Origin of the sequence: Rhizobium sp. TBD182 (assembly GCF_001950375.1) — a bacterium.
In the GTDB taxonomy this organism is placed as follows: Bacteria; Pseudomonadota; Alphaproteobacteria; order Rhizobiales; family Rhizobiaceae; genus Agrobacterium; species Agrobacterium tumefaciens.
The window spans coordinates 1,242,026-1,356,182 of sequence record NZ_BDLN01000001.1 but is presented as its reverse complement, the minus strand read 5'-3'; the positions used below and the strand labels follow the sequence as shown (position 1 = coordinate 1,356,182).

Here is a 114,157-nt window from a genome sequence, read left to right as displayed (position 1 = left end):
GTCATCATGGTCTCGTCGCTAACGCACCGCGGCGCGGATGCCTCGCTCGCCGCGCTTGAAATCGGTGCTTTCGACTGTGTCGGCAAGCCGGCTCCAGGCGATGCGCGCCCCTTCGGCGACTTGGCCGACAAGGTGAAGGCCGCCGCACGGTCGCAACACGCAGCTTACCGCGCGGCGCGCCCGGAACCCGTTGTCGCAGCCCAGCCGACCCCGGTCAGCGATTATCGTGCCGGCCGCAAAGTCGTCGCCATCGGCTCCTCCACCGGCGGTGTCGAGGCACTGATTGCCGTGCTCCAGAAGTTTCCGGCCAATTGTCCGCCGACGGTCATCACTCAGCACATGCCGCCGACTTTCACCAAGAGTTTCGCGGAACGGCTGAACCGCATCTGCGCACCCGTCGTGGAAGAGGCGACCGATGGCGCGCGCCTGCAGACCGGCAAGATCTACCTTGCGCCGGGCGGTGAACGCCATTTGCAGATTTCCAATCGTAACGCGCCCTGCTGCCGGCTTATCGAGCGCGATCCCGTCAACGGCCATCGCCCTTCAGTTGATGTGCTGTTCGATTCGGTCGCCGAGCTTGCCGGACGCAACGCCGTCGGCGTCATTCTCACCGGCATGGGCCGCGATGGCGCGGCCGGGCTGCTGAAAATGCGGCATGCCGGTGCGCGCACCGTCGGCCAGAACGAAAAAACATGTGTCGTCTACGGCATGCCCAGAGTGGCCTTTGAACTTGGCGCCGTTGAACTGCAATTGCCGCTGGCCTCAATCGGCGAAGAAATCCTGAAACTAACCACTGCCCGCAAAGAAGGTGCTGACTAATGTCTCTCGCAGAAAAGATCAAAGTTCTGATCGTCGACGATCAGGTGACCAGCCGGCTGCTGCTCAGCGATGCGCTGACACAGCTCGGCTTCAAGCAGATCACTGCCGCTGGCGACGGCGAGCAGGGATTGAAGATCATGGAGCAGCAGCCCCATCATCTCGTTATCTCCGACTTCAACATGCCCAAGATGGACGGCCTCGGTTTCCTGCACGCCGTGCGGGCCAACCCGACCCTCAAAAAGGCGGCCTTCATCATCCTCACCGCGCAGGGCGACCGTGCGCTGGTGCAGAAGGCAGCGCAGCTCGGCGCAAACAACGTGCTGGCCAAGCCCTTCACCATCGACAAGATGCGCGCAGCCATCGAAGCGGTTTTCGGATCGCTGAAATGATTGAAGCTGCGGCCAAGCGCGTACATATCATTCAGGGCGAGTACAAGGTTGTCAGCGATCCCGACGTGGTCATGACGACGATACTCGGTTCGTGCGTGGCCGCCTGTCTGAGAGACCCCGTTGCCGGCATTGGAGGAATGAACCACTTCCTGCTGCCGGGAACGGGCAACGTGACCGGTGGGGATGCGACGCGTTATGGCGTGCATCTTATGGAACTGCTGATCAACGGTCTTCTGAAGAAGGGCGCACGCCGCGACCGGCTGGAGGCGAAGGTTTTCGGCGGCGCAAAAACGATTGCCAGCTTCTCCAATGTCGGTGAGCAGAACGCCATCTTTGCCATGCAGTTTCTCAAGGATGAAGGCATACCGGTCATCAGCTCCTCCACGGGCGGGGATCATGGCCGCAAGATCGAGTTCTGGCCGGTTTCGGGCCGTGCACGACAGCATCCGCTGAGCGGCGCGGAAACCCAGAAGACGGTCGCCATGGAAACGCGTCCGGTGCCGGCCCCCAAGCCCGTCGCCAACGACATCGAATTTTTCTAGTCACGGAGTTTCCAATGCAGATTGCAAACAACACCGGCACCACTCCGTTCGAAGAAGCCTTGCCCGACGTTCTGATGCGCGTGGTATCGGAACTGCACGATGTCGCCTATCTGATCGAGCGCATCGAGCCGCAACTGCTGGAAGCGACAAGCGGCGAATTGTCCAGCGATGGCGTCAAGCTCTTGCAGGGCATCGACCTTGCCGTCCAGAAAACCCGCGGCCTTGCCGAGTTCATCGATACCGTCACCGGCTCCATTCCCGGTGATTGGATCGTGGATGTCTCGACCGCGCTCAGCCTCGTCAAGCTGGCAGAAATGCAAAAGGCGCTGGGCGCTGCCATGGCCATTCGCAGCCGCTGGACAAGGTCGCCGGAGACTTCGATCTGTTTTAGACAGCATTCATCTGGCGGTTCCCTTCCTTTCGCGGATTGCGGATAAAGGCAACGCTCGCGCAAGCTTCGCACCCTATTGTCATTACGGGGCCAAAAGGTCTCGGACTCTATGAATGACGGTGCGGAACAGAATGAATCTGTTAAATCAAATCCCTCAGGTCTTGAAGAATTTCGCGGCGCTGGGTCAGACACGGTTGTTGATGCTGGGCGGCGTGGGCATTTTGTCCATGGCCATTATCCTTGCAGCAGCACTTTACGTGAACCGTCCCGCTTACGAGACCCTTTATGTGGGACTTGAAAAAAGCGACCTCAACAAGATCAGCATTGCACTCGCCGAAGCGGGGCTGGACTTTCAGGTTGGAACGGATGGCGCCAGCCTCCAGGTTCCGGTCGGCCTCACCAGCAAGGCAAGGCTGCTTCTGGCCGAGCGCGGCCTGCCTGACAGTGCCAATGCCGGTTATGAGCTTTTCGACAATGTCGGTTCTCTCGGCCTGACTTCCTTCATGCAGGAAGTGACCCGGGTTCGCGCGCTTGAGGGTGAGATCAGCCGCTCCATTCAGCAGATCGACGGAATTGCGGCCGCACGCGTCCATATCGTCATGCCGGATGTCGGTAATTTCCGCCGCGGTGAGCAGAAGCCCACCGCATCGGTCATGATTCGAGCCAATGCCACCGCCGGGCGCAAGGCGTCCGCTTCCATCCGTCATCTCGTCGCCTCGGCCGTTCCCGGCCTCGAGGTCGATGACGTGACGCTGCTCGATTCCACCGGCCAGCTCCTCGCTTCCGGTGACGACGTCACCAACGCCGCCATGAACCGCTCGCTGACGCTGGCGCAGAACGTTCAGCAGGAAATCACCACCAATATCGACAAGGCGCTGGCGCCTTTCCTCGGCATGGACAATTTCCGCTCCAGCGTGACGGCGCAGCTCAATACCGACAGCCGGCAGATTCAGGAAACCGTCTACGATCCGGAATCGCGCGTCGAGCGCTCCGTCCGCACCGTTAAGGAAGACCAGAAATCCCAGGAAACGCAGCCCGATACGGCCGCGACCGTGGAACAGAACGTACCGCAGGCAGCGCCCCAAGGCGGCGCCGGCGGCCCGCAGTCTTCCGACCAGTCTGCCAAGAAGGAAGAGCAGACCAACTACGAAATCAATTCCAAAACGGTCGCCACCGTCAAGAATGGCTATACCGTCGAGAAGATTTCGGTCGCCGTGGTCGTCAACAAGGGTCGCATCGCCAAGATGGTCGGCGAACCCGTCGACCAGGCCAAGATCGACGCCTATCTTGCCGAAATGCAGAAGATCGTCACCTCGGCTGCGGGGGTTTCCTCCGATCGCGGCGATATCGTCACGCTGACGGCGATGGACTTCCTCGAAACGCAGCTGCTCGACGAAGCCGCAAGCGGGCCGGGCATCATGGAAGTGCTCAGCCGCAATTCGGCAGGCATCATCAACTCGCTCGCCTTCGTCGCTGTTGCTTTCCTCGTCGTCTGGCTCGGTGTACGCCCTCTGGTTCGTACGGTCACTGGCAACGGCGCGGCAGCAGGCCAGATCAGCCAGGAGACCGCGGGCCTCGAACTGCCGGATTTCTCTCCCGGCATGGATGCGGGTGCTGGTGGTCTCATGGAAGGGTTTGGGGCGGATTTCGGCTTCGACAGCACCGACGATCTTCTGGCGGGCGGCGACAGCGAAGGCACCTTCAACCGCCGGGTTCGCGAAGGACCCGAGCGCAGGCTCTCCCGCATGGTGGAAATCAGCGAAGAACGCGCAGCCAAGATACTTCGCAAATGGGCCGTGGAAAAAGCTGCATGATTTTGAAAAAGGCCGGGGTTATCCCGGCCTTTTGCGCATTTCCGGGTTCTTTGGTATCTTGGCGCCGCGCGCGGTCGCATTCCCGCTTTGGGACACTGTTTACAAAAAATTCAGCAACGATACAGTTTGCTGGGAATAGGCTGAGAATGCCGTTTATGGATTGGTCAGCTTTTCAGTATGTTTTTTAGGAATAGACGAACAAGGAAATACGTGGAAAGGCTGGTGTCAGGTAATGGCAAATCCCAGTCCGTTCCATAAAATGAAGTGATTCGGTCTCCGGGGGCTCACCATCCCATTTTGGTAAGCTTCTCGAATGGAATGATTCCATCCCGAGGTATAATCTCCCCAATTGGGAGCAAGAGGGCGTAGGCGATTGAAAGTCGATGTTGATATCCGCAGGCTGTCTGCCAAGCCTATGGAGGGCATGGGTAAGCCCTTGCCACGCGACCAGCTTGCCAAGAACGTCGCAGCCTCGGCCGCTGCCGGCAACGTTTCAGGCGCGCTGGATCTGCTCGTAACCTACGCCGGCGCCTCGCATTATCTGCTGGCGCGGGAGGATCTTCTCGAAGAAACCGGACTGAAATTCATCATCACATCCGACTGGCCTTTCGATCTGGTGCGCAGGCTTGGTGCCGAACTCGCCAACAGCCAGAACAGATCGAGCGAAATGGAAAAGTGCCTTTCGCTTCTGCAGCCGCGATTACTTGTTCTTCCGGACGACGTTTCTGTCCCTTTCGGCATCGACCGGCAATATTCGGCGCTTTCCTTCTGTGTGGGCCGCATTCGTCTTTCGCTTCTGCTGCTGTTTCCTGAACACTCGGTTCCTTCGCCGGACCGTCTGCGCGAAATCGCGCTTCTGACCGGCTATTGCGTCAGCTTCGGCATTGCCAGCGAAGCAAAGGCCGTGCGGGACATCGACCTCACAGAACGTGAGCTTGAGTGCCTGTTCTGGATCGCGGAAGGCAAGACAAGCGACGAAATTGCGATGATACTTGGCATTTCGCGCAATACGATCAATAATTACATTACAAGCGTGATGCGGAAAACCGCGACGAAAACCCGCTCGGAGGCAATCGCCTACGCCGTGCGCAACAACCTCGTATAGATGGTCGGGACCCATGGTACAGACGAAAGATAATGAGGGTACGAGTCAAAGCAGCGGTATGTTTTACCGCAGCCCTGTTGTGACAAGCCGGTCGGATCTGTTTCCGAAGCTGGTCGCCATGCAGAAACTGGTCGGCGCACGTAATTTCGTGGTGACGAAGGCTGCCGCCTCCGGCTTCCCCAACAAGAAGAAGCTGACCTGCGAGCTGGAGAACTGGGGCATGAATGCCGCCGAACAGAGCGCGCAGTTCATCCGCGCGGTCGGCGATATTCTTTTGGATCATATCGAGACATCGCTGCTGCCGGTCATCTGGCGTAACAAGAATGCCGGCGGTTTTGCCGATCTTCCCGACGTGCCGGCTTTGATGCGCCGGATCGAGAACGATACATTGCCCTATGCGGGACTGGCTTTGCCGGTGCGGCTCGGCACGATTGGCAACGGCTACATCGTTTTCTGTGGCAGCAACCTCGTTCTCGACAACGAGGTCGTCATCGAACAGCACATCAAATGCTGCGAGATCATGGTCGATATGCTGGCGCTGGATGAGCGCAAGGTGGCACCGTCTGAAGCGTTGAGCGAAAGGGAAATCGCCTGTCTGCAACTGGCGGGTGATGGCCGTATCAGCGAAGAAATCGCGGTGAAGCTCGGGCTTTCGGTACACACCGTCAACGCCTATCTGGGTTCAGCGACGATCAAGCTCGATTCCGTCAACCGTATCCAGGCGATCGCAAAGGCCATCCGGCTCGGCTATATCCATTGATTGGGGAGGGGGCGGGCTTTCCCGTCCCTGTAAGCCGGCAGGCGCCGGCGCGGCTTGTATAATCCACCCTAAAAGCTGCTATCGGTACTTCGCGTTTTTTTAACAGTTGCCAACTAGAACTTTTATAAGTTTGGTTTTGGGGAACTGTTTCATGCACAACCGGCTCTTTAAGTCCGTTGCGGGTAAGGTCGTCGTGCTGACGATCGGCCTGATTGCGCTCAGCGTCGCGGCAGTTGGTTTTTCGACATACATTCGCCTGAAGGACAATATCATCACCACTGCGCTGCGTGACACGCACAGCGCGATGCGCGGCATGGCGATCCTTTACGAGATGAAGGTCGGCGGCGTGGCCCTCGAAATGGTGGATGGAGAGCTCAAGAGTATCGGCCGCGCCAGCATCGGGACACTGCGCGACAATGATCTCGTCGACCGCACGGCTGCCGGTAATGGCGGCATCGCCACGGTTTTTGAAGCCAAGGCCGGCGATTATATTCGCATGACCACCAATCTGAAGAACGAAAAGGGCGAGAGAGCAGCGGGCACGAAGCTCGCCACCGACCATCCCGCTTTCGAAAAGGTTTCCAAGGGTGAGGGTTATTTCGGCGCCGCCACGCTTTTCGGCACCAATTACATGACCGGATACATGCCCGTTCTCAACAAGTCCGGAGCGACCGTCGGTATTCTTTTCGTGGGCGTTCCCATGGCCGTCTACGAAGCCCAGATTTTCGGCCTGCGCGACCTGATGCTGATCTGTGGCGCAGTTGCCATGGTCGGCGTGGGATTGCTCGCCTATTTCGTCATCCGGCGCACCCTGCAGCCTCTAGGCAAGCTTACCGATGCGGTGAAGTCCCTTTCGGACGGCAATCTCGATACGCCGATCCCCTATGCCACCAATACCAATGAATTCGGCAACATCGCCCGCGCTCTCGTGATATTCCGCGAGAATGCGCTTGAGAAACTCGCGATCGAGGGCAAAAGCGCCGAGGAACGGTCCGTGGCGGAATCGGAGCGTCACCGCAACGATGCCGAGAAGCAGGAGCTGGACGGCCAGATCGAATTCGCAGTCAGCGAGATCGCGTCCGGCCTCGGCAGGCTTTCGCGCGGTGATCTGAGCCGCACGATCGAGACACCCTTTAACGGCCGTCTGGATCGTCTGCGCACGGACTTCAACGAATCCCTTCTCAACCTGCGCGATGCGCTGGGGCAAATCCGCGAGCGCACCCTGGTCATCCAGCATAGCGGTTTTGAAATCGAGCAATCGTCGGTCGATCTGTCGAAGCGCACGGAGAATCAGGCGGCCTCGCTGGAAGAGACGGCAGCCGCTGTCGAGGAAATTACCGCAACGGTCAGATCGTCGGCCGAGCGGGCGCGCGAAGCCAACGAGGCCGTCCGCATCACCAAACAGAGCGCCGACAGTTCCGGTTCGGTCGTCAGCAATGCCGTGGACGCCATGGGTCGTATCGAAGACGCCTCGCGAAAGATCGAGCAGATCATCGAGGTCATCGATGACATCGCGTTCCAGACCAACCTTCTCGCCCTCAATGCCGGCATCGAGGCTGCGCGTGCGGGCGAGGCGGGCAAAGGTTTTGCGGTCGTGGCGCAGGAAGTGCGTGAACTTGCACAACGCTCCGCGGATGCGGCACGTGAAATCAAGCAGCTCATCAACCAGTCAACGCATGAGGTGAGCTCCGGATCGAAGCTGGTGCAGGAAGCGGGCACGGTTCTTTCAGCCATCAGCCATCAGATTGTCGCCGTCAGCCAGCATGTCGAAACCATCGCGACGGCGACGCAGGATCAGTCCTCCGCGCTCCACAACGTCAACGGGTCCGTCAACCAGATGGATCAGATGACCCAGCAGAACGCGGCGCTTGCCCAACAGTCAAGCGCAGCCAGCAGGGTGCTGTCGGGCGAAGTGGAAGCGTTGCTCGATCTGGTTCAGCGTTTTCAGATGGAGCAGGGCTCGGCGACCGGCCGGGATCGACTGAGCCGCGCGGCCTGACAGTAGAATTTTTGAAAGTCGAAGAGCTCCCGGATCGCAAGGTCCGGGAGATTTTTTATTCTGCCGCTGCGCGGGCCGTGCTGGATATCTGGTTGATATAAGCCCGCAGCGCCGCCGGTTTGACCGGCTTATGCTGGACGGAAATCCCATATTTTTCCGCATCGCTGCGCACTTCCGGGCTGCGGTCCGCCGTCACAAGCAGGGCAGGGATCGTTTTGCCGTAGAATGTCCTGATCAGGCGGATGGCGCTGATACCGTCGCCGTCGTCGAGATGATAATCGGCAATGATGACATCCGGCACCGCTGACATTGTCAGGAACGGTTCTTCGAGTGTGGCCACCGAACCTGCGGGCAACACCTCACAGCCCCATCCCGTTAGCAATAACGTCATGCCCTCGAGGATTTTCGGCTCGTTGTCGATGCAGAGTACCCTGACGCCGGCAAGCCGGTCGCTCGCCACCGGATTGGCGATCCCTCCAGTGGCCTTGGCTGGCGTCAGGCGGTCTGCCTCGCGCGGCAGGTGGATACGGAATGTCGTACCTTTTCCGGGTGTGGAAATCAGCTGTACCGGATGGTGCAGCATGCGCGAAAGCCGGTCAACAATGGAAAGACCAAGTCCGAGGCCGGAGGCCGTTTTTGCACCCTCATCCAGCCGAGCGAATTCCTTGAAAACCGTGCGGAATTTGGATGCGGGAATGCCGATGCCGGAATCCGTCACCTGAATGACGACATCGCCTCCCCGGCGGCGCGCGCCAACGATAACCTTGCCACTCAGCGTGTATTTGATGGCATTGGAGACGAGGTTTTGTATCAGCCGCCGCAACAGGTTGGGGTCAGAGCGGACGGTGAGCGAGGTAGGCATGACCACGAAATCGAGGTTCTTTTCCTGCGCCATCGGCGCGAAATCGGTTTCGATGCGTTTCAGCAGCTCGTTCAGCGGCACCGATGTCATGCGCGCTTTCATCGAACCCGTGTCGAGGCGGGAAATATCGAGCACCGCGCCGAGAATGGTCTCTACCGACTCGAGCGCCGAATCGATGTTCTGGACGAGATCGCTTTCCCCCGAGGCGCCAAGCCGCTCGACCAGCGAGGAGGAATAAAGCCGCGCGGCATTCAGCGGCTGGAGGATATCGTGGCCAGCGGCAGCGAAAAACCGTGTCTTGCCGATGTTCGCCTCGTCGGCGGATGCCCTTGCCTCCGCAAGTTCGCGGTTGACGCGGGTAAGCTCGACGGTTCGTTCCGCCACCCGCTGCTCCAGCGTTTCATTGGCCTGTTTCAGTGCCTGATCGCTCGCCACTCTCTGCGTGATATCGGTGAAGGTGGCGACGATACCCTTGTCCGGCATGGTGTCGGAGCGCACTTCGATGATGCGCTCGCCGCCGCCAAGCACCAGCGAGAAAGGCAGGTCCATGGTCAGGAAACTGGTGATCAGCTGTTCTGTGTCGCCCGGCGGCATGTCGCCGCGCTCCTGCAGCATGGAAACGATGTCCGTCAGCGGCAGCCCCACCTGCCCGAATTGTTCAGGTAGATCGAGAAGGGTGCGGAAGCGCCGGTTCCAGATCGTCAGCTGCTGCGAGCTGTCGAAAACGGCGATGCCCTGGTCCATCTGCGCCAGCGCCGTTTGCAGCATGTCCTGATTATATTGCAGCGCCTCGCTTGCCTGATCCAGCAGCCAGGCCGTGTCGGCGCTAGTGTCCTCCGCCTTCTGGAGAATGATCGAAAGCACGAGACGGGCTGAGGAGGAGCCGATGGCGCTACCTAGCAATTGTTCGGAGAAATGGATCAGCGCCATGTCGGCGGGCTGGTCGTCATTGAGCTTCCTGCCCGCCGTCTTTTCATAGGTCGCCAGTGAGCGCAGCATGCGCTCTTCACCGAGATAACGGGCAATCGCGCTTTTGAGATCGCCGACGCTGACGCGGGTTTTCCAGCCGCGCGTGGCGAATTGTGATTTCGAATGGCGCTTCACGAAGATGCCGGACTGGATGCGCTCCACCGGTCGTGGGTTGCGTGAAAGCGAGCCAAGCACGAAAGCCATGCTGTTGACGAGCAGGCTGAGGATGACCGCGTTCACAAAAGGGTCGGCCTCGGGACCGTTGAAGACCGTACTGCCAGAAAAGAGGAAGCCGAGAACGGTGGCCGCGACCTCTGAGTTATCAGGCCCGCCGAAGCTTGGCAGAAACAGCAGGTAGGCCCAGACAAAAAAGCCTGAACTCAAACCGGCAATCGCACCGCGCGCATTGGCGCGCCGCCAGAACAACCCGCCGAAAAGGGCAGGTGCCATCTGGGCGATGGCGGCAAATGCCAGGAGGCCGATGGAGGCAAGCCCGGTGGCGCTATCGGCCGCACGGTAATAGCCGTAGCCGAGAAGCATCACCGCAAAGATCGCTGTTCTGCGGATGTTGAGAAGCGTTTTGGCGAAGTTGTCCCGGTGCGGCGAACGGTTCAACAGCTTCTGCCGCAAAAAGATCGGCATGACGATGTCGTTGGAAATCATGATCGACAGCGCGACCGAGGCAACGATCACCATGGCGGTCGCCGCTGAAAATCCGCCAATGAAGGTAATCAGCGAAACGACCGGCATTTGATGCGCAAGCGGCAATTGCAGGACGTAAAGATCGGCGTTGCCATTGGCGCCGAGGGTCAAAATTCCGGCAAGCGCTATCGGCAGCACGAAGATGTTGATCGCAATCAGATAAAGCGGCAGCAGGAACCCCGCCATGCGCAGCTCTTCCGGCGTGCGATTTTCAACCACGGTGACATGGAACTGGCGCGGCAACAGGATGATCGCGAAACCGGAAAGCAGGGTCATCACGATCCAGCGGCTGATGGGCGTGTGATAGGATATGGCCCGCATGGCCCGTTCATTGCCCGACGCAAGTTCCCACAAATGCGAGGGGCCGTCGAATAGGACGAACAGAACGTAAAAGCCGACGGTGCACATGGCGACGAGCTTGACAAGCGATTCCATCGAAATTGCCAGAATAAGCCCGTCCTGGTGTTCGGTCGCGTCGGTATGCCGCGTGCCGAACATGACGGCGAAGCCCGCCATGACGATGGTGACGAGCAGCGGCAGATCGAGGAAATAGAGGTTGCCGCTGCCAATGCCGTAATCGCCGGGATCGACCATCGTCGCCACCGAACTGGAAACGGCCTTCAATTGCAGCGCGATATAGGGAATGGCGCCGACAAGCGCGATGATGGCGACAATCATCGCCACGGTGGAGTTCTTGCCGTAGCGGGCGGCAATGAAATCGGCAACCGACGTCAGCTTTTCGGTTTTGGCAAGCTCCACGATGCGGCGAATGATCGGCATGCCAATGGTGAAGGCAAGGATCGGCCCGGTATAGATGCCGAGGAATTCCAGCCCCTTGTCCGCCGCAAGCCCGACGCCGCCGAAATAGGTCCAGGAGGTGCAATAGATCGCCAAGCTAAGCGCATAGACGAACGGCCGCCCCTTTTTGGGAGCGTTTCTTTTCCGGCTGTTCCTGTCCCCATAACTTGCAACCGCAAACAGCAGCAGCACATAAGCGAAGGCCGAACCGAATATGATCCACCCAGGAAGCACGCATCCTCCCCATGCAACAATCCCTGAAAACGAGCATAGGCGAATTCCGGGCCGTTGAGAATGAGCGCGGTCTGATCATAAAGTTCAAGACTACCGTGCAAAAAGCCTAATAAATGCAATCTTGACGAATTCCAAATGGGACAGGGAATCTATATGGTTGAACCCGTAGGGACAGTCACATAGCTTCAGCTCGCGAAGCAGGAGAGGGACCATCTGATGCTTAACGAATTTAAAACCTTCATTGCCCGTGGCAATGTGATGGATCTGGCCGTGGGTGTTATTATCGGGGCGGCGTTCAGCAAGATCGTCGATTCCGTCGTCAACGACCTTATCATGCCGATCGTCGGTGCGATTTTCGGCGGGTTCGATTTTTCGAACTACTTCCTGCCACTCAGTTCCAGCGTCACCGCCAGCTCGCTTGCCGCCGCGCGCGATCAGGGCGCTGTCTTCGCTTATGGTAACTTTCTCACGGTCCTCATCAACTTCCTCATTCTCGCCTGGATCATTTTCCTGATGGTCAAAGGGGTCAACAAGCTTCGCGCTTCTGTCGACCGGAAAAAGATCGAGGAAAAGTCGGAACCGGCTCCGCCGCCGGAAGACGTCAAGCTTCTCACCGAAATCCGCGATCTGCTGAAGACGCGTTGAAGCTTAGATTGTCCCGGCGCGATATTGCTGACCATGGGTCAGCTCCCTCTCGCCGGGCATCCATCCATAAAGAAAATCCATGACTGTTGCACGGAATATCATGCATATCGCCCGTTCGATGCGATAAGAAGACACCAAACGGAGTGTCTTTAATGTCCATTTTGAACAGTCTGAGTGCGCGCTCTCTGGCGGCTCCCGAAAGCGGCATTGTCGAGGTCGTGAATTATGCCCGGGGACGGGACAATCTTCTGCCGCTTTGGGTCGGCGAAGGCGATCTGCCAAGCCCGGACTTCATCAACAAGGCGGCCATCGACGGACTCAACAATGGCGAGACCTTCTATACCTGGCAACGCGGCATTCCCGAATTGCGCCAGGCGCTCAGCAGCTACTACGAGCGTCACTTTTCAGCCTCTCTATCCGCAGATCATTTTTACGTAACAGGTTCCGGCATGCAGGCGATTGCGCTTGCGGTGCAGGCGCTGACCTCGCCGGGCGACGAGATGATCTATCTCACGCCCACCTGGCCCAATATTGTTGCCGCCATCGGCGTGGCGGGCGCAAAGGCGGTCGCAGCCGGCATCGATTTCCACGATGGTCGCTGGGATCTCGATATCGGCAAGCTGGAAAGTGCGATCACCGGTAAGACGAAGGCGCTCTTTATCAACACGCCGTCCAACCCGACCGGCTGGACCGCAACGCGAGACAATCTTCGCGATGTTCTGGCACTCGCCCGCAAGCACGACCTCTGGATCGTGGCGGATGAGATTTACGCACTTTATCACTATACTGGCACCCGTGCGCCGTCGTTCCTCGACGTGATGGAACCGGATGACAAAATCGTCTTCGCCAATTCTTTTTCGAAGAACTGGTCCATGACGGGCTGGCGTGTTGGCTGGCTTGTGGCGCCGCCGGTCATCGGCCAGGTGATCGAGAACCTTATTCAATATTCCACCTCCGGCGTGGCGCAGTTCATGCAGCGCGGCGCAGTCGCGGCTCTCGACCATGGTGACGGTTTCGTCCGCGAGAACTACGAACGCGCTCTGACATCCCGCGACATTCTCTGCGATGCGCTGATCGCGACGAACCGCGTGGAAACATTGAAGCCGGATGGCGCTCTTTATGCCTTCCTCAAGGTGGACGGCGTGACCGACAGCCGCGCCACGGCTCTGGATATCGTTGACAAGACCGGCGTCGGCCTCGCGCCGGGCACCGCCTTCGGCCAAGGCGGAGAGCTGTTTCTCCGTGCCTGCTTCCTGCGCAACCCAAAGCAGATCGAAGACGCAGCCGATCGGCTTGCGTCCTATATTCTCGGCAGATAACCGCAATCCTGCGATACCCCGCCCTGCCGCGCCGAATTTGGCCGCGGCAGGCAGATTTTCTACCAAAAGAATCATGGCGAGCCGCTAAAACTACAACCTCACGGCGTACCAATCGACGTGCGGGCTTTTCTGTGCTATGCGCCTTGTGTTCAATTTATGAGAACATTTTCATCTAATAAATAAAACACACTTCATTGCGCTAACCAATCGTAAGCCACCTTTTCATAGGGGCGAGGGATAGGTGGGGTATTTGCTGTGCAAGTAATCAATGATGAAGAATTATTGGCTTTGATGGACGTAACAAAAGCAAACAGGGAAGTAATGTCATGGCTGTTCTGGTCACCGGTGGGGCCGGTTATATAGGAAGCCACATGGTGTGGGCTTTGCTCGACGCCGGTGAAGACGTCGTTGTTGTCGACCGTCTTTCGACGGGATCACGTTGGGCGGTCGCGCCAGCGGCGCGTTTCTATCTCGGCGACGTCGCCGATCGCGACTTGCTCGGCCAGATTTTCGAACACAACCAGATCGAGACCATTTTCCACTTCGCTGGCTCCGTCAGCGTCCCTGAATCGATCAGCCAGCCGCTGGAATATTACGAAAACAATACCGGCACGACCCGCGCCCTTGTTGCGGCGGCAGTCGGTCATGGTATCCGCAATTTCATCTTCTCTTCAACTGCCGCGGTCTATGGGAACCAACCCTTTGATGGCCCGGTGCCGGAAACGGCAGTTCTCAGCCCGGAAAATCCCTACGGCCTGTCGAAACTCGCCTCAGAAATCATGTTGCGCGATGTCGTGCAGGCGCATGATTTCAACTATGTGGCGCTGCGTTATTTCAATGTTGCCGGCGCCGACCCGAAGGGCCGTGCCGGGCCGTCCCCCACGGGTGTGGCGAACCTCATCAAGGTAGCGTGCGAAGCGGCAACCGGCCGGCGCGACAAGGTTGAGGTTTACGGAACCGATTATCCGACCGCTGACGGCACCGGCGTTCGCGACTATATCCATGTCAGCGATCTGATCGACGCGCATATGCTCGCCATGGCGCATCTGCGTGCTGGTGGCGGCACACGAACGCTCAATTGCGGTTATGGCGTCGGCTATTCGGTACTGGACGTGCTGCATGCCGTGCAGCGGGAATCTGGAAACGATTTCCCGGTTATCCACTGTCCCCGCCGCGCCGGCGACATTGCCACGATGGTTGCGGATTCGAGCCGCATCCAGTCGGAACTCGGATGGTCGCCGCGTTTCAATGATCTCACAACCATCGTTCGCACGGCCCTTCAGTGGGAGGCCAAACGTCAAGCCCAGCGAAGCGACAGGATTCTGCCTGGGCGGCATAAACTGGCAGCGATAGGCTGAGCGGCCGTTGGTTTTCGGGATGCGGTTCTACCTGACGGAAAAATAGAGGACCGGTCGATCCGAAAGAGTGGCAGCGGGAAGCCATTTCTCGCTGTCGAAATAGCTGCGCGTGAGCTTCAGTCCCGGCAATTGTTCCGTTGCCAGCAAAATCAGGTTCAGCCGATGTGGCGCAGACGGCTCCGGCTTTAGGGAGACCGAAATACCGAAATGCTCTGCCTGATAGGGTTGCAGCCTGCGTGCCGGCTCAAGCATGCTGGCAAGGTCGGCCCAGCGGGTCTGCTCGATGATCATCGCCAACGCGTCCTCAAGCTTCGTCAGGATAACGGCAGCGTCAGGTGTCTGCGGCGCAACCACTTTCATCCTGATAGAGCGAACCTCGTCGGATGCCTCGCCTCTGATGTCGAGAAAAAGCGATGCACGTTCCGACGCGTTCGCCGTGTCCCCGACCACAAGATCGGCCATGCATTCGAAATTGCGGATCTTCACCGGGCTTGCGTGCCAGCCTTGCGGGTTGGAAAAGCCCGCCGCGGTAAAGCGGTCGCAGAGGTCCTTGCCGGACAGAACGAAGTCGCGGGCAAAGGATGCCCTGTCGCCGCCTTGCTCGAATTTCAGCAGATGCGGCGGTAGATTGAGCTTTTGGGCGGTAACCTTTTGCCGCTTGACGGGCTTCATCCGGGCTGGCTGCTCGGCGGAGCGTGTGGCAGGCGCAAGGTCGAGATAGCTCAGCAGGCTTTTGAGATGTTTCTTGTCATTGGCAAGCAGCACCGTTGCCAATATGGCAAGACAAACTGCCAGCACTGCAAACAGCAGCGCGCCAGGCCTTACTCTTTTTTGCAGGCTTGCGTCCATCGGGGAACCCTAATGGCTGCCGGGGGAGGGGCGTCAACCGGTTTTTGATATGGCTTTCGGGCTGTCGGCAACCCGGTGAATATACTGCGAGCTGAAGGTCATTAAAAATATTCTGTATTTCACCGCCGGATTTTCCGGCGGCGCAACGTTATTCGGAGGAATTTTTGAACGAGTCCTGCTCGTCCGCGCTGCTTTCGTCGTCGGCGACAGGAATGGCGTAGGAACCGTTCAGCCAGCGGGCGAGATCGAGCGAGCGGCAGCGATCCGAACAGAACGGATAGTCTTCCCGTGTCGAGGGCCGCCCGCACTCCGGACATGGCTTCGTTTTCCGAAGCGGCGTAACATTTCCCGCACCTTCAGGAGATGATTTTGTCATGGTCTATCCTTCGAGCCAGCCCGACGTCACCTCGAATCCTTCACCGGAAAGAAGCGACATGGTCTCATACAGCGGCAGGCCGACGACATTGGTGTAGGAGCCGGTCAGTTTCTGCACGAATGAGCCGGCAATGCCCTGGATACCATAGGCCCCGGCTTTGCCGCGCCATTGCCCGGAGGCGATATAGGCGTCGATCTCGCGCGTGGTAAGGCGTTTGAAACGCACCTTGGTTTCCACAACCTTCTGACGGATTTTGCCGCCGGGCGTCACAAGGCAGATGCCGGTATAGACCCAATGGCTGCGCCCCGAGAGAAGATGCAGCGCTGCGGAAGCCTCCTCGGTATATTCCGCCTTGCCGACAATGCGGCGACCCACGGCCACCACGGTGTCGGAGCCGAGAACATAGGCGTCTTTCCACGTCTGCTCGCTCTTAAGCGCCGCATGCGCAGCCTCGGCCTTCTGTAGCGACAGGCGACGGCACAGCGTGCGCGGATGCTCAAGCTTTACGGGCGTTTCGTCGATATCCATCGGCATCAGACGTGCCGGCTCGATGCCGATCTGATGCAACAGTTCCAGACGCCGCGGCGAACCGGATGCCAGAACGAGCTTTTGTTTTGAGTTGGTCATTGCGCTGCCCGGGCTTCCGAATGCCGAAAACGGATTACTTGAAGCGATAGGTGATGCGGCCCTTGCTCAGGTCGTAAGGTGTCATTTCGACCAGCACCTTGTCGCCCGCCAGAACGCGGATACGGTTCTTGCGCATGCGGCCCGCCGTGTGGGCGATGATTTCGTGTTCGTTCTCAAGCTTCACGCGGAATGTTGCGTTCGGCAGCAATTCGGTTACGATGCCCGGGAATTCGAGGACTTCTTCTTTTGTCATGTAAGGGTTTTCTTCCTGTTGATAGTGCCGGACCTGTCGTGTCCGGGAAAATTGCGCGGAAACTACACAATCCCGGCACATTTGTGAACCTCTAAAGCATCACGGCGAAAATCGGAACCGATTTTCGCCAGGTGAGAGGTGCGGATCGAATAAATGCCTGTCCTGTGCGGCGTTTGAAGTGTCTGGTCCGATCGAAGCGGACAATCAACCTCAGTCTTTTGAAAGCGTATCCGCCGCCGGCTGCGGCCTACCTGGCAGGCGTTCGGCAATCAGCCTGGCAAGATGGTCCCGCACCTCGCGATAGGCATCGAGAATCTGGTCCCGCGTGCCGGTGATGACGGTTGGGTCCATGGTTGGCCAATAGACAACGTCGAGCGAGTTCGAGCGTGTCAGTTCAAGTGCTGCGTGATGAGCTTCGGGTGTCAATGTAATGATCAGATCGAAAAAATCATCCTCGATCTCGTCCAATGTGCGCGGTTTGTGTTTGCCGAGCGAAAATCCCTGTTCTTCCAGCACCGCATCCACAAAGGGGTCACGCTCGCCCGCCCGCACGCCGGCCGACTGGATGTAGATGCCGGGCGCCACCAGTCGTTTGGCGATGACCTCGGCCATGGGAGAACGGATGGAGTTCATACCGCACATGAAGAGGACCGATTTGGGAGCCTGTCCCCCATTTGGAGCCGTGGCGGGATCTCTCATCTCTAACCCCGCCAATAAAGCACACAGACAAGGGTGAAGAGACGGCGCGCAGTATCGAAATCGATTTTGATCTTGCCGGAAAGCCGGTCCATCAAAGTCTGCGAGCCGTCATTGTGAATGCCCCGCCTGCCCATGTCGATCGCCTCGATCTGGCTTGGAGTGGAGGAGCGTATCGCCTCGTAATAGCTTTCGCAGATCAGGAAATAATCCTTGATGATGCGGCGGAACGGCGTCAGCGACAGGATATGGGTCGAGACATCCTTCTCGTCTTCGGTCTTGATCGAGAAAACCAGCTTGGCATCGACCAGCGATATGTGCAGCCGGTATGGGCCGCCCTCATGGCCGAATGGTTCGAACGTGTTTTCCTCGATCAGATCGAAAATGGCGACGGCGCGTTCATGCTCCACGTCCGGCGTGGACCGGCCGATGCTATCGTCCAGAACCACATCGCAGAGCCGGAAATCGCCTGAAGCCATCTCTTAACTTTCCGGGTTGAGGCGAATGGAGACGGAGCGCGCATGCGCGTCCAGCCCCTCCGAACGGGCAAGGGTGATCGCCGCCGGCGCAAGCTTCCGCAGCTGCTCAGGCCCGAGACGCAGGATCGAGGTACGCTTGACGAAATCCAGCACCGAAAGGCCGGAAGAGAAGCGCGCTGAGCGCGCCGTCGGCAGAACGTGGTTGGAGCCGCCGACATAATCGCCGATCACCTCAGGCGTATGGCGCCCGACGAAGATCGCGCCGGCATTGCGGATATGCGCCATCAGCGCGTCCGGATCGTCAACGGCAAGCTCCAGATGCTCGGCCGCAATGCGGTTGGCCAAGGGAATGGCATCGGTGAGCTTTTCGACGAGAATGATCGCACCGAAATCCGCCCAGCTCGCCGCTGCCGTCTCGGCGCGCGACAGCCGTTTCAGCTGCCGTTCCACCGCCGCCTCCACCGCCTTGCCGAGTTCGGCATTGTCGGTGATGAGGATGGACTGCGCGCCACGGTCATGCTCCGCCTGCGCGAGAAGATCGGCGGCCAGCCAGTCCGGATCGTTGTCCCTGTCGGCAATGACAAGCACTTCGGAGGGCCCGGCGATCATGTCGATGCCGACAGTTCCGAAGACATGCCGTTTCGCGGCCGCCACATAGGCATTGCCGGGGCCGACAATCTTGGCGACAGGCGTGATTGTTTCCGTGCCGTAGGCGAGTGCAGCCACGGCCTGTGCGCCGCCAATGCGGTAGATTTCCTCAACACCTGCGATGCGCGCGGCGGCAAGAACGGCGGGGTTTATCACGCCGCCATTCGCCGGCACGACCATGACGATACGCTCTACACCGGCAACCTTGGCGGGGACAGCATTCATAAGGACGGAGCTTGGATAGCTCGCGGTGCCGCCGGGCACATAAAGGCCGACAGCTTCGATCGCCGTCCAGCGTGAACCGAGGCCCACACCGATCTCGTCTTCGTAGATATCGTCCTTCGGCATCTGCCGCGCATGGTGTTTTTCAATGCGCCGGGCTGCGAGTTCGAGAGCTTCGATGACACTTCTGTCAACGGCTGCGACGGCCGCATCGATCTCTTCCGCTGTCACCCGCATCGAGACCTTCGAGAAATCGATGCCGTCGAATTTAAGGGAGTAGTGGGCAAGGGCCGCATCGCCGCGATTGCGGACGTCATCGATGATGTCGCGAACGGTCGCGTTGACGTCTTCCGAAACTTCCCTCTTGGTTGTCAGGAAGGCAGCGAATTTCTGTTCGAAATCAGCCGATGCCCGCTCCAGCCAGATTGCCACGCCATTACCCTCTCATTTTCCTCGCGGCGATCCCGCGAGGTGCACGAACTCACCGCAGAAAAATGCGGCTCTGGTATGTGGCATAAATCGAAACAGTGACGAAAGGCAACCGTTGCAATGGCGTGGAGAGCTTATTCGCTATCGGGATGATGCGGTTTGGCGGCAGTTTCCCAGGCGCCGCTCACATCCGTCAGCTGCGCCTCGATGCATTCGACATCGAGTGCGATAGCGCCACCGCCCGAAAGCGTCAGTTCGACGGCGCCATCAGGACCTTCGCCGTTCTGCACGAAGCGGATTGCAAGGAGCGAAAGCACCTGTTCCCTATCACTGCGATTGATGCCGTGCGAGCGGACGGCGGAGACCCGCTTCAGGAAAACCACGCTGCGGCATCGCTCCGGCGGCAGGTTCTTCTTATTCGCGCTTTCCCAGACGAAACGATTGGCGGAAAGTGTAAATTGGCCCTGCTTTGCCTCGAATGCAACGTCCTTCAGTTTGAAGACGCTGTCCTGCATGTGCGTCGAAATGACGGAGAGATCTTCAGTATCCAGCGCGAGCAATTTCAGGCCGCTCATCGTTTTCTTCCTTTTCCGCGGGGCCGCGCCCGCAATGTCTATTCCTTGTACAGGAAATAGGCAGTCGCGGCCCGCTCTGCAACGGGGAGAAAACGAATGAGCGGCGATGAAAGGATCAATCGCTGACGCGTTCGACCAGCGCACCGCAGCGGGTGAGCTTTTCTTCAAGCCGTTCGAAACCGCGATCGAGGTGGTAGACGCGCGAAACCATGGTCTCGCCTTCCGCCACCAGGCCCGCAATGACCAACGACACCGAGGCGCGCAGATCGGTTGCCATGACAGGCGCACCCTTCAGGCGGGTAACGCCTTCGATACGGGCCATCTGCCCGGAGAGCGAAATCTTCGCGCCGAGACGGGCCAGTTCCTGCACATGCATGAAGCGGTTTTCGAAGATGGTTTCGGTAATGTGGGATACACCCTGCGACCGGGTCATCAGCGCCATGAACTGCGCCTGGAGGTCGGTCGGGAAGCCGGGGAAGGGTTCGGTGACGATATCGACCGGCTGAATGCCGTTGCCGTTGCGCACGACGCGCAGACCGGTCTCCGTGTCGCTGATCGACACTCCGGCAAGCCGGAGCGTGTCCAGCGCATTGTCGAGCAGCGATGCACGCGTGCCTTCCAGCACCACATCACCGCCAGCCATGGCAACGGCCATGGCATAGGTGCCGGTCTCGATACGGTCAGGCAGCACCCGGTGGCGTGCGCCGGAAAGCGAGGTGACGCCCTCGATGGTGATGGTGGAGGTGCCAGCGCCCTCTATCTTCGCGCCCATCGCAATCAGGCAGTGCGCTAGATCGACGACTTCCGGTTCGCGGGCGGCGTTGTGAATGACGGTGGTGCCTCTTGCAAGGCTCGCTGCCATCAGCATCACATGCGTCGCGCCGACGGAGACTTTCGGGAAAGTATAAACAGCGCCGATCAGGCCGCCCTTTGGAGCGCTGGCGTTGATATAGCCGCCATCGATCTCCATCGTTGCGCCAAGCGCCTGCAGGCCCTCGATGAACAGGTCCACCGGACGGGTACCAATGGCACAGCCGCCGGGCAGTGAAACGCGCGCACGGCCTTCACGGGCCAGAAGCGGGCCGATGACCCAGAAGCTGGCGCGCATCTTGGAAACCAGCTCGTAAGGTGCGGTGGTGTCGACAATGGTGCGGCAGGTGAAGTGGACCGTGCGGGAATAGGCTTCGCCCTGGCTTTCACGACGGCCATTGACCGAAATATCGACGCCATGGTTGCCGAGAATACGGATGAGCTGCTCGACGTCCGCCAGATGCGGCACGTTTTCGAGCGTCAGCGTATCGCTGGTCAGAAGCGAAGCGATCATCAACGGCAAGGCGGCGTTTTTCGCGCCGGAGATGGGGATGATGCCGTTGAGCTTGTTACCACCCGTAATTCTGATGCGATCCATGCGTCCCTACGGGCCTGTGCCCGCCTTTCTTAATCATGCCTTGCGGAAATGCGCGTCCTTAGACGAGTTTCCGCGGCGTTTCAAATGATGCTGGTGAATTCTCTATGAGGATGATTCGTCCGTTTTTGCGGCAGGCAGGCCAATCGTCTCATCCGCATCACCGGCCCGGCGCGCGCGAACCTGCTGTTTGCGCTTCTGGAGGTTTTCACGCAGCTTCTTCGCTGCCCGCGCCTTGCGCTCCGCCTCGCGTTGCCGCGCCTTCTCGCCGGGTCCTGCCTGCGCGTTGCCGCTTGCCGCAAGGGCAACGGGCTCTTCTGAAGCGTTCACGGAAAACGCCGCCTTTGCCTGTTTGTCATGATGTTCGTTCATAAATTCAGCAATATCCGAAAAATACGTTTTTCAACAGGGGGAACGCTTTTTTGCCCCGCTTGTTGAAGAATATCGTTTTGCGACTTGCGCTCGTCAAAAACCTATGGCAATAGGCCGCCACGCTTGATGCTGAAGCAAACGCTTCGGCACCGGATGCTGCTATAGCTCAGGGGTAGAGCACTCCCTTGGTAAGGGAGAGGCCGAGAGTTCAAATCTCTCTAGCAGCACCATTTTCCCCAATAAAATCAGAAGTTTACACAACGTGCCGGTGGGTCTTGTGCACGATGTCGGCTTGCTTTTTCGCGCATTCTGCACTGGTCTCGGTAAATGTGAAAACCGCGCCTCTTGCGAAGCGCGGTTTCCATTTCCGAATATTCTGTTGCTGCCAGAGCGGGACGAAACCGCCCGTAGCCAACGGGCGCCGCTTACTGGCGGAATAGCGACAGGATATTCTCGGAGCTGGTATTGGCGATGGAGAGCGACTGGATTGCCAGCTGCTGCTGTGTCTGCAGAGCCTTCAGCTTGGTAGACTCTTCGTTCATGTCGGCATCAACGAGACGTCCGACGCCCTTGTCGATGGAGTCTGTGAGCTTGTTGACGAAATCTTCCTGAAGATCGAGGCGCATCTTGATGGAGCCGAGATCGGCGCTCGCGCTGATCAGCGATTCCAGCTTGGTGTTGACGAACTGGATCATGTTGTCGAGGCCGTCATTGTCCGTCAGCGGCTGACCCTTGGCGTCCAGCAAACCGCTGAGATCCTTGGTGATGTCGAGATCGATCAGCGAGTAGCCGAGCTTCTGTGCCATCTGGGAATCTGCGGCGGCGGTTTCGAGGTAAATATTGTTATTGGACGAACCGCCGGTTCCGATTGCCGTTACAGTGGTGCCTGCAGGCGTCGGCGCGGTATTGTTGGCTTTTACGTAGAGGGCTTCACCCGCTGCGTTTTCGCCGATCTTGAAGTAGGTGCCGTTGTTTCGTGCGGTTGTCGCCGCAGCAACGGTTACGAGGCCGGTTACTGCGTCTGGAGCAGAAACTGTGGTCGTCGTCCCCGAGGGGAAACCCAGAAGCTGGGATTGCGTGAACACCTTTGCGGTAGAGGGCGTGTTTGTGGCAACACCTGCGGGTGTGGTCGTGGTGATCTCGAAATTGCGCAGGGAGCCTGTATCGGAATAATGGGCGGCGCTATCGAGGATACCGTTTTTCGCCGCACCGGTCGAGGTATCGAAAAGGGCAGTCTTGTTATCGACCTGAACGTTGATCGTCTTGACTGCAACATTGCCCGCGCCGTCACGGATGAAGGAGCCGACGATCTGCTTCGTTATCGGGGTGAGGTTGCCGGATGCATCGCTGATCTTGCCCTTAAGCCAGTTTTCGCCGGAGAAGGAGGCGGATTCGCCGATGCTTTTCAGCTGGTCCTGGAGCTGACGGATTTCTTCCTGGATCTTTGCCTTGTCGACGCCGGCCTCGCGGGCGGCAACCAGCTTCTTGCTGATTTCCTTGACGACATCGACAGTGGTTTCCATGGCGGAATAGGCTGTATCGACCTTTGCAGCGCCGAGGCCGAGGGCGTCCTGAACAGCGGAAAGAGCACCGTTATCCGAACGCATGGTGGTCGCGATAGACCAGTAGGCGGCGTTGTCGGAGGCGGTTTTGACGCGCAGGCCGGAGGAGACACGCGACTGCGTTTCTTCCATGTCGCTGCCGATTGCGCGGAGGGTCTGAAGGGCGGCCATTGCCGCGACGTTCGTCAAAATGCTGGTCATAATTATTTGCCCCTTGATTGGCTTAAATGAAAAGGGACATTCCGGATTGCCGCCGGTAACGATCGCGCGGCTTGATGCCTGTTAACCTCTTTTTCGTCTTGGTTAACCAATCGTTTCGATGGCTAGGTTTTAGGGCCCGAATGGTTAACAAAGCCTAAACTGTCGTTAATAAAAATTAGGAAATAATAATTTCTCTTAACCATGACGGAAAAAGCCGCACCCTTTCGGATGCGGCTCGATTTTTTGGCGATGTCTTTTCCGATTAACGGAAGAGCGACAGGATGCTCTGCGAGTCGTTGTTGGCGATCGACAGGGCCTGAACAGCAAGCTGCTGCTGGGTCTGAAGAGCCTTCAGCTTCGTGGATTCTTCGTTCATTTCAGCGTCGACGAGACGGCCGATGCCCTTGTCGAGCGAGTCGGTCAGCTTGTTGACGAAGTTTTCCTGCAGTTCGATGCGCATCTTGACCGAGCCGAGGTCGGCAGCGGCGGACGTCATGCTCTGGAGCTGCTTGTCAACGAAGGAAACCATGGCGTCGAGGTACTGGTTTTCCGAGACTGCCGAGCCGTCGCTGTTCTTGAACGTGCCGGTCAGGTCCTTGGTGATGTCCAGAGACGTCAGGGAGTAGGTGAGCTGCGTTGCGAGCTGGGCGGTTGCGCCTTCTTCCAGGTAGATCTTGGTGGTGCCGTCGAGGCCAACGGCAATGTTGGTCTTGGTTGCCGGCGAGGTCGGCGCAGTCGTGTTGATTTTCACATACTGGTCGTTGCCAAGATTGAAGTAGGTGCCGTTGACGTCGGGGGCTGTCGCATCGGCGTTAGCGATCGTGACGATACCCGTTGCAGCAGCGGTGGTGAAGGTGACGGCGGTGCCGGCAGTTGCTTCCTTCAGACCCTTCAGCTGGGCTTCAGTGTAAACCTTGGCTGCTGCAACCTTGGTCACCGGCTGGGCGGCGCCTACGCCGTCCGAGTCATTGGTGATTTCGAACAGCTTGTAGCTGCCCGTGGAAGAAAAATAGGCGTAGGAGTCGAGGACGCCCTGCTTGTCCTTTGCAGCGCCCGAAGACGTGTCGAAAAGCACCGTGTTGCGGCTCAGGTCAACGTTGACGGTCTTTACGGACACGTTGCCGGCAGCGTCGCGGATGAAGGAGCCAACGATCTGCTTGGTGACGTTCTTCAGTTCGCCAGCGCCGTTGCTGACGGTTGCCTGCAGCCAGTTTTCACCGGAGAAAGACGAGGAGCTGGAGATCGACTTCAGCTGATCCTGCAGCTGGGTGATTTCTTCCTGGATCTTGGACTTGTCGACACCGGGTTCGCGGGCGGCAACCAGCTTGTTCTTGATTTCCTTGACGACGTCGATGGACGATTCCATACCCGAATAGGCAGTGTCGACCTTTGCGGCGCCGAGGCCGAGGGCGTCCTGAACAGCAGAAAGCGCACCGTTGTCCGAACGCATCGTGGTCGCGATCGACCAGTAAGCGGCGTTATCGGAAGCTTCGCCGACGCGCTGGCCGGAAGACACGCGGTCCTGCGTCGTTTCCATGTTCTGGCCGATGGAGCGCAGGGTCTGGAGTGCAGACATAGCTGCTACGTTAGTGAGAATGCTCGTCATAGTAAATTTGCCCCTTGAATGGCTGATTAAAGAAGGGACATTCCGGTCTCACCGGGAACAGCGCACAGCATCATGCCTGCTAACCTGCTGATTTTTAATGGTTAGCTCGCCGTTTCGATGGCTCTAGCTAACCTCCATATGGTTAATGAAGAGCTAAGGGTCGCAAAAAAATGCACACGCTGAGATTTTATTATGCAATCTTCGCGCGCATGCGCGCGTAGCCTGAAATGTTTAAAAAATAATAAAGCCGCACCGGTTTCCGGATGCGGCTTTGGTAAAAGGGCAATACGCTTGGGTCAGCCTCCGTCACGTTTGCCTGTTTCACGCAATTGCAAGACAGTCAGCCTCCGCTTGCGATCCTGCGTGTTGTGTCATTCAGGCCAGCGGCTATCCGCTTGTCCATGCCCAAAATCTGACAGCCGGTGCTTTCCAATTCCCTAATTTCAGGGCGTTCCCGGCGCTTCGCTCAAATCGTGGTAAATGCTTTCAAAGCAAGGATGGTAAACGAAATCTTCCCGTTTGCGGAGCACTCCACAAATGCAAAACCGCGCCCTTTCGGGCGCGGCTCGACTTTTGTAATTTTCGGTCCGATTAACGGAAGAGCGACAGGATGTTCTGCGAGTCGCTGTTGGCGATCGACAGAGCCTGGATTGCCAGCTGCTGCTGCGTCTGCAGAGCCTTGAGGCGGGTCGACTCTTCGTTCATGTCAGCGTCAACCAGACGGCCGATACCCTTTTCCATCGTTGCCGTCAGCTTGGAAACGAAGTCGCCCTGCATCGAGATGCGGTTGGAGACCGCGCCCAGATCGGCAGCAGCGCTGTTGAGGGTTTCAAGCTGCTTGTCAACGTGGGTGATGAGCTTGTCGAGGATGTCGTTGTCCGTTGCAGCGGCAGTGCCGAGCATGGTGGCACCAGCGCCCTTGTAGATGCTCAGGTCGGAAATATCGAGGTTCGAAACCGACTGCTTAACGCCGTCTGCGACAGCTGCCTTGTCGAGGATGCCCGTACCCTTGCCGTCTGTTACAGCGCCGGTATCGAACAGAACGTTCGAGCCGCTGAGCTGCAGATCGACGCGCTGAACCTTGACGGCGCCAGCGGAGTCACGGGTGAAGGAAGCAACAACCTGCTTCTTCAGGTTGGCAATAGCCGCATCGTCAGTACCGGCAGCAAATGCTGCGCCGTCGTTGGATGCTTTCGTCTTCAGCCAGTTTTCACCGTTGAAGGTCGCGGAGTCGGCGATCGACGTCAGCTGCTTCTGGAGCTGGCCGATTTCCTTCTGGATCTTCTTCTTGTCGGCAGTCGGGTCCTGGGCAAGGATCAGCTTGTCCTTGATTTCCTGAACGACCTTGATCGTCGCTTCCATGCCGGAGTACGCGGTGTCGACCTTGGCTGCGCCGATGCCGAGTGCGTCAGAAACGGTGGAGAGCGCCGAAGCGTCCGAACGCATCGTGGTCGCGATGGACCAGTAAGCGGCGTTGTCGGAGGCGGAGCCTACCTTCAGGCCGGTCGAGATACGACCCTGCGTGGTCTCCATGTTGTTGCCGATCGAACGCAGCGTCTGGAGAGCAGCCATAGAGGAGGCGTTGGTGAGAATGCTTGCCATAGTATTTTGTCCCTTGTTTTTACGAGATACTGGAGTTGGGGACATTCCGGACTTTGTATTACCGGTCACAACGTTTCGGCTTCATGCCACTCGGTTCCGAATTACTTGCCTTTGGAAACCAAACCCGCTGTGTGTAGGGAGAATTTGGCAGCAAAGAATTGCCCAATTGTTAATTTGAGCATTAAGAAATACTAGAAAATACTTATGGTTACTGCGAAGTATATTTAATTGGTAAGTTTTTAATTTAAAATTATAGTTATCCGACCCCTAGCAAAAACGGTAACCAAAGGGTTAAAACACGAAAACCCCGCAGCCGTGGGGCTGCGGGGTTAACAAACAGGATTAACGAAGATTATTTCGGCACAGTTGCCGTCAGTTGAACGATCTCACAAGGCTGCCGACCAGCAGGTTCCAGCCGTCGATCAGCACGAAAAAAAGGATCTTGAACGGCAGGGAAATCGAGGTGGGTGGCAGCATCATCATGCCCATGGCCATGGTGATGGTGGCGACGATGAGATCGATGACCAGAAACGGCAGGATGATCAGGAAACCGATCTCGAAACCGCGCCGGATTTCCGAAAGCATGAAGGCCGGAACGAGCACGCGGTAGTCGACCACATTGTCGGTCATCACGACCTGTCCGCGCTCGCGGGCGATATCGACGAACAGCTTCAGATCCTTGTCGCGCGTATTGGCGTTCATGAAGGTACGGAAGGGTTCGGCGATGCGCCCAATGGCCTGCTGTTCGTTGATCTGGTTCTGCAACAACGGCTGCACGCCGTCTGTCCAAGCTTTATCGAAGGTCGGCGACATGACGTAGAAGGTCATGAACATCGCCATGGACAAGAGGATCATGTTCGACGGGGTCGAGGCAAGCCCCATGCCGGAGCGCAGGATCGAAAAGGCGATCACGAAGCGTGGAAAGCTCGTGACCATGATCAGGATGCCCGGCGCGACTGACAAGACCGTCAAAAGGCCGAAGGTGCGGATGATCCATGCGGCGACGGATCCGTCTATCTGTGTATTGAACAGATCGGTCGGAAATTGCTGGGCGTTGGCAAGGCCCGGCAAAGCCAGAAGAACAGCGATGGTAACAAGAAATCGAATCATTCGATGACAAAGGTCCGGAACATGACCTTGGATACGCGCCCTTGAGAGCGCAGGTCAACTCGTTCCTGAATGTCATCCTTAAGATATTGAAAGCCGCGCGGGCCCTCCAGCTGCTGAAGGGAAACGGTGCGGACGTAGGCCATGATATCCTGATGGATATCCTCCGCGAGATTGACCTCTACCGGACCCTTGAACATCAGCGCCACTTCAAGCCGCACCCAGTTCGTGGAGGGGTATGCAAGGTTGGTGGTGATGGGATCGAGCTGGACGATACCGTTCGCCTCTGCCGGGATTTTATCGATGCCCTCGCCCTTCTTCTCGCCATGTTCGCCAGCGGCAGCCGGGGCATGCGCCTCGGCGCCGGCGATCTTCGGGGCGACCATGCCGCCCACGAACCAGCCGCCGCCCGCACCCAGCAGGGTGAGGATTGCAACGCCAGCGATGGTCATGACCATCGGCGAGGATTTTTTCTTGCCCTCAGTCTGTTCGTTTTCCATGGGTCAGTCCCGCTTTCGCATGTCGGCGTCAGAGCGGCGAGAACAGGTCGACGACCTGCTGACCGACCGGGGGTTGCTGCACTTCCGTCAGGCGGCCGCGGCCACCGTAGGAGATGCGCGCCTCGGCGATGCGCTCGTAGGAGATCATGTTCTGCGCATCGACATCCTGCGGCCTGACGATACCGCCGACGTTGAGGATGCGGATTTCGTGATTCACGCGCACTTCCTGCGAACCGCTGATGATGAGGTTGCCGTTTTCGAGAATGCCGGTCACCACGGCCGCCACCATCAGCGTCAGCTTTTCGGAACGCTTGGTCTTGCCCTTGGCCTGGGTGTCTGTATCGGAGCCGTATTTGATGTTGGAATCTGCCTCCGGCGTCCAACCTAAGATTTCCGCCTTTGCCTTCCAGTTCAGGCCGCTGGAATTGGTGCGGTTGCGCTCGGTTTCGTTGTCGAAATCGGCCTTGTCGTTGATCTGGATGTTGACGGTCAGGATGTCGCCGATGTTAAGCGCACGTAGATCCTTGAACAGCGCACCCTGGCTGTCGCTCCACAACGAATAGCCACTCGCCATGTGCTTCGGCTGCTTCGGATACATGCCCATCTGCGGCGTCTGGCTGAATTGCAGGCCGCTGCCAATCGGGCTCATCGCGGGAGCGTTGCCGATTTCCTTCAGGGTCTGGTTGTTCTGGCAGCCGGCAAGCAGGGCAAGCGGCAGGAGGAGGGCCGGAAGACGCGGGGTCATGAAGGATCCTTCGAAGTGTTTTTGTCGATTGCCTGCGACATGATGCCGGCGACGATTGCGGCTTTCTGAGCATCCATTTCACTGAGGATGAGGCCCGATTGGCGCGGCGGAAGCTGCATGATGATGGCAGCCGCGATTTCCACATGCATCTTCTCGAGCTGCGGTGCTGCGGCATCCGCCTTCATCGTCTTGTAGATATCGACCAGATTGCTTTTCGCCTGCTCGAGGAAATGATTGCGGCGTGCCAGCCAGTCCTCATATTCCGCCTTGCGGTCCTGCAACGCGGAAATGCGCTCGTTGACGTCAGCCTGAAGCTTTTCCAGCTCCTGCTTCTGCATGAGATAGCGCTGGTCGCGGGCCGCATCGGCAATATTGGTGCAGAATTTCTGGATTTCATCCTGCGTGCTGAGTTCGGACACCACGTTCTGCTGGCTTTCGGCGCCGGCGGCGGGCAACAGGAAAAGCAGCGAGGCAACGGCCGCGAACCGGGTAAAGCCGTTCCTGAAAGCAGTTTTCTTCTGAAGTTCCATCATTGCAGCACAAGCTCCGCCTGAAGGGCGCCGGCGGATTTGATGCCTTGCAGAATGGCGATGATGCCGTCCGCCTTGAGCCCGATGCTGTTGAGACCGGCAACCAGCGTGCGAAGGTCAGGGCCTTCGACGATGGCGACCTTGCTGCCTTCCTGCAGTGCCATGATATCCGTCTGCGGTTGCACCGCCGTCTCGCCGCGCGAGAAGGGCGCCGGCTGGATGACCTGCGGCGATTCCGTCACCTGCACGGTCAGCGTTCCATAGCTCACCGCCACGCGGGAAATACGCACATCCGCGCCGATGACGATCGTGCCCGTGCGCTCGTTGATCACGACTTTCGCCGGCGTATCCGTCTGGACCGTCAGGTTTTCGATTTCCGCCATCAACCGGGTCAGGTCGGCGGTGCGGGGCTTCTGCACCGAGATTTCCTGCGAATCGCGCGGTTCGGCGATGCCATCGCCGTAACGGGCGCGGGCAAAGGCGTTAACGACATCGGCGACGCGCACCGCGGTCGAAAAATCGGGATTGCGCAGCTGAAGGACCAGATTGACCGAATCCTTGAATTTCGACGGCAGTTCCCGCTCGATGATCGCGCCGTTCGGCACGCGCGCCGAGGTCGTGACGCCCTGCGTCAACGTCGCTGCATCGCCCTGTGCCGAAAAGCCGTTGACGATCAGTGCTCCCTGAGCGACCGCATAGATCTGCCCGTCTGCACCGGAAAGCGATGTCATGATGAGGTTGCCGCCGCGAAGCGAGGAGGCGTCACCGAGTGAGCTGACCGTCACGTCTACACGGCTGCCGGGGCTGGCGAATGGCGGCAGGTTGGCCGTCACCATCACGGCGGCGATGTTCTTGGCATTGGACTGGCCGCCCTGCGTGGTGATGCCGAGGTTCTGCAGCATGGCGCGCATGGACTGTTCGGTGAAGGGTGAAGAGCGCAGGCTGTCGCCGGTGCCCTGTAGGCCCACGACGAGACCATATCCGATCAGCTGGTTGTCGCGTCCGGCCTGCAGGGATGCGATATCCTTGATACGGGACGTGTCTGCCTGGGCTGGCGGCGTCGAGAGGAAGGGCAGGGCCGAAATGACCAGAGCCGCACAGAGGATACGAAGCACTTTCATTTCGCCATAACCTGAATGGTTCCGTCCTTCATGACGGTACCGCTGACCATCACGCCGGAATCGATGTTGCGTACCCTTACGACCTCGCCGAGCGAGCCGTCGCTCATGGGCGTTCCGGACGCCATCAGCGTCATGTTGCCGATGTGGAAAACGAGTTTGACGCTCGTGCCGCGCACCACAAGTGACGGTTCACGAAGCGCTGCGATGGGGATTGTGCGGCCGGGAAGCAATGTCTGCTTGGAGATCATGCCTTCCACTTCGCTGATATCGCTCGCGTAACCAGCGGAAATGTTGGGGTTGGTCACTTCCACCGGCTTCACCTGTTCGGGCGTGATCGTCTCGCCCGGATAGATCGTGCGAGTAGGAACCAGCGCCGTCGGTGCCTGTGCAAAAGCGGGTGCCATGGCACCCAGTGAAAAGGCAGACGCAAGGCACATACGGACGAGTGCCGTTCTGCAGCTGCTATGTTTCCGGCCAAACCTCATGTCCGCCTGCCTTTCCGTTCTTACTTCAGGTTCTTGCTGACAATCGAAGCCATTTCGTCAGCGGTGGTGATGACCTTTGAATTCATCTCGTAGGCGCGCTGCGCCGTGATGAGGTCGGTGATTTCCTTGACGGCATCGACGTTCGAGCCTTCGAGGTAAGATTGCTTGATGTAGCCGTAGCTCGGATCGTCAGGCACGCCGATAACGGCGGCGCCGGAGGCCGGCGTCTGGGAAAAGAGATTGTCGCCGAGCGGCTTCAGACCCGCCTCGTTGGCAAAGTTGGCGATGGTCAACTGGCCGAGTTCAGTGAAATCCGCAGCGTTGCCGATGCGGGCGGTCACCTGACCCGTGCGGGTGATGGTGATGTCCTGCGCGTCGGTCGGGATATTGATGTTCGGGATGACATTGTAGCCATCAACCGTCACGAGGTTGCCGTCAGCATTCTTGTTGAAGGCGCCGGCGCGGCTGTAGAGCGTCGAACCGTCGGCCGCCTCGATCTGAAACCAGCCCTGGCCGATGATTGCCACGTCGAGCTTGTTGCCGGTTTCGATCAGGTTGCCCTGGGTGTGGATGTTGCGCACCGCGGAAGTCTGCACGCCGAGGCCGATATTCGCTCCCTCAGGCACGATCGCCTGGTTGGCACGGTTCGGCACACCCTGCATGCGTTCGGTCTGGTACAGAAGATCGGTAAACTCTGCACGCGCGCGCTTATAGCCGGTGGTGTTGATGTTGGCGATGTTGTTGGCAATGACTTCCAGATTGGTCTGCTGGGCGTCCATACCGGTGGCAGCGATGGCAAGAGCTCTCATGTCATTTTTCCTGCGGGGCTAGAGCATTTCCAGTAAAGGCGCGGAGCGGTTCTACGTCCGGAAAGTGCTTAAAAACAAAGGCCTAGAGCGCGGCCAACGATTGGCTTCAAACCGGACGCGCTCTAGATCTGCATCTTGGTAATGTCGAGATAGGCCGACACGATCTTGTCGCGGAACGCGATGGCAGTTTGCAGCGACTGCTCGGCCGAAAGCACGGCATCGACCACTTCGCGTGTGTTTGCCTTGCCCTGAATACCTTCGAAGGAGGCCACTTCCGCCTTCTTCAGGTTGTTCATCGCATCCGTTGACATATTGCCGAGAACGCTTGCGAAGCTTGCGCCCGTCTGCTGGGCGGGCGTCGTCTGCTGGCTGCCGAAAATGCTGTCGGTCAGCGAAGAGACGTTGCTCGTGCCACGCGTGAGCGAGAGGGAACCGAGTTGCTTGATGCCGTCGATCATTGCGATGCTTTCAGAAGGTCGATGGTGGAGGCGACGAGGTCGCGTGTCTGGCGGATGACCTGAAGGTTGGCGTCGTAGCTGCGGTTGGCTTCGCGCATATCCGCCATTTCGATCAGAACGTTGACGTTCGGCATCTTGACCATGCCGCTGGTGTCGGCGGCCGGATTGCCGGGGTCGTATTCATGGACGAAATCGCCGCGGTCGACGCCAAGCTTCTTTACCGTCACGCGCTGCACGCCGCTTACGCGGTCAAGCTCGGAGCCGAATGTCACGGTCTTGCGGCGATAGGGGTCGGCGCCAGGCGTGTCGCCGGTCGATCTTGCGTTGGCAATGTTTTCCGAAACGATGCGCAGTCGGGTGGACTGCACTTCCAGGCCGCTGCCCGCGATCTTGCTCGCCGCACTCAAAGGATCCATGGTTTACCTCTTTACCGTCATCAGCATCATGCGATGGAAGGATTTGACGAGACTGGCGTTCAGGTCGTATTGCCGCTTGATCTCGCCGGTCTTGGTCATTTCCTCGGCAAGCGCGACCGAATTGCCGGACTCCTGCATGCCGATCTCGTTATTGATCGGGTTGTCGCGCACCGCGATATTTTCGCTGAGCTCGCTAGCACCGAAATGAGCGGGATGGGTCTTCGCCATGCCGACCTGCTGGCTGGTGGCCTGCATGACCGCTTCGAAAGGACTGACATCCTTGGCGTGAAACTTGGGTGTGTTGGCGTTGGCGATGTTGGTCGCCACGACTTCCTGCCGCACGCTCAGCCATTCCGCTTGGCGGGAGGCCAGATCGAACAGTTGAATCGGTTGCATAGACTTCTCCATCTCGTATGGCCCGAACCTACGGTGCTAATCTTGCGTCAGACTTGCGGTGAGGCGCGTAGGTGCGGAAGCACTGGAGAATCTGATCCCGAAGGCGATTGCGAAAACAAAAATGGCGCGCCGTTAAATGCGGCACGCCATGGGATCGAATAGTGAATTGCGAAGACGTCTCCGTCCTGCCGGATTGGATCCGGCGACGGCAGCAGACTTCAGCAGAGTGCCGGTCTGACTACTTCTCGGGATGATAGGTTTTGCCGGAAGAGGTCTCTATCATCCACTCGCCGTCGCGCTGCTCGATTTTGGTCAGGCGCGCATTGTCGGGCAACGTGGAGCCCACCCGCACCATATACATGCCCGATCCGTCCTCGATGAGGGCGCGGCCGTTGGAGACATGCAGCAGGCGGAAGGACGTCTGGCCGGGGAAGGGCTGGTCTTCAAGCCCTGCGGCGAGATTGTTCTGCTTTTCCTTACCCTTTTCGCTGACCGTCGCCGTCGTCAGCATGTCCGGCAATTCGCCGGGCGCTGGCGCGTCTTCCTTGTTGCGATTGGTCATGGCCAGAGGCGAAACGCTGAAGACTTCACGCGGACCGGTATGGGGCAGGTCGCGCGTGCGGTCGCCGTCTGCCACTCTCATTCCAAACTTGTCCTCGTTGAAGAACACGTACCAGGGGAAAAATGCGGCGGCGGCGGCAAGTCCTATTCCCGTCCACGCCAGAATACGGTCGGGCGTGAAGAAGGGAGGCTGCGGCTGTACGTTCTCGAGGTCGCTATCGTCGATCTTGTCGATCTGTTTCTTTCTCACGGGTCAGCCTCTCATTCTCGGGTTTACCTGTGGCTGATTATTTTGCACTCCACCGCGCAACGCGGTCGCCAGATCGGCGTAGGCGTCCTGCGCCGCCGGTTCATTCGGAAGCTGTTTCAGCGTTTCATAGATGATCGGAACCTGTTTCACCGCCATGTCGAGATCGGGATCGGTGCCGGGTCGATAACCGCCGATGAGGCGCAGATCCCGCGTTTCCTCAAAGCGGTGCACCAGCGCTTTCAGACGCGACACCAGCTTTTCCTGATCCGGTGTCCATGCCTTCTTGGCGAGGCGCGAGATCGAGGCCAGAGGATTGATCGGAGGATAGCGGCCTTCTTCTGCAAGGCTGCGATCCAGCACGATGTGGCCGTCGAGAATACCGCGGGTCGAATCGGCAATCGGATCGTTGTGGTTGTCGCCGTCCACCAGAATGGAGACGATGGCGGTGATGGTACCGCTGCCTTCGGCGCCGGGTCCCGCCCGCTCCAGAAGGCGCGGCAATTCGGTGAAGACCGAGGCCGGATAGCCGCGTGCCACCGGCGGTTCACCCGAAGCGACCGCCACTTCGCGGATCGCATGGGCAAAACGGGTCACGCTGTCGATGATAAGAAGGACGTTGTCGCCCCTGTCACGGAAATATTCGGCGATGGTGACGGCCGAAAGCGGCGCCATCTTGCGCAGCATCGGGCTTTCGTCGCTGGTCGCGACAACGGCGACGGACTTGCCCATATTCTCGCCCATCGTATCCTCGATGAACTCGCGCACTTCGCGACCGCGCTCGCCGACAAGCCCGATGACGACCTTGTCGAAGGCATCGGCCTTGGCAAGCATCGATAGGAGCGTGGATTTGCCCACGCCTGACCCTGCAAAAATGCCGAGACGCTGGCCAAGGCAGAGAGGCGAGAAAATATCGATTGCCCGGACACCCGTCTTGAAAGGCGTCTCCACCCGCTTGCGCGTCATCGACGGCGGTGCATTGCTGGAAATCGGACGGCGCTCCGTGCCTGATGCAAGCGGACCCTTGCCATCGATGGGTTCGCCAAGCGCATTGATGGTGCGGCCGCACCAGCTGTCGTCAGGCGCAACGCGGAAGGCACCCTTACGGATGACGGTGTCGTGAATGCCAATCGGCTCGCCCGGTTCGATGGGGCAGACGTAGCAGATATCGGGTTCCACGCGCACAACTTCGCCGAGATGGATACCGGTCGCGCTGCGATGGGCGACGAACTCGCCCAGCCTCACATGCCGCGACAGGCCGGAAACCGTGTAGTGTCCGGCGGCGATGGTGCGGACATGGCCGCCCGGCGCCACCGAAAACTCCGGATCGGCATAGTGTCCGGCAAGGCTGGCGAGCTGGGCGAGCTTGGGTGAAATCGCCTCGACCGTGAGCGTGGATTCCGGCATTGTCATCGCTCAGTTCCTTAACGTGCGCCGCCAAGCGTCTTGATGGCATCGCCGAAAGTGGATTCGGTATCGCGCATCAGCGACGAAATGCTCTCGAAGGCCCGGTTGACCTGGATGAGCTGCGTCATCTGGGAAATGCCGTTGACGTTCGACTGCTCGAGATAACCCTGAACGACGCCGACCTCGTGATTGTTGACGACCGGCGTCGGCGGGGCCACGGGCTTCACGCCGCTATTGGGATGGCGCAGGAAGCCTTTCGAGAAATCCGCCTGGAAGATACCGAGCGTGGCGACGATGTTGTCGTTCTGCCTGATAGCGCCATCGAGACTGACGGTGATCGGGCCACCATTCGCATTGAGCTGGATGGGACCGCCGCCGGCGTCGAGAACCGGATAACCGCTTGAGGAGATGAGCGCGCCGTCCGGGCGCATGGTGAAACGCCCGTCGCGGCTCAGGATCTGGCCGTCGGGTGTGTCCATCGCGAACCAGGCATCGCCCTTGATGGCGAAATCGAAACTATTGCCAGTCTGTTCGAAGGCGCCCTGACGGGTGGAGAGATAGTCGTTACCCTGCGATACGAACGCCACCTTGGCATTCATGTCATTGTGGTTCTTGGCGACCATTTCGTCGAATTTCACTTCGGAACCGCGGAAACCCACCGTGTTCGCATTCGCCATATTGTCGGAAATGGTGGTGAGACGACGCTCCAGCGCAATCTGCGAGGAAAGGGCGACGTATAGTCCGGATTGCATATCATTTGCCTCCGAGTTTCAGGGAGTTGATGGAGATCAGCAGGTCCGGGGAAATGCCGTAGCCGCTGGAGGAGCCGAAAACGGCCAGAGGATCATAGGTCGTGGAGGGATTTTGCATCTCCCACATGATGGTGAAACGCTCGAGCAGCTTGCCGACCTTTTCAGGATTTTGCAGATCCTTGATATTGATGGATTTTTCGATGAGCGCGGCCTGTTTTTCGACGCTTCCTGCCGCAATTTCGTCAGGCAGGTTGTAGGCGGTGCGGAACACCTGCGCGAGCGCGTCGTCGGCTAGAAAATCGAGACCCGATTTGATCGTTGGTGCCTTGCGCTCGAAGTAAAGAGCAAGCCGGACACCGTTATTGTCGCCGCCCGCCTCCTGCTCCAGCGTCTGGCGGGTGTATTTGCTGATGATGCCGGACTGGGCCGCTTCGGTCGCAGTTGCAGCTGCACCGAGACTTGCAAAGTCGAGCGATTTCGCAAGGTCCGAATAGCGGCTGTCGGAAAGCTTGTTGGCGAAGGCGTTCTTGTCGGCCGTGCCTTCGGTCAGCACCTTGCGGATGAAGGCTTTCGCATAGGCCATGTCCTCGAGGCCGTTAGCTTTCAGCGCATAATTGTAAAGACGGGTATCGGCCATGAAGTCGTCGACGGATTTCACGCTGCCGATCTTCGACCGGTAATATTCGGTTTCGCGCGCCACGTCGGGTTGCTTCGACACACGCTCAAGCGATTTGCCGATGTCCTGACTGATCAGTCTGTAGCTGGTGTAGGTGGAAGTCACTGAACCGCCGCTCTCGTTTGATCCCGATACCAAGGCGCACGTCCGCCTTTGTCGGGATAATGCCGGATGTTGCTTGTGCGAAACTGGCTGCAGTGACGAGGGACAGAGGCTCCGCGGACAGGTTCACGCAAGCCACATTTTCTAGAGATGGCGGCATGGAACACTGTTCGGGCGTGGTCGATCAATGAATATTGTAATTGGACTTATAATCACCTTCGGCTGCATCATCGGCGGCTACATGGCGATGGGCGGCCATCTGGACGTGCTGGTTCAGCCGTTCGAATTGTTGATTATCGGCGGTGCCGGCCTCGGCGGCTTCATCATGGCGAACCCGATGAAGGTCGTGAAGGATTCGGGCAAGGCGCTCGGCGAGGCCTTCAAGCACTCGGTCCCGAAGGAGCGCAACTATCTCGACGTACTCGGCGTACTTTATTCGCTGATGCGCGACCTGCGCACGAAATCGCGCAACGAGATCGAGGCGCATATCGACAATCCGGAAGAATCCTCGATCTTCCAGAGTGCACCCTCGGTGCTGAAGAACAAGGAGCTGACGTCGTTCATCTGCGACTACGTCCGCCTCATCATCATCGGCAACGCGCGCAGCCACGAAATCGAAGCACTGATGGACGAGGAAATCGAGACCATCCTGCACGACAAGCTGAAACCTTACCACGCGATCACCACCATGGGCGATTCCTTCCCCGCCATCGGTATCGTCGCGGCGGTTCTCGGCGTCATCAAGGCCATGGGCAAGATCAACGAATCACCGGAAGTGCTGGGCGGCCTCATCGGCGCCGCACTGGTGGGCACCATGCTCGGCATCATCCTGTCCTATTCGATCTGCAACCCGCTCGCTTCGCAGGTCAAGATCGTCCGCACCAAGCAGCACCGCCTCTACATCATCGTCAAGCAGACGCTGATCGCCTACATGAACGGCTCGGTGCCGCAGGTCGCGCTTGAATACGGGCGCAAGACCATCTCCAACTACGAGCGGCCGTCCATCGACGCCGTCGAACAGGAGATGATGAACCCCGGCGGCGAAAACAAGGCGGCATGACCATGGCTAAAGCTGCACAGCAAAGAGCACCCGTCATCGACACGTCGCTGCTCGCGAAACTTACCGGCGGGCTTTCCGACCGCAAGACAATCGCGAAGGTCGGTTCCGATATCGGCCATCTCTACAGCGAATTCCTGCCTGATATCTTTCACAGCGAGACCGGCATTGCGATAGACGTCGAATATATCGGCTCCGAATCGGGGCTGATGACCGATCTCATCGCCAATATCGGCGGCAATTTCTCGGTTGCGGATTGTTCTCTGCGCAACTGGTGCCCCAATTTCATGATGGCGGTCGGCAACGGCTTCGTCATCGCGCTCATGGAGCGCATGCTGGGCGCCGCCGCCGACACCATCGGCGAGCCGGACGAGCGCAGCCTGTCCCACATCGAACTCGACCTGGCGGCCATGGTTCTCGGGCGCATCGGGGGTGTCCTGCGGTCGGGCGTCAACGCGCCGGGCGGTTTCGAGGCGACGATCGACCCGCCCTTTACGGCCAATGGAAAAAGCGCCTTCGAGGAGATGATCGCCGGCCTCTACGGCGTGACAGTCCGCATGAAGATCGCCATCGGCAAGGTTTCTTCGGAATTCGCGCTGATCGTGCCGCAGCGGCCCCTTCTCAAGACCTCCATCGCCGCTCCCAAGGCTTCAGCCCAGGCGCTGAAGAAGCAGGCGGAATGGGTGGATTTGATCTCTGAGCAGGTGAAGAGATCGCAGGTAACGCTCGAGGCGCGCATCAAGCTCGAAACCTTGACCCTGCGGACGATCTCCAGGCTGGTGGCCGGCGACGTCATTCCGTTTCAGGATCTGAAGCAGGACGACATCGGCGTTGAGGTCAGCGCCAACGGCTCCAAGCTCTATAATTGTGAATTCGGCAAGTCCGGCGACCGCTACATGGTTCGGGTAAAGAACAATGTCAGCACGGACGACGAGATCTTGCGACATCTGATGGGTTAAAACCTGTCCACCTTTTTTGGGTTCTGGGCAGGCTGACGCAAGTTTCAAAGGGAATAATCAGCGCATGGCTACGAAGAAAACACCTGTGACCGATGATATGGCGCTGCCGTCGCTTGAAGACGGCGGTGAGCTCGACCAGGCTATCGGCGATCTGCGTGGCGTCCTCAAGACGGATGCGGAAGGTTCGCTGTCCGACTTTGGCGACTTCGGGGATTTCGGGAGCGTTGACGACGCTTCCGCCGACAGCGACCTTTCCGCCTTCGGTGGCGGAGTGGGCGATTTTGCGATGAACGATTTCGCGGCCACCCCACAGGTCGCGGGCATCAAGGCGCCGCTCGGCAGTGGCCTGTCCGACAATATGGACCTGATCATGGATATCCCGATCGATGTCCAGATCGTTCTTGGGACCAGCCGCATGCTCGTCTCGGGTCTGATGAGCCTTGAAGAGGGTGCAACGATCGCGCTTGACCGCAAGATCGGTGAACCGGTCGAGATCATGGTGAATGGCCGCCGTATTGCGCGCGGTGAAATAACGGTACTTGAAGACGACGATACGCGCTTCGGCGTAAAATTGATTGAAGTAATGAGTACGAGAAAAGCCTGATCCCTGTGGGGACGGAGAGGAAAGACCATGATGGACTTCGAGGATTTCGGTAACCCGCTGGCAGGGAAGCCGTTGTCTCAGGCCGACAAGGCGGCCGCGGTGCTTCTTGCCATGGGCAAGGGCGTCGCCGGCAAGCTGCTGAAATTTTTCACGCAGCACGAATTGCAGATGATCATTTCCTCGGCCCAGACGCTGCGTGTCATTCCCCCTGACGAACTCGCCCAGATCGTGGCGGAGTTCGAAGACCTGTTCACGGAAGGAACGGGTCTGATGGACAATGCCAAGGCGATCGAAAGCATTCTCGAAGAGGGCCTGACACCGGAGGAGGTGGACAGCCTTCTCGGCCGTCGTGCAGCCTTCCAGGCCTATGAAGCGTCGATCTGGGATCGCCTGCAGGAAGCGGAGCCGGAATTCGTCGGCAAATTCCTGCTGCGCGAGCATCCCCAGACCATCGCGTATATCCTCTCCATGCTGCCCTCGTCCTTCGGTGCCAAGGTCCTTCTGACCATTCCCGAAGAGCAGCGCGCCGATATCATGAACCGCACGGTGAACATGAAGGAAGTCAGCCCCACGGCTGCCCAGATCATCGAGAAGCGTGTGGTCAACCTCATCAACGAGATCGAAGCAGAGCGCAATGCGGGCGGTTCCACGAAGGTTGCCGACCTGATGAACGAAATGGAAAAGCCGCAGGTCGATACGCTGCTCAGCTCGCTCGAAACGCTCAGCAAGGAAGCTGCCAACAAGGTCAAGCCGAAGATCTTCCTCTTCGACGATCTCATGTTCATGCCGCAGCGCAGCCGCGTCCTGCTGCTCAACGATGTCTCGGCGGACGTTCTCACCATGGCGCTGCGTGGCGCAACCATGGAAATCAAGGAATGTGTGCTGTCCAGCATCAGCCCGCGCCAGCGCCGCATGATCGAATCGGACCTCGCCGTGCCGCAGGCTTCTATCAACACCCGCGAAGTGGCGATTGCACGCCGCGCCGTGGCGCAGGAAGCGATCCGGCTGGCCAATTCCGGTCAGATTCAGCTGAAGGAAGCCTCCACAGAGGAACAATCCGCAGCAGCCTGAGCGGAAGCCGGTTGATAACCCGCCTTACAGGCAATGCCGGCCATTGCGATGGCCGGTCTCGGGCGCTAGTTTCGGAATGACGGCCTGCCGCGATCGGCGGGCCTTTTTTTATCCCGGGAACGTGCCTTGGCAGACGATCAGGACAAGGACAGTAAAACAGAAGACCCAACGGAGAAAAAACTCCGTGATGCGGCGGAAAAGGGTAATCTTCCCTTTTCCCGCGAGGTGCCGATCTTTGCTTCGTCACTCGCCTTTTACTGCTATCTGGTTTTCTTTTTGCCCGACGGCGCCGGTCGCCTCGGCGTAACGCTGAAGGACCTGTTCGGCCAGCCCGAACAATGGAACCTCAGCACAAGGCCGGATGCCCTGTCGCTGCTTTATTTCCTCGGCACGTCCATGGCCTATCTGCTCATGCCGGCCATGATCATGTTCATCGTCTTCGGCCTTGCCTCCTCGTTTTTCCAGAACCTGCCGTCGCCCGTGCTTGAGAGGGTGCGTCCGCAATGGTCGCGCATCTCGCCCGCAAAGGGGTTCGGCCGCATCTACAGCAAGCAGGGATTTGTGGAATTCGGCAAATCGCTGTTCAAGATCTTGATCGTTTCGATCATCATGTTCCTGTCTCTGCGCGGCGATTTCTACAGTCTCATCGACCTGATGTTCTCCGACCCGCAGGTCATTTTCGTCAGGGTTGTCGAGCTCACCAAAAAGATGATGGTCGTGATTCTCTTTTCGACCGCGCTGCTTGCCGCCGTAGACCTTTTGTGGACGCGCCACCACTGGTTCAGCCAGCTGAAAATGACGAAGCATGAGGTGAAGGAAGAGTACAAGCAATCGCAGGGCGACCCGGTGGTCAAAGCCCGTCAGCGTTCGGTCGCCCGTGACCGCGCCCGCCGCCGCATGATCGACAATGTGCCGCGCGCGACACTGGTGATTGCCAACCCGACACACTTTGCAGTGGCGTTGCGTTACGTTCGCGAAGAAGGCGACGCGCCTGTCGTCGTTGCCAAGGGTCAGGACCTTATCGCATTGAAAATCCGCGAGATTGCGGAGAAAAATAATATCCCCGTTTTTGAAGATCCGCCGCTCGCACGCTCCATGTTTGCGCAAGTCTCGATCGATAGTGTGATTCCACCAGCTTTTTACAAGGCTGTAGCTGAGCTCGTTCATCGGGTTTACGCCATGAAGTCATCGAAAATACGGGTTCAATAAAACCAATGAAAAAATCCGCCTATTCTGAAAAGCGGGAAATGATCGTCGCAGAGGCGATCAACCCGATCGCCACCGAACTGCGCCTGCTCGATCCGGCCGACCTGATTTCATTGCTCAGATTCGAGTGCTACGGCAGCATTGCCGACCTCGTCTCGTCGGCCGCGGAGCTTTATTATCATCCGGGTACGATCAATTTCGGAGCCGGTGGCGAATACAGGCTCGAATGGGAAGGGGCGCCGGAGATCGTCCTCGATCTCGAACTGAAACCGCACGGCGCGACGGTTTATGCGCAATTGATTCTGGCCAACGAGCATGCTGCGGTCGAGATCAATCATGTTTCGTTTCAGAACCCTTCGGAAAATCCGGACGAGAACACCGAATTTCTCCGTCAGAGCCTGACGGCTGCCCGATTCGTGTCGGCCCGCCAAGGCGAAGCTGCCTGAGCCAGTCCAGCGGACATTTTCATATATTATCCATTGCGCCTTCCGAATTCGCGGGCGCGATGGCTTCATTCGGGCACTTTTTCACCCGACCTTGCCTGAAGCGTGTCGGTTTATGCGAAACCGGCCTGTGAAGGCAAGGAACGCCTTGCAAATCAGCGTTGTTGTTTGGTACCTATCGAATTAACGATTTGTTAACGAACGGCAGGTCGCGGTGGCTCTTTTTACCATCGCTGATGCGCATGATGCCTCTGCTCGTTTTCGGCGCAGCGCCGGATTTTTCCTGACAGTACCAATTGGGTGGACCCAATGACCAGCATTTTGACCAATGCGGCGGCGATGGCCGCGCTGCAAACCTTGCGCATGATCGACAAGAATCTCGAGACGACGCAGGCGCGTGTGTCGTCCGGCTACCGTGTCGAAACGGCGGCGGACAATGCCGCCTACTGGTCTATCTCCACAACCATGCGCTCCGACAATGCAGCGCTCTCGGCCGTGCAGGATGCATTGGGACTGGGCGCCGCCAAGGTCGATACGGCCTATGACGCCCTTGCAAACTCGATCGAGGTCGTCAAGAAAATCAAGGAAAAGCTTGTCGCCGCCTATGGCGTCGGGGCTGACCGCGGCAAGATCCAGGACGAAATCAAGCAGCTTCAGGAACAGCTGAAGAGCACGTCGGAATCTGCCTCCTTCTCCGGCGAGAACTGGCTGCAGGCCAGCATCAGCAATGGTGGCACGCCGCCGGTTGTAGAACCCATCACCAAAAAGGTCGTCGCGTCCTTCACGCGCACCGGTTCGGGCAATGTCGGCGTCACCACGGTTGACTATGTGCTGGACGGCAGTGCCGTGCTTTTCGACCTCAGCGGCGGAAAACTCGGTATTCTCGACAAGAGCGCCGTTTTTGTCGCGAAGACGGAACAACAGATCACCCAAACATCGACGACAGCCGGCGTGACCACCAATGCGGGTTACGTCGTCAAGAAATTGACGGACGCGGAAATCGGCACGCTGAATGCGGCGACGCCGGATACGAATGCCGACCCGAGCGTCTACAGCAACGGAACGGTGAATTATCTTCGTTTGTCCGAGAATACCTGGGTCAAGGTGACGGCGACCAACCCTTCGAGCGGCACCACCACCGTCGCGGCGGCCTATCGGGACACAGGCAGCAACGATTGGTTCTATGACACGACCGGTGCGCCGACCTCCGTTGCCAGATCCCTCGGTCTTTCCGTCTCCACGCTCGATCTCGACAATCTCGATGTCGTGGCGGCAGCCATGAGCGGTTTTTCTGGTGGCACCACGAACTACACCGCTTCCGACGCCATCGATGTGATGATGAGTTTTGTCGACAAGCAGCTCGAAGCCATGACCAGTACGGCCTCCAGCCTCGGCTCACTACAGAGCCGCATCAACATGCAGGAAAACTTCGTCTCGAGCCTGATGGACGTGATCGACAAGGGTATCGGCCGTCTCGTGGATGCGGATATGAACGAGGAATCGACCAGGCTGAAGGCTCTGCAGACACAGCAGCAGCTCGGCATCCAGGTGCTCTCGATCGCCAATGCCAACGCGCAAAACATCCTTCAGCTCTTCAAGTAACCCGGCGTCGGTCCGGCGGGTTCGGGGGAGTTGGTTGCAAGGTTTCTGAAAACGGCGCCCGCCTTCATCCTCGCACAAGTTTGAACACCTAACGTCGGGGCAATATCGGGTGGATCGCATGGCGTGATCCGGCCGGAAACAATTGAAGAGACGGGCAGGGTAGCAAGGATGACGGTGGTGCCGCCAAACGGCTTTGATCGCAGGCAACGAAACATGTCTCGCCCCTTTGGCCTGTTTTGCCGGGGGCGGGCATGAGCGCGTCCATTGCAAGATATCTCAAGGATTTCGGTGACGCGCAGCCCGCGGGACTGACGTTCGGCGAACCGTTGGCGGATGTCGACGGCATTTCCGGTTTTGGCGATATTGCGTCCGGTTTCGATGAATTCGAGCCGCTCGACGTCGAAAGCGAAAAACAGGCGGCCTATGCCCGTGGTCACGAGGATGCGACCCGCGAGATAACGGAGAAAATGCAGGCCGAGCGCGAGGAGCTTCTTGCCGCTCATGCCGCAGAACTCGAAGGCTTACGTTCCGTCTATCTGGAAGAAATTGCCGTTTTCCTGTCGCTAAGGCTGCGTGAAGGCATCGATGCGATCGCGACCAATCTCAGCGAACAGACCGCCAATATCCTTGCCCCGGTTCTGACCGAAGAGCTGTCGCTGAAGGCCGTTTCGGCGCTTGCGGATGTCGTTCGTGCTTCCATGCCGGATGGCGAGGCCGTGACCCTTGTGGTGAAAGGCCCGAAAGATTTGTTTGAGCAGCTGAAGACGCAGCCGGGCTTTGAAGAAGAGACGATGAAATTTACCGAGACGGCAGATATCGATCTCTCCGTTGAGTTGGGTGAAAGCGTGTTCGTCACGCGCATGTCCGCCTGGGCGTCCGGTCTTCGCAAGGTGATGAAATGAGTGAAGGCGAAAATCACCACCACGGCAAGAACGAGATCATCATCGTCAAACGCCACAAGGGCGGGCACGATGGCGCCCATGGCGGCGCGTGGAAGATCGCTTATGCCGACTTCATGACGGCCATGATGGCGTTCTTCCTCGTCATGTGGCTGGTCAACGCCGCAAACGAGGAAACCAAGGCCTCGGTCGCCAGCTATTTCAATCCGATAAAGCTGTCCGATGAGAAACCCTCGTCCAAGGGACTGGAAAAACCCGTGGACAAGGAAGAGGGCGTCGAGAAGAAAGACCAGTCCAACATAAAGGCGGAAAAGGTCACCCAGGGTTCGGCCGCTGCGACAGGTGAAGACCTGACCTCGCAGACCGGGGAGCAGTCGAACTTCTCAGAAGCGGACTTTTTCGAGAATCCCTATTCCGTTCTGGCGGAAATTGCCCAGCAGGTCGGGCAGCAGGCCAATGTCAGCGCCAAGGGCGAAGGTGGTGCTGCCGATTCCGGCCCGGCGACGGGTGCGAGCGGCGGTGAGGCTTACCGCGATCCCTTCGATCCCGATTTCTGGACCCAGCAGGTGAAGATCACACGTGCGGACCAGCAGCAAAATCCGGTCGAACAGCAGCAATCTGCCGAGAACAAGCAGCAGGACGCTGCCAAGGATAATGAAGCGGTTGCGGCTAAATCGTCTCAGCAGCCAGCCGATGGTGCAGATCACGGCAAGGCCATGGAAGTCGCCGCCGTGGTGCCGCAGCAGCGGCCGGGTGCCGCAGAGCAGGCAGCACTTACGCAGCCTCAGCCGGAGCAGCAGCAAGGTACTGCTGCGCAGAAGGAAGAGGCTAAAGAGCTGCGCCAAGAGATCGAGAAGCAGATATCCGGCATCAGCGGCAAGCTCGCCGAAGGTCTGGTGGTGACGCCCGCCGAAGGCGGATTGCTGTTGACCATTTCCGACCAGACGGAAACGCCGATGTTCAATGTCGGATCGGCTGTGCCCCGCGGCGAAATGGTTTTGGCCATGGAGAAGATCGGCAAGTTGCTTCAGGAGCGTGGCGGCAGCGTGGTGATCCGCGGCCATACCGATGGACGCCAGTTCAAGGGTGAGGCCAATGACAATTGGCGGCTTTCCATGGACCGCGCGCATAGCGCCTATTACATGCTGGTTCGCGGCGGCCTGTCGGAAGAGCGGGTGAAACAGGTTTCGGGTTTCGCGGACCGCAGATTGCAGGTGCCGGCAGACCCGCTGGCGAATGCGAACCGCCGTATCGAAATCCTGCTTGAGGCCGATCGGGGGTGAGTGTGACGAAATCCTCGAAACGTTGGGTTTTTCTTGCGGCGACACTGTGTGGTCTCGGTGCCGAACCGGCGAAGGTTTTTGCGCAATCGCAAGACAACCTCATGCCCTATGCCATGTTGCGCTCCCTGCAGTTCGTGCAGGATTCGGTCACCATGGGAGACCATTCGGCAACCGAAATGCAGCGGTTTCTGCTCCAGACGATCGACGAGCGGCTGAAGAGCGCACCTTCGGCGATCTTCAAGGATCCGCGCAATGTCGATGCGGCGCTTGTCTACGCGATGAGCGGCGGCAATCCGGCCACGCTCGAATTGCTCGTCGCGCGGGATGTGGACGGCAATTTCGACAGCCGCGTCGCCGATATTCTGCGCAAATATCTGTCCGGCAAGGGAACGCTGGTCGCCCAGAGCATCGCGGCCATGGTGCCCGAGTATCGCGGCACGAGAATTGGCGCCTATCTTGCACTGATCGGCGGCAATGTGACGATCCCCCGCGATCCGGTGGCTGCCCTCGGTTTCTATGACATAGCCCGGCTCGAAGCGCCCGGTACCATCGTGGAGGAGGCTGCACTCCGCCGCTCGCTTGCTATCGCCGTTGAAGACGGCGATGCCGGGCGTGGCGTCGAATATGCACAGCGTTACGCGCGGCGGTTCCTGCATTCGCCCTATGCCAGCCAGTTCGCGGACCTTCTGGTCTCACTGGTGGTCAAACGTGTCGATTCCATCGGGCACGACACGATAGAGGAAACATTCGCCATGATGGACGCGGAGAGGCAGAAGGAAGCTTATCTGCGCCTGTCCCGTCTCGCGGCGATCAGCGGCAAGGATTCGCTGGCGCGCATGGCGGCGTTGAAGGCGAAAGCGCTGTCGCCGGATATGCCGGACCAGCCGCAAGTTCAGGCAAATCTCTATGAAAGCCTTTCCAATATCGGCACGCCCGATGTGGTGAGCGCGATTGAAACAATCGGGCAAATTCCCGAGGCCCAGCTTTCGGATCGCGACAGGGCCCTGCGGGACGCGGCAAGGGCAATCGCCGACCAGGTGGTTCGTCCGCCTTCCCCGCAGCCTGGCGCCGATCCCGGTGTCACGGCAGGGCAGGGGGCCGGGTCGGGCGCGCCCGCGAATGAGGCGGCCAGTGCCGAGACCAAGGGCATATGGAGAGTTGAAAACCACAAGGCTGAGGATGAGGGCGAGAACGTCCGGCAACTCGTGACGAGCGGCCGCAGTAAGCTCGATGAAATCGACAGCCTTTTGAAGAAAGGCGAGGGGGCACCATGATCGACGCAACCATCAACGCGATAGTGAATGCGCCATATAACGATCCGCGCGCTGGCAGCGCCAGTGTGAGGGACGACGCCAAAGGCGGAAGTTTCGGCGACACCCTCGCGACGGTCAGGGAAGAGCGCCCGCCGCAGGCACCGCATTCGCGTTATCAGCAGGAAGCGGGATCGGCTGAGGAGCAGCATGCGCAACCGGATGACGATGCTGAAAAGACGGATGTGCCGGTCAAGCGGCCCCCAAGCTTCCTGAACGTGATCGTCAAGGACCATTCCGGAGAAGGCCATGGTCACGAGGCGCTGGCGGAACTTCAGAATGCGATTAAGACGGCGCACACATCGCCTGAAAACGGCAAACCTGGCAAGAAGGTCAAGGACGCCGACAAGGAGAGCCAGACGGCGGCGGATGCAACCGATCCGAAGCTGGCAGAGCTGCAGACGCTCACGGCCAATGTCGGCGATATCGTGACAGCCAAGACGCCCCTTGAGGAAATTGCGCAGGCGATTGCCGGCAAGGCCGATGTCAAATCCGAAAAGGTCGAAACTGTCAGGGGTAAGGCTGAGCCTCTGGCGAAGGACATGCACGCACGGACCGAGCTTGCCGGAAACGAAGCCGGATCCGGATCGGGCACTGAAGGCGACGCCTCGGCATTCCGCTTCGCATCTCCTCGTTCCGGCACGGCCCGCGCTCTCGATATGAGTACGGTTCAGCGGGATGGCCGCGTCGAGTTCGATGCCCGGGAAAGCAGTGGCAAGGCGACCGAGACGATTACGGTTCTCGATTCGCGGCGGTTCATTGGTCTGGCACCATCATCCAACGCCTCGGCTCTGACTGGCCTCATCGCCAATGATTCTGAATGGGTTAGCGCCATGCAGCCCGGCTCGTCGCTGTCCAATGAGGCGGCCCAGAGCAGCACCGGCAAAGTCGTCCATACGCTGAAGCTGCACATGACGCCGATCGAGCTGGGATCGGTTACGATGTCGTTGCGTCTTGCCGGTGATGAGCTTGCCGTTCACATGACGGTGGAGAACGTGGCCGCCTACAAAAAGCTTCAGCAGGACAGCAAGAGCATCCTCGAGGGCCTCAAGGCGCAGGGTCTGACGGTCGATAACATCACGATCAGCATTGCTTCTTCTGACAAGAGTGACCAAACGGGCACACAAGCCAACAATCAGCAAAATCAGCAGGCGCAGCAGCAGGGCCAACAGGCCGCCGCAGGGCGCAACCGTGACGAGTCCGGCACACGCGGCGGACGGCAGGGCAATGGTGATAATTTGGGGGTGCATAATGAAGGCATGGATGGCGCTCTTGGCTCTGCCCGCACTTCTGCTGACAACGGCGTTTACCTCTGAAAACGCCTCCGCTTCGGCAACGTCAGGTGTCTGTGAAAGGGAAATTCAGTCCGCCGCCCGCAAATACGGCGTGCCGGAGGGAATTCTCTATTCTGTCGGCCTGACCGAGACCGGTCGCAAGGGTCGGCTTGACCCCAACGCCATGAATATTGAGGGAAAACCGGTATTTGCCTCCTCCACCGAGGAGGCATTGACCACTTTCGAGACGGCAAAGCGCAACGGCGCCAAGCTGATCGACCTGGGATGCATGCAGATAAACCACTATTTCCATGGCGAAAACTTCACATCCGCGCGTGAAATGTTCGATCCGCGCCGCAATGTCGAATATGCCGCCATGTTCCTGCGCAATCTCCACAACAGGCACGAAACCTGGACCATGGCGGTTGCCCGCTATCATGCCGGGCCCAACAACGACCCGGCTCAAAAGAAATATGTCTGCCGGGTGATCGCCAATCTGGTGGCGACGGGCTACGGAAAATGGACCGCCAACGCGAAAAATTTCTGTGACGGATAACAACCATCGATTGTTTTGATGCGGTCAAGGACTCGCAATTTGAAATGTGGCGAGAGAAAGCCCTAAAAAAGGCGTCGCAAGCGATTTTTTCGGATTTTTGAAATTTTTACACAAAAATTTTGTACCGTATATGGTTAACAACCACTATATATAGATCAAATCGGCACAAAATGGTTAATCAATTATTAATAACTATCGATGATTTCCTACAGTTGTCGCTGAATCCCCCGATTCGTACCAATGCCGCATTGGAAAACACCACACTGATTCGGAGGCGGACGAATGATCGTAGTGGTTGATGAGCGCGAGCTCGTTAAAGACGGCTATACTTCTCTATTTGGGCGTGAGGGCATCCCCTCGACCGGTTTCGATCCGGTCGAATTCGGGGAATGGGTCTCGACGGCAGCGGACAGCGATCTGGCGGCCGTAGAGGCATTCCTGATCGGTCAGGGCGACCGGAGCTTCTCCTTGCCCAAGGCGATCAGGGATCGCACGACGGCACCGGTGATCGCGGTCAGCGACCAGCCCTCGCTGGAATCGACTCTGGCGCTGTTCGACAGCGGCGTCGACGATGTCGTGCGCAAGCCGGTTCACCCCCGTGAAATCCTTGCGCGTGCGGCGGCGATCCGTCGCCGCCTGCAGGTTATCTCGAATTTCACCGATGCGGGACCGATCCGGGTTTTCTCAGACGGTCGTGATCCCGAAGTCGGTGGCGAGGTCTTTGCCTTGCCGCGGCGCGAGCGCCGCATCCTTGAATATTTGATTGCCAATCGCGGACGCCGCGTTTCCAAGGCGCAGATTTTCAATGCCATCTACGGCATCTTCGATGATGACGTCGAAGAGAACGTCGTGGAAAGCCACATCAGCAAGCTGCGCAAGAAGCTTCGCAAGAAGCTCGGCTACGATCCGGTCGATTCCAAGCGTTTCCTCGGTTACAGCATTGATTGGCAATAATATTCATTCATCCGCGTGGTCTTTTTCAAACGCGGTATTTCAGACAGCTTCACGCAAGCCAAACGCTTTACCTTCTCCCTGAAGATGACCACGAGGGTTTTTGAATGAGTATTTTCGGCACTATGCGAACCGGTGTGTCCGGCATGAATGCACAGGCTAACAAGCTGGGAACCGTTGGCGACAACATCGCTAACGCAAGCACCACCGGCTACAAGCGCGCATCGACGTCGTTCTCCTCGCTCGTTCTGCCCTCCTCGTCGGGCAGCTATGCCTCCGGCGGCGTGCAGTCCAACGTTCGCTACAGCATTTCAGAGCAGGGCAACCTGTCCTACACCACGTCGAGCACCGATCTTGCCATTCAGGGCAACGGTTTCTTCGTGGTTCAGGATGGTGGCGGCACGCCTTATCTCACACGTGCCGGCTCGTTCGTGAAGAATGCGGAAGGCTACCTGGAAAACGCAGCGGGCTTCCAGCTGATGGGTTACCCCTACGGGGCAAATGCGCCAGCTGCCGTCGTCAACGGCTTTACCGGCCTTGAGGCCGTCAACGTCAATAATTTCGGCCTGACAGCATCGCCCTCCACGCAGGGCAGCTTCCCGGCCAACCTCAATCGCGATGAAGCCGCTGTTGCGGCGGGCTCGCGTCCGAGCGACAACCTTGCAACATCGACGATCGGTAACAAGACATCGTTGACGGCGTACGACAGCGGTGGCGCGAAGGTTCTCTACGATTTCTATTACACCAAGACCGGCGCCAATACCTGGGAAGTGGCAGTGTATCGTCAGGACCAGTCGACCAATGGCGGCTTCCCTTACACGGCGACCCCAGCAGCGAACCTTGTCAAGGAATCAGTCACGCTGGCATTCGACCCGGCGACCAATAAGCTCACACCTACCTCTCAAAAGTCGATCACCATCAACGACACGGTCAGCGGCGTCCCGCAGGCAATAAGTATCGACCTGTCCGACATGTCGCAGTTCTCGACGAAGTTCACGCCCGGCACCGCGATCCTGAACGGTAACGGCCCGAGCCAGATCAAGGACGTGGAAATCGGCAAGGACGGCGTAGTGACTGCAGTCTATCAGGATGGTGGCCGCCGCAACATCTACCAGCTGGCGGTTGCCACGGTGCCGAGCGTCGACAACCTCTCCCCTCAGAACGGCAACGTTTATCTGCCGAGCAACGAGTCGGGCGTCGTCACCATCGGTTTCCCGCAGACGGGCAGCTTCGGTTACATCCAGAAGGGTGCGCTTGAGGGCTCGAACGTCGATATCGCCAGCGAACTCACCGATATGATTGAATCCCAGCGTATCTATACAGCGAATTCGAAAGTCTTCCAGACCGGGTCGGATTTGATGGATGTCCTGATCAATCTGAAGAGATAGTAATTCTCACGAGGACAAATGAATGTCGCTCACGTCAGCAATGAATACTGCGCAGTCGATCTTCAACAATACAGGTAAGCAGACGGACGTTACTTCGAAAAACATTGCCAATGTGGGTAATGCGAACTACGTCAAGCGAACCGCCATTCTCGGCACGACCATGTCAGGTGCAAGTATTGTCGCCAACGGCCGTGCCCAGAATGAGAGCCTCCTGAGGCAGACGATCTCCAGTGCATCCCTCGCTTCCGGCCAGAAAACCGTTCTGACCGGGCTCGAGGAGATGAAAAGCCTTTTCGGCGGCAACGATTACGAGAGTTCGCCTGCCACCTATATGAAGGAACTGCTGAAGAGCCTTGACGGTTACGCCTCAAAGCCGAGCGATTCCGCGCTTGCTGCGACTGCGGTTACATCAGCCGTGGACGTCGCCAATTCCCTGAACAAGGCTTCGTCCGAGTTGCAGGCGATGCGCCTGCGTGCCGACAAGGAAATGTCCCTTCAGGTCGACAAGCTGAACGGCCTGCTCGCGAAATTCGAGGAAGCCAACAACGAGGTCAAGGCGCAGACCGCGATCGGCGGCAATCCAAGTGATGCTCTCGACCAGCGCGAGACGCTGCTGAAGGACATTTCGTCCATCATCGGGATCAACGTCGTCAATCGTGAAAACAACGACGTGGCGCTCTACACGGCGGATGGCGCGACCCTGTTCGAAGTCGTGCCGCGCAAGGTTACTTTCAAGGCGCAGCCGGGCTACGACGCGACGGTCACGGGCAACGCGATCTACGTTGATGGCGTCGCGATCAAGGCGAGCAGCGGCAGCAACACGACAGCGGAAGGTTCGCTTCAGGGTCTGATGCAGGTTCGTGACGACCTGGCGCCAACCATGCAGAGCCAGCTCGACGAAATTGCGCGCGGCCTCATCACCATGTTTGCGGAAAAGCCGGCCAGCCCCACCAGCACGCTGCCGAAGATGCCAGGCCTCTTCACCTACGGCTCCCCTGCGGCCACAACCATTCCGGCAAGCGGTGTTGTCTCTCCCGGGCTCGCTGCGAGCATTACCGTCAACCCTGCGTTAATTATTTCCAAAGGTGGAAACCCGGAATTGTTGCGCGACGGCGGTATCAACGGTACCGCTTATGTAATCAACAGCACAACTTCAGGCGGAACCGGGTTTTCCGCACTGATCGACAGCTATGTCACTGCTTTTGACGCGCCCATGAATTTTGCCGCGTCGACACGTATCGATACGAATACAAGCATCCTGAAATACGGCACCAACTCGGTGGGGTGGCTCGAACAGGAACGATCCGGCGCAACTTCGGCAAACGAAGCGAAAAGCGCGCTCTATGAGCGCTCCGCCACCTCCTATTCGAACAATACTGCCGTCAGCCTGGATGAGGAGCTTTCGCTGCTCATGGATATCGAGCAATCCTACAAGGCCGCCACGAAGCTGGTGACCACCATCGACGACATGCTCAAGTCGCTGATGGATATGGTGAGGTAATAGATGAAAACGTCCTTCATTTCATCGCTGGCGATGCAGAACAGCATGCGCAGCACCATCCTCAAGGCCCAGCTTGAGATGACGAACCTCAATACCGAGCTGACCACGGGCAAACATGCGGACCTGGGCGTGACGCTGGGTGCCAACACGGCCCGCAGTCTTGACCTTAATCGCGATGTCGATCGTCTCTCTTCGCTCGTCAGCGTCAATTCCATCGCCACGCAGCGCCTCAAGTCCTCTCAGGCGGCACTTGATGGCATGGCAAAGGCCGCCCAGGAAATTCAGAAGGTTCTTGTTCCGAATACCAGCAGCGCAGCACCAACGCTGGCAACGGTCGCCAAAACCATTTCGAATGCGTTCAACACTTTCACCGGTTTTGCCAATACGGCAGTCAGTGGCGAATTTCTGTTTTCCGGCATCAATACGGATGTGAAGCCTATCGATGACTACTTTGCCGAAGGATCGACGCTGAAGGCAGCCTATGAGGTTGAGCTGAACGCGTTCATGGCCGCACAGACACCTGCGGTCGGTAACATTGCCGACCTGTCCAAGGATCAGGCCGCGGCATTCATGACCCGTATCGAAGGCGTGTTCAACGGTACTACGCCGGTTACGAACCCACCGCACAGCGATCTGACGGCCGGCCAGAATTACGATTTCTGGACGACCTATGGGTCGAAGGCGAGCGACACGAACATGACGAGCCGCATCAGCCAGAACGAGGTGGTCGAGACATCGACCAACAGCAACTCGCAGGGCATGCGTTATTTCGCGATGACAGCAATGACGGCGATGACGTTCCTTGATGACAAGGTCCCAAGCGATGTTCGCGAACTGGTGGCGACCAGGTCGGTGACTAATATAGGCACGGTCATTAGTGGTTTGAACCAGCAGCAGAGCCAGCTCGGCCTTTCCGAAAGCCGTGTTTCGAAAGCGAACGACTCGCTCGCCGCCCAGAAAAAGATCATCGAGACTCATCTGCTGGATATCGAGGGGATCGATACCTACGAGGTGAAGACACGCCTGGATCTGCTCCAGCAGCAGATTGAAATTGCCTACAGCCTTACGTCGCGTCTGCAAAAAATGAGTCTGGTAAACTACCTCTGATGAACAGGGGTGGCGGCAGATAAAGGATACATGAATGTACCAGTTTTCCTACGCCGAAATCATGGAGGATGGTGTCGCAGACGCGAAGGATCGCGAGCGGCAGGCGTTGACAAAATCGATCGATCTACTGGTGGAGGCAAAGGATTCCTCTTCCCAGCGCCACACGATCGAAGCGCTTTTTTACACTCGACGGGTCTGGATCCGCTTCATTGAGGACCTCAAGCAGCCCGAAAACCAGCTGGCCATGGAACTCAGGGCAAATCTGATTTCGATCGCGATCTGGATTTTGAAAGAGTGCGAACTGATCCGGAAACGTCAGTCGACGAATTTCCAGGGTATAATTGACGTGACAACCATCATCAGGGATGGACTGAAATGAAAAGTACACTTCGAATCTCGCTGAAATCGGGCGAAAAGATTTTCATCAACGGCGCGGTTTTGCGGGTGGATCGCAAGGTGGCCCTCGAATTCCTGAACGATGTCACGTTCCTGCTTGAAAACCACGTCCTGCAGCCGGAGCAGGCGACGACGCCGCTCAGACAGCTTTATTTCATCGCCCAGATGATCCTCATCAATCCGGAAGGACGCGAACAGTCGACGAACCTGTTCCGTAAATCCGTGAGCATGCTGCTGAATTGCTTCCAGCATGAGGAGATTCTGGCCGAACTCAAGCGTATCGACGGTCTGGTTGCCTCGGGTAAGGCTTTCGAAGCGCTGAAGGCCATTCGTGGCCTGTACCCGACCGAGGAAAAGATCCTCAACAATCAGGAAATGACCCCCGCAACGATCGAGCAGATTCGCAAGGAGATCGCACCATGGCGGTAGATGCAGTCACGTCGGCAGCCTCTAACCCCTGGGCAAATGCCGGGGCGAGCAGCAACGACAAAAGCGCGGCCTCGCTTAACTACGACAGCTTCCTGAAGCTTCTCATCGCCCAGATGAAAAACCAGGATCCGACCAGCCCGATGGATGCCGGCCAGCAGATGTCGCAGCTTGCGAGCTTCTCGCAGGTCGAGCAGACGATCAAGACCAACACCCATCTGAAGAGCATGCTGCAGGCCGAAGCCCTGACGCGCGCTTCCGACCTGGTTGGCAAAACGGTCAAGAGCGCCGACGACAAGGTCACCGGCGTGGTAAAGGAAGTCGAAGTCTATTCGGACGGCGTCGTCGCCATCACAGAAGCTGGTGACAAAGTGCTGCTGCAGGCCGGTGTGACCTTCTCGAACGGTCCGATCGCGACTACACCTGATAGCGGCACCGATTCGGACGTGCCGGCAGGTTCCTGACATTAAAGAGGCGGCATGATGCCGCCTTTCCGGAATAAAGGATGCGACGATGAACGAGGCCGATGCGCTTGATATCATGCAGGCGGCAGTCTGGACGGTTCTCGTCGCGGCCGGTCCCGCCGTTCTCGCGGCCATGATCGTTGGTGTCGCCATCGCCTTCATCCAGGCCCTGACCCAGGTTCAGGAAATGACGCTGACCTTTGTCCCTAAAATCGTAACGATCATGATCGTTCTCGGCGTTGCCGCCCCGTTTGTGGGCGCGCAGATCGCCCTTTTTTCCAATCTCGTCTTTTCGCGGGTTCAGTCGGGCTTCTGACGCCCGTACCGCCTGGATGCCATCCTCGCGCAAGCTTCAGCGACTAGGGATAGGCTGAAGCATCGGGCTGAATTGCGTCAGCGATTTTAGAAAACCGGTGCCGCGGAACCGTGCGGCGGCTTTTCCGTCGCCCTTCTCATGAAGAGACAGGACGATTTTATGGCGCAACCACCAGTCATTTCCTTGCCCAAGGTAAGCCCGAGCATGCGGGATGTCGGTTTCGCATTGGGCATCGTGTCGATCCTCTGCGTGCTGTTCCTGCCCATTCCGGTCGTTCTGGTGGATGTCGGTCTGGCCTTTTCCATAGCACTTTCGGTCCTCATCCTCATGGTGGCGCTCTGGATCCAGCGTCCGCTGGATTTCTCGTCTTTTCCAACCGTGCTGCTGATCGCGACCATGATTCGCCTGTCGCTGAACATCGCGACGACGCGTGTCATCCTTTCGCACGGCAACGAGGGGCCGACGGCGGCGGGCGGCGTGATTGCGGGCTTCTCCAGCCTCGTCATGTCCGGCGACTTCGTGATCGGTCTGATCGTCTTTCTGATCCTGATCACCGTCAACTTCATCGTTATCACCAAGGGTGCCACCCGTATCGCCGAAGTCGGCGCGCGCTTCACGCTGGATGCCATTCCCGGCAAGCAGATGTCGATCGATGCCGATTTGTCCGCCGGCATCATCGATGAAAAGGAAGCGCAACGCCGCCGCCGCGAGCTGGAAGAGGAAAGCTCGTTCTTCGGTTCGATGGACGGTGCTTCCAAATTCGTACGCGGCGATGCGATCGCCGGCCTGATCATCACCGCGATCAATATTTTCGGCGGCATCATCATCGGTTACTTCCGCCACGGCATGCCGATCGGCGAGGCTGCCGATGTTTTCGTGAAGCTTTCGGTCGGCGACGGTATCGTTTCGCAGATCCCGGCCCTTATCGTGTCGCTGGCGGCTGGCCTTCTGGTGTCGCGCGGCGGCACCTCGGGATCGACGGATCAGGCCGTCATCAATCAGCTGAGCGGATATCCGCGTGCCTTGATGGTCGCAGCCATGCTGATGGGGCTTCTTGCCGTCATGCCTGGATTGCCCTTCCTGCCCTTCACGCTTTTGGGCGGCATCATGGCCTTCGGCAGCTGGTATATTCCGCGCCAGGTCGAAGCGGAAAGCGCGCAGCGCCGTCAGGAAGAGGAGGACAAGGTTCTCCAGACCAACGAAGCGGAAAAGGACTCCGTCAAGCAGGTCCTCAAGACGTCCGAAATTGAACTTGCCCTCGGCAAGCAGGTTTCGACCCGCCTCCTCGGTGCGCATCAGGAACTGGCTTTCCGTGTCGGCAAGATGCGCAAGAAATTCGCGACCCAATACGGCTTCGTGGTGCCGGAGATCAAGGTCTCCGACGACATCATGATCCCGGAAAAGGCCTACCAGATCCGTGTCCATGGCACGACGATCGCGTCGAGCAATCTGCGCGTTGGCGATGTTCTTGTCGTGACGGGGGCAGGGCGCAAGCCGAGCATTCCGGGCGACGAAATCCGCGAACCCGCCTTCGGCATGCCGGCCGTTTCCATTCTCGAGACATTCACCGAGGATTTGAAGCGCGAAGGTTTTCACCCGATCGACAATGTCTCTGTGGTGCTGACGCATCTGAGCGAAGTCATTCGCAACAATCTGCCGCAATTGCTGTCCTACAAGGACGTCAAGATCCTCATCGACAGGCTGGACCCGGAATACAAGAAGCTTGCCGACGAAATCTGCTCGTCGCACATGTCCTATTCCGGCCTGCAGGCCGTGCTGAAACTGCTGCTCGCCGAGCGTGTGTCGATCCGCAACCTGCATCTCATTCTGGAAGCGGTCGCCGAACTTGCCCCGCATGTGCGCAAGACCGAGCAGATCGTCGAACATGTACGGGTGCGCATGTCGCAGCAGCTCTGCGGCGATCTTGCCGACAATGGCGTATTGCGTGTGCTTCGCCTCGGCAACAAATGGGACATGGTCTTCCATCAGGCGCTCAAGCGCGATCAAAAGGGCGAAATCGTCGAATTCGATATCGATCCCCGCCATCTCGAGGAATTTTCCGAGCAGGCATCGAAAGTTATCCGTGAATTCATGGATCGCGGACTACCCTTTGTCCTTGTCACGTCGCCGGAAACACGGTCCTATGTGCGCATGATCATCGAACGACTCTTTGCGACCCTGCCGGTTCTCTCGCATGTGGAACTGGCCAAGGGGCTGGAGATCAAGATTCTGGGCGCCATTTCATGATAACCGACCCGCAAGGGACAATTATCGCATTGTTCCTTGCAATTTGCCGTATCGGCGCCTGCTTCATGACCATGCCGGGCTTTTCCAGTTCGCGCATCTCGCCGCAGATACGCATTCTCCTGTGCGTTGCGGTGTCCATGGCGCTTCTGCCGGTACTGTGGGATACGATCTATCCGAAAGTCTCCGGCGCAAGCCAGGGCGCCGTTGTCGGCCTCATCTTCACCGAGATCGTCATTGGCGCAATGTACGGGCTGATCGCGCGGTTTTACACGCTCGGCTTCCAGTTCACGGGCGCGCTCATCGGCGCATCCATCGGGCTTAGCGCTCCCGGCGGAGCGGATGCCGTTGAAGACGTGCAGGAAAACCAGATATCGAACTTCATCACCTTCGGTGGGCTCATGGTGCTGTTCATCCTGGATTTCCACCATATCGTCCTGCGGGCGCTGGTCGATTCCTACGCCACGACACCGGTCGGCGCGCTCATCAGCGGCCAGAAGATGCTGATAACCCTGACAGATACGCTGCGCGCCTCCTTTTCCATCATGCTGCGGCTTGCCAGCCCCTTTGTAATTTACGGTCTGATGTTCAACGTTGCGGTCGGCCTCATCAACAAGCTGGCGCCGCAGATACCGGTCTACTTCATATCGACGCCTTTCGTTCTCGCGGGCGGTATTTTCATGCTTTACCTGTCGATCGCGGCCCTCATCCGGCAATTCGTGGATGGTTTCGGCCCGGTCTTCATCGGCTTCTGATCTGGAGAAAACGCCATGGCTTCGGACAAGCGTTCGGCCAAACTCAAGCGCCTGGTAACGGTCCAGCGCCACATGGAGAAAATGGCCGAGGTGGAACTGGCCGACACCACCCGCGTGCGTGCCGAAGTGGCGCAATCCATGGAGAACGTGCTTGAAGCGATGAGTTCCATGGAGCCGGTCCACCAGACGTTCTCCAGGCACTATTCGGATCGTTACGGCCGCCTTGTCGTCAAGGACCGTCAGCTCTCCGGCGTGCAGCAATTGCAGGAAAACAAGGTGCTCAAGGAAAAGACCAAGGCCGACCGGCTGGAGGACAGGATGCATCTCGCGCGCGATCTCGAGGATCGGGAGGCCGACGACAATGCAATCTATGATCTGTTAGAAATCACGAACGCATCCCGGACACCAGCCTCCAGCAAGGTTGGCGATCCATAGTCTGTCCCGTTGTTGCATCGTTGGGCGTCCAGAGAGACGTATTCAGCGGTGTTTCTTGATTGAGCGAACGCCCCGGTTTTAATGCCGCCCGTTCGTCAGCTCGGGAGTTCTGGACGTGGCGATATCGGTTATAAGCGATCTGGTGATGGATGTGGTTCGCGCTGCGGACCCTCAGGAAGTGCAGGTCGCCCAGGAAAAATTGAAGGCGAACAAGGCGGCTTTCGCTGCGACGAGCCTTGCCGATTCGGGCAAGGGCTTTGGCGCTGCCATTGATATGCTTGACAGCGCCACCTCGAAGGCAGGTCTCGGCAATACCAACATCCGCTCTGCCCGTACCGAAGTTCCGGAAACATATCGCAAGTATGAGGCTTCCGTGCTTCAGACCTTCGTTGCCAACATGCTGCCGAAAGACAGCGAGGAGGTCTACGGCAAGGGCAACGCCGGCGAGATCTGGAAAAGCATGATGGCGGAACAGTTTGCCGACACGATCTCCAGAAATGGCGGCGTTGGCATTGCAGAACAGGCCTACAAGGATGCGTTGCGGAAAGCCGAGAGCAAAGGCATTACCGACGTATCCATGAATGACAAAGACCATAATGCTGCAATTCGGATGGTGGCGGAGTTCGAAAGGCAGGTCCTCGGCGTTTCCAATGATAAAACGGACGAGGCTTGAGCATGATAAATCATAACGAGGAGACAAGCATGGACCTTATGTCGAACGACCACCGCATCAAATCCGTTCTCGGCCGTCTTGAAATGATCATCGACAATGAGAATGACAATATCGGTAAGGACCCCCAGTTCGATTTCAAAGTCTCCAATGCCCATAAAAGCCGTTGCCTCTATGAGTTGACGATGTTGTTCCGCGATACGCCCCATGAGGAAATCGCCGCCGGACATCTCGATCAGGTGCAGGGCATCAAGTCCAAGCTCGCGACCAATGCCAGCCGCGTCGAGGCGCATCTGAATGCGGTTCGCGCTGTTGCGGATCTTCTCAAGACCGCGATCCAGGAAGCCGATACGGACGGCACCTATTCCCAGGAACAGTTCATGTACGGCGCAGCCTCCTGATGTTGAAGCTTCTTCTCACCGGCGTCTGGGTTTGCGCCGTCACGCTCGGCGCGGTGTATTTCTCCGTCCAGATGGCGACGGCCCCCTCGTCGGGAGATGAGGCGGGGGCGAAAAAGGCAAGTCTGCAACTGGTCAAAGGCGAAAGCATCACCATCCCCGTCATCAATGACGGTGGTGTGAACGGTTATTTCCTCAGCCGCATTTCCTTGCGTGTCGACAAGGACAAGATGGCGAAGATCGAACTGCCCGCAACGCAATTGATGACCGACGAACTCTTCACGCTTCTGGCGGGTTCTTCCATGGTCAACATCGCCAATATCTCCACCTTTGACCCTGATGTCTTCAAGCAGCGCATCCGAGAGGGGCTGAACAAGAAACTCGGCGACGAGGTGGTCGGGGACGTCCTGATCGAGCAGCTCGATTATCTGTCGAAGGCCGATATTCGCGAGCAAAAGGGCAACGGCTCGCCCCGTTCGGTCAAGCTTGTCGAAGGCGAGAAAGTCGACACCGGAAAAGAAGCGGCCCCAAGCCACTAACGGCGGCGCGGTGCAGGCCACCGGTCTGGTTAATCGCCCCTTTCTATTTTCCGGAATATTCGATCGGTTGCCTTCAGGGTAAATTCAACCAGCACCTGTATAAACAGACCCATGAGCTGCCGTCCCGCAAACCATGCGCCGGATTGGCGGCGGTGAATTTGGCATTCGGGGGCTGGCATGAATTTCGCGGCAGATTTTGCGCGGACGGGATCGCAACGGAATATTCACGGACTGCGCGTCTGTGATCTGGACTGGAACGGGGCGCTGGAAATGGTCAGCGGCCAGGCTTCGGCTTGTGATGGCCACACGATGCTCTCATTTCTTACCATCCAGAATGCCAGACTGTCCCTCAAGGACATTGCTTACAGGCAGATTCTGGAAAGCTGTCTGCTTCTGCCGCAGGGCAGGGGTATGAATGCCGCCGCACGCGCCGAACACGGCAAGCCTCTGCCCGAGACCATCGATGGCGTTGCCTTCGTCATGGCACTTCTGACCTATATGGCGGTGCCGAAACGTATCGGCGTTGCGGGGGATGACGCAGCACAAGTCGGAGAGGTCCTCGCCAAGCTGCGCGCACATGCGCCGTGGCATGATTTCGTGATGCTGAACCGGGATACTTTGGGCGTGAAGGTGGATGTCGTGCTGGCGGGCATGCTTGCGGAAAACCAGGAGAAATGGCTGCATCGCAGCATCAATCGCGATGATGCGCGTCTCGCCATCGCGGTCGGTCCCCTGTTCAAGGTGCTGGCGTCCGAAGTGGCTGGCATGCCCGAGATCTTTCGCAAGCTGCATATGAGCTGGCTTTACAGCCTTTGCGCTGAGCCCTGGCACATCGCGCTCGGCAAGGGCTGAGGCGGGTCGGCAAGGCCCGCGTTAACCATTTGTTTGCCATGATCCTTTAACCTCCCGTAAGGTTTTGAAAGCCGCCTGTTGCGGGCGGCGCCGAGCGTGGCAGACGGCTTCAGATGGTTGATCACAGTCCCGATATGATGGCGACGCGCCCTGATGAGGATGGTGTTGCCGTGCCTGCGCCGCAATTTCGCAAACATTGTCTGCGGCTTCTGACAGCCGGTTGCGTAGCCGCTGCCACCGTTGTGGGGGCTGCACTTCCGCTGCTGCTCATCGATTCCGGTTTTCGCGGATATGTTTCGCAGGCGCATGTCGAGGTTACCCAGACTGGCTACGATGCACCCGATGCGGCACGCTTTCTTGCCATGGCCCGCCGCACCCTGCTTTCTCCTTCCGGTCTGGACCGTATAACGGGCGACCTCAAATTGAAGCCCGCCGACATGGTCGGCGTTCGCAATCAGGGCGAACTTGGCCTGCTTTTCGACCTTTTGACCGGGGCGGATGCCCGTTCGCTTTCCCCACGTGAAGCATTGAACGGTGCTGTGGGCGAGGCGATACGTCTGGAACTGACGCCAGATGAAAACACGCTGATCGTAACCTCGAAGGCAGCGACGCCGGAAACAGCGATGCGGCTTACGGATTATCTTTCGATGCGTGTCATGGCGGATGGCAAGGCCGGCACCATGACGCCCGCCATGCGCGAGACGGAGCGGGCGCGCACCCGGTTGGACGAGGCGGAAGCCGCCTTGAACGGTTTCCAGATGCGCCACGGCGAGACCGTCCTGGCGGAAGTGCAGCAACTCGAGCAGCAATTGCGCGATCTCAATGACAGCCTTGCGGGGACGACCCAGCAGCAGCAGTCGCTTCAGACGGATCTGGCGGTGGCCACCGGCCTCAAGCCGAATGACGTATTGTCAAAGCCCCTGCCGTCAGGCGCTGCTTTCTCTGTGCTTGAGGACATCAGGCAAAGACATGCAAGTGCCAGCATGGCGCTTTCAGGAGTCTCGATCGATTACGGCCCGAAACATCCCCGCCGCATCGCCGCCCAGAATGCCGTAGATGCCGTGCAGGCGCTTGTCGCTCCCGCATTGCGTCAGCTGGTCGATGGCTTGCGCGCTGATGACAAGCGCGTCGCACAAGAAGTTGCAACCGCGAACGCCGAACGAACGAAACATCTCGACCGCCTGAGCAGCCTTGGTGTCACGCCCGGTGAATTCTCCAGATTGCAGGGTGAACTGGAAACGGCGCGAAATGCCTATCTTGAGGCGAGCGAGCGTCGGGACACGTCCTCATCCACCACAACCGCCGTTGAGACCCGCCTCACCAGGAAGGCCGGACCGGGCGAATTGTCGCGCGACCTCACACAAGCCGCGATGCTGGCAGGCGGTGGCGCGTTGCTCGGCCTGCTGGGCAGCCTGTATCTCCTGAGCTACCGTCGCCATGACGAGGAGGAGGCACTCGTCTTTGATGATGCGCACGTTCTGCCCTCCGAAAAAGCGCCTGAGCAATCGGGGCAGTTTCCCGAGTTCGAGCCGATCCAGCCGGATGTGTTTCATGATCTTGAAGAACTGGCCGCGGATAGCGAATTCGAGCCGGAGGCTGAGTTCGCGGACTATTACGCCGGGGCGGCGAACGATAGCGGATTCGATACCGATGACATTCCGCTGGACGAGCGTGTGCGGCAGGTTCTGATGGGCAACCGCACCGTCAGGAATACCCCCCAGACGACACCGGAGCTGCCGCCCTTGCTCAGTGAAGCCCTTGCCGGGCATTTCGACCATGAGCAGGCCGAAGCCGAGGAATTGGCGGAATTGAGACGCGAGTTGGCGCTCTTGAGGGAGCGCCTCGCCGATTACGCCGAGCATCGCGACGACTACCGCAAAACTGCCTGACGAAGCTGCATTTTTGCTTGCATTCCTGCAAAGTCGGCACCATACGGGGCCAACGTAATCCAGCAGGAGCAGGACGCATGGCAGTTGTGATTGACGGAAAGGCAAAGGCGGCTTCGGTAACGGAGGCGGTCCGCAAATCGGCAGAAACGCTTGAGGCGGAACAGGGTGTGAAGCCCGGTCTCGCGGTTGTCATCGTCGGCAACGATCCGGCCAGCCACGCTTACGTGAATTCCAAAAGCAAGACAGCCAAGCAATGCGGTTTCAATTCCGTTCAGCACACGCTGCCGGAAGAAACAACTCAAGATCAGCTTCTGAAGTTGGTCGGCGAACTGAACGCCGATGCCTCCATCCACGGCATTCTGGTACAGCTTCCTTTGCCGAAACACTTCAATTCCGATGAGATCATCCAGTCGATCCTGCCCGAGAAGGATGTGGATGGCCTGAGCGTGCTGAACGCCGGCAAGCTGGCGACCGGCGATCTCGCAACCGGCCTCATCTCCTGCACGCCAGCCGGCGCCATGCTTCTGGTGCGCAGCATTCACGGCGAAGATCTTTCCGGCCTGAACGCCGTGGTCATCGGCCGCTCCAACCTCTTCGGCAAGCCGATGGGCCAGCTTCTCCTGAACGCCAACGCCACGGTGACGATGGCGCATTCGCGCACCAAGGATCTCGCCACCGTTTGCAAGACGGCCGATATTCTCGTGGCGGCGGTGGGTCGCGCGGCAATGGTGAAGGGCGATTGGGTAAAGCCCGGCGCGACCGTCATCGATGTCGGCATCAACCGCATTCCCGCTCCGGAAAAGGGTGAAGGCAAATCGAAGCTGGTCGGTGACGTCGCCTATGATGAGGCAAGCGCAGTCGCTGCTGCCATTACCCCCGTTCCGGGCGGCGTAGGCCCGATGACGATTGCCATGCTGATGGCCAACACCGTCATCGCCGCCTATCGCGCGCTTGGAAAGACCGCACCGAAGTTCTGAAATCGGTAGTTACTCTTTCGGAGCCGGTCCTGTGGAGGCGCGGACGACAAGTTCCGCCTTCCAGAGTTCCTGATGAGGTTCGGTCTGGTTAAGCTTGATCCGGTTGATCAGGCGCTGCCCGACACGCACCCCCGCCGCCCGCAAGGATGAACGGGTGGTGGTGAGCGGCACCGAGAAATTGTCGGGCTTCAACAGCGGCAACACATCGTCATGGGCAATCAGCGAAATATCCTTGCCCGGTTTCAAGCCGCGCTGGTTGAGCGAGCGGATCACGCCGAGTGCCAATGCGGTACTCGCGCATACAATGGCGGTTGGTCGTTCCGGCTGTGACAACAGCGCTTCCATGCCGAGATAACCCTCCTCGTCGGTCATGCTGCTGTGTCTTGTGTGTTCCGGGCGCAATGTCAGCCCATTTGCCGTCAGCGCCTTTTCCACCCCGAGACAGCGGCGGAAGGTGAAGTCGTAGCCCTCCGGCCCGTTCAGAAGCCCGATCCGCTTGTGGCCAAGCTGAAGCAGCAGCTGGGTCGCATCGCGAAATGCGGCCTCATTGTCCACGTCGAGAAAGGGATAATCCTCTTCCACGCCGATGGAGCGGCCATGGACGAGGAAGGGCAGGGAAAGCGATTGCATCATGGCGATGCGGGCGTCGTTCTTCTTCATATAGGCGAGGTAGATGCCATCGACGCTGCCGCTCGCCGCCAGCCCCCGCAGGGCTTCCCGTTCCTTTTCCGGCTCCGTGGGCGTGATGACGAGGTGAAATCCGCTGCGAGCCGCTTCTTCGCCTAGACCGCTCAGGAATTCGCCGAAATGCACATCCGAGCGGTGGTGCTCGCCAACCGGCATGACCAGTCCGATGGAGCCGACCTTGCCAGTCGCCAACCGTTGCGCCGCGGCATTCGGGCGATATCCGGTCTTTTCGGCGGCTTCCATGACGCGGCGGCGCGTCTCTGCGCTCACCTCGGGATATCCGTTGAGCGCTCTGCTGACGGTTGTCTGAGAAATCCCCAGCAGTTGCGACAACTGTTTCAGGTTCATGTCTGTTTTTCCTCCAATGCGCGCGCATCGGAAATGGCAAAAGCCTCTCCTCTAACTCCCAAAGCGCTTTAGTTTTTTACCAGTCCCTGCCGGTTTTCTCAATCGAAAACGATAGCCGCCTTTCTAAGTAAGTATGACTATTCATACGACAATGCGGCATGTCCAGCGAAAGAGCCTCTTGACTCCTTCTCAATGACAATGAGATGAATAGGCAGCCAAAGCGCTTTGATTTATGGGAGATGCTTTGAGCCTTTTATGTGATGGGAGGTAAATCACATGCAGAAGACCTTTTTGGCGACGGCGGCTTCTATAGTGCTGCTGTCGGGTTCGGCCTTTGCCGCCGATCTGAAATTCGCGCCCGGTCAGGATGCCAAGTTCAACTGGAAAAGCTACGAAGACTTCAAGGCGGCCCATGCCGACCTGAAAGGTCAGACGCTGACGATTTTCGGGCCCTGGCGCGGTGAGGACGAGGCGCTGTTCCAGACGGTGCTGGCCTATTTCTCCGACGCGACCGGCGTGAACGTCCGCTATTCCTCCTCGGAAAACTACGAACAGCAGATCGTCATCGACACGCAGGCGGGTTCTCCGCCCAACATCGCCATCCTGCCGCAGCCCGGTCTTCTGGCCGATCTCGCCGCCAAGGGTTTTCTGGTTCCGCTCGGCGATGAGACCGCAAGCTGGGTTAAGGACAATTACGGCGCTGGCCAGTCCTGGGTTGATCTCGGCAGCTACAAGGGCAAGGACGGCAACAAGGCTTACTTTGCATTTCCCTTCAAGGCCGACGTGAAGTCGCTCGTCTGGTACGTGCCTGAGAACTTCGAGGAAGCGGGCTATAAAGTGCCCGAGAGCATGGAAGACCTGTTCAAGCTGACGGACCAGATCGTTGCCGATGGCGGTACACCCTGGTGCATCGGCCTCGGTTCCGGCGGTGCGACCGGCTGGCCGGCAACGGACTGGGTGGAAGACCTGATGCTGCGCACGCAGCCACTCGACGTCTATCAGAAATGGACGACGAACGAGGTGAAGTTCACCGATCCGGCCGTAGTTGCGGCAATCAATGAATTCGGCAAATTCGCCAAGAACGAAAAATATGTCAGCGGCGGCGTTGCGGCTGTGGCCTCCACCGACTTCCGCGACAGCCCGAAGGGTCTCTTCGACATTCCGCCGAAGTGCTACCTCCACCATCAAGCGTCCTTCGTGCCGTCCTTCTTCCCTGATGGTACCAAGGTCGGAACGGATGTGGATTTCTTCTATATGCCGACCTATGCCGCAAAGCCTGAACTCGGCAAGCCGGTTCTGGGCGCCGGCACGCTCGTCACCATCACCAAGGAAGCGCCCGCCGCCAAGGCTTTCGTCGACTTCCTGAAAACCCCGATCGCCCATGAAGTCTGGATGGCACAGTCCAGCTTCCTGACGCCGTATAAGGGTGTGAATGTCGATACCTATGCCAATGAGCAGATGAAGCGCCAGGGTGAAATCCTCACCTCCGCGACCACCTTCGGCTTTGACGGTTCCGACCTGATGCCGGGCAAGATCGGCGCGGGTGCATTCTGGACCGGCATGATCGATTTCGTCGGCGGCAAGTCGGCCGATCAGGTCGCTGCCGATATCCAGAAGGCCTGGGACGGCCTGAAGTAACCTCAAAAGAGCTTGGCCCGGCGGTGATGCCGCCGGGCCTTTGCCAACGGAACGGCCGTCGACCGCATAAAATCAGCGCGGCGCGGAGAGGATCAAGGGAGGGAACATGGCTCAACAACTCGTTTCTGCCATCGGCGTCATGGTGGCCGGCGTTTTTGCCTGCGCTGCCTATTATTGGCTATCCGACAAACTGTTGCAGGTAATCTTTCCCGTCCGCTCGGGAGACGTGTTGCAGGCATCCCGCAACCTCAACCGCCGCGCGTCGGTCAGGCCCTGGCTGTTCATCGGCCCCGCTCTTCTCCTTCTTCTCGTCTATCTGGTCTATCCCGTCATCGCGACGCTCATCCTCTCGTTCTATGACCGGACCGGCGCCGAATTCGTAGGTCTTGCCAATTATCGCTGGGCATTTTTCGATGCCGGCTTCAGGCAATCGATCTTCAACAACATCCTCTGGCTGGCCGTGGTGCCGGCCGCCTGCACCTTCTTCGGCCTCGTTATTGCCGTCATGACCGACCGCATCTGGTGGGGCAACATCGCCAAATCCATCGTCTTCATGCCGATGGCGATCTCCTTCGTCGGTGCCTCCGTCATCTGGAAATTCATTTACGAGTATCGCGCCGAAGGTCAGGTGCAGATCGGCCTCCTCAACGCCGTCGTCGAGTTTTTCGGCGGCAGCCCGGAGGTATGGATTTCCATGCCCTTCTGGAACAACTTTTTCCTGATGGTCATCCTCATCTGGATTCAGACCGGCTTTGCCATGGTCATCCTGTCGGCAGCGCTGCGCGGCATTCCGGAAGAGACAATCGAAGCGGCCGTCATCGATGGCGCCAATGGCTGGCAGATCTTCTGGAAGATCATGGTCCCGCAAATCTGGGGCACCATCGCCGTCGTCTGGACAACCATCACCATTCTCGTTCTCAAGGTTTTCGACATCGTTCTGACCATGACCAACGGTCAGTGGAACACCATGGTTCTCGCCAACCTCATGTTCGACTGGATGTTCCGCGGCGGTGGTGACAGTGGCCGAAGTGCGGTCATAGCGCTCGTCATCATGGCGGCCGTCACCCCGATCATGGTCTGGAACATCCGCCAGGCGAACCGCGAGATGGAGGGCCGCTGAGATGGATATCGTAAAACGTCTGCGCCGCGTCGGCCTGCCGCGCCTGATCGTCCATGCCAGCGTGCTGGTCGTCGTGCTTCTCTGGCTTCTGCCCACACTCGGTATTCTCGTAAGTTCCCTGCGCGACAAGGACCAGATCACCGTGTCGGGCTGGTGGACGGCCTTTTCCAGTTCCGAGCAGACCGCGGCGGTTCGCCTTGCCGACGCTGCCGTGCAGAAGCAGGACGGGAACCGCTACGTAATATCAGGTAATGTTTTTGAAAGCGGACAGGGGGGCAAAGTTGCAGCCTTCGGCGTTCGCGTGCAGGAGCCGACGGCCTTCAAAGCCGGTGAAGCGGCAGATATCGGCGACGGGGAAACGCTGCTCGTCAACACCGATGGCACCTATGAATACAGCAAGGCCTCAAGCTTCGAGGGCTCTCGCGGCAAACGCGTCTATATTTCCGTCGCGACACCGCCGGTCTTCACACTCGACAATTATCGAACCGTCCTGACATCGGAAGGCATCGGCCAGTCCTTCGTCAATTCGCTGACAGTCGCCGTGCCGGCAACCGTCATTCCGATCCTCATCGCCGCCTTTGCCGCCTATGCGCTGTCATGGATGAGCTTTTCCGGCCGCAATTTTCTGATTGCGATGGTAGTGGGCCTCATCGTCGTACCGTTGCAGATGTCGCTGATACCGCTCCTGAAACTCTACAACGAAATCGGCAATATCTTCGGCGTACCGTCCAAGACCTATGCCGGCATCTGGCTGGCGCACACCGCCTTCGGTCTGCCGCTCGCCATCTACCTGTTGCGCAACTACATTTCCGGCCTGCCGAAAGAGATCATCGAAAGTGCGCGTGTCGACGGCGCGAGCGATTTCGAAATCTTCGTCAAGATCATCCTGCCGCTGTCCTTCCCGGCGCTCGCCTCCTTCGCCATCTTCCAGTTCCTGTGGACCTGGAACGACCTGCTCGTCGCCATGGTCTTCCTCGGCACGCAGAAGGATGAGCTGGTGCTGACCGGTGCTTTGAACGCGCTGCTCGGTTCGCGCGGCGGCAACTGGGAAATCCTCACCGCCTCGGCCTTCGTTACCATTGTCGTGCCGCTCGGCGTCTTCTTTGCCCTTCAACGTTATCTCGTGCGTGGCCTGCTCTCAGGCTCCGTCAAGGGAGGCTGATTATACATGAACGCCCATACCAGACAGGATGAGACTATGACCGCTCCGGTGACTTCCGCTTTGACACCCAACAAGGATTGGTGGCGCGGCGCCGTGATCTATCAGATCTACCCGCGCTCCTATCAGGACTCCAATGGCGACGGCATCGGCGATCTCAAGGGCATCACCGACCGGTTGGCGCATATTGCCGGTCTCGGTGCCGACGCCATCTGGATTTCGCCCTTCTTCACCTCGCCGATGAAGGATTTCGGTTATGACGTCTCGAATTATGTCGATGTCGATCCGATGTTCGGCACGCTTGCCGATTTCGACGGGTTGATCGCGGAAGCGCACCGTCTGGGTATCCGCGTCATGATCGACCTCGTCATGTCGCACACGTCTGACCAGCATCCGTGGTTCGTGGAAAGCCGCGCCAGCCGCAACAATCCGAAATCGGACTGGTATGTCTGGTCGGACAGCAAGCCGGATGGCACGCCGCCCAACAACTGGCTGTCGATCTTCGGCGGCTCCGGCTGGCAGTGGGACCCCACCCGCATGCAATATTATATGCACAACTTCCTGACCTCGCAGCCGGATCTCAACCTGCATAATCCGGAAGTGCAGGAAGAACTGCTCAATATCACCCGCTTCTGGCTGAAGCGCGGCGTCGATGGTTTCCGCCTCGATACCATCAATTTCTATTTCCATGATCTGGAATTGCGCGACAACCCGGCGCTGGCGCCGGAGCGCCGCAACGCCTCTACGGCACCTGCGGTCAATCCCTACAATTTCCAGGAACATCTCTACGACAAGAACCGCCCCGAAAACATCGCCTTCCTGAAACGCTTCCGCGCCGTGCTGGACGAGTTTCCGGATATCGCCGCCGTTGGTGAAGTGGGCGACAGCCAGCGCGGACTCGAAATCGTCGGTGAATACACCTCCGGCGACGACAAGATGCAGATGTGTTACGCCTTCGAATTCCTGGCGCCGGATGCGCTCACGCCGCAGCGTGTTGCCGATGTGCAGGCGGATTTTGCCAGGGCGGCGCCGGAAGGCTGGGCCTGCTGGGCTTTCTCCAACCACGATGTCGTTCGCCATGTCAGCCGCTGGGGCGAGCATGTCGAGGATAAGGATGCTTTCGCCAAGGTGCTCTCGGCGTTGTTGATGACGCAGCGCGGCTCCGTCTGCATCTATGAGGGTGAAGAGCTGGGCCTTACTGAAGCCGATATTGCTTTTGAGGATTTGCAGGACCCCTACGGCATCCAGTTCTGGCCGGAATTTAAGGGCCGCGACGGTTGCCGCACACCGATGGTGTGGGATGCGGGCCATGCGCAGGCCGGCTTCTCGACCTCGGACAAGACCTGGCTGCCCATTCCGGCCGAACACAAGCAGCGTGCCGTCAGCGCCCAGCAGGGCAATGAGGCATCCGTGCTGGAGCACTACCGCCGCTTCCTTTCCTTCCGCAAAAAGCATCCCGCTTTTGCCAAGGGCGGCATCGAATTCCAGCCAGTGGAGGGCGACGTGCTGAGCTACACCCGCACGCTCGGCAACGAAACCGTTCTGTGCCTCTTCAATCTGTCCGCGACACCGGCAAAGGCGACGCTGCCGGAAGGGAACTGGGAGGTTCTCGAAGGCCACGGCTTTGCAAACGGTGTGGACGGCAGAAGCGTAGAACTTCCGGCATGGGGCGCTTTCTTCGCCCGTTACGCCTGATAGAGCAGGGAGGAACAACCCATGACAAGTCTCGTTCTCAAGGATATCCGCAAATCATACGGGCAGGTAAAAGTCCTGCACGGCATCGATCTGGAGATCGAACAGGGCGAATTCATCGTTTTCGTCGGGCCGTCCGGCTGCGGGAAATCGACGTTGCTGCGCATGATTGCGGGTCTGGAGGAAATCACCGGCGGTGAGATGTTTATCGACGGCCAGCTGGTCAATGAAATCCCGCCCTCGCGTCGGGGCATTGCCATGGTGTTCCAGTCCTATGCGCTTTATCCGCATATGACTGTTTACGACAACATGGCCTTCGGCATGAAGATCGCCAAGGAAAACAAGCAGGAGATCGACCGCCGCGTCCGCGCCGCTGCCGAAATCCTGCAGCTGACGCAATATCTGGAGCGTTTGCCCAAGGCTCTTTCTGGTGGCCAGCGCCAGCGCGTCGCCATCGGCCGTGCCATTTGCCGCAATCCCAAGGTGTTCCTGTTCGACGAACCCCTGTCGAACCTCGATGCCGCGCTGCGCGTGGCAACCCGCATCGAGATCGCCAAGCTCAATGAGCAGATGGCAGACACGACGATGATCTACGTCACCCACGATCAGGTGGAGGCGATGACGCTGGCCGACCGCATCGTCGTTTTGAATGCGGGTCGTGTGGAACAGGTCGGCCCGCCGCTGGAACTTTACGAAAACCCCGCCAACCTCTTCGTGGCGCGGTTCATCGGCTCGCCCGCCATGAACATCATTGCGGCAAAAATTGCCGTAACCGGGGAGCGGACTTCGATCGAACTTGCCGGAGGCAAGACGCTGAACATCGTCGTTCCCACGCCTGCAACCGAGCAGGGCAAGGTCGCGAGCTTCGGTGTCCGGCCGGAGGATTTGAGCATCGTCACCGGCGACGATTATCTTTTCGAGGGAAAAGTCGCGATCGTCGAGGCTCTCGGTGAAGTGACCCTGCTTTATCTCGAAGCGCCCAAGGGGCAGGAGCCGATCATCGTCAAGGTGCCAGGCATCGTATCCGTCGCCAAGGGTCAGACCCTGCGTTTTGCGGCACCGCAGGCAAAGCTCCATCTCTTTGATGCCGAGGGCAAGAACTACCGCAGATAGTTGCGGAGACAATGGCCGGTGAGCTTCAGGAAACATGCCCCGGAACGTCCCGTTCCGGGGTTTTTTCATGATATTTTGCCGCTGTGGAAAAATGCCAAAAATGTTCCGTCTTCGGTCTGTTTAAGGTGACGCTGATATGAATTGTTAAAGACTACGTTTTAATCTTGGAGACGTTGAAAGAGCATGGAGGTCAGGGCGTGCAGAGCAGTGCGGGTGTTATCAAGAACAGTTACCTGACCAAGGAAGAATCCTTCATGTACGACCGCGAAGGCCGGTTTCGCATGGAAGACACCATGAATGCGGCGCGCATCGAATATACCGAGAAGGCCGTCATGCATATGGCCGCTCGCCGTTGCGACGTCATTCGCATTTCCCAGACCGAGGCAGTGCTGGCACTGCTGACGAAATACAATCTTCCGAACCAGTTCTATCTGGATATTCCCGACGCCCGCATCACCAAGATCGGCTGCGTTATGTTGCGCGTCAACGCCAACAACACCATCCACGTCCGTTTCCTGCGCATGTTGACGCAAAAGGAACTCGACCGCATTTTCGTGTTCAGCACGCATCCGGCGCACAAGGACCGGAAGCTCGATATCCGGTCTTTCTGAGGGGCTGGAGAATCTCCGGCTTCAGGAAAGCCCACCCAGAACCGTCTGCTTCAGCTTCACATCCGGCACTTCCGCAAAGGCAAGATCGCTGCGGCCGAAATAGGATTTCTGGTTGGTGGCGGACCAGTCGTTGCAGACCAGTTTGTATCGCTCTCTTGTGACCGGTTTTTCCGGCATGGCGTAAAGATAATCGCCGGTGCGGTCAGCAAGCGGAATGTCGCCGTCCTGATTGCAGCGCTTGAGGATTTGCGCAAGCGCTTCGCCATCCACTTCCGTCACCATCAGCTTGCCGTCGAAACGCAGCGAGGCGTTGAAATCGTAGCGGCGGATATCACCCTTTGGCAAACCAGCGCCGAAGGAGGTGTGGCCTATGAAGCCGACATCCGCGCCGGTTTTTGCGGCGATCAGTTGCGCCACACGGCGTCCTGCCTCGTCAACTGTCATCGCCTTTTCCGTTTTGCCGACAACCGCCTTCTCTTCTGCCGTCAGATGTTTGTCGAGCGTCTGTTCGATCAGGCCTTTGAGCGCCGGGGAGGAGGGGGCGTCGCTGTCAATGGCGACGGTCTCGATCGTCGGCGCCTTGCCAGCAGCTTGGATCGTCCCAATGGCCATGGATGTGCACCATGAGCCCGTGTGGACATAGCGCGTCGCACCCTGTTCATGCACGAAGTTCAGGTGATCGTGGCCGCCGACCAGCAGGGTGCCATCGGGCAGCAACGGCAGGATATCGCGGTCGGCAACAACACCGGCGTGGCTGAGAACGATGTTGATCGCCTCCGGCTTGACGATTGCCGGCAGATTCGCCTTGGCCCATTCCACAGGCTGCGGAATATCCAGCATCTCACGCGTCGCCTTCGGATAGGTATTGATCGCGTTGGTGGCAAGGCCCGCAACGACGACCGGCCGTCCGCCCACACTCACCTCCGCACTGGCCGGTGCATAGGGTGCGCCGCTGCGCTTGTCGATGATGTTGGACAGCACGTTGATGCCGAGCGCGCGGGCACGACTGACGAAATTGGCGAGGTCGTTATCGATATCCGGTTCATGGTTGCCGATATTGATGACGGTGGGCGCGAGCCTGGCGAGCGCCGAGAGGAACGTCCACTCGATTTCGCCGGACGACTGTGTCGCCACCGCATTGCCGGTTTCGAACAGATCGCCGTTCAGAAGAATAATGTGGGGCGTCTTTTCAGCCGCGATGCGCATTTCTATGGCTGCTAGGAGCTGCCCGATGCGCTCATAGGCCGAATGCAGGTCGGAAATCACGATTGCACGCAGGGCCACATCCTGCGCCTCCGCCGGCGTTGCCACCACCATCAGCGGCAGTATGGCGGTGCCAGCCATAAGCTTCAGCACGTCACGGCGTTTGCTTAAGAAAATCGTCATGTCTGGCCCCATCATCTTGAAATGCGTGATCGTCCCGCGGCTGGCTGAGAAGCCCCTATAGGGCGATCATCACAGCCGCATGACAAGTTTGGCGTTTAAGAGACGGGAAATAAAGCGGTTTCAGCGCGGGTTGTGCAGGTCATGCCAAGAGGGTGCGGAGGCGAGGCCGAATCCGGCCTTCGCCTCCGGGCGATCAATGGAACAGAACGCTGGCGCCCTGGTCGGCAGGGCCGACATTACGGCGGAACGGGGCGAAAAGTTCGCGGCCCATGCCCCATTCGTTGGCGGAAAGGTCGGCGCGCGCCGGTTCGCGCTTTGCCAGCTCTGCGGCTGGAACAAGCACTTCAAGCGTTCCGGAAATGGCGTCGAGACGGATGATGTCGCCATCGCGGATGAGCGAGATCGGGCCGCATTCGGAAGCTTCCGGCGTGACATGGATGGCGGCCGGCACCTTGCCGGAAGCGCCGGACATGCGTCCGTCCGTCACCAGCGCCACCTTGAAGCCGCGATCCTGCAGCACGCCAAGTGGCGGTGTCAGGCGGTGCAGTTCCGGCATGCCGTTGGCCTTCGGACCCTGGAAACGGACGACAGCGATGAAATCGCGGTTGAGCTTGCCGTCCTTGAAGGCATCCTGAAGCTCCTGCTGGTCGTTAAAGACGATCGCGGGCGCCTCGATGATATGGCGTTCGGGCTTGACGGCGGAGATCTTGATGACCGATTTGCCGAGATTGCCGGTCAGCATTTTCAGACCGCCGGTCGGCTGGAACGGCGTTTCAATGCTGGCGAGAACCTTCGGGTCGTGGCTCTGCTCGGGAGAAGGCTCGCGGGTCACTGCGCCGTTTTCGTCAAGCTTTGCATCCACGGTGTAGGCTTCGAGCCCCTGTCCGAAGACGGTGCGGACGTCGTCATGCACGAAGCCCTGTTTCAAAAGCTGCTTGATGAGGAAGCCCATGCCGCCCGCGGCGTGGAAATGGTTCACATCCGCAAGACCGTTGGGATAAACGCGGGCGAGCAGCGGCACGGTATCCGACAGATCGGAAATATCCTGCCAGGTGAGGATGATGCCGGCTGCGCGCGCCATGGCGATCAGGTGCATGGTGTGGTTGGTCGAGCCGCCCGTCGCGTGCAGGCCGACGACGCCGTTGACGATCGAGCGCTCATCGATCATTTCGCCCGCAGGCGTGAACTCGTTGCCCTGCGCGGTGATGGCGAGCGCCCGCTTGGCGGCCTCGCGTGTCAGCGCGTCGCGCAGCGGCGTGCCGGGATTGATGAAGGAAGAGCCGGGCATGTGGAAACCCATGATCTCCATCAGCATCTGGTTGGAATTCGCCGTGCCGTAGAAAGTGCAGGTGCCGGGACCGTGATAGGATTTGGACTCCGCCTCCAGCAGCTCGGCGCGCCCAACCTTGCCCTCTGCATAAAGCTGGCGAATGCGGGATTTCTCGTCGTTCGGCAGGCCAGTGGTCATCGGCCCGGCGGGGATGAAGATGGAGGGCAGGTGACCGAAGGAAAGCGCTGCGATGACGAGGCCGGGAACGATCTTGTCGCAGACACCGAGATAGACGGCGGCGTCGAACATGTTATGCGACAGGCCGATGCCGGCAGCCATGGCGATGGCATCACGGGAGAATAGCGAGAGCTCCATGCCCGGCTGGCCCTGGGTTACGCCGTCACACATGGCAGGCACGGCACCCGCGACCTGCGCCACGCCGCCAGCTTGCGCTGCGGCCTCGCGGATGATTGCCGGAAAGGTCTCGTAGGGTTGGTGCGCCGACAGCATGTCGTTATAGGCGGTGATGATGCCGAGATTACCAACCCGGTCGCCGGCAAGGAGGTCCTTGTCGGCGGGGGAACAGACAGCAAATCCATGCGCGAGGTTACCGCAGGAGAGAGTGGAGCGATGAACGCCCTTCGAAACCTGCAGCCGCAGCCGCTCTAGATAGGTCTCGCGGTAAGGCTTGGAGCGTTCGACGATGCGGGCGGTAATGGCCTGAATGCGGGAATCGGCGGACATGAGCGTTCATCCTGTTCGTTGGTCGAGAACCGGCGTTCCGGGAGATGAAGGACCGGTTATCGTGTTTTCGTCTTGTGTCGTCGGGCGCTGTCGCGGGGCCGCTTGCGCGGCAACCGCATCCAGTTATGGCGCCCAGTAAATATCCAGGGCGGTTTCTGCCCGGTTCAGCACGGCGCGGATCGGCATTTCGTCCTCATCCTCGCCCGACTGTGCTTTTTCAAGCGTCGCCTTTTTTGCTGCACCTTCGATGTGGAGCACCAGAAAACCCGCGTCGTGAAGGCTGGAGAAGTTGAACGTCAACCGTTCTTCCCCCGCGGTTTCCGCCGCCATGGTCAAAACGCCGCGCGGTTCGTCAAGGTCGAGCGCTTCGTAGAGATTGTCGCCACCGGGAAAGAACGATGCCGTATGCCCATCCGTTCCCATGCCCAGCACGACGACATCGAAAGGATCGCAGATCGCTTCGGTCTTGACGGTCGCAAGCGTCGCTGCATCCTCAGGCGAGGCCGCGGGCTGGAACAGCGGCACGAAATAGGCCGCCTTCGCCTTGTCCTGCAACAGGTTCTCGCTGACCAGCCGGTGGTTCGAGCGCTCGCTTTCTGGCGGCACGAACCGTTCGTCAACCAGCGTCACGCTGATGTTGCTCCAGTCGAGATCATGATGGGAAAGCGCCTGGAAGAACAGCTTGGGCGTTGAACCGCCCGAAACGGCAATGCTTGCCGTTCCGTATTCTTTCGTTGCCGCGTCGAGACGCGCGGCAACATCCGCCGCCAAGGTTTTCGCCAGTTCAGCGGCTGTGTCGAAGACATGGATTGTTTCGCTCATACCCGCGCCCTCAGTCAGCGTCGTGCCAGGTGCGGCCGTCGCGCTCGATCAGTGCGATCGAGCCGCTCGGACCCCAGGTTCCGGCAGTATAACCCTGTACGCCCTGTCCCAGTTCTTCCCAGCTCTTGAGGATCGGATCGACCCAGTCCCATGCCGCTTCCACTTCGTCGCGGCGCATGAACAGTGTCTGGTTGGAGCGGATGGTATCCATCAAAAGCCGCTCATAGGCATCGGGGCTGCGCACATTGAAGGCTTCGGCAAAGCTCATGTCCAGCGAGACCTGACGCAGACGCATGCCGCCCGGGCCGGGATCCTTGATGAGCAGCGACTGCTTGACGCCTTCGTCCGGTTGGAGGCGAATGACCAGCTTGTTGGCTTCGATCTTGCCGGCCGCATCGTCGAAGATCGAATGCGGGATCTGCTTGAACGTGACGACGATTTCCGAAACGCGGGTCGCAAGGCGTTTTCCCGTGCGAATGTAGAAAGGAACGCCGGCCCAGCGCCAGTTGGCGATTTCGGCCTTGATGGCGACGAAGGTTTCCGTGTTGGAAACGCCGCCCTCCAGCTCCTCCAGATAACCTTTCACCGGGCCGCCTGCGGAAGCGCCGGCGCGGTACTGGCCGCGAACCGTCAGCTTTTCGACATTGGTGGTGTTGATCGGCTTCAGCGAGCGCAGAACCTTGAGCTTTTCGTCACGCACGGCTTCCGCGTTCATGGAAGCGGGCGGCTCCATGGCAACGAGGCAAAGCAATTGCAAAATGTGGTTCTGCACCATGTCGCGCAACGCACCGGCCGTATCGTAATATCCGGCGCGACCCTCAAGGCCGACAGCTTCTGCGACCGTGATCTGCACGTGGTCTATATGGGCGGAATTCCAAAGCGGCTCGTAAAGCGCGTTGGCAAAACGCAGTGCCATCAGGTTCTGCACCGTCTCCTTGCCGAGATAGTGGTCGATGCGGAAGATCTGTTCTTCTTTGAAGACGTGGCCGATGGTGTCGTTGAGTTCCTGCGCCGAGGCAAGGTCGCGGCCGATCGGCTTTTCGACGACGATGCGGGTCGAGCGCGTGATAAGCTTGTGTTCGCGGATCTTGTCGGCGATATCGCCGAAAATGCCGGGCGCAACAGCGAGATAGAAGGCGCGTATGCGCTCCTTGCCCTCATCGAGCAGCTTCTTCAACACGTCCCATCCGTTGCCGGATTTTGCGTCGACGGGAACGTAGAAAAGCCGGTTGAGGAACAGCGCAACCTGCGCATCATCATATTCGCCCGCCTTCAGATGCTCCTTCAGCGCGTCCTGCGCGAATTTGCGATATTCCTCATGGCTCATGACCGAACGCGACGCGCCGATGATGCGGGTCGGCTCCGTGAACTGGCCTTCGACCTGACGGTGATAAAGGGCCGGCAAAAGCTTGCGCTCTGCCAAATCGCCTGTGCCGCCGAAAACGACACAATCAAAAGCTTCAACAGGAATGATCTGACTGCTCATATCGATACTCTCGATCTTCAAGGGTTGGGGCATCCATAATCTAATCGATTTAAAAATGCCAGTCTCAGTTATGTGAAATTATGAATTTTGGTTTCACGGGTCGAAAACCCGTAGCGATTGTCATTGAGTGATGCCGGCTAGAAAGCAGGGTTCTTGAACAAGCCTTTGGCCGGCGGCGGAACGGAAAAAAAGAAAAAAACGACGATTGCTGCGATTTTCCCCATCCATGATCGCGGTGATGGCTCATCGACCTTGTGCGAGGCATCTATACTGTCCAGCAGCAGTCTTGCCTCATGCCGCTGCCACTCCGGCACCTGGATTTCCATGCCTCCGAAAGCGACCGTCAAATGCCAGTTCACGGAAACGATATGGGCCGAGGGCACGGTGGTGTGGATGCCATAGGCGCGCAGAAACGAACACGTCACGGCGGTTTCCGCCATCCCGTAACCGGTCGCAATCGCTACAAGCCTGTCGCTAGGTCTTTCCATAAGATCTCCAGAGGTGGGCGGATTTCCTAAAACCTGTCTCGCAACGCGTACCATGAGAGCGCCAGAAAAAGCAGCGGTGCCCGCAGCGATGCGCCGCCGGGGAACGAAGGAACCTTCAACCGCGCGAAAGCCGCCAGCATATCCTGTCTGCCGAGAACGAGATCGGCATAGAGCTTGCCGCAATAGTTCGACAGCATCACCCCGTGTCCGGAATAACCGCCGATGGAGGTGACCCCTGGCATGACTTCCCGCACGAACACCCGCCTTGGCAGGGTGATGCCGACGGAGCCGCCCCAGGAATGGGTGATCTCGACATTTCCGAGTTCGGGATAGATTTCCGCGATCTGCCGGCGAATATGGCTGGAAATGTCGCGCGGCGTATCGGCCGTATAGGCCTCGCGCCCGCCGAACAGCAGCCGGTTGTCGACCGTCTTGCGGAAATAGCGCACCACGAAACGGGAATCGGCCACGGCTTCCTTGCCGGGAATAATGTCGGGATAAGCGTCAAGCGGCGCGGTCGCGCCGATGAAGGAGCGGATGGGCATGATATGGGCCGCCGTCACCGGTTCCAGATTGCCGATATAGGCATTGGTCGCAATCAGCACCCGCGTTGCGGTCAGCGTGCCGGAGGGCGTTTCGATGATGGTCTTGCCGCCCGCCTGGCGTATGGATTTGGCGGGCGTCATTTCATGGATGCCGGCGCCCGCCTCTTTTGCGGCTTTCGCAAGCCCGACCAGCAGCTTCAGCGGATGGATATGGCCGGTGCCGGTATCGCGTGTGCCGCCGAAATAATGGCTGGAGCCGACACGTCTGCGTGCGTCCGCCCGCTCCATGTAGGAAATATGCGGATAGCCGTAGCGATTGTTCATCGCATCGACGCTTTTGCGGTAATCGTCTTCGTAAGCAGCCTTGTGCGCCACATAGAGCTGCCCCGGCAGATACTCCATGTCGATGCCGTGATCGCGGGCGAAGTTGAGGACGTAGTGCTTGGCATCCTCGGCGATATCGAACAGTACCTTGGACTGCTCGAAGCCGATCTCGTCTTCCATCTCGTCGGGAAACGAGCGCTGCCCGGTGCCAAATTGCCCGCCGTTGCGGCCGGACGCGCCGTCGCCGAAACGATGCGCCTCGATCAAAGCGACGGAGACACCGTTGGCGGCAAGATTAAAGGCGGCCTGAAGCCCGGTATAGCCGCCGCCGACGACCGCGACGTCCACTGCTTTCGACCCGTCGAGCGCCGGATATTGCGGCCGCTCCTGGGCGCTTGCCTGATACCAGGAAATCCCCGGCGCTATCGGGCTTTGCCACGTCATGCTTCAGACCTCACACGTTGAGAAGCAGGAATTCCCGCTCCCATGGGCTGATGACCTGCATGAATGTCTCGAATTCCCCGCGCTTCAGGCCCGCATAAAGGCCGACAAATTCATGGCCGAACACCCGCTCGAACTGTTCTTCGCCTTCCAGCAGCGCCACGGCTTCCAGCAGCCCGCGCGGCAGGTCGATGGAGCCTTCATTGGCCGTATCGGCGGTCGGTTCGGTCGGCTCGATATTGTTGACGATGCCGAGCCAGCCGCAGGCAAGCGAAGCGGCAAGCGCGAGATAGGGATTGGCATCCGAACTCGGCAGGCGGTTTTCGACACGCCTTGCCTGCGGGCTGGAAATCGGCACGCGGAAAGCCGTCGTGCGATTGTCGTAACCCCAGGCATTGTTGACCGGGCAAGCCATGTCAGGTGTCAGGCGGCGATAGGAATTCACGTAAGGAGCAAGCATCACCAGCGCGTTCGGAACATAACGCTGCATGCCGCCGACGAAGGCGAAGAACTCCTTGGAAGGGCCACCGTCCTTGTTGGAGAAGATATTGCGGCCGCTGTCGATCTCCACCACCGACTGATGGATATGCATGGCCGAACCCGGCTGACCCTGCATGGGCTTGGCCATGAAGGTGGCGTAGATGCCATGCTTCAATGCTGCTTCACGGATAGTGCGCTTGAACAGGAACACCTGGTCGGCAAGTTCGATCGGATCGCCATGGCGCAGGTTGATTTCAAGCTGGGCCGGGCCTTCCTCATGGATAAGGGTATCGATCTCGAGGCCCTGTTTTTCGGAGAAGTGATAGATATCGTCGATCAGTTCGTCGAACTCGTTGATGCCGGCGATGGAATAGCTCTGCCCACCGACAATGGAGCGTCCGGAGCGGCCCTTCGGCGGATGCAGCGGATAGTCAGGGTCGTCATTCATGGCGACCAGGTAGAATTCGATTTCCGGCGCGACGACCGGCTTCCAGCCTTTTTCCGTGTAAAGCGAAAGCACGTTTTTCAGCACGTTGCGCGGCGTATAGGGAACGAAATTACCCTCGGCATCCACGACATCGCAGATCACCTGCGCGGTCGGGTCGCTTTCCCATGGCACCACGGACAGCGTGGAAAGATCAGGCACAAGCTTCAGGTCGCTGTCGCGCGGCTCATAGCGGAAGTTTGCCGTCTCATCCGGGTATTCGCCCGAGATCGTGTGGCGATAGAGCGCGGAGGGCAGGGCAAGCGAGGTGTCGCCCGTAAATTTCGCCGTCGGCATCATCTTGCCACGCGCAACCCCGGCAAGATCGGGTGTTATGCATTCAATATCCTCGATACCGCGCGCCCTCAACCATTGCGAAGCTTCGCGCCAGGAGGAAACGCCACGGGTAGAGGAAAGGTCGAGGGGAGGTTTCTTTGCCATGGTTGCCTGTTTCTTCGGGCGGAGCATGGTTTTCTTCGGGGGCATGTATCACCGGGTCTGTGTTTCGACTGGCGCCATCATAACCGGAGTTTGGCAATTGGCGAGGGGGAAAGCGCCATTGACAACGGGCGACACTTCGAAAAGAGGAAAGGGAGAAGCAAACGGAAAACAACTATGGCAGACAAATGTGACGTGCTGATTTTGGGGGCGGGGGCTGCTGGCATGATGTGCGCCATCCGCGCCGGCCAGCGCGGCCGCTCCGTCATCATCCTCGACCATGCCAAGGCGCCGGGCGAGAAAATCCGCATCTCCGGCGGCGGCCGCTGCAATTTCACCAACATCCACGCCGGGCCGAAGAACTATCTCTCCGCTAACCCGCATTTCGCCAAATCCGCACTTGCCCGTTACACGCCGCGCGATTTCATCGCTCTGGTCGAAAAACATCGTATCGCCTGGCATGAAAAGACGCTTGGGCAGCTGTTCTGCGACGATAGCGCCAAGGACATCATCCGCATGCTGCTTGGCGAAATGCAGGCTGCAAAGGTGAAATTGAGGCTCGAAACCGCCGTTTCTGATGTCGCCCATGATGGCGGCCGGTTTCGCGTGACGACCTCCGGCGGCGTCATCGAGGCGGAAAGCCTTGTGGTCGCAACGGGCGGCAAGTCGATCCCGAAAATGGGTGCGACGGGTTTTGCCTACCAGATCGCCGAGCAGTTCGGCTTGTCGCTCATCGAGACGCGCCCCGGTCTCGTGCCGCTGACGCTTGATCCTGCGGCACTGGAACGGCTGAGCCCCCTTGCCGGTGTTGCCGTGCCAGCCGAAATTTCCCATGGCAAAACGGCTTTCAACGAGGCACTGCTGTTTACCCATCGGGGCCTGAGCGGACCCTCAATCCTGCAAATCTCCTCCTATTGGCGGGAGGGCGATACGATCCGCCTGAAACTGGAGCCTGCGCGCGATATCGTCGCCTTGCTAAAGGAAGCGAAACAGAAGAACGGCCGCCAGTCGGCCCAGACCGCTCTTGCGGAAATCCTGCCGAAACGGCTGGCGCAGCATGTCGTCGAAAAATCGGGGCTGACCGGCAACCTTGCCGATATGTCAGACAAGGCTCTGGCGACCCTGGCAAATGAGGTGCAGGACTGGCAGATCAAGCCAGCCGGTTCCGAGGGGTATCGCACGGCGGAAGTCACACTTGGCGGCGTGGATACGACCGGCCTCGATTCCCGCAGCATGGCAGCGAAAACCTTGGCCGGCCTCTATTTCATCGGCGAATGTGTTGACGTGACCGGCTGGCTGGGCGGTTATAATTTCCAGTGGGCCTGGGCCTCCGGTCAGTCAGCAGGTGAATTCGCCTGAAACCGCTCGTATTAACACCTTGTTAATAGGCACGGAGTCATCCTGACAGAATGCCAGCAAAGCCGGATCGCGTTGTGGTTCCGCTGTACATGATGTCATGCTGGAGGCTCTTAACAGGGCATGGGTCGGTTGAGTTTTTCGTCAGGAGCCCGCGCATGAACAGATCCGCACATCGCCGCCCTCGCGCCATTGCCATCGCCCGCGCCGAAAGCGAGAGCAGGCAGTTGGCCTTTCGCCTGACTGCAATCGCAGCCGGTGCCGTGGCTGCCCTGATCGCCCTTTTTTACTAAGGTCAGGCTCTTCGCTTTCGCCCTTGCAGCAATCGCGGTAAAAAGCCGCCACGGCCAGGATGCCTCGGCCATATCGGCATAGAATTTCTCTTCCTGCCGGATGGCTTCCCGCCGCGTGCGCGGCGTCTGGTTTTCGATGATGGCCAATGCTGAATAAAATACGTGCATGTCACTCTCCATGTTGCGGAGGGCCATGATGCACGCCGTTTTTTGTTTTATCTGCGCAAGAAAATGCGCTACGTTTTTCATAAATGAAAAACGTCACTTGGGATTCATACCAACTTTTCCTCGATGTGTCACGCAGCGGCGGCCTGACGGGTGCTGCGGCGCTGACGGATTTGAGCCCTGCGACTCTCGGGCGACGCATGGTCGAACTGGAGGAGCGTATCGGCAAGGCGCTGTTCCAGCGCAGCCAGACGGGATACGCGTTGACACCGGATGGCCGCGCGCTGTTTGACCGTCTTCAGGCGATGGAGAACGCGGCAAAAGATATCGAGGGATGGCAAAAGGCGTCGTCGGCCTCTTCCGTCGTGCGCATTGCCGTCGGTACCTGGAATGCCTGGCTGCTGGCAGTAAATTTCTCCGCCATCTGCACGGATCGCGATGATTTCCGCATCGATCTTTTCATCGCCGAACAGAGGGCGTCTTTGGCGCACCGTGAAAACGACATCGGCATTCGCGCTTTCGAGCCCGAGGAACGCAACCTCGCTGCCATCAAGACGGGGGAGGTGGCCTATGCGCCCTACAGGCTGCGCAACGCCGCCAGCTCCGTTTCAGACCGGTGGTTGGCGGTGGCGGAAGAAAACGCCATTTCCGCCTACCTGCGCTGGCCGCATGAAAACCATGGTAATGAGATCGTGGTGACGGTTAGCAGGCCGACGGCACTGCTCGATCTGGCACTGGCCGGAGCAGGGGTTGCCGTGCTGCCGTGTTTCGTGGGCGATGCCGATGCGCGGCTGATGCGTGAGGGTGACGAAATCGAAGCGCTTCGTCACAATCAGTGGATCGTCATGAACAATGACGATCGCCACCGCCGCGATATACGGACGGTGGCGGACCGGATGACGCGTCTCATCAAGCGACATTCCGATTTGTACGCCGGACGAAAAAGCCGTCCGGCATGAGCGGTGTCACGCAGCAGCACTTCCCTGCGCGACGATGACCGGGATCAGGAGATCGCCCCAGTTGCCGCCCCCGCCGTGATGGCGGGCTGAGCGGACGAGTTCAACGGAAACACCGGCCTCAACTGCCTTCATGACGGCCTGATTGAGGCGGTGCAGATCGTTGGCCAGCATGCGGATGGCGACCTGTTGATCCTGCGTCATGGCGGAGGACTGCTCCTCGGCGCGTTCCTTGACGTGGGTCTTGATGGGGTTATGGGCATTCATGGCATTTCTCCTCTCTTTATTGGTTGGGGTTCTTGATGCGATTTGCAAGCCCTTCCCGTTCAAGGGAAGGGCAGTTTTCCAGTTTATTCCGCCGCCGGGCGAAACTGGTCGTGCTCGGTGGATTCCTTCATGGCGGTGGTCGAAGACGTGCCGCCCGAGATTGCCAGCGACACGGCGTCGAAGTAGCCGGTGCCGACTTCGCGCTGGTGTTTGGTGGCGGTGTAGCCGTTAACCTCGGCCGCGAATTCCGCTTCCTGAAGCTCGGAATAGGCCGCCATCTGCCGCTCCTTGTAGCCGCGTGCCAGTTCGAACATGCCGTAATTCAGCTGGTGGAAGCCGGCCAGCGTGATGAACTGGAACTTGTAGCCCATCGCCCCGAGCTCGCGCTGGAACTTGGCAATCGTCGCGTCGTCGAGGTGCTTTTTCCAGTTGAACGACGGCGAGCAATTGTAAGCGAGCTTCTTGTCGGGGTGCACCTTGTGCACGCCCTCGGCAAACCTGCGCGCCTGCTCGAGATCTGGCTTGGAGGTCTCGCACCAGATCAGATCGCAATAGGGCGCATAGGCCACCGCACGGGCGATGCAGGGTTCAAGACCGTTCTTCACCTGATAGAAGCCCTCGACGGTGCGGCCGGCATCGTAATCAACGAAGGGCTGGTCGCGCTCGTCAATGTCAGAGGTCAAAAGCTTGGCTGCCTCCGCATCGGTGCGGGCGATGACCAGCGTCGGCACGCCCATGACGTCGGCTGCAAGTCGTGCCGCCGTCAGGTTGCGAATATGCGCCGCCGTGGGGATCAGAACCTTGCCGCCGAGATGGCCGCACTTCTTTTCAGATGCCAGTTGGTCTTCATAGTGAACACCGGCTGCACCGGCCTCGATGAATGCCTTCATGATCTCGAAGGCGTTGAGTGGTCCCCCGAACCCGGCTTCCGCATCCGCAACGATCGGCGCGAACCACGTGTCGACCGAAAGGCCCTTGCCCTCTGCCGTCTCGATCTGGTCTGCCCGTTGCAAGGTGCGGTTGATGCGCTTTGCAAGCTCTGGCGCCGCATTGGCGGGGTAGAGCGATTGGTCCGGATACATGGCGGAGGCCGTGTTGGCATCTGCCGCAACCTGCCAGCCGGAAAGATAGATCGCCTTCAGCCCGGCGCGAACCATCTGCATGGCCTGGTTGCCGGAAAGCGCGCCGAGCGCATTGATGAAATTCTCTTCGTTGATCAGCTTCCACAGCCGGTTGGCACCCATCTCGGCCAGCGAATGGCGGATTTCAACGGAGCCGCGCAACCGCTCCACGTCGGCGGCGGTATAAGTGCGCTCAATGCCGTCGAAGCGTCCCTGCGGTGCGCCCGGAACAAGTTTGTAAAAATCCGTCATACTTCTCTCTCCCATGACAAATGCAGTTTCAGAAACGTGCTGTCTTCAACTGTGTGAAGTGCCTTTCGATGTGACTACATTTACATTTTCATGAGTTTGAGCGCCAGAAGAAACATAAAAACAGTGACTTGAAAGAGGTTATGCTGTAGTGTGCATGACAGGGTGGAGCTGTAAAATTGTAAATTTTGTAAAAGCCTCATGCCCGGCGAATTTGTAACAGGCTTGTATGACTCTTTCGATGTGAGGTTGAGGCTGTGTCGGAAAACAAGATTTTTGCTGGCCCGCGCGTACGTCGTATTCGCAACGGTCTGGCCTTGACGCAAACAGCCATGGCCGAGGCGCTGGCAATCTCGCCTTCCTACCTCAATCTCATCGAGCGCAATCAGCGGCCGCTGACCGTGCAGCTACTCTTGAAGCTCGCTTCAGTCTACAAGGTGGATATGGACGACCTGCAAGGCGAGAGTGCCGGTTCCGCCGGGCAATTGCGAGAGGTCTTCGCCGATCCGCTCTTGGTGGGCGAGGTGCCGTCGCCGCAGGAGCTGATCGAGGTGGCAGATGCCGCGCCCAATGCGGCAAGTGGCGTCGTCAAGCTGTACAGGGCGTATCGGGAACAGGCGCAGCGCCTTTCCGACCTCTCGGATCTTCTGGCGCGCGAAGGACATGAGACGGCGCTTTCCTCCACCCGCCTGCCGATAGACGAGGTGCGGCACGTCTTTGAAAACCGGCCGGCCTATGTCCATTCCATCGATGCGGCGGCAGAAGAACTCCACAAGCAATTGTCGACGGGCGAAGATCTCGCCGCGGGCCTTCGCGCATGGCTTCAGAAAAACCACGGTATCGTGGTCAGAACTCTGCCGGTCCATGCCATGCCCAATCTGCGGCGGCGTTATGACCGCCATTCCATGCGGCTGTTTTTGTCCGAGCGCCTGTCGCAGCCGGATCAGCTCAGGGAAATGGCGATGGAAACCTGTCTTCTGGCGCTTCGAGAGGAGATTGGCGCTGAGCTGGAGACGCTTGGCCTGAAGGGGGAGGAGGCACGGCGCATCGCCCGCTTCGAGCTGGCGCGTTATGCCGCCCATGCCCTGATGATGCCCTATGGTGCGTTTTTGAGTGCCGCCCAGCGCGCGAAATACGATCTCGATGTCCTGCGATCACGCTTCAATGTGTCGTTCGAGCAGGCCGCCAACAGGCTCGTCAGCCTGCAAAGGCCGACGGCTGCGGCAATCCCGTTCTTTTTGATGGAGACTGACAATGCCGGCAACCGTTTCCGTCTTGCGGGCGCCGGTGGTTTCCCGAGGGCACGGTTTGGTGGCCTCTGTCCGCGTCTTAATATCCACGCAGCTTTTGCCCAGCCGGGGCAGGTGCTGGTGGAGCCGGTGGAGATGCCTGACGGTGACGCCTTCCTGACGGTGTCGCGCACGCTTGAAGGCCCGCAGGCCGGTTTCGGCGAAAGGGTGCGGCGAACGGCCGTGCTTCTGGGCTGCGATCTCGCCCAGGCCGGGGAGACGGTTTATGGAGCTGCCGGCGCAGGTGGGCCGACCATTGCCATTGGTCCCTCGTGCCGGCTGTGTGAAAGGCAGGGCTGTCTGTCGCGGGCGGAGGCCCCGCTGACGAGGCCGCTCGGCCTGGACGAAATGGTGACCGGTCTTAGTGTTTTCGACTTCCAGTAGAGGTTTCGCATCACTTTTTTTCCGGTGGAACACATTCGGTTGAAAATGCTGTGCTGCACATTTCCCGCTTGCTCCCTTTTGTTTTCCTTTCTAGTCTCACTAAAAAAGGGGATCACGCTTCCGTCACGAGGATGCGTTAACAGGAGAAATCATGAAAAACCGTTCGCTCCGTTTCACTTTGGCTCTCACGACGGCGCTCGTTGCTGCAGGCTCGGCAATGGCCCAGGAGAAGGTCGTTCACGTCTTTAACTGGTCGGATTATATCGACGAATCGATCCTTACCGATTTCACCAAGGAAACCGGCATCAAGGTCGTTTACGATGTATTCGACAGCAACGAACTCGTGGAAACGAAGCTTCTGGCCGGCAGCTCCGGCTACGACGTGGTGGTGCCGACTGGCCCCTTCCTCGCCCGCCAGATCAATGCCGGTGTTTTCCAGAAACTCGACAAGTCCAAGTTGCCGAATCTGAAGAACATGTGGCCGGATGTCTCCGAGCGTCTGGCAAAATACGACCCCGGCAACGAGTATGCCGTGAACTACATGTGGGGCACAACAGGCATCGGCTATAACGTCGCCAAGGTGAAGGCGGCTCTCGGTGATGTTCCGGTCGACAGCTGGGATATTCTCTTCAAGCCGGAAAATGCCGAAAAGCTGAAATCCTGTGGCATCAATATTCTCGATGCATCGGACGAGACCTTCGCCATCGCGATGAATTACCTCGGCAAGAACCCGGACAGCAAGGAAACGGCCGATCTGGAAGCGGGCGGTGCCGTCTATTCGAAGATCCGTCCCTTTGTGAAGACCTTCAACTCCTCCGCCTATATCGACGAGCTGGCAAATGGCGACAGCTGCATCACGATCGGCTGGTCGGGTGACATTCTTCAGGCGAAAAAGCGTGCCGAAGAAGCCAAGAACGGCGTCGAGGTGAACTACGTCATCCCGAAGGAAGGCACCTATATGTGGTTCGACAACCTTGCCATCCCGGCGGATGCCAAGAATGTCGAGGAAGCTCACACCTTCATAAATTACCTGATGCGCCCGGAAGTCATCGCCAAGGCGTCCAACTATGTTCAGTATGCGAACGGCAACCTTGCCTCGCAGGCGCTGATGGATCCGTCGGTTGCCAAGAACCCGGCGGTCTACCCCAATGCCGAGACGATGAAGAAGCTCTTCACCATCTCACCCTACGGACCGAAGGAACAGCGTGTCTTGAACCGTGTCTGGACGCAGATAAAGACCGGTAGCTGATAGCTCCGCGCGCTGGTTGAGAAACGGCCGGCGGGCCTGTTTCTCTGATACCTTGCCGGCAGGTCACGCAACCTGCCGGCGCTGCCCGCCTCATGGCATCGGACCGAAAAGTGTGACGCGGTTTTCGGGAAATCCGATGCTCAAATCTACAAAATCAACGGGATTTGAGGGTAGGGTGAATGGCGAAAACTCTGGGGCCGGTCAAACGCAAATTTAGCCCTTGGGACAATCCCGATGCGGTTCCCTTCATCCGTTTTGAAAACGTCACCAAGCGGTTTGGCGATTTCGTCGCCGTCGATAATCTGACGCTCGATATTTACGAACGGGAGTTCTTTTCGCTGCTCGGTCCTTCCGGCTGCGGCAAGACCACGCTGATGCGCATGCTGGCCGGTTTCGAGGAACCGACCAATGGGCGTATTCTCCTCCAGGGCAAGGATATTTCCGGCGTGCCGCCCTACAAGCGCCCGACCAATATGATGTTTCAGTCCTACGCCCTTTTCCCGCATATGTCGGTGGAGAAGAACATTGCCTTTGGTCTAGAGCAGGACGGTCTGCCCAAGGCTGAAGTATCCTCGCGGGTCGAGGAAATGCTGCGGCTCGTCAAGCTCAGCGAGTTTGCCAAGCGCAAGCCGAGCCAGCTTTCGGGCGGCCAGCGGCAGCGCGTGGCGCTTGCCCGCTCGCTTGCCAAGCGGCCGAAGGTGCTTTTGCTGGATGAACCGCTCGGTGCGCTCGACAAGAAGCTGCGCGAGGAAACCCAATTCGAGCTGATGGACATCCAGACCAATCTCGGCCTCACCTTCCTGATCGTCACCCATGACCAGGAAGAGGCAATGACGGTGTCGGACCGGATCGCGGTCATGGACAAGGGCATTGTGGTGCAGGTGGCAACGCCTGCCGAGATCTACGAGGCGCCGAACAGCCGTTACGTGGCGGATTTCATCGGCGACATCAATATTTTCGACGCCAATGTCGTCACTAACGCGTCCGATATCGGCAAGCCGGGACTGGTGACACTCGATTGCGACGGGCTGACAGTTGCCGTGGAGCAGGAATGCGCCGCGGTCACCGGAAGCCGGGTGGCTTTCGCCATCCGCCCGGAAAAGGTCCGCATCTCGCTCGATCAACCCACCGACAGCGCCGTCAATTCCGCTTATGGCGAAGTCTGGGATATCGGCTATCTCGGTGACTTCTCGGTGTTCATCGTCAAGCTTGCCGATGGCCGTGTCATCCGTGCAGCGCAGGCGAATGTCTCGCGTCTCGTAGATCGCCCGATCACCTTCGGCGATATGGTGTGGTTGAACTGGAAACAGGATTCCGGTCTTGTGCTAACGCACTGAGGGAGGCTTTTATGGCGATCACCACTCCTGAAAACCGGCAAAGTCCCTGGCGATGGCTGGTCGTCGCGGTTCCCTATTTCTGGCTGATGCTGTTTTTCGCAGCGCCCTTTTTCATCATTTTCAAAATATCGCTTTCGGATACGGCGATATCCATGCCGCCCTATACGCCAGTCTTCGAAGGGTTTTCGAAGCTTGGCGCATTCTTCTCGCAGCTGGATTTCGAAAACTACCTGTTTCTGACGGAAGACCCGCTCTACATCGACGCCTATTTCTCGTCGCTGCGCATCGCATTCATCTCCACCTTCCTGCTGTTGCTGATCGGTTATCCCATGGCTCTTGCCATGGCGCGTTCGCCGTCATCCATCCGCCCGACGCTGGTGATGCTGGTCATTCTGCCGTTCTGGACCTCGTTCCTGATCCGCGTTTACGCCTGGATCGGTATTCTGAAGCCCGAAGGTCTGCTGACGGTGCTGTTCCAATGGCTCGGTTTTCTGGGGCCGGACCAGCAGGTCAATATCTTCCGCACCGAGACGGCGATCTTCATCGGCATCGTCTATTCCTATCTGCCGTTCATGGTGCTGCCGCTTTATTCGGCGCTGGAAAAATTCGACAATACGCTTCTGGAAGCGGCGGCCGATCTGGGTTGCCCGCCTTGGAAAGCCTTCTGGAAGATTACCTTCCCGCTGTCGCTGCCGGGCGTGGTGGCCGGGTCGATGATCTGTTTCATCCCGATAACCGGCGAATTCGTCATTCCCGATCTGCTTGGCGGTGCGCAGACGCTGATGATCGGCAAGACCCTCTGGACTGAATTCTTCGGCAACCGCGACTGGCCCCTGGCATCCGCGGTTGCGGTGCTGCTTCTACTGTTGCTGGTGGTGCCCATCGCCATCTTCCAGAACCAGCAGAAGAAAGTCGGGTGATGCCATGAAACGCGGAAAATTCGACATCACCGTCCTGACCCTCGGTTTTGCCTTTCTCTATATCCCGATCATCATCCTGATCGTTTATTCCTTCAATGCCTCGAAGCTGGTCACCGTCTGGGGCGGATTTTCGCTGCAATGGTACAAGTCCATGTGGTCGAACCAGGGGCTGATGGATGCAGCCTGGGTGACGCTTCGTGTCGGTATTTTGAGCGCCACCATCGGCACCATCCTCGGAACGCTGGCGGCGCTGTCTCTGACGCGCTTTGCGCGCTTTCCGGGACGCGTGCTGTTTTCGGGCATGATCTATGCGCCGCTCGTCATGCCGGAGGTCATTACCGGTCTGTCGCTGCTTTTGCTGTTCGTGGCCGTCGGGGTGGATCGCGGCTTCTGGACGGTGGTCATCGCCCACACCACCTTCACCATGTGTTATGTGGCAATCGTCGTGCAGTCGCGCCTGTTGACCTTTGATCGCAGCCTTGAGGAAGCAGCGCTCGATCTCGGTTGCCCGCCGGTCAAGACCTTCTTCAAAATTACCCTGCCGCTGATCTTCCCGGCCGTCATCGCCGGTTGGATGCTGGCGTTTACGCTGTCGCTCGATGATCTCGTGATCGCAAGTTTCGCCACTGGTCCGGGTGCGACGACGCTGCCGATCAAGATTTATTCGCAGGTTCGTCTTGGTGTCACACCTGAGATCAACGCCATCTGCACGATCCTTATCGGGCTTGTCACAATCGGCGTGATTGTCGCTTCCATCGCCTCCAAACGCACGGAACTCCAGCGAATGAAGGACGAACACGCAGCCGCGCGCAACTGATCGAATATTCCTCGCCGATTTCTACGCGTTACTGTTGAGGCGTCGATAAAATTAGAAACCTGCAATTTAGTTTTTGACTTTTACGGTCTCAAAATAGGAATTATCGTCGGTAATTGATCGATTTTGGTTTTAACCGCTTGTTAATAGGAGTTGGCGGAAAGTAAATCCCAACGCAGGGCTGTCAAATTTTCGATAGCCGGGATTGATAATTTCCATATGGCGAGGTTGTCCCCCTTTCTCTCGTTAAAAAAGCACAACTAATACAGGCGGCCGAGAGGCCGCCTTTCTTTTTGCCGCCATGCGGGTTGCCTTCAGCGGTTTTCCGGATGATCCATCGATTTCGACACGAGAAGCACGGGGATAAGCCCGGCAATGATGATGATGATCGCCGGCACGGCGGCATCCTGCACCCTTGAGCGGGACGCGTCTTCATAGACCAGCGTGGCGAGCGTGTTGAAGCCGAAGGGCCGCAGCAGGATCGTCGCCGGCAGCTCCTTCATGGATTCGATCAGTACCAGAAGAAAGGCTGTCAGCGCCGCAGGCCGCATATTCGGCAACAGCACCTTGAACAGTGTCTGCAACCGGTTGCGCCCAAGCGTTCGCGAGGCCATGTCGATATGCGGCGAGAGCTTCTGGAACCCGGCATCAAGCGTTCCCTCCGCCATGGTCATGAAGCGTACCGAATGGGCGTAGATGATGGCAAAGGCAGTGCCTGACAGCAGCAGGCCGCTCGAAAATCCGAAATGGGAGCGGACAAACCCGTCTACGTGATTGTCGAGACCGGCCAGGGGAATGAGCACGCCGATGGCGAGCACCGTTCCCGGCACGCCATATCCCATGGAGCCAAGTCGCGCGGCCACCTTTGACGTGCGCGAGCGCTCGGTGCGGATGGCATAGGAAAATACGAAAGCCGCAATCAGGGTGACGAAGGCGGCGGAAAGCGAGACCTCGAGACTGTGACCGAGCGCTTTCAGCAGCTTCGGCGCAAACAGCGCATCCAGCCTTTTTGCGGCGTAACCGCCAAGAACGATGACGGGAATGAGGAAACCACTCGCCACGGGAACGATGCAGAAGAGGCTTGCAGACCAGCGCCGCCAGCCGCGAAGGCTTTTCAACCGGTGGCGTTGCGCCATGGTCGTGGCTTTTGGAGCGGCAAAGCGCTGTTTTTCGCGGGCATTGCGTTCGATGAAGATCAACGCACCAACGATGAGCAGAATGACGGCGGCGATCTGTGTGGCATTGGCAAGATTGCCGCGATTGAGCCAGGTCTCGTAAATCGTGAAAGTCAGCGTCTGGACACCGAGATATTCGACAGCGCCAATATCGTTCAGCGTTTCCATCAGGACCAGCGAAAGACCGATGGCGATCGCCGGCCGCGCCATCGGCAATTGAACGGAAAAGAATACGCCAAGCGGTTTCGCACCAAGTGTGCGCGCAGCTTCGGCCGCAAACCGTCCCTGCATGGCAAAGGCGGCGCGGGCCGAGAGATAGACATAAGGGTAAAGCACCGAACTCAGAACCACCACGGCGCCGCCAAGCGAGCGTACGTCCGGAAACCAGTAGTCGCGGATGCTGTGATAGCCGAAGACGGCGCGAAGGGCGCTTTGTACCGGGCCGGTGAAATCCAGGAACTCGCCGAAAGCATAGGCTGCCAGATACGAGGGAATGGCGAGCGGCAGGACAAGTGCCGCCGATAATACCCGCCGCAAAGGGAATTCGAATGTGGTGACGAGCCAGGCGCAGACAATGCCGAACAATGCCGTCGTTGCGGCCGTCATCGCCAGCAGCAGGAAGGTGCGCAACCCGGCGCGCGGCAGAACATTGGCTAGAAGGTGTTGCCATCCTTCCGTGCTGCCGGTCAGCGCCAGCCAGAAGACCGCCAGAACAGGCATGGCGGCGATGGCTGCGACGATGACCGCCGTGATGGGCAACAATGAAACGCGTCTTGTTGCCGGAATGGAAACCGTCATGGAAAAGCCAGCCTGCTGTCCTGCGAAAGCCTCAACCGGCTGTCCGTTTAGCCGGCGGTTCCCGCATTGCTACGCCCGCATGGCCTCAGTTGGCAAGAACCCGCTGCGACGGAAAGGTAATTTCCACCAGCGTTCCCTCGTTCGGTGTCGAGGTGATGGAGAAGTTCGCGCGGTTGGCGTCCACCATCGCTTTGGTCAAGGGAAGGCCGAGCCCGGTGCCATCGCCGCGCACGCGCTTGCCCGATGACGCCACCTGCCGGAACGGCTTCATGGCCTGTTCCAGCTCAGCCCGGGTCATGCCGATGCCGGTATCGCGGATACGCAGCGCGACGCTGCCATTGGCCTCATAGGCGGTGGAAACCACGATCTGGCCGCCTGATGGCGTGAAGCGGATGGCGTTCGACAGGATGTTGAGCACGATCTGCTTGATCGAGCGCAGGTCGGCAACGATCTGTGGAACGGATTGCGAAAGCGCCGTGCGGATGATGACACGCTGATTGTTGGCCTGCGGCTGCACCAGCGAGACCGCCTCGGCCACCGTCTCGTTCAGCGGAACCGCGATGAAATCGACATCCATCTGCCCGGCTTCGATCTTGGAGATGTCGAGGAGGTCGTTGACGATATCGAGCACATGCCGGCCCGAACGTCCGATATCATTGGAATACTCCACATAACGCGGATGACCGATCGGCCCGAAACGCTCGGTCGCCATCATGTCCGCAAAGCCGATGATGGCGTTGAGAGGCGTGCGGATTTCGTGGCTGACACGCGCAAGAAAATCGGTCTTGTGCGCATTGGCGGTTTCCGCCGCGCGCTTGGCGTTGCGTAACTCTTCTTCCGTGCGCTTCCACTGGGTGATGTCACGGATGACCACGCAATAGCCGTGCGAGGATTTGAGCCGCCCGATCGTCATGAACAGCGGCAGAAAACCGCCGGATGCCTCGCGGCCGATCACCTCGCGGCCATCGTTCAGCACGCTGGCGACACCGTTATTGGCAAGGCCAGAGAGATAGTCCAGCACCGCGCGCTGGCTCTCATGCGCAAACAGGGTGACGAAGGGCTTTCCTGCGATTTCGCCATTGTCGTAGTTGAATAGCGCACTGGCGGAGCGATTGAGCGAACGGATTTCGCCGTCGTCTCCCAAAAGCACCACGCCATCCGTTGCCGTTTCCAGAATGGAATGCAGTTCTTCGACTTCGCCCTGCAATACGGAAACGCTGCCTGTGTCGGCATTCGCGGTTTCCGCCGCTGACGTATTCTCGTTGGCTGCCGTAACCGGTGCCTGCTTTTCTTCCAGCGGAACCAGCGACAGCATCAGCGCCTTGGTGTCTTCCCAGCGGATGGATTGCAGCCGTGCCTTGACCGGAATGATGTCATTTTCGGCGCTGACGACGACCATGCCGCCTTCGTTATCAGGCATATCCTCAAGCTCCTGCCGTTGCAGCAGGGCTTCCAGTCCACCGACCTCGTCCAATTCATCAAGAGAGCCGTAGCCCGTCAGCCGCAGGAAATCCGGATTGGCATGGATCAGCCTGTCACCGGCATGCACCAGCAGTGCCACGGGCATCTGGTCCAGCGTTTCGGCGCTCAGCGCATCGGCGGGTCGCAGCGGTGGGCTAACCATCGCAGCGGCGATATCGGCCGCCGGTACTACCTCGTTGAAGGCGACTGTCTTTTCTTCGATCTGGATTTCATCGGCAGGCTTGTTCGTGGCCGCAGGGCGTTCGCCGCGAACATAGTCCGCGAAGAGATCGTCTTCCTCAGCCGGTTCTGCGGCATTAACGTCTTCTTCCAGCACGGGCGGCAGGTCCACCTGTGTTACCGCGTCGATATCGTCTTGGATGTGCTGTGCAGCCGGATCGGTAGAAGGAGCGTCTTCTTCCGCCTTCGGGCCTTCGTCTGAAACGGCATCTACGGGTGCCAGCGTCCGGCCGATTTCGCGGAAGGCGGCCTGCTCGCCTGCGGTCAGGCCCTCGCGGGAGCGCCAGCGGCGCTCTTCCAGATGGACGACCTTGTCGGAGTAGGGCTCCGGCTCTGGTTCCGGGGTCGGTACGATTGCCAAGGCCGGCACTTCGAATTCCGGCGGGCTGTAATCGTGGGGCCGCTCTTCGTCCGAAATCTCGGCTGGCGCATCTTCAGCGGCCGGGGTTTCGTCATCGAGCTCATCGAGAAAAGCCAGCAATCCCTCGTCTTCATCCTCGGCAGCCGGCTGCGGCAAAACCTCGGTTTGAAGGGCGTCTTCGCCGTGCAGGAAGGTGAGGCCGGTGGCGTGCGGATCCTCTGCGGCATCGGCCAGCCGCACGATGCCGAAACCACGGAAACCGTCAAATTCGCGCGAGCGCGTATAGGTGGGAAGGGCGGCGAGATCGATCGGCACCATCAGGGACGTGCCTTCGACTGGCCAATAGATCGTCTTGCCAGACCAGGTATCACGGCGGCCGAGAAGCTCGCGAATCTTGCCTTCCGGATCGAGATTGAACAGTGCCGCCACATCGGCAAAACTCATGCCTTCGACAGCTGCCGCCTTCGCGCCCACAGCCTCCGCAAATTCGTGCGAGATCGAGCTGAAGCGGCCCTCGGCATCGATTTTCCAGACGAAACGGGATGCACGCGCACCGGCGTTGAAGACAAAAGGCTGGGGTTCGTCGGTCGGTTCCACGGCCGCCGGGAGATCCTCTTCAACGGGTGCAGCGTCCTGCGCCGCTATTGTTTCAGCGACCTCATCTTCCGCCTCTGCGCGCTCCACGTCCGGGGCCTGTTCGGTATGGTCTTCGCTGGAAGCCTGACCAGCTGCCGGAACCTCTGCATAATTCGCATCCAGTTCGAAGAGATCGGCAATATCGTCCGTCATAGCCGCATTCGCAGCCGTATCGGCATCCTCCAGCGGGACATCCGCCGGAGCATCCGTTTCTTCTTCTGCTGCAAGCGATGGCAGGACGGCTTCTTCATCCTGTTCCACCGTCACTTCGTCTTCGACGTCGGAAGGCAGTTCCGGCACGTCCTCCACATCTTCTATCCCGGCGACGGCGTCGAGCACGGAATCGAACGAGGCAGCCGTTGCGGCAACAGGCGCGGTCTCGGCAACCGGCAAGGCCGGTTGGGAGGCAACCGGGGTTTCCTGCGGCTTGTCTTCGGCAAAGCCGTTAACGGGATCGAGTGTCCCGAGCGCGGTTTCGACCACGAACAACAGATTGAGTTCTGGCGATGTCGTGATCTGGCCGGCGGCGGCGGGCATGTAACCCTTGCCGGTCGGCACGGGCCGTTTGACGAGGTGGCCAGCCTGACCTGCGGCCATCCTAACCAGCGTCTTTGCCGTATGCGGCGTGATGCCGAGCGACGCAAACTTGGCCGAAGCGGCAACGACCTCGTTATCGCCATTGATGACAGCGATATGGATATCGGGATCGTCAAAGCCTTCAATCATGCGCCTTGCGCATTCCGCCGTGTCGGGTGCGGCCTGATCGGTGAGGGCGGAAAACAGAATAGCAGGCTGGCCCGGTTCGGCCTCGATGATTTCCGCCTTGGCGGTAACGGCAAGGCTGCGGAAGCCGGCATTGATACGAATGGTAAACGGCAGGCTGTCGCCCGTCTTCGAAAGACGCGCCGCCGTCGCGGCCAGCTGCCGAAAGGTCACGTCCTGCCGTTTCGGCCCCTGTTCCAGAAAATCATAGACCATCGGCGTGCCGAACAGCGCTGCACCGCGCCCATTGGCCCAGAGCGCACTCTGAAGATCGAGCGAGAACAAAGCCATCGCCTCGCCGCGCCCGAAACCTTCGCGCACCCGTTCATGCACTGCGATATCGATAAAGGGATACTGGACGGCGGGCATGTCGAAACCTATTCTGGCACTACCGGACCTTGCGAGGCTTTCGGCTTCCTCATGAAGCTGAAACGTAAACCCGCTGAGGCACCACGTTAACAGAATTTTAAATAACTTCACAGGGCGGCGCGGTCCACCGCCGCCTGAATGAATCGCCAAATAGAGTTAACATGAACAGGCCCGGCGAGACCCGTTCTGGCCCCGTTCCAGATTACAAGCGGTATACCCGGCTATCGACTGTTGCCAGCTCTGGCGCCATGAAAACCGCTTGCCTTTCCAAGCCTTTTTTCGCAAAATTCGCTGAAGGACTTGCAAATAGCGAAAACACCTTTTATGTCACCCCCCGTGGCGCCGGTTCGGCGTTTGATGTGCGGTTGTAGCTCAGTTGGTTAGAGCGCAGGTTTGTGGCACCTGAGGTCGGAGGTTCGAGACCCCCCAACCGTACCATCTCCAATTTCCTAAAATTCCTGAAAATCATTGCAGAGATTTCAAACCCGATTTGGGTTATCGCAAACGCATGTCTTTGCTGCGCGTCGACTGTGCGGTTTCCTCCCTTCTAAAAACCATTTGGCTAAAATCTCTTGCGCTGGTATTGTCCGCCCAACGAAACCTTATGAAAGCCAGCAGCATAGCGTCTACGCTTGTGCGCGGCGAAATGGACAAGACAGTGATCGACCCCGGAAACGGCCCAAAGCCGTCGGAACAAGGGGCGTCGGTGGCAAACAAAGGGAAAGCGAAGCGATCCCGTCGTGGCAAGAAAAACAGGCGTGACGGTAAACCCCGTGACGTTGCTGTGCTGTCGCATGATGTTGCCGCGGATGTTCCGGCCGGTTCCCCCTATGTATCGGCTCTCGAGCCGGATGCCGAACCGCGCAAAAGAAAGCGGCGTCGGCGTTCCCGTGGCAAAGGCACCTCCCATCAGACGCCGCCTGCTGCCAGTGAACAGCCAGAGGCTGTCATCGCAACGGATGCCACCAATCCATCCTCCGTGCCGCCTGCCGGTGGTCGCAAGTCGCGTAACCGCAAGCGGGCTCACCGTGATCCGCGCAGCCGCGATCCGCAGGGTCGCCCGCTGGTTCCCTCCCATGCGCCCCGACATGTCGGCAAGCAGAACGGTCGCGCCAATGGGACGGCTCAGGAACCGCACCGGCAACAATCCGAAATATCCGCCCGTCACGGCGCCCGCCATCAAGACCATGGCTCCGAATTCGCAACGGACATGTATGCGGCGCTCGATCTCGGAACCAATAATTGCCGACTGCTGATCGCGCAGCCGACACGGCCCGGTCAGTTCCGGGTCGTCGATGCCTTTTCGCGCATCGTCCGGCTGGGCGAGGGGCTGGTATCGACCGGCCGTCTTTCAGACGATGCCATGGATCGCGCGGTGGAGGCTCTCAAGGTCTGCTCCTCGAAACTTGCTGGACGCCCGATCAGGCGTATGCGCCTCATCGCCACCGAAGCTTGCCGGGCAGCAACCAATGGCGAGGAGTTTCTGGAGCGGGTTACCCGGGAAACCGGGCTCAAGCTTGAGATCATCAGCCGCGAGACGGAAGCGCGTCTCGCCGTTTCGGGTTGCGCCTCCCTGGTCGGGCGTGAAGCCCGTTCGGTGGTGCTGTTCGATATAGGCGGCGGATCGTCGGAAATCGCCGTCATCAAGGTCGGCGAAAACCGTTCCAACCGGCTCGCCAATCACATCACCCACTGGACATCGTTGCCGGTCGGCGTTGTTACCCTCTCGGAACGCCATGGCGGCCGCGATGTGACGCCGGATGTGTTTGCCGCCATGGTGCGGGAAGTCGAAGGGCTTCTGGATGCCTTCCAGTGCCCGCCTCTGGCGCCGCTTGCGCATCACGAGGATTTTCACCTGATCGGAACCTCGGGTACGGTGACGACGCTTGCCGGCGTTCACCTCGACCTGCCGCGCTACGATCGCCGCAAGGTGGATGGCCTCTGGCTTTCAGATACCGAGGTGACGGCGATGCAGGACAAGCTTCTGGCATGGGATTTTGCCGGCCGCGCCGCCAATGCCTGTATCGGTCCTGACAGGGCCGATCTGGTTCTGGCCGGCTGCGCCATCCTCGAGGCCATTCGCCGTCGCTGGCCAGCGCGGCGCATGCGTGTGGCCGATCGCGGGCTGCGCGAAGGCCTGTTGACGGATATGATGGCGGATGACGGCGCATGGCGGCGTAACCGGATAAGGCGCATGCAGATGGCACGGCAGGACAGAACGGAAGGTTTGACATGAGCAAGGCGCCCACAAGCACCAATCGCACCGGCCGAAAGATCGGTCAGAAGGTCAAGAAGACCAAGCTCAAGGCCTCATCGCGCCGCTGGCTGGAACGTCATATCAACGACCCCTATGTGCAGCGCGCCAAGCTTGAAGGCTATCGCGCCCGCGCCGCCTTCAAGCTTCTGGAAATCAACGACAAGCACCAGATCCTGAAGGGTGCCACCCGCATCATCGACCTTGGTGCGGCACCCGGAAGCTGGTCGCAGATCGCTTCTAAGGTGACGGATTCCACCGAGGATGATATCCGCGTCGCCGCTATCGATTTTCTCGAAATCGATCCCATCCCCGGCGTGAAGATCCTGCAGCTCGACTTCCTCGATCCGACCGCACCGGACCAGTTGATGGAGGCCGTTGGCGGCACGCCAGATCTGGTACTGTCCGACATGGCGGCACCAACTACGGGCCACCAAAAGACGGACCACATCCGCACCATGCATCTGTGCGAAGTCGCGGCCGATTTCGCGGTTCAGGTGCTGGCGGAAGGCGGCCATTTCCTCGCCAAGACCTTCCAGGGCGGCACGGAAAAGGCCTTGCTCGACATGCTGAAGAAGAACTTCAAGCAGGTCCTGCATATCAAGCCGGCGTCCTCGCGCTCGGAATCGGTCGAAATGTTCCTGCTCGCCAAGCATTTCAAGGGCCGGACAGCCGAAACGCAGTCCGTTATGCACGTGGATGAGGCGGACGAAGACTAATCACTCTGCCGGTTGCGAGACCTTGCCGCGGTGGCCGGAAACGGCCGCGCCCGCTTGCGCGTCCATGCGGATGATCGGCACGATTGCAAACAGCGAGACCAGCGCCACGATGGTGAAGGCAACGTGGAAATCGGCAAGCTGCAGATGCGAGCCGGATAACATGCTGCTGACTTCCAGGATGGCGGCTGCGAAAGCCACGCCGAGCGCAAGGCTGATCTGTTGCAGCACGGATGCCATCGAAGTCGCCTGACTTGCCTGGCTGTCGTCTATATCGGAATAGCTGAGCGCGTTGGATCCGGTAAAGAAGAAGGAACGGGCAAAGCCCGCCGTGACCAGGCAGATCATGATAAGTGGGTAAGGCGTTTCCGGCGTGAAGAAGCTGTTGGCGAGCGTCGTGAAGGCACCGACGATGCCGGCTCCGATCAGCGTTGATCTGAACCCCGTTGCGGCAAAGACCCGCTTGGCCATGAATTTCGTGGTGATCGCGCCGATTGCCCCGGCAAAGGTGATCATGCCTGATTGAAAGGGGTTGAGCCCGAAACCGATCTGCAACATCAACGGCATCAGGAAGGGAATGGCGCCCGTGGAAATGCGGAAGGCGGTGCCGCCAACGGTGGCCGCCCGGAATGTCGGGTTGCGGAAAATGCGGAAATCCAGAATGGGAGCAGGATGGTTTGCCGCGTGTCGCACATAAAGAAAGCCGCAGATGAAACCGATGACCGTCGAGGCGATGCCGATGGCGGGCGGCAGTGCGGGAAGGCTGACGACCGACACGCCGAAAACCACGCCCGATGCTGCAAGACCGGATAATACGAAACCCTTGCCGCCCATCGGTGGCGGATTGGTGGTCTCGATTTCCGGCAGGAAGATCGTCGACAGCCAGATGCCGATGACGCCGATGGGCACGTTGATGAGGAAAATCCAGTGCCATGAAAAATAGGTGGTGATGAAGCCGCCGATCGGCGGGCCGGTCAGAGGCCCGACAAGCGCCGGTATCGTCAAAAGCGCCATGGCGGAAACCAGTTCGCTGCGTTGCGTCGTCCGCAAGAGGACGAGGCGGCCAACGGGCGTCATCATCGCCCCGCCCATGCCTTGCAGGAAGCGCGAAACGACGAATTCGAATACCGACGACGAGACCGCGCAGCAGATCGAACCGACGACGAAGACGCCGATGGCGAAACGGAAGATTTTCTTCGCGCCGTATTTGTCGGCCATCCAGCCGCTGATGGGAATGAAGATCGCCAGCGACACCATATAGGCCGTCAGTGCGAGCTTGAGCGTGATCGGACCCACATGAAGATCGGCCGCAATGGCCGGAAGCGATGTGGCGATGACGGTGGAGTCCATCTGCTCCATGAAGAGAGCGACTGCCAGGATCAGGGGAATGATGCGGTTCATGAGGCTGCCTGCGGCTCTCCGCTGCGACAATGGTATCGCAGTTCCTCCTACGCCTGATGGGCCGACTTGCCAACACGTTAATTATCAATTCCTGAAGTTCCGATCAAACCTGCGTGAGGCCGGTTTTCTTGCAACTTTCTCGCTCTATTGTCCGTTGGGCAAAGTGACATTGGCGAGAATCGGGAGAAAAATGATGACTCAATCCTTGAGCATGAGCAGACGCGGCCTTATCGGTGTGGCGGGAGCAAGCGTTCTCGGCGCGCCGCTTTTGATGGCGCGCACCGCAACGGCGCAGACGAACCAGCCGCAAACTTCCATGGAGATCAAACACGCCATGCCGCCTGAAACCAATCGCTTCAAGCTTGGTACTTTCGAAGTGCTTGTCGTGAAGGACGGCGCGCGCGCCGCGCCCAATCCGGGCGAGACCTTCGGCACCGATCAGTCGGCGGAAACCGTCGGCAAGCTGCTGGAAGACAATTTTCTGCCGAAGGAGCAATTCGTCAATTCCTTCTCGCCGGTTCTCGTAAATACCGGCACGGACCTCGTGCTGTTCGACACGGGTTTCGGCGAGTCCGGCCGTGGCGCTGGTAACGGCCGGCTTATCGAAGGCATGGCTGCTGCCGGTTACTCTCCTGACGACGTGACCGTGGTGGTGCTGACCCATATGCACGGAGACCACATTGGCGGATTGATGGAAAAGGGCGCGCCAGCCTTCTCCAAGGCGCGTTATGTTTTCGGCCAGGCGGAATATGATTTCTGGACGGACGAGAAGCGGGTTGGCACGCCTGCCGAAGGCGGCCAGAAGGGCGTCATCGCCAACGTCAAACCGCTGGCGGAAAAGGCGACCTTCATCGGCGACGGCGCTGACGTGGTTTCCGGCATCACCGGCATTGCGGCGTTTGGCCATTCGCCGGGCCACATGATCTTCCGTGTCGAATCGGAAGGCAAGCAGCTGATCCTGACGGCTGATACGGCCAACCATTTCGTCCTGTCGCTGCAAAAGCCGGATTGGGAAGTGAAGTTCGACATGGACAAGGCGGCGGCCGCTGCAACCCGCAAGAAGGTCTACGACATGATCGCCACGGACCGGTTGCCGTTCCTCGGCTATCACATGCCTTTCCCGGCGGTCGGTTACGCGGAAAAGCTGGATACGGGGTACCGTTTCGTGCCGAAGTCCTACCAGTTCGACATCTGATGCATATCGCGCAAAAGCGTTAAGCGGTTTTGCGATAACGACATGCGTAAAAACAAGCAGTTAAAGCGCGTCGTGCGGAACAGGGATCCACAGGACGCTCTTTAACGCCTGCTGCAATGCAGCAACAGAATAAGCCCGGAAGGTCATTCCGGGTTTTTTCTATTTCCTTCCTGTCATGAACGTGTTACCAGCCCTCGCCAACTTCCAAGCAATCCTTGCAGGGCGCCGGGGTGAACTTTTCGTTCCGGGACGGCCACGCATTTTCATTATGAAGGAATTTGGTCATGGCACGCATCATTCAAACACCCACTGGTTTGGACGCTCTCACATTTGACGATGTGTTGCTGCAACCCGGACATTCCGAGGTTATGCCGGGACAGACGAATATCGCCACCCGCATTGCCCGTGATATCGATCTCAACCTGCCGATCCTCTCTTCCGCCATGGACACGGTCACGGAAGGCCGCCTTGCCATCGCCATGGCGCAGGCCGGCGGCATCGGCGTCATCCACCGCAACCTTACCCCCATCGAACAGGCCGAAGAAGTCCGGCAGGTAAAGAAGTTCGAGAGCGGCATGGTCGTCAACCCGGTCACCATCGGCCCGGATGCCACGCTGGCAGAAGCACAGGCTTTGATGAAGGCGCACGGCATTTCCGGCATTCCGGTGGTTGAAAACGGCGGTGCCGGCGGCCACAAGAATGGCCGTCTCGTCGGCATTCTGACAAACCGCGACGTGCGTTTCGCATCCGATCCGCAGCAGAAGATCTATGAACTGATGACCCGCGAAAACCTTGTTACGGTCAAGGAAAGCAGCGTCGATCAGCAGGAAGCGCGCCGTCTGCTGCACAAACATCGCATTGAAAAGCTGCTGGTGGTGGATGGAAAGGGCAATTGCGTCGGCCTCATCACCGTCAAGGATATGGAGAAGTCGCAGCTCAACCCCAACGCCACCAAGGATGCGCAGGGCCGTCTTCGCGCCGCTGCCGCAATCAGCGTCGGTGCCGATGCCATCGAGCGCGCAGAACGCCTCATCGATGCCGGTGTTGACCTTCTGGTCGTCGATACCGCGCATGGCCATTCGCAGCGCGTGCTCGATGCCGTTTCGGTGGTCAAGAAGATGTCGAACTCCGTTCGCATCATCGCCGGCAATGTTGCGACCGCTGACGGCACCAAGGCACTGATCGATGCCGGCGCCGATGGCGTCAAGGTCGGTATCGGCCCCGGTTCCATCTGCACCACCCGTATCGTCGCCGGCGTTGGCGTTCCGCAGCTTGCTGCGATTATGGCCTCGGTCGAAGTGGCCAATGCTGCAGATATTCCTGTCATCGCCGATGGCGGCATCAAGTTCTCGGGCGATCTGGCGAAGGCTATCGCCGCCGGCGCCTCCGCCGTCATGATCGGCTCGCTTTTGGCCGGCACGGATGAAAGCCCGGGCGAAGTGTTCCTCTATCAGGGCCGTTCCTTCAAGGCCTATCGCGGCATGGGTTCCGTTGGCGCCATGGCGCGCGGCTCCGCCGACCGTTATTTCCAGGCGGAAGTGCGCGACACGCTGAAGCTCGTTCCGGAAGGTATCGAAGGTCAGGTTCCCTATAAGGGTCCGGTCTCCGGCGTCCTGCACCAGCTGGCCGGTGGCCTGAAGGCTGCCATGGGTTATGTCGGCGGCGGCACGATCAAGGAATTCCAGGAGCGCGCCACCTTCGTGCGCATTTCCAGCGCGGGCTTGCGCGAAAGCCACGCCCATGACGTGACGATCACACGCGAAAGCCCGAACTACCCCGGCGCGGTTTGATCTTTCGAACCGAATCCGCAACAACATAGTCTGAGTATTTGGCGCTCCCCGATTCATGCCGGATCGGGGAGCGTTATTGTGATTGGAGGAGAAAGCATGTCACCAACGACCGCAATGTTCTGGCCGATGATAGCCCATGCATTTCTCGTGTTCGTTCTTTACGCCCTACTGCTTTACCGCCGCAAAAAATACACGCTGACGGACCGTGATACCGCGCTCAGATATCGCGATACGGGACAGGAAGGGCGCGAAAGCTATCTGGTCAACCGAAACATTGCCAACCAGTTCGAGCTTCCGGTTCTCTTCCACCCCGTCTGCCTGCTGCTTTATATTACCGACGCGGACAATATCGTTACCGTCGTTCTGGCCTGGCTGTTCGTGATTTCCCGTTATGCGCACTCCTTCGTTCACGTCACCAGCAACCGTCTGCGTTATCGTGCGCCATTGTTCGCGATTGGTTTCGCGCTTCTCGTCTGCCTCTGGGGCTGGCTCGCCATCTGGTTGGCGCTGGAGTGAGATGGCACCGTAAGGTTGCTTCATAAGTGAGACAATCGCGCCTCTAAAATGCTGCGATTTGCGATGGGTCAATTCCGTGACGCCCCATCCCCGGTAGTCTCTGCCTCGCCGTCGAGAATTTCAGGCGAGCAGAGATTAGGGAGTATGTCATGGCTAAAACAATGAAGGCCGCGGTTGTCCGCGCATTTGGCAAACCGCTGACCATCGAGGAAGTGGCGATACCGGATCCCGGCCCGGGTGAAATTCTCATCAATTACAAGGCGACCGGCATTTGCCACACTGACCTGCACGCCGCAACGGGCGACTGGCCGGTCAAACCCAATCCACCATTCATCCCCGGCCATGAAGGCGTCGGCTACGTCGCCAAGATCGGCGCTGGCGTGACCGGCATCAAGGAAGGCGACCGCGCCGGCACGCCGTGGCTTTATACCGCCTGCGGATGCTGCATTCCGTGCCGTACCGGCTGGGAAACTCTTTGCCCAAGTCAGAAGAACTCGGGTTATTCCGTCAATGGCAGCTTTGCGGAATACGGGCTTGCCGATCCGAAATTCGTAGGCCGACTTCCCGACAATCTGGAATTCGGCCCCGCTGCACCAGTGCTCTGCGCCGGTGTCACCGTCTACAAGGGTCTCAAGGAAACCGAAGTGAGGCCCGGCGAATGGGTGGTCATATCGGGCATTGGCGGGCTTGGTCATATGGCCGTGCAATATGCCAAGGCCATGGGCATGCATGTCGTTGCCGCCGATATTTATGACGACAAGCTGGAGCTTGCGAAAAAGCTGGGCGCGGATTTCACCGTCAACGGTCGCGCGCCGGATGCGGTGGAACAGGTGCAGAAGGCGACCGGCGGCGTCCACGGCGCGCTCGTGACGGCGGTTTCGCCCAAAGCCATGGAGCAGGCCTACGGTTTCCTGCGCTCCAAGGGCACGATGGCACTTGTTGGCCTGCCGCCGGGCTTCATCTCCATTCCGGTTTTCGAAACGGTGCTGAAGCGCATCACGGTGCGTGGCTCCATCGTCGGCACAAGGCAGGATCTGGAGGAGGCGCTTTCCTTCGCTGGTGAAGGCAAGGTAGCCGCCCACTTCTCCTGGGACAAACTCGAAAACATCAACGACATCTTCCGTCGCATGGAAGAGGGCAAGATAGACGGCCGTATTGTCGTGGACCTTGCCGCCTGAGACAGATGACCAGCGGTGGCGCTCACGCAAAAGTGTGCCGCCGCTTGTTCACCGGGCGACGATCTGCGCTATCCTCCCTGTGCATCTGCGCGTTCAGGGAGAAGAGAGCGATGGACGACAAGCCGAAGATTACGCAGGCCATGATCGACGCTTACGATGAATATACCCATCTCAGCCTCGATCGCCGCAAATTCATGGAAAAGCTCAGCCTGCTTGCCGGCTCCGGCGCAGCTGCGGCCGCAATCGCGCCGCTTCTTTCGGCCAACAGCGCCCGTGCGGCAATCGTCGCGCCTGATGATGCGGGTATCGTTGCGGAAGAGGTGACCTATCCCGCCCCCGGTGGCGAGATGAAGGGCTATCTCGTCACGCCGAAATCGGTTTCCGGCCCCATTGGCTCGGTCATCGTCATCCATGAAAACCGGGGCCTGAACGACCATATCCGCGATGTGGCAAGACGCGTGGCGATTGCGGGGTTCAGGGCGCTTGCGGTTGATTTCCTGTCGCCGCAGGGCGGCACGCCTTCGGACGAGGATAAGGCACGGGAGATGTTCAGCGGCCTCGATATGGACGCGACAGTCGCCAATGCCGAAGCCGGTCGGGTGTGGCTCGCTGCAAGGCAGGGTGCGAACGGCAAGGTTGGTGCGGTCGGTTTCTGCTGGGGCGGCGGGCTGGTCAACCGGTTCGCCACCAAATCGGCAGGCCTGAATGCCGGCGTCGCCTATTACGGCCAGCAGCCGCCGGCGGCCGATGTGCCTGCTATCAAGGCGCCCCTGCTGTTACAGTATGCCGGTCTGGACGAGCGCATCAATGCCGGTATCGACGCCTATAAAAAGGCACTGGAGCAAAACGGCAAAACCTTCGAAATCTTCGTTTATGACGGCGTCAACCACGCCTTCAACAACGATACGTCCTCGGCGCGATACGACAAGGCCGCGGCCGATCTCGCCTGGGGCCGGACGACGGAGTTCTTCAAAAAATATCTGGCGTAGTGGGGTTTCGGTCCGCTGTGACGGACAACCCCTGAAATCCCGCTCTAGACGCCGCCAGCCCCGCGTTTCAAATGCTCATCAAGCCGGGGCATGATCTCAACGAAATTGCAGGGCAGGTGGCGGTAATCGAGCTGGGCTTTGAGAATACCGTCCCAGGCATCCTTGCAGGCGCTGGGAGAGCCGGGCAGCACGAAGATGAAGGTGGCGTTTGCCACGCCGCCGGTCGCCCGTGACTGGATGGTGGCGGTGCCGATCTTTTCATAGGAAATGCGATGGAAGATGGCAGAAAAGCCGTCCATGCGCTTTTCGAACAGGGGTTCCAGCGCCTCGGGTGTCACGTCGCGGCCTGTAAAGCCGGTGCCGCCGGTGGTGATGACCACATCCACGCTCCCGTTGAGCGTCCAGTCGCGCACGGTGTTGAAAATAGCAGCCTTGTCGTCTGCCACGATGGTGCGGGCGGCGACCTTGTGTCCGGCTTCCTCTATGCGTGCGACTAGCGTGTCGCCGGACTTGTCATTCTCAAGCGTGCGGCTGTCCGAAACGGTCAGAACCGCGATGCCGAGGGGAATGAAGGGTCTTTCGCCTGCCATGGCCTTATCCTCGAATTGTGTTGTATTCAGATGGTCCGCGTCGCCTGAAAATACCAGCCGGGGCGCTTGTTTCGAAGCGATGTTTCCGCTTTTCGGGCGGCCTCGAAGGAATGAAATAGTCCAAAACAGGTGGCACCCGAACCGGACATGCGCACAAGGGAAGCACCTTCCTGCGACAGCATGCCGGCGATTGCGCCGATATCAGGCAGGAGCGCCTTGGCGGGGACTTCCAGATCGTTGCGGCTTTGCGCCAGAAAATCCATCCAGCCGCCTTCTTTGCGCTCCGGCAGGGGCGGGTTGGCCTTGTCGAGCAGTCGCCGAAAAATCTCCGGCGTCGAGACCGCTTTCAGAGGGTTGGCCAGCACCAGAAAGAATTCCGGCAGATCGGAGACCGGCTCGATATCCTCGCCGATACCTCGTGCGATGAGTGGGCGGCTTTCAAGGCACATCGGCACGTCAGCGCCAAGCGCAAGCGCGATGGGTGCGAGATTTTCAGGAACAATCCCGGCATTCCAGTGCCGCAACAGCGCCCGCAGTGTCGCTGCCGCATCCGCTGAGCCGCCGCCAATGCCGGAGGCGACCGGCAGGTTCTTTTCGAGATGGATGGCAACCGGGCGTGCCGATTGACCTGCCGCCACAAGCGCATCACGCAAAAGGTCTCTGGCACGGACGACGAGATTGTTGCCGCCATCGCCTGCGCGCAGCAGATCGCCAAACGGGCCGTAGATGGAAAAAGTGTCGGCATCGGCATCGCGAACATGGATCGCGTCGCCTGCTTCGGTGAAGGTCACCAGCGTCTCGAGCAGATGATAACCATCTGCCCGCTGACCGGTTACATGCAGTGCCAGATTGATCTTGGCCGGGGCCGCCTCGGTTGTTTCGACAGCCCCGGTAATGTCATCCGCGCGCATGTCGCGTCAGGATTTCTTGTCCGGGGCAGGGGCAACAGGGGCCGGTGCTGGCGGAGCCGGCGGCTGCGGCGCGGCCTCCTTCTTGGCGGTGTTTTCGGCGTCCTTTTCCAGCGGCGGCAGGCCGTTGGCAATCTTTTCCTTCACCTTGGCCTTGTCCAGATCGTCATTGTCGCCAATCAGCGCGCGGTTCCACTGATACACGGCCTCGATCTTGCGGCCGACACGCCAGTAGGCATCGCCCAGATGATCGTTGATGGTCTGATCGCCGGCCTTGAGCTCGATTGCCCGCTCCAGTTCGGTGACAGCCTGGTCAAACGCGCCCAGCCGGAAATGCGCCCAGCCAAGCGAGTCGACGATATAGCCGTCATTCGGCCGAAGCTCGACCGCGCGGCTGATCATCTTCATCGCTTCGTCGAGGTTGATACCCTTGTCCACCCAGGAATAGCCGAGATAGTTCAGCACCTGCGGCTGTTCCGGGTTGAGTTCGAGCGCACGCTTGAAGTCCGGCTCGGCCTTGTCCCATTCCTTCAGGCGCTCATGGGCGATGGCGCGCTGGAAGAACACGGTCCAGTCCGACTTCTGCGGTACGGCACCGATCACCTCGACAGCCTTGTCGTAGTTTTCGGCCATGGCCTTGTAGTCCTTGGCGTCGGAAAGCACGCTGCCATAGGCGAGGTAAGAACGGATATCCTTCGGATCGGATTGCAGCAGGGATTGCAGGTGGTTGCGCGCTTCCTCCACCTTGCCCGTCTGCGCCAGCGTCAGCCCGAGCTGCAGCTCGGAGATGCGGTGCATCGGCGAATCTTTCGGCACGTCGCGGTAGAAGGCGATGGCGCGGTCGGGCTGTTTCATCGCCTCGGCAAGTCCGCCGAGAAGGATCAGCGTATCAGCGCTTTGCGGATCGAGCGCCCGCGACGTCTGAAGGTAAAGCGTGACGATCTCTTCGGCACCTTCGCGGTTCAGCGCGCCCGCGATGGAAAACATCACGGAAGCCGCGCCTTCAACGGCATTGGTGATCTGCTGCGGCGGCTTCTCGCCCTTCTCGATGGATTGGCGAAGCGCTTTGAGAGGCGCATAGTTCGGCGCAAAAGTGTCGCCGACCGCAATTGCGTCCAGCGCCTTCTGCTTGTTGCCGGCTGAAGCCTCCAGCCGTGCAAGCGCCATCACCGCGCGCATATAGGTGTCGGAAGCGGTTGCCCCGCCTTCACGATCCGTCACGGCCTCATTGAGGCTCTTGCGGGCAGCATCTGTGTTGCCGGAGACAAGGGCGATCGCCGCGGCATTGTATTTCTGGAAAATCGAAATCCAGCCCGGACCCTTCATGTTGTTGACGAGGGCCAGCGCTTCCTTGGGCTTGCCTGAACCGGCGCGCGCCCATGCCGTCAGAAGCGTGTTGACCATGCGGTCGAGATCGTTCGGGCCGGTATATTTCAGGATTTTCTCGGCCTTGACGAATTCCTTGTCCTTGATGGCGTCGAGGCCGCGCACGATGGTCGTCACGCGTTCGACGGAGGTATCGTCCTTCATCGAATCGGCAATCTTGGCGCCAGCCTCGAAATTACCGCTCAAGAGTTCGGCGATCATCAGGCGCTGGCGGATTTCCGAATTGGCCGGATCGAATTCCAGCGCCTTCTTGTAGAGCGAAATCGCGGTGGGGTAATCCTGATCGACATCGGCATTGCGCGCGGCAAGGAATGCGCCGGAGAAGGTATTTACCTTGGCAGGATCGAAAGTAACGGCCTTGGCTTCCGTTTTCGTCTCCGCAAAGCCGGGGCTTGCACCCGCGCCAAGTGCGAGAGCGGCGGCAAGAGCCGCGCTGCAGAGAAGACGAAGTGCTGGTTTACGCCGCATGAGGGAACCTTTGCCTTTGTGCAGAAGCACGGAAAAATCAGTTTCCATTGTTTGGTCACGATAGAATGGCTTTTTTGAAGCAACCCCGCAAGAAATTATGGCCCGCGCCACAATCTCCCCTTGCGGGACACCCAGTCCGAAACAGCGGCGGACGGTCTTGTCCATCCGCCGTTTGCCTGAGGCCTCCAGCGTCAGTTGAGACGCTCGATGCAGAAGTCGATGACTTCCAGAAGCGCGTTTTTCCACGGGCTTTCCGGCAGCGGTGCAAGCGCATCGCGGGCAATGGTGCCGTAATGCGTGGCGCGGCCGATCGTATCGCCAAGACCGTTGTATTTGGTGATGAGGCCGAGCGCCTTTTCGAGGTTCTCGTCGCTGCTTTCGCCGTTTTCGATGGCGTTGCGCCAGAAGGCGCGCTCATCCTGCGTGCCGCGGCGATAGGACAGGATGACCGGCAGGGTGATCTTGCCCTCACGGAAATCGTCACCCGTATTCTTGCCGAGATCGGCGGATTTGCCGCCGTAATCCAGCACGTCGTCAACGAGCTGGAAGGCGAGGCCGAGATTCATGCCGTAGGATTTCAGCGCGCTGCGGCTTGCCTTGTCGGTTTTGGCGACGATGGGGCCAACTTCCGCGGCCGCTGCAAAAAGGGCGGCCGTCTTGGCGCGAATCACCTGCAGATAATCGTCCTCGGTCGTTTCCATGTTCTTGGCGACCGAAAGCTGCAGCACTTCGCCCTCGGCGATGACGGAAGCGGCGGTGGACAGCACGTCGAGCGCATCCAGCGAGCCGACGTCCACCATCATGCGGAAGGCCTGGCCGAGCAGGAAGTCGCCGACGAGAACGCTTGCCTGGTTGCCCCAGATGGTGCGGGCGGTGGACTTGCCACGGCGCAGATCGCTTTCATCCACCACGTCGTCATGCAGCAGCGTCGCCGTGTGCATGAATTCCACGCTGGTGGCGAGCTTGATATGGTGGTCGCCCTCGTAACCGAACATCGAGGCAGAGGCCAGCGTCAGCATCGGCCGCAGGCGTTTGCCTCCGGACGAGATCAGATGGTTGGCCACCTCAGGTATCATCTGGACATCGGAACCGGCTCTGGAAAGGATAAGCTGGTTCACCCGTTCCATGTCGGCACGGGTCAGGTCGACAAGCGGCTTGACGGATGCGAGTTTGTTTTTGCTTTCTTCAAGCGGTATGACGACGCCCAAGGGACAGGACTCCTGTTCGAATTTGAGTTCGACAATAAAAACTGGCGCCTGTCGCGGCAAGGGGCGAATTGCCGCTAGCCATTCAAAAAAATGGGAATTTGGGGCTTATCCATGCGTGAACTGATCCGTACCAACGATGCCGTGCTGTTATCCTTCGCCGAAAGCCTGATGAAGGACGCTGGTATACATTGCCTTGTCGCCGATCAGGCAATGAGCATTCTGGAAGGTTCGCTCGGTCTTTTGCCCCGCCGGTTCCTGGTGGAGGAAGACCGCGCCGGTGAGGCCCGCCGCATTCTCGTGGATGCCGGTCTGGGCGACGAATTGCGCAACGAAGAGGCGTAAACGAACGTGGGCGGCGAGATTTCGGAAACTTTGGATGCGTTTCACCGGGGCCGTTTTCACATTCTCCAGCCCAAGGGCAGGGGGCACCGCGCCGGCATGGACGCCATGCTTCTTGCCTCGATGGTGGCGGACGAGCGCGCCTGCCGCATAGCCGATCTCGGCGCGGGCGCGGGCGCGGCAGGTTTCGCGGTCGCCACGCGGCTTGAAAAGGCCGAAGTGACCCTGTTCGAACGTTCGCCGGAAATGGTGGAATTTGCCCGCCGCAGCCTGGCATTGCCGCAAAATGCCGCTTTTTCCGCCCGTATCAGCGTGTGTGAGGCCGACGTGACGCTGCGTGGCAAGGCGCGCGTCGAGGCCGGACTGCCGGACGGGCATTTTCACCACGTCATCATGAACCCGCCCTATAATGATGCAGGTGACCGCCGCACGCCCGATGCGCTGAAGGCTGAGGCCCACGCCATGACGGAGGGCCTGTTCGAGGACTGGATCAGGACCGCAGGTGCGATCACGGTTCCAGGCGGGCAGCTTTCCCTTATTGCACGGCCGCAATCGGTGGCGGAGATCATTGCCGCCTGTGGCAGCCGTTTCGGCGGCATCGAGATCACACTCATCCACCCACGCCCCGGCGAGGACGCGGTGCGCATGCTCGTAACCGCGATCAAGGGGTCACGGGCGCGGCTGTCGTTCCGGGCGCCGCTCGTCATGCACGAGACCGGCAGCCATGCCTTCACGCCCATCGTGGATGACCTGAATAATGGCCGCACCGCCTATCGCCGTAATGTAAAGGCAATCGTGCCTGGCCTATAAATTCGCCGTTCCTCCGGCCGCAAACCATTGTGTTTTGCAGGGCAATACATACATCCGTGACGAACAGGCAAATGCTGCGAGGAGTGAATTGTGGGTTTTCTGAAGTATCTGGTGCCGAAACGCTTTCGCAAAAAAGAACTCGTCATCCCGGTTGTGCGCATGCATGGCGCCATCATGGCTGGCGGCAACCAGTTCCGCCCCGCTCTCAATCTTGCCTCCTATGCACCGCTGCTGGAAAAGGCCTTTGCCATCAAGGACGCGCCAGCTGTCGCCATTTCCGTGAATTCTCCCGGTGGCTCGCCGGTGCAGGCGCGAATGATCTATAATCGCATCCGCCAGCTTGCCGAGGAAAAGGACAAGAAGGTCCTGATCTTCGTTGAGGATGTGGCGGCCTCCGGTGGCTACATGATCGCGCTTGCCGGCGACGAGATCATCGCCG

108 protein-coding genes, 2 tRNA genes and 1 pseudogene (1 of these 111 only partly in view) are annotated in these 114,157 nt (G+C 58.9%); 65 read left to right on the top strand and 46 right to left on the bottom strand.

From position 1 onward, the window contains the following. The 8 genes and pseudogenes from cheB to T18_RS06785 all read left to right on the top strand — a co-directional run. Positions 1-819: the 3' portion of a protein-glutamate O-methylesterase CheB gene (gene cheB / locus T18_RS06820; RefSeq protein WP_013635453.1), read on the top strand. It extends 237 nt beyond the left edge of the window; 819 of the gene's 1,056 nt are visible here — the last part of the coding sequence; the start codon falls outside the window, past its left edge; it ends in the stop codon at positions 817-819. Next, a complete protein-coding gene (gene cheY2, locus T18_RS06815) occupies positions 819-1,208 on the top strand; it encodes a chemotaxis response regulator CheY2 (protein WP_003515008.1) in 390 nt (129 codons plus the stop codon). The genes cheB and cheY2 overlap by 1 nt, the downstream gene beginning before the upstream one ends. Further along, positions 1,205-1,750, top strand: a complete 546-nt coding sequence (cheD, locus tag T18_RS06810) for a chemoreceptor glutamine deamidase CheD (protein WP_003515010.1) — start codon at positions 1,205-1,207, stop codon at positions 1,748-1,750. The genes cheY2 and cheD overlap by 4 nt, the downstream gene beginning before the upstream one ends. 14 nt (positions 1,751-1,764) lie before the next feature. Next, positions 1,765-2,141 (top strand): annotated as a pseudogene (locus tag T18_RS06805) (hypothetical protein). 131 nt (positions 2,142-2,272) lie between these two features. Further along, a complete protein-coding gene (gene fliF, locus T18_RS06800; RefSeq protein ID WP_003515013.1) occupies positions 2,273-3,955 on the top strand; it encodes a flagellar basal-body MS-ring/collar protein FliF in 1,683 nt (560 codons plus the stop codon). 373 nt (positions 3,956-4,328) lie between these two features. Further along, a complete protein-coding gene (gene visN / locus T18_RS06795; protein WP_003515014.1) occupies positions 4,329-5,060 on the top strand; it encodes a transcriptional regulator VisN in 732 nt (243 codons plus the stop codon). 58 nt (positions 5,061-5,118) lie between these two features. Then, complete coding sequence (gene visR, locus T18_RS06790; protein WP_003515015.1) at positions 5,119-5,820, top strand: transcriptional regulator VisR; 702 nt, start codon at positions 5,119-5,121, stop codon at positions 5,818-5,820. A 151-nt stretch (positions 5,821-5,971) separates the two neighbouring features. Beyond that, positions 5,972-7,819: a methyl-accepting chemotaxis protein gene (locus T18_RS06785; RefSeq protein ID WP_038489802.1), complete on the top strand. Its 1,848-nt coding sequence runs from the start codon at positions 5,972-5,974 to the stop codon at positions 7,817-7,819. A 55-nt stretch (positions 7,820-7,874) separates the two neighbouring features. Here the strand turns inward: T18_RS06785 and T18_RS06780 are convergent, their stop codons facing one another. Next, positions 7,875-11,384, bottom strand: coding sequence for a hybrid sensor histidine kinase/response regulator (locus tag T18_RS06780; protein WP_038489804.1), 3,510 nt, complete (start codon positions 11,382-11,384; stop codon positions 7,875-7,877). Between the two features lie 216 nt (positions 11,385-11,600). Between T18_RS06780 and mscL the strand changes: the two genes are divergently transcribed. The 3 genes from mscL (at position 11,601) to galE (ending at position 14,706) form a co-directional block, all read left to right on the top strand. Further along, complete coding sequence (gene mscL / locus T18_RS06775) at positions 11,601-12,029, top strand: large conductance mechanosensitive channel protein MscL (RefSeq protein WP_003515034.1); 429 nt, start codon at positions 11,601-11,603, stop codon at positions 12,027-12,029. Positions 12,030-12,181: 152 nt separating this feature from the next. Beyond that, positions 12,182-13,348 (top strand): pyridoxal phosphate-dependent aminotransferase, encoded by a 1,167-nt coding sequence (locus tag T18_RS06770; RefSeq protein ID WP_019564317.1) that lies wholly within the window; start codon positions 12,182-12,184, stop codon positions 13,346-13,348. A gap of 326 nt (positions 13,349-13,674) precedes the next feature. After that, the gene (gene galE, locus T18_RS06765) at positions 13,675-14,706 is read left to right on the top strand and encodes a UDP-glucose 4-epimerase GalE (protein ID WP_003515036.1); all 1,032 of its coding nucleotides are present in this window, start codon (positions 13,675-13,677) and stop codon (positions 14,704-14,706) included. Between the two features lie 27 nt (positions 14,707-14,733). Here the strand turns inward: galE and T18_RS06760 are convergent, their stop codons facing one another. From T18_RS06760 to T18_RS06715, 10 genes are all read right to left on the bottom strand, one after another. Next, positions 14,734-15,555 (bottom strand): DUF6030 family protein, encoded by an 822-nt coding sequence (locus T18_RS06760; RefSeq protein WP_038489808.1) that lies wholly within the window; start codon positions 15,553-15,555, stop codon positions 14,734-14,736. A gap of 148 nt (positions 15,556-15,703) precedes the next feature. Continuing rightward, positions 15,704-15,931 (bottom strand): DNA gyrase inhibitor YacG, encoded by a 228-nt coding sequence (yacG, locus tag T18_RS06755; RefSeq protein ID WP_013635461.1) that lies wholly within the window; start codon positions 15,929-15,931, stop codon positions 15,704-15,706. Positions 15,932-15,934: 3 nt separating this feature from the next. Then, positions 15,935-16,558, bottom strand: a complete 624-nt coding sequence (locus T18_RS06750) for a Maf-like protein (RefSeq protein WP_003515050.1) — start codon at positions 16,556-16,558, stop codon at positions 15,935-15,937. 34 nt (positions 16,559-16,592) lie between these two features. After that, positions 16,593-16,811, bottom strand: a complete 219-nt coding sequence (gene infA, locus T18_RS06745; protein ID WP_003493814.1) for a translation initiation factor IF-1 — start codon at positions 16,809-16,811, stop codon at positions 16,593-16,595. 210 nt (positions 16,812-17,021) lie between these two features. Beyond that, positions 17,022-17,510, bottom strand: a complete 489-nt coding sequence (locus T18_RS06740; protein ID WP_013635463.1) for a low molecular weight phosphatase family protein — start codon at positions 17,508-17,510, stop codon at positions 17,022-17,024. Between the two features lie 2 nt (positions 17,511-17,512). After that, entirely contained in the window at positions 17,513-17,986 is a 474-nt protein-coding gene (locus tag T18_RS06735) for a UPF0262 family protein (protein ID WP_003515052.1), read from the bottom strand. Between the two features lie 3 nt (positions 17,987-17,989). Next, the gene (hisD, locus tag T18_RS06730; RefSeq protein ID WP_038489811.1) at positions 17,990-19,288 is read right to left on the bottom strand and encodes a histidinol dehydrogenase; all 1,299 of its coding nucleotides are present in this window, start codon (positions 19,286-19,288) and stop codon (positions 17,990-17,992) included. A 131-nt stretch (positions 19,289-19,419) separates the two neighbouring features. Further along, positions 19,420-19,860 carry a DUF2948 family protein gene (locus T18_RS06725; protein ID WP_038489814.1) on the bottom strand — a complete coding sequence of 147 codons (441 nt, stop codon included), beginning with the start codon at positions 19,858-19,860 and terminating at the stop codon, positions 19,420-19,422. A gap of 115 nt (positions 19,861-19,975) precedes the next feature. Then, a complete protein-coding gene (gene murA / locus T18_RS06720; protein WP_013635466.1) occupies positions 19,976-21,268 on the bottom strand; it encodes a UDP-N-acetylglucosamine 1-carboxyvinyltransferase in 1,293 nt (430 codons plus the stop codon). Positions 21,269-21,370: 102 nt separating this feature from the next. Further along, positions 21,371-21,637 (bottom strand): hypothetical protein, encoded by a 267-nt coding sequence (locus tag T18_RS06715; protein ID WP_038489817.1) that lies wholly within the window; start codon positions 21,635-21,637, stop codon positions 21,371-21,373. Between the two features lie 155 nt (positions 21,638-21,792). On the opposite strand from T18_RS06715, the gene T18_RS06710 reads away from it, so the two are divergent. After that, a tRNA-Thr gene (locus T18_RS06710) sits at positions 21,793-21,867 on the top strand. A gap of 195 nt (positions 21,868-22,062) precedes the next feature. On the opposite strand, the gene T18_RS06705 is transcribed toward T18_RS06710, so the two are convergent. The 17 genes from T18_RS06705 to T18_RS06625 form a co-directional block, all read right to left on the bottom strand. Continuing rightward, a complete protein-coding gene (locus T18_RS06705; protein WP_038489820.1) occupies positions 22,063-23,400 on the bottom strand; it encodes a flagellin in 1,338 nt (445 codons plus the stop codon). A gap of 262 nt (positions 23,401-23,662) precedes the next feature. After that, positions 23,663-25,006 carry a flagellin gene (locus T18_RS06700; RefSeq protein ID WP_035252026.1) on the bottom strand — a complete coding sequence of 448 codons (1,344 nt, stop codon included), beginning with the start codon at positions 25,004-25,006 and terminating at the stop codon, positions 23,663-23,665. Between the two features lie 591 nt (positions 25,007-25,597). Next, positions 25,598-26,608 (bottom strand): flagellin, encoded by a 1,011-nt coding sequence (locus T18_RS06695; protein WP_003515059.1) that lies wholly within the window; start codon positions 26,606-26,608, stop codon positions 25,598-25,600. A 372-nt stretch (positions 26,609-26,980) separates the two neighbouring features. Further along, positions 26,981-27,718 carry a flagellar type III secretion system pore protein FliP gene (gene fliP, locus T18_RS06690; protein ID WP_003515060.1) on the bottom strand — a complete coding sequence of 246 codons (738 nt, stop codon included), beginning with the start codon at positions 27,716-27,718 and terminating at the stop codon, positions 26,981-26,983. Continuing rightward, positions 27,715-28,215: a flagellar basal body-associated FliL family protein gene (locus T18_RS06685; protein WP_013635471.1), complete on the bottom strand. Its 501-nt coding sequence runs from the start codon at positions 28,213-28,215 to the stop codon at positions 27,715-27,717. The genes fliP and T18_RS06685 overlap by 4 nt, the downstream gene beginning before the upstream one ends. Positions 28,216-28,243: 28 nt before the next feature. Next, positions 28,244-28,960 carry a flagellar basal body L-ring protein FlgH gene (gene flgH / locus T18_RS06680; RefSeq protein WP_003515062.1) on the bottom strand — a complete coding sequence of 239 codons (717 nt, stop codon included), beginning with the start codon at positions 28,958-28,960 and terminating at the stop codon, positions 28,244-28,246. Then, a complete protein-coding gene (locus T18_RS06675) occupies positions 28,957-29,493 on the bottom strand; it encodes a MotE family protein (RefSeq protein WP_013635472.1) in 537 nt (178 codons plus the stop codon). The genes flgH and T18_RS06675 overlap by 4 nt, the downstream gene beginning before the upstream one ends. Next, the gene (locus T18_RS06670) at positions 29,490-30,611 is read right to left on the bottom strand and encodes a flagellar basal body P-ring protein FlgI (RefSeq protein ID WP_013635473.1); all 1,122 of its coding nucleotides are present in this window, start codon (positions 30,609-30,611) and stop codon (positions 29,490-29,492) included. Before T18_RS06670 ends, T18_RS06675 begins: the two co-directional genes overlap by 4 nt. Next, positions 30,608-31,096 carry a flagellar basal body P-ring formation chaperone FlgA gene (flgA, locus tag T18_RS06665; protein ID WP_013635474.1) on the bottom strand — a complete coding sequence of 163 codons (489 nt, stop codon included), beginning with the start codon at positions 31,094-31,096 and terminating at the stop codon, positions 30,608-30,610. Before flgA ends, T18_RS06670 begins: the two co-directional genes overlap by 4 nt. Before the next feature lie 20 nt (positions 31,097-31,116). Further along, positions 31,117-31,905 (bottom strand): flagellar basal-body rod protein FlgG, encoded by a 789-nt coding sequence (gene flgG, locus T18_RS06660; RefSeq protein WP_003515079.1) that lies wholly within the window; start codon positions 31,903-31,905, stop codon positions 31,117-31,119. 122 nt (positions 31,906-32,027) lie between these two features. Then, a complete protein-coding gene (locus T18_RS06655; protein WP_003515080.1) occupies positions 32,028-32,363 on the bottom strand; it encodes a flagellar hook-basal body complex protein FliE in 336 nt (111 codons plus the stop codon). Beyond that, positions 32,360-32,779, bottom strand: coding sequence for a flagellar basal body rod protein FlgC (gene flgC, locus T18_RS06650; RefSeq protein WP_003515081.1), 420 nt, complete (start codon positions 32,777-32,779; stop codon positions 32,360-32,362). Before flgC ends, T18_RS06655 begins: the two co-directional genes overlap by 4 nt. 3 nt (positions 32,780-32,782) lie before the next feature. Beyond that, a complete protein-coding gene (flgB, locus tag T18_RS06645; protein WP_003515082.1) occupies positions 32,783-33,175 on the bottom strand; it encodes a flagellar basal body rod protein FlgB in 393 nt (130 codons plus the stop codon). A 238-nt stretch (positions 33,176-33,413) separates the two neighbouring features. After that, entirely contained in the window at positions 33,414-33,986 is a 573-nt protein-coding gene (locus T18_RS06640; RefSeq protein WP_121556191.1) for a hypothetical protein, read from the bottom strand. 3 nt (positions 33,987-33,989) lie between these two features. Continuing rightward, on the bottom strand, positions 33,990-35,396 hold the full coding sequence (fliI, locus tag T18_RS06635; RefSeq protein WP_003515084.1) for a flagellar protein export ATPase FliI: 1,407 nt from the start codon (positions 35,394-35,396) through the stop codon (positions 33,990-33,992). Between the two features lie 11 nt (positions 35,397-35,407). After that, on the bottom strand, positions 35,408-36,142 hold the full coding sequence (flgF, locus tag T18_RS06630) for a flagellar basal-body rod protein FlgF (RefSeq protein ID WP_003515085.1): 735 nt from the start codon (positions 36,140-36,142) through the stop codon (positions 35,408-35,410). A 1-nt stretch (position 36,143) separates the two neighbouring features. Next, on the bottom strand, positions 36,144-36,923 hold the full coding sequence (locus T18_RS06625) for a DUF1217 domain-containing protein (protein WP_003515087.1): 780 nt from the start codon (positions 36,921-36,923) through the stop codon (positions 36,144-36,146). 184 nt (positions 36,924-37,107) lie between these two features. Here T18_RS06625 and motA point away from each other — a divergent pair, with 184 nt between their 5' ends. From motA to folD, 29 genes are all read left to right on the top strand, one after another. Beyond that, positions 37,108-37,980: a flagellar motor stator protein MotA gene (gene motA / locus T18_RS06620; RefSeq protein ID WP_003515090.1), complete on the top strand. Its 873-nt coding sequence runs from the start codon at positions 37,108-37,110 to the stop codon at positions 37,978-37,980. Beyond that, positions 37,977-38,936: a FliM/FliN family flagellar motor switch protein gene (locus T18_RS06615; RefSeq protein WP_003515092.1), complete on the top strand. Its 960-nt coding sequence runs from the start codon at positions 37,977-37,979 to the stop codon at positions 38,934-38,936. The genes motA and T18_RS06615 overlap by 4 nt, the downstream gene beginning before the upstream one ends. Positions 38,937-39,000: 64 nt before the next feature. Beyond that, positions 39,001-39,540, top strand: a complete 540-nt coding sequence (gene fliN / locus T18_RS06610; protein ID WP_025592471.1) for a flagellar motor switch protein FliN — start codon at positions 39,001-39,003, stop codon at positions 39,538-39,540. Between the two features lie 27 nt (positions 39,541-39,567). Continuing rightward, positions 39,568-40,611, top strand: a complete 1,044-nt coding sequence (gene fliG / locus T18_RS06605; protein ID WP_003515095.1) for a flagellar motor switch protein FliG — start codon at positions 39,568-39,570, stop codon at positions 40,609-40,611. A gap of 126 nt (positions 40,612-40,737) precedes the next feature. After that, positions 40,738-41,820: a flagellar biosynthesis protein FlhB gene (flhB, locus tag T18_RS06600; RefSeq protein WP_003515096.1), complete on the top strand. Its 1,083-nt coding sequence runs from the start codon at positions 40,738-40,740 to the stop codon at positions 41,818-41,820. 5 nt (positions 41,821-41,825) lie between these two features. Beyond that, a complete protein-coding gene (locus T18_RS06595) occupies positions 41,826-42,263 on the top strand; it encodes a hypothetical protein (protein ID WP_003515097.1) in 438 nt (145 codons plus the stop codon). Positions 42,264-42,569: 306 nt separating this feature from the next. Next, positions 42,570-43,862 carry a flagellin gene (locus tag T18_RS06590; RefSeq protein WP_038489827.1) on the top strand — a complete coding sequence of 431 codons (1,293 nt, stop codon included), beginning with the start codon at positions 42,570-42,572 and terminating at the stop codon, positions 43,860-43,862. Positions 43,863-44,113: 251 nt separating this feature from the next. After that, positions 44,114-44,764 (top strand): hypothetical protein, encoded by a 651-nt coding sequence (locus tag T18_RS06585; RefSeq protein WP_038489830.1) that lies wholly within the window; start codon positions 44,114-44,116, stop codon positions 44,762-44,764. Continuing rightward, entirely contained in the window at positions 44,761-46,044 is a 1,284-nt protein-coding gene (locus T18_RS06580; protein ID WP_019564303.1) for a MotB family protein, read from the top strand. Before T18_RS06585 ends, T18_RS06580 begins: the two co-directional genes overlap by 4 nt. Beyond that, on the top strand, positions 46,041-47,318 hold the full coding sequence (gene motC / locus T18_RS06575) for a chemotaxis protein MotC (RefSeq protein ID WP_003515101.1): 1,278 nt from the start codon (positions 46,041-46,043) through the stop codon (positions 47,316-47,318). Before T18_RS06580 ends, motC begins: the two co-directional genes overlap by 4 nt. After that, entirely contained in the window at positions 47,315-48,670 is a 1,356-nt protein-coding gene (locus T18_RS06570) for a flagellar hook-length control protein FliK (protein ID WP_038489833.1), read from the top strand. The genes motC and T18_RS06570 overlap by 4 nt, the downstream gene beginning before the upstream one ends. After that, positions 48,618-49,184, top strand: coding sequence for a lytic transglycosylase domain-containing protein (locus T18_RS06565; RefSeq protein WP_019564301.1), 567 nt, complete (start codon positions 48,618-48,620; stop codon positions 49,182-49,184). Before T18_RS06570 ends, T18_RS06565 begins: the two co-directional genes overlap by 53 nt. Before the next feature lie 282 nt (positions 49,185-49,466). After that, positions 49,467-50,138, top strand: a complete 672-nt coding sequence (rem, locus tag T18_RS06560) for a transcriptional activator Rem (RefSeq protein WP_003515107.1) — start codon at positions 49,467-49,469, stop codon at positions 50,136-50,138. Between the two features lie 104 nt (positions 50,139-50,242). Continuing rightward, positions 50,243-51,523 (top strand): flagellar hook protein FlgE, encoded by a 1,281-nt coding sequence (locus T18_RS06555; RefSeq protein WP_003515108.1) that lies wholly within the window; start codon positions 50,243-50,245, stop codon positions 51,521-51,523. 22 nt (positions 51,524-51,545) lie between these two features. Then, on the top strand, positions 51,546-53,024 hold the full coding sequence (gene flgK, locus T18_RS06550) for a flagellar hook-associated protein FlgK (RefSeq protein ID WP_003515109.1): 1,479 nt from the start codon (positions 51,546-51,548) through the stop codon (positions 53,022-53,024). 3 nt (positions 53,025-53,027) lie between these two features. After that, on the top strand, positions 53,028-54,131 hold the full coding sequence (locus T18_RS06545) for a flagellar hook-associated family protein (protein ID WP_003515111.1): 1,104 nt from the start codon (positions 53,028-53,030) through the stop codon (positions 54,129-54,131). A gap of 34 nt (positions 54,132-54,165) precedes the next feature. Next, positions 54,166-54,510, top strand: a complete 345-nt coding sequence (flaF, locus tag T18_RS06540) for a flagellar biosynthesis regulator FlaF (protein ID WP_003515112.1) — start codon at positions 54,166-54,168, stop codon at positions 54,508-54,510. Continuing rightward, on the top strand, positions 54,507-54,956 hold the full coding sequence (gene flbT / locus T18_RS06535) for a flagellar biosynthesis repressor FlbT (protein ID WP_003515113.1): 450 nt from the start codon (positions 54,507-54,509) through the stop codon (positions 54,954-54,956). Before flaF ends, flbT begins: the two co-directional genes overlap by 4 nt. After that, the gene (gene flgD, locus T18_RS06530) at positions 54,947-55,417 is read left to right on the top strand and encodes a flagellar hook assembly protein FlgD (protein ID WP_003515114.1); all 471 of its coding nucleotides are present in this window, start codon (positions 54,947-54,949) and stop codon (positions 55,415-55,417) included. Before flbT ends, flgD begins: the two co-directional genes overlap by 10 nt. 49 nt (positions 55,418-55,466) lie before the next feature. Continuing rightward, positions 55,467-55,733 carry a flagellar biosynthetic protein FliQ gene (locus tag T18_RS06525; RefSeq protein WP_003515115.1) on the top strand — a complete coding sequence of 89 codons (267 nt, stop codon included), beginning with the start codon at positions 55,467-55,469 and terminating at the stop codon, positions 55,731-55,733. 159 nt (positions 55,734-55,892) lie between these two features. Then, complete coding sequence (gene flhA / locus T18_RS06520) at positions 55,893-57,980, top strand: flagellar biosynthesis protein FlhA (protein ID WP_003515116.1); 2,088 nt, start codon at positions 55,893-55,895, stop codon at positions 57,978-57,980. Next, the gene (gene fliR / locus T18_RS06515) at positions 57,977-58,732 is read left to right on the top strand and encodes a flagellar biosynthetic protein FliR (protein ID WP_003515118.1); all 756 of its coding nucleotides are present in this window, start codon (positions 57,977-57,979) and stop codon (positions 58,730-58,732) included. Before flhA ends, fliR begins: the two co-directional genes overlap by 4 nt. A 15-nt stretch (positions 58,733-58,747) precedes the next feature. After that, on the top strand, positions 58,748-59,167 hold the full coding sequence (locus tag T18_RS06510; RefSeq protein WP_003515120.1) for a hypothetical protein: 420 nt from the start codon (positions 58,748-58,750) through the stop codon (positions 59,165-59,167). 115 nt (positions 59,168-59,282) lie between these two features. Continuing rightward, positions 59,283-59,840, top strand: a complete 558-nt coding sequence (locus tag T18_RS06505; protein ID WP_003515121.1) for a rod-binding protein — start codon at positions 59,283-59,285, stop codon at positions 59,838-59,840. A gap of 29 nt (positions 59,841-59,869) precedes the next feature. Continuing rightward, complete coding sequence (locus tag T18_RS06500; RefSeq protein WP_003515122.1) at positions 59,870-60,238, top strand: hypothetical protein; 369 nt, start codon at positions 59,870-59,872, stop codon at positions 60,236-60,238. Next, positions 60,238-60,774: a hypothetical protein gene (locus tag T18_RS06495; protein ID WP_003515123.1), complete on the top strand. Its 537-nt coding sequence runs from the start codon at positions 60,238-60,240 to the stop codon at positions 60,772-60,774. The genes T18_RS06500 and T18_RS06495 overlap by 1 nt, the downstream gene beginning before the upstream one ends. A gap of 177 nt (positions 60,775-60,951) precedes the next feature. Further along, a complete protein-coding gene (locus tag T18_RS06490) occupies positions 60,952-61,626 on the top strand; it encodes a WecB/TagA/CpsF family glycosyltransferase (protein WP_003515124.1) in 675 nt (224 codons plus the stop codon). Positions 61,627-61,739: 113 nt separating this feature from the next. Then, positions 61,740-63,515 (top strand): hypothetical protein, encoded by a 1,776-nt coding sequence (locus T18_RS06485; RefSeq protein ID WP_038489838.1) that lies wholly within the window; start codon positions 61,740-61,742, stop codon positions 63,513-63,515. 77 nt (positions 63,516-63,592) lie between these two features. Beyond that, on the top strand, positions 63,593-64,492 hold the full coding sequence (gene folD, locus T18_RS06480) for a bifunctional methylenetetrahydrofolate dehydrogenase/methenyltetrahydrofolate cyclohydrolase FolD (protein ID WP_038489842.1): 900 nt from the start codon (positions 63,593-63,595) through the stop codon (positions 64,490-64,492). 9 nt (positions 64,493-64,501) lie between these two features. Here folD and T18_RS06475 read toward each other — a convergent pair whose 3' ends face one another. Then, a complete protein-coding gene (locus T18_RS06475; RefSeq protein WP_013635488.1) occupies positions 64,502-65,527 on the bottom strand; it encodes a LacI family DNA-binding transcriptional regulator in 1,026 nt (341 codons plus the stop codon). A gap of 276 nt (positions 65,528-65,803) precedes the next feature. Between T18_RS06475 and T18_RS06470 the strand changes: the two genes are divergently transcribed. The 6 genes from T18_RS06470 (at position 65,804) to T18_RS06445 (ending at position 72,860) form a co-directional block, all read left to right on the top strand. Then, positions 65,804-67,165: an ABC transporter substrate-binding protein gene (locus T18_RS06470; protein WP_038489846.1), complete on the top strand. Its 1,362-nt coding sequence runs from the start codon at positions 65,804-65,806 to the stop codon at positions 67,163-67,165. A 106-nt stretch (positions 67,166-67,271) separates the two neighbouring features. After that, positions 67,272-68,285 carry a carbohydrate ABC transporter permease gene (locus tag T18_RS06465; RefSeq protein WP_003515131.1) on the top strand — a complete coding sequence of 338 codons (1,014 nt, stop codon included), beginning with the start codon at positions 67,272-67,274 and terminating at the stop codon, positions 68,283-68,285. 1 nt (position 68,286) lies between these two features. Further along, entirely contained in the window at positions 68,287-69,447 is a 1,161-nt protein-coding gene (locus tag T18_RS06460) for a carbohydrate ABC transporter permease (protein WP_003515133.1), read from the top strand. A 36-nt stretch (positions 69,448-69,483) separates the two neighbouring features. Then, entirely contained in the window at positions 69,484-71,139 is a 1,656-nt protein-coding gene (locus tag T18_RS06455) for an alpha-glucosidase family protein (protein WP_038489849.1), read from the top strand. Positions 71,140-71,160: 21 nt separating this feature from the next. After that, the gene (locus T18_RS06450) at positions 71,161-72,249 is read left to right on the top strand and encodes an ABC transporter ATP-binding protein (protein WP_038489853.1); all 1,089 of its coding nucleotides are present in this window, start codon (positions 71,161-71,163) and stop codon (positions 72,247-72,249) included. 254 nt (positions 72,250-72,503) lie between these two features. After that, positions 72,504-72,860, top strand: coding sequence for a hypothetical protein (locus T18_RS06445; RefSeq protein WP_034501827.1), 357 nt, complete (start codon positions 72,504-72,506; stop codon positions 72,858-72,860). A gap of 21 nt (positions 72,861-72,881) precedes the next feature. Here the strand turns inward: T18_RS06445 and T18_RS06440 are convergent, their stop codons facing one another. The 7 genes from T18_RS06440 to T18_RS06410 form a co-directional block, all read right to left on the bottom strand. Further along, complete coding sequence (locus T18_RS06440; RefSeq protein ID WP_038489856.1) at positions 72,882-74,246, bottom strand: metallophosphoesterase; 1,365 nt, start codon at positions 74,244-74,246, stop codon at positions 72,882-72,884. Positions 74,247-74,439: 193 nt separating this feature from the next. Beyond that, positions 74,440-76,260, bottom strand: coding sequence for a phosphogluconate dehydratase (gene edd, locus T18_RS06435; protein ID WP_003515140.1), 1,821 nt, complete (start codon positions 76,258-76,260; stop codon positions 74,440-74,442). A gap of 123 nt (positions 76,261-76,383) precedes the next feature. Beyond that, the gene (gene pgl, locus T18_RS06430) at positions 76,384-77,082 is read right to left on the bottom strand and encodes a 6-phosphogluconolactonase (protein ID WP_019564290.1); all 699 of its coding nucleotides are present in this window, start codon (positions 77,080-77,082) and stop codon (positions 76,384-76,386) included. Positions 77,083-77,092: 10 nt separating this feature from the next. Continuing rightward, positions 77,093-78,568 (bottom strand): glucose-6-phosphate dehydrogenase, encoded by a 1,476-nt coding sequence (zwf, locus tag T18_RS06425; protein ID WP_038489859.1) that lies wholly within the window; start codon positions 78,566-78,568, stop codon positions 77,093-77,095. A gap of 137 nt (positions 78,569-78,705) precedes the next feature. Beyond that, on the bottom strand, positions 78,706-79,056 hold the full coding sequence (locus T18_RS06420; protein WP_038489862.1) for a hypothetical protein: 351 nt from the start codon (positions 79,054-79,056) through the stop codon (positions 78,706-78,708). Between the two features lie 26 nt (positions 79,057-79,082). After that, positions 79,083-80,369: an NAD(P)/FAD-dependent oxidoreductase gene (locus T18_RS06415; protein WP_038489865.1), complete on the bottom strand. Its 1,287-nt coding sequence runs from the start codon at positions 80,367-80,369 to the stop codon at positions 79,083-79,085. Between the two features lie 10 nt (positions 80,370-80,379). Then, complete coding sequence (locus T18_RS06410; protein ID WP_013635499.1) at positions 80,380-81,816, bottom strand: glutamine synthetase family protein; 1,437 nt, start codon at positions 81,814-81,816, stop codon at positions 80,380-80,382. 129 nt (positions 81,817-81,945) lie between these two features. Between T18_RS06410 and T18_RS06405 the strand changes: the two genes are divergently transcribed. Then, entirely contained in the window at positions 81,946-83,127 is a 1,182-nt protein-coding gene (locus T18_RS06405) for an NAD(P)/FAD-dependent oxidoreductase (protein ID WP_038489866.1), read from the top strand. A 110-nt stretch (positions 83,128-83,237) separates the two neighbouring features. Here T18_RS06405 and T18_RS06400 read toward each other — a convergent pair whose 3' ends face one another. Continuing rightward, positions 83,238-83,585, bottom strand: a complete 348-nt coding sequence (locus T18_RS06400; protein WP_038492686.1) for a hypothetical protein — start codon at positions 83,583-83,585, stop codon at positions 83,238-83,240. An 83-nt stretch (positions 83,586-83,668) separates the two neighbouring features. Between T18_RS06400 and T18_RS06395 the strand changes: the two genes are divergently transcribed. Then, complete coding sequence (locus tag T18_RS06395) at positions 83,669-84,541, top strand: LysR family transcriptional regulator (RefSeq protein ID WP_038489869.1); 873 nt, start codon at positions 83,669-83,671, stop codon at positions 84,539-84,541. A gap of 6 nt (positions 84,542-84,547) precedes the next feature. On the opposite strand, the gene T18_RS06390 is transcribed toward T18_RS06395, so the two are convergent. Together T18_RS06390 and aceA are read right to left on the bottom strand one after the other, a co-directional pair. Further along, the gene (locus tag T18_RS06390) at positions 84,548-84,805 is read right to left on the bottom strand and encodes a hypothetical protein (RefSeq protein WP_003515151.1); all 258 of its coding nucleotides are present in this window, start codon (positions 84,803-84,805) and stop codon (positions 84,548-84,550) included. Between the two features lie 83 nt (positions 84,806-84,888). Beyond that, entirely contained in the window at positions 84,889-86,178 is a 1,290-nt protein-coding gene (aceA, locus tag T18_RS06385) for an isocitrate lyase (protein WP_038489871.1), read from the bottom strand. A 254-nt stretch (positions 86,179-86,432) separates the two neighbouring features. On the opposite strand from aceA, the gene T18_RS06380 reads away from it, so the two are divergent. The 5 genes from T18_RS06380 (at position 86,433) to T18_RS06360 (ending at position 92,171) form a co-directional block, all read left to right on the top strand. Continuing rightward, entirely contained in the window at positions 86,433-87,848 is a 1,416-nt protein-coding gene (locus T18_RS06380) for a helix-turn-helix domain-containing protein (RefSeq protein WP_038489874.1), read from the top strand. Between the two features lie 151 nt (positions 87,849-87,999). Further along, positions 88,000-89,097 carry a polyamine ABC transporter substrate-binding protein gene (locus tag T18_RS06375; RefSeq protein WP_003515154.1) on the top strand — a complete coding sequence of 366 codons (1,098 nt, stop codon included), beginning with the start codon at positions 88,000-88,002 and terminating at the stop codon, positions 89,095-89,097. Between the two features lie 179 nt (positions 89,098-89,276). Beyond that, the gene (locus T18_RS06370; protein WP_003515155.1) at positions 89,277-90,434 is read left to right on the top strand and encodes an ABC transporter ATP-binding protein; all 1,158 of its coding nucleotides are present in this window, start codon (positions 89,277-89,279) and stop codon (positions 90,432-90,434) included. Positions 90,435-90,445: 11 nt separating this feature from the next. Then, a complete protein-coding gene (locus tag T18_RS06365) occupies positions 90,446-91,354 on the top strand; it encodes an ABC transporter permease subunit (protein WP_038489877.1) in 909 nt (302 codons plus the stop codon). 4 nt (positions 91,355-91,358) lie between these two features. Continuing rightward, entirely contained in the window at positions 91,359-92,171 is an 813-nt protein-coding gene (locus T18_RS06360) for an ABC transporter permease (protein ID WP_003515157.1), read from the top strand. A gap of 311 nt (positions 92,172-92,482) precedes the next feature. Here the strand turns inward: T18_RS06360 and T18_RS06355 are convergent, their stop codons facing one another. Together T18_RS06355 and T18_RS06350 are read right to left on the bottom strand one after the other, a co-directional pair. Next, entirely contained in the window at positions 92,483-94,141 is a 1,659-nt protein-coding gene (locus tag T18_RS06355; RefSeq protein ID WP_038489880.1) for an ABC transporter permease, read from the bottom strand. An 85-nt stretch (positions 94,142-94,226) separates the two neighbouring features. Continuing rightward, a complete protein-coding gene (locus tag T18_RS06350; RefSeq protein WP_038489882.1) occupies positions 94,227-97,970 on the bottom strand; it encodes an ATP-binding protein in 3,744 nt (1,247 codons plus the stop codon). A 361-nt stretch (positions 97,971-98,331) separates the two neighbouring features. Here T18_RS06350 and T18_RS06340 point away from each other — a divergent pair. From T18_RS06340 to T18_RS06330, 3 genes are all read left to right on the top strand, one after another. After that, positions 98,332-98,408, top strand: a tRNA-His gene (locus tag T18_RS06340). A gap of 166 nt (positions 98,409-98,574) precedes the next feature. After that, positions 98,575-100,206, top strand: a complete 1,632-nt coding sequence (locus T18_RS06335) for a Ppx/GppA phosphatase family protein (protein WP_038492688.1) — start codon at positions 98,575-98,577, stop codon at positions 100,204-100,206. Continuing rightward, positions 100,203-100,943, top strand: a complete 741-nt coding sequence (locus T18_RS06330) for an RlmE family RNA methyltransferase (RefSeq protein WP_003515161.1) — start codon at positions 100,203-100,205, stop codon at positions 100,941-100,943. Before T18_RS06335 ends, T18_RS06330 begins: the two co-directional genes overlap by 4 nt. On the opposite strand, the gene T18_RS06325 is transcribed toward T18_RS06330, so the two are convergent. Then, positions 100,944-102,341 carry an MDR family MFS transporter gene (locus T18_RS06325; protein WP_038489884.1) on the bottom strand — a complete coding sequence of 466 codons (1,398 nt, stop codon included), beginning with the start codon at positions 102,339-102,341 and terminating at the stop codon, positions 100,944-100,946. A 193-nt stretch (positions 102,342-102,534) separates the two neighbouring features. On the opposite strand from T18_RS06325, the gene T18_RS06320 reads away from it, so the two are divergent. The 5 genes from T18_RS06320 to T18_RS06295 all read left to right on the top strand — a co-directional run bounded on the left by T18_RS06320 (position 102,535) and on the right by T18_RS06295 (position 108,009). Beyond that, positions 102,535-103,536: an MBL fold metallo-hydrolase gene (locus T18_RS06320; protein WP_038489887.1), complete on the top strand. Its 1,002-nt coding sequence runs from the start codon at positions 102,535-102,537 to the stop codon at positions 103,534-103,536. Positions 103,537-103,820: 284 nt separating this feature from the next. Beyond that, the gene (guaB, locus tag T18_RS06310) at positions 103,821-105,326 is read left to right on the top strand and encodes an IMP dehydrogenase (protein WP_003515165.1); all 1,506 of its coding nucleotides are present in this window, start codon (positions 103,821-103,823) and stop codon (positions 105,324-105,326) included. A 114-nt stretch (positions 105,327-105,440) separates the two neighbouring features. Further along, on the top strand, positions 105,441-105,842 hold the full coding sequence (locus T18_RS06305; protein WP_003515166.1) for an MAPEG family protein: 402 nt from the start codon (positions 105,441-105,443) through the stop codon (positions 105,840-105,842). A gap of 149 nt (positions 105,843-105,991) precedes the next feature. Beyond that, the gene (adhP, locus tag T18_RS06300; RefSeq protein WP_003515167.1) at positions 105,992-107,020 is read left to right on the top strand and encodes an alcohol dehydrogenase AdhP; all 1,029 of its coding nucleotides are present in this window, start codon (positions 105,992-105,994) and stop codon (positions 107,018-107,020) included. A 110-nt stretch (positions 107,021-107,130) separates the two neighbouring features. Then, positions 107,131-108,009, top strand: coding sequence for a dienelactone hydrolase family protein (locus tag T18_RS06295; protein ID WP_038489890.1), 879 nt, complete (start codon positions 107,131-107,133; stop codon positions 108,007-108,009). A 44-nt stretch (positions 108,010-108,053) separates the two neighbouring features. On the opposite strand, the gene moaB is transcribed toward T18_RS06295, so the two are convergent. From moaB to T18_RS06275, 4 genes are all read right to left on the bottom strand, one after another. Continuing rightward, on the bottom strand, positions 108,054-108,599 hold the full coding sequence (gene moaB, locus T18_RS06290; RefSeq protein ID WP_038489893.1) for a molybdenum cofactor biosynthesis protein B: 546 nt from the start codon (positions 108,597-108,599) through the stop codon (positions 108,054-108,056). 26 nt (positions 108,600-108,625) lie between these two features. After that, positions 108,626-109,510 (bottom strand): 4-(cytidine 5'-diphospho)-2-C-methyl-D-erythritol kinase, encoded by an 885-nt coding sequence (locus T18_RS06285; protein ID WP_038489896.1) that lies wholly within the window; start codon positions 109,508-109,510, stop codon positions 108,626-108,628. A 6-nt stretch (positions 109,511-109,516) separates the two neighbouring features. Next, the gene (locus tag T18_RS06280; protein ID WP_013635516.1) at positions 109,517-111,361 is read right to left on the bottom strand and encodes a tetratricopeptide repeat protein; all 1,845 of its coding nucleotides are present in this window, start codon (positions 111,359-111,361) and stop codon (positions 109,517-109,519) included. A gap of 191 nt (positions 111,362-111,552) precedes the next feature. After that, entirely contained in the window at positions 111,553-112,569 is a 1,017-nt protein-coding gene (locus T18_RS06275; protein WP_003515172.1) for a polyprenyl synthetase family protein, read from the bottom strand. Positions 112,570-112,680: 111 nt separating this feature from the next. Between T18_RS06275 and T18_RS06270 the strand changes: the two genes are divergently transcribed. The 3 genes from T18_RS06270 to T18_RS27620 all read left to right on the top strand — a co-directional run. Beyond that, complete coding sequence (locus T18_RS06270; protein WP_003515173.1) at positions 112,681-112,911, top strand: DUF2007 domain-containing protein; 231 nt, start codon at positions 112,681-112,683, stop codon at positions 112,909-112,911. Between the two features lie 6 nt (positions 112,912-112,917). Next, positions 112,918-113,718 (top strand): tRNA1(Val) (adenine(37)-N6)-methyltransferase, encoded by an 801-nt coding sequence (locus tag T18_RS06265; RefSeq protein WP_038489899.1) that lies wholly within the window; start codon positions 112,918-112,920, stop codon positions 113,716-113,718. 87 nt (positions 113,719-113,805) lie between these two features. Further along, on the top strand, positions 113,806-114,157 hold a 352-nt coding region (locus T18_RS27620; protein ID WP_323455212.1), incomplete at its 3' end, for a S49 family peptidase.

What these genes read in the sequence shown, in the direction of transcription:
- cheY2 (WP_003515008.1), top strand. Translation starts at nt 819, where the DNA reads ATGTCTCTCGCAGAAAAGATCAAAGTTCTGATCGTCGACGATCAGGTG.
- cheD (WP_003515010.1), top strand. Translation starts at nt 1,205, where the DNA reads ATGATTGAAGCTGCGGCCAAGCGCGTACATATCATTCAGGGCGAGTAC.
- fliF (WP_003515013.1), top strand. Translation starts at nt 2,273, where the DNA reads ATGAATCTGTTAAATCAAATCCCTCAGGTCTTGAAGAATTTCGCGGCG.
- visR (WP_003515015.1), top strand. Translation starts at nt 5,119, where the DNA reads ATGTTTTACCGCAGCCCTGTTGTGACAAGCCGGTCGGATCTGTTTCCG.
- T18_RS06785 (WP_038489802.1), top strand. Translation starts at nt 5,972, where the DNA reads ATGCACAACCGGCTCTTTAAGTCCGTTGCGGGTAAGGTCGTCGTGCTG.
- mscL (WP_003515034.1), top strand. Translation starts at nt 11,601, where the DNA reads ATGCTTAACGAATTTAAAACCTTCATTGCCCGTGGCAATGTGATGGAT.
- T18_RS06770 (WP_019564317.1), top strand. Translation starts at nt 12,182, where the DNA reads ATGTCCATTTTGAACAGTCTGAGTGCGCGCTCTCTGGCGGCTCCCGAA.
- galE (WP_003515036.1), top strand. Translation starts at nt 13,675, where the DNA reads ATGGCTGTTCTGGTCACCGGTGGGGCCGGTTATATAGGAAGCCACATG.
- T18_RS06760 (WP_038489808.1), bottom strand. Translation starts at nt 15,555, where the DNA reads ATGGACGCAAGCCTGCAAAAAAGAGTAAGGCCTGGCGCGCTGCTGTTT.
- yacG (WP_013635461.1), bottom strand. Translation starts at nt 15,931, where the DNA reads ATGACAAAATCATCTCCTGAAGGTGCGGGAAATGTTACGCCGCTTCGG.
- T18_RS06750 (WP_003515050.1), bottom strand. Translation starts at nt 16,558, where the DNA reads ATGACCAACTCAAAACAAAAGCTCGTTCTGGCATCCGGTTCGCCGCGG.
- infA (WP_003493814.1), bottom strand. Translation starts at nt 16,811, where the DNA reads ATGACAAAAGAAGAAGTCCTCGAATTCCCGGGCATCGTAACCGAATTG.
- T18_RS06740 (WP_013635463.1), bottom strand. Translation starts at nt 17,510, where the DNA reads ATGAGAGATCCCGCCACGGCTCCAAATGGGGGACAGGCTCCCAAATCG.
- T18_RS06735 (WP_003515052.1), bottom strand. Translation starts at nt 17,986, where the DNA reads ATGGCTTCAGGCGATTTCCGGCTCTGCGATGTGGTTCTGGACGATAGC.
- T18_RS06725 (WP_038489814.1), bottom strand. Translation starts at nt 19,860, where the DNA reads ATGAGCGGCCTGAAATTGCTCGCGCTGGATACTGAAGATCTCTCCGTC.
- murA (WP_013635466.1), bottom strand. Translation starts at nt 21,268, where the DNA reads ATGGATCGCATCAGAATTACGGGTGGTAACAAGCTCAACGGCATCATC.
- T18_RS06715 (WP_038489817.1), bottom strand. Translation starts at nt 21,637, where the DNA reads ATGAACGAACATCATGACAAACAGGCAAAGGCGGCGTTTTCCGTGAAC.
- T18_RS06705 (WP_038489820.1), bottom strand. Translation starts at nt 23,400, where the DNA reads ATGACCAGCATTTTGACGAACGTCGCGGCAATGGCCGCCCTTCAGACC.
- T18_RS06700 (WP_035252026.1), bottom strand. Translation starts at nt 25,006, where the DNA reads ATGACGAGCATTCTCACTAACGTAGCAGCTATGTCTGCACTCCAGACC.
- T18_RS06695 (WP_003515059.1), bottom strand. Translation starts at nt 26,608, where the DNA reads ATGGCAAGCATTCTCACCAACGCCTCCTCTATGGCTGCTCTCCAGACG.
- fliP (WP_003515060.1), bottom strand. Translation starts at nt 27,718, where the DNA reads ATGATTCGATTTCTTGTTACCATCGCTGTTCTTCTGGCTTTGCCGGGC.
- T18_RS06685 (WP_013635471.1), bottom strand. Translation starts at nt 28,215, where the DNA reads ATGGAAAACGAACAGACTGAGGGCAAGAAAAAATCCTCGCCGATGGTC.
- flgH (WP_003515062.1), bottom strand. Translation starts at nt 28,960, where the DNA reads ATGACCCCGCGTCTTCCGGCCCTCCTCCTGCCGCTTGCCCTGCTTGCC.
- T18_RS06675 (WP_013635472.1), bottom strand. Translation starts at nt 29,493, where the DNA reads ATGATGGAACTTCAGAAGAAAACTGCTTTCAGGAACGGCTTTACCCGG.
- T18_RS06670 (WP_013635473.1), bottom strand. Translation starts at nt 30,611, where the DNA reads ATGAAAGTGCTTCGTATCCTCTGTGCGGCTCTGGTCATTTCGGCCCTG.
- flgA (WP_013635474.1), bottom strand. Translation starts at nt 31,096, where the DNA reads ATGAGGTTTGGCCGGAAACATAGCAGCTGCAGAACGGCACTCGTCCGT.
- flgG (WP_003515079.1), bottom strand. Translation starts at nt 31,905, where the DNA reads ATGAGAGCTCTTGCCATCGCTGCCACCGGTATGGACGCCCAGCAGACC.
- T18_RS06655 (WP_003515080.1), bottom strand. Translation starts at nt 32,363, where the DNA reads ATGATCGACGGCATCAAGCAACTCGGTTCCCTCTCGCTCACGCGTGGC.
- flgC (WP_003515081.1), bottom strand. Translation starts at nt 32,779, where the DNA reads ATGGATCCTTTGAGTGCGGCGAGCAAGATCGCGGGCAGCGGCCTGGAA.
- flgB (WP_003515082.1), bottom strand. Translation starts at nt 33,175, where the DNA reads ATGCAACCGATTCAACTGTTCGATCTGGCCTCCCGCCAAGCGGAATGG.
- fliI (WP_003515084.1), bottom strand. Translation starts at nt 35,396, where the DNA reads ATGACAATGCCGGAATCCACGCTCACGGTCGAGGCGATTTCACCCAAG.
- flgF (WP_003515085.1), bottom strand. Translation starts at nt 36,142, where the DNA reads ATGCAATCCGGACTATACGTCGCCCTTTCCTCGCAGATTGCGCTGGAG.
- motA (WP_003515090.1), top strand. Translation starts at nt 37,108, where the DNA reads ATGAATATTGTAATTGGACTTATAATCACCTTCGGCTGCATCATCGGC.
- T18_RS06615 (WP_003515092.1), top strand. Translation starts at nt 37,977, where the DNA reads ATGACCATGGCTAAAGCTGCACAGCAAAGAGCACCCGTCATCGACACG.
- fliN (WP_025592471.1), top strand. Translation starts at nt 39,001, where the DNA reads ATGGCTACGAAGAAAACACCTGTGACCGATGATATGGCGCTGCCGTCG.
- fliG (WP_003515095.1), top strand. Translation starts at nt 39,568, where the DNA reads ATGATGGACTTCGAGGATTTCGGTAACCCGCTGGCAGGGAAGCCGTTG.
- T18_RS06595 (WP_003515097.1), top strand. Translation starts at nt 41,826, where the DNA reads ATGAAAAAATCCGCCTATTCTGAAAAGCGGGAAATGATCGTCGCAGAG.
- T18_RS06590 (WP_038489827.1), top strand. Translation starts at nt 42,570, where the DNA reads ATGACCAGCATTTTGACCAATGCGGCGGCGATGGCCGCGCTGCAAACC.
- T18_RS06585 (WP_038489830.1), top strand. Translation starts at nt 44,114, where the DNA reads ATGAGCGCGTCCATTGCAAGATATCTCAAGGATTTCGGTGACGCGCAG.
- T18_RS06580 (WP_019564303.1), top strand. Translation starts at nt 44,761, where the DNA reads ATGAGTGAAGGCGAAAATCACCACCACGGCAAGAACGAGATCATCATC.
- T18_RS06570 (WP_038489833.1), top strand. Translation starts at nt 47,315, where the DNA reads ATGATCGACGCAACCATCAACGCGATAGTGAATGCGCCATATAACGAT.
- T18_RS06565 (WP_019564301.1), top strand. Translation starts at nt 48,618, where the DNA reads ATGGCGCTCTTGGCTCTGCCCGCACTTCTGCTGACAACGGCGTTTACC.
- rem (WP_003515107.1), top strand. Translation starts at nt 49,467, where the DNA reads ATGATCGTAGTGGTTGATGAGCGCGAGCTCGTTAAAGACGGCTATACT.
- T18_RS06555 (WP_003515108.1), top strand. Translation starts at nt 50,243, where the DNA reads ATGAGTATTTTCGGCACTATGCGAACCGGTGTGTCCGGCATGAATGCA.
- flgK (WP_003515109.1), top strand. Translation starts at nt 51,546, where the DNA reads ATGTCGCTCACGTCAGCAATGAATACTGCGCAGTCGATCTTCAACAAT.
- T18_RS06545 (WP_003515111.1), top strand. Translation starts at nt 53,028, where the DNA reads ATGAAAACGTCCTTCATTTCATCGCTGGCGATGCAGAACAGCATGCGC.
- flaF (WP_003515112.1), top strand. Translation starts at nt 54,166, where the DNA reads ATGTACCAGTTTTCCTACGCCGAAATCATGGAGGATGGTGTCGCAGAC.
- flbT (WP_003515113.1), top strand. Translation starts at nt 54,507, where the DNA reads ATGAAAAGTACACTTCGAATCTCGCTGAAATCGGGCGAAAAGATTTTC.
- flgD (WP_003515114.1), top strand. Translation starts at nt 54,947, where the DNA reads ATGGCGGTAGATGCAGTCACGTCGGCAGCCTCTAACCCCTGGGCAAAT.
- T18_RS06525 (WP_003515115.1), top strand. Translation starts at nt 55,467, where the DNA reads ATGAACGAGGCCGATGCGCTTGATATCATGCAGGCGGCAGTCTGGACG.
- flhA (WP_003515116.1), top strand. Translation starts at nt 55,893, where the DNA reads ATGGCGCAACCACCAGTCATTTCCTTGCCCAAGGTAAGCCCGAGCATG.
- fliR (WP_003515118.1), top strand. Translation starts at nt 57,977, where the DNA reads ATGATAACCGACCCGCAAGGGACAATTATCGCATTGTTCCTTGCAATT.
- T18_RS06510 (WP_003515120.1), top strand. Translation starts at nt 58,748, where the DNA reads ATGGCTTCGGACAAGCGTTCGGCCAAACTCAAGCGCCTGGTAACGGTC.
- T18_RS06500 (WP_003515122.1), top strand. Translation starts at nt 59,870, where the DNA reads ATGGACCTTATGTCGAACGACCACCGCATCAAATCCGTTCTCGGCCGT.
- T18_RS06495 (WP_003515123.1), top strand. Translation starts at nt 60,238, where the DNA reads ATGTTGAAGCTTCTTCTCACCGGCGTCTGGGTTTGCGCCGTCACGCTC.
- T18_RS06490 (WP_003515124.1), top strand. Translation starts at nt 60,952, where the DNA reads ATGAATTTCGCGGCAGATTTTGCGCGGACGGGATCGCAACGGAATATT.
- T18_RS06485 (WP_038489838.1), top strand. Translation starts at nt 61,740, where the DNA reads ATGGTTGATCACAGTCCCGATATGATGGCGACGCGCCCTGATGAGGAT.
- folD (WP_038489842.1), top strand. Translation starts at nt 63,593, where the DNA reads ATGGCAGTTGTGATTGACGGAAAGGCAAAGGCGGCTTCGGTAACGGAG.
- T18_RS06475 (WP_013635488.1), bottom strand. Translation starts at nt 65,527, where the DNA reads ATGAACCTGAAACAGTTGTCGCAACTGCTGGGGATTTCTCAGACAACC.
- T18_RS06470 (WP_038489846.1), top strand. Translation starts at nt 65,804, where the DNA reads ATGCAGAAGACCTTTTTGGCGACGGCGGCTTCTATAGTGCTGCTGTCG.
- T18_RS06465 (WP_003515131.1), top strand. Translation starts at nt 67,272, where the DNA reads ATGGCTCAACAACTCGTTTCTGCCATCGGCGTCATGGTGGCCGGCGTT.
- T18_RS06460 (WP_003515133.1), top strand. Translation starts at nt 68,287, where the DNA reads ATGGATATCGTAAAACGTCTGCGCCGCGTCGGCCTGCCGCGCCTGATC.
- T18_RS06455 (WP_038489849.1), top strand. Translation starts at nt 69,484, where the DNA reads ATGACCGCTCCGGTGACTTCCGCTTTGACACCCAACAAGGATTGGTGG.
- T18_RS06450 (WP_038489853.1), top strand. Translation starts at nt 71,161, where the DNA reads ATGACAAGTCTCGTTCTCAAGGATATCCGCAAATCATACGGGCAGGTA.
- T18_RS06445 (WP_034501827.1), top strand. Translation starts at nt 72,504, where the DNA reads ATGTACGACCGCGAAGGCCGGTTTCGCATGGAAGACACCATGAATGCG.
- T18_RS06440 (WP_038489856.1), bottom strand. Translation starts at nt 74,246, where the DNA reads ATGACGATTTTCTTAAGCAAACGCCGTGACGTGCTGAAGCTTATGGCT.
- edd (WP_003515140.1), bottom strand. Translation starts at nt 76,260, where the DNA reads ATGTCCGCCGATTCCCGCATTCAGGCCATTACCGCCCGCATCGTCGAA.
- pgl (WP_019564290.1), bottom strand. Translation starts at nt 77,082, where the DNA reads ATGAGCGAAACAATCCATGTCTTCGACACAGCCGCTGAACTGGCGAAA.
- zwf (WP_038489859.1), bottom strand. Translation starts at nt 78,568, where the DNA reads ATGAGCAGTCAGATCATTCCTGTTGAAGCTTTTGATTGTGTCGTTTTC.
- T18_RS06420 (WP_038489862.1), bottom strand. Translation starts at nt 79,056, where the DNA reads ATGGAAAGACCTAGCGACAGGCTTGTAGCGATTGCGACCGGTTACGGG.
- T18_RS06415 (WP_038489865.1), bottom strand. Translation starts at nt 80,369, where the DNA reads ATGACGTGGCAAAGCCCGATAGCGCCGGGGATTTCCTGGTATCAGGCA.
- T18_RS06410 (WP_013635499.1), bottom strand. Translation starts at nt 81,816, where the DNA reads ATGCCCCCGAAGAAAACCATGCTCCGCCCGAAGAAACAGGCAACCATG.
- T18_RS06405 (WP_038489866.1), top strand. Translation starts at nt 81,946, where the DNA reads ATGGCAGACAAATGTGACGTGCTGATTTTGGGGGCGGGGGCTGCTGGC.
- T18_RS06400 (WP_038492686.1), bottom strand. Translation starts at nt 83,585, where the DNA reads ATGCACGTATTTTATTCAGCATTGGCCATCATCGAAAACCAGACGCCG.
- T18_RS06395 (WP_038489869.1), top strand. Translation starts at nt 83,669, where the DNA reads ATGAAAAACGTCACTTGGGATTCATACCAACTTTTCCTCGATGTGTCA.
- T18_RS06390 (WP_003515151.1), bottom strand. Translation starts at nt 84,805, where the DNA reads ATGAATGCCCATAACCCCATCAAGACCCACGTCAAGGAACGCGCCGAG.
- aceA (WP_038489871.1), bottom strand. Translation starts at nt 86,178, where the DNA reads ATGACGGATTTTTACAAACTTGTTCCGGGCGCACCGCAGGGACGCTTC.
- T18_RS06375 (WP_003515154.1), top strand. Translation starts at nt 88,000, where the DNA reads ATGAAAAACCGTTCGCTCCGTTTCACTTTGGCTCTCACGACGGCGCTC.
- T18_RS06370 (WP_003515155.1), top strand. Translation starts at nt 89,277, where the DNA reads ATGGCGAAAACTCTGGGGCCGGTCAAACGCAAATTTAGCCCTTGGGAC.
- T18_RS06365 (WP_038489877.1), top strand. Translation starts at nt 90,446, where the DNA reads ATGGCGATCACCACTCCTGAAAACCGGCAAAGTCCCTGGCGATGGCTG.
- T18_RS06360 (WP_003515157.1), top strand. Translation starts at nt 91,359, where the DNA reads ATGAAACGCGGAAAATTCGACATCACCGTCCTGACCCTCGGTTTTGCC.
- T18_RS06355 (WP_038489880.1), bottom strand. Translation starts at nt 94,141, where the DNA reads ATGACGGTTTCCATTCCGGCAACAAGACGCGTTTCATTGTTGCCCATC.
- T18_RS06350 (WP_038489882.1), bottom strand. Translation starts at nt 97,970, where the DNA reads ATGCCCGCCGTCCAGTATCCCTTTATCGATATCGCAGTGCATGAACGG.
- T18_RS06335 (WP_038492688.1), top strand. Translation starts at nt 98,575, where the DNA reads ATGAAAGCCAGCAGCATAGCGTCTACGCTTGTGCGCGGCGAAATGGAC.
- T18_RS06330 (WP_003515161.1), top strand. Translation starts at nt 100,203, where the DNA reads ATGAGCAAGGCGCCCACAAGCACCAATCGCACCGGCCGAAAGATCGGT.
- T18_RS06325 (WP_038489884.1), bottom strand. Translation starts at nt 102,341, where the DNA reads ATGAACCGCATCATTCCCCTGATCCTGGCAGTCGCTCTCTTCATGGAG.
- T18_RS06320 (WP_038489887.1), top strand. Translation starts at nt 102,535, where the DNA reads ATGACTCAATCCTTGAGCATGAGCAGACGCGGCCTTATCGGTGTGGCG.
- guaB (WP_003515165.1), top strand. Translation starts at nt 103,821, where the DNA reads ATGGCACGCATCATTCAAACACCCACTGGTTTGGACGCTCTCACATTT.
- T18_RS06305 (WP_003515166.1), top strand. Translation starts at nt 105,441, where the DNA reads ATGTTCTGGCCGATGATAGCCCATGCATTTCTCGTGTTCGTTCTTTAC.
- adhP (WP_003515167.1), top strand. Translation starts at nt 105,992, where the DNA reads ATGGCTAAAACAATGAAGGCCGCGGTTGTCCGCGCATTTGGCAAACCG.
- T18_RS06295 (WP_038489890.1), top strand. Translation starts at nt 107,131, where the DNA reads ATGGACGACAAGCCGAAGATTACGCAGGCCATGATCGACGCTTACGAT.
- moaB (WP_038489893.1), bottom strand. Translation starts at nt 108,599, where the DNA reads ATGGCAGGCGAAAGACCCTTCATTCCCCTCGGCATCGCGGTTCTGACC.
- T18_RS06285 (WP_038489896.1), bottom strand. Translation starts at nt 109,510, where the DNA reads ATGCGCGCGGATGACATTACCGGGGCTGTCGAAACAACCGAGGCGGCC.
- T18_RS06280 (WP_013635516.1), bottom strand. Translation starts at nt 111,361, where the DNA reads ATGCGGCGTAAACCAGCACTTCGTCTTCTCTGCAGCGCGGCTCTTGCC.
- T18_RS06270 (WP_003515173.1), top strand. Translation starts at nt 112,681, where the DNA reads ATGCGTGAACTGATCCGTACCAACGATGCCGTGCTGTTATCCTTCGCC.